Origin of the sequence: Streptomyces sp. NPDC007983 (genome assembly GCF_042958345.1) — a bacterium.
In the GTDB taxonomy this organism is placed as follows: Bacteria; Actinomycetota; Actinomycetes; order Streptomycetales; family Streptomycetaceae; genus Streptomyces.
This window is the reverse complement of record NZ_JBIBJI010000003.1, coordinates 790,644-902,121: the sequence shown is the minus strand read 5'-3', so window position 1 is coordinate 902,121 and position 111,478 is coordinate 790,644. Positions and strand designations below refer to the sequence as shown.

At 70.7% G+C, this 111,478-nt stretch carries 109 protein-coding genes and 4 tRNA genes (2 of these 113 only partly in view); 86 read left to right on the top strand and 27 right to left on the bottom strand.

Going from position 1 to position 111,478, the window contains the following annotated elements; translation table 11 throughout:
* Positions 1 to 810, bottom strand: the 5' portion of a protein-coding gene (locus ACFZCY_RS13360) for an AraC family transcriptional regulator ligand-binding domain-containing protein (protein ID WP_391171975.1). Its footprint begins 258 nt before the window's first position; the window shows 810 of its 1,068 coding nt (coding positions 1–810); its start codon is at positions 808 to 810; the stop codon falls past the left edge of the window.
* A 186-nt stretch (positions 811 to 996) separates the two neighbouring features.
* Positions 997 to 1,200, bottom strand: coding sequence for a cold-shock protein (locus ACFZCY_RS13355; protein ID WP_009715975.1), 204 nt, complete (start codon positions 1,198 to 1,200; stop codon positions 997 to 999).
* A gap of 361 nt (positions 1,201 to 1,561) precedes the next feature.
* On the opposite strand from ACFZCY_RS13355, the gene ACFZCY_RS13350 reads away from it, so the two are divergent.
* The 6 genes from ACFZCY_RS13350 (at position 1,562) to ACFZCY_RS13325 (ending at position 8,130) form a co-directional block, all read left to right on the top strand.
* Positions 1,562 to 2,434, top strand: coding sequence for an MqnA/MqnD/SBP family protein (locus ACFZCY_RS13350; RefSeq protein WP_391172142.1), 873 nt, complete (start codon positions 1,562 to 1,564; stop codon positions 2,432 to 2,434).
* Between the two features lie 68 nt (positions 2,435 to 2,502).
* Positions 2,503 to 4,203: a protein kinase gene (locus tag ACFZCY_RS13345; protein WP_391171972.1), complete on the top strand. Its 1,701-nt coding sequence runs from the start codon at positions 2,503 to 2,505 to the stop codon at positions 4,201 to 4,203.
* Positions 4,204 to 4,260: 57 nt separating this feature from the next.
* Positions 4,261 to 5,460 (top strand): cyclic dehypoxanthinyl futalosine synthase, encoded by a 1,200-nt coding sequence (gene mqnC / locus ACFZCY_RS13340; RefSeq protein ID WP_361485083.1) that lies wholly within the window; start codon positions 4,261 to 4,263, stop codon positions 5,458 to 5,460.
* Complete coding sequence (locus ACFZCY_RS13335; RefSeq protein WP_391171970.1) at positions 5,460 to 5,915, top strand: hypothetical protein; 456 nt, start codon at positions 5,460 to 5,462, stop codon at positions 5,913 to 5,915. The genes mqnC and ACFZCY_RS13335 overlap by 1 nt, the downstream gene beginning before the upstream one ends.
* A gap of 42 nt (positions 5,916 to 5,957) precedes the next feature.
* Entirely contained in the window at positions 5,958 to 6,650 is a 693-nt protein-coding gene (locus ACFZCY_RS13330) for a demethylmenaquinone methyltransferase (RefSeq protein ID WP_391171968.1), read from the top strand.
* A 157-nt stretch (positions 6,651 to 6,807) separates the two neighbouring features.
* The gene (locus ACFZCY_RS13325) at positions 6,808 to 8,130 is read left to right on the top strand and encodes a geranylgeranyl reductase family protein (protein WP_391171966.1); all 1,323 of its coding nucleotides are present in this window, start codon (positions 6,808 to 6,810) and stop codon (positions 8,128 to 8,130) included.
* Positions 8,131 to 8,142: 12 nt separating this feature from the next.
* On the opposite strand, the gene ACFZCY_RS13320 is transcribed toward ACFZCY_RS13325, so the two are convergent.
* Positions 8,143 to 8,928 carry a VOC family protein gene (locus ACFZCY_RS13320; protein ID WP_391171963.1) on the bottom strand — a complete coding sequence of 262 codons (786 nt, stop codon included), beginning with the start codon at positions 8,926 to 8,928 and terminating at the stop codon, positions 8,143 to 8,145.
* Positions 8,929 to 9,132: 204 nt separating this feature from the next.
* Between ACFZCY_RS13320 and ACFZCY_RS13315 the strand changes: the two genes are divergently transcribed.
* Positions 9,133 to 9,552, top strand: a complete 420-nt coding sequence (locus tag ACFZCY_RS13315; protein WP_391171961.1) for a CBS domain-containing protein — start codon at positions 9,133 to 9,135, stop codon at positions 9,550 to 9,552.
* 83 nt (positions 9,553 to 9,635) lie between these two features.
* Here ACFZCY_RS13315 and ACFZCY_RS13310 read toward each other — a convergent pair whose 3' ends face one another.
* Positions 9,636 to 10,436: an NlpC/P60 family protein gene (locus tag ACFZCY_RS13310; protein WP_391171959.1), complete on the bottom strand. Its 801-nt coding sequence runs from the start codon at positions 10,434 to 10,436 to the stop codon at positions 9,636 to 9,638.
* Positions 10,437 to 11,169: 733 nt separating this feature from the next.
* Between ACFZCY_RS13310 and ACFZCY_RS13305 the strand changes: the two genes are divergently transcribed.
* The 14 genes from ACFZCY_RS13305 to nuoN all read left to right on the top strand — a co-directional run bounded on the left by ACFZCY_RS13305 (position 11,170) and on the right by nuoN (position 27,390).
* Positions 11,170 to 11,529: an NADH-quinone oxidoreductase subunit A gene (locus ACFZCY_RS13305; RefSeq protein WP_055555973.1), complete on the top strand. Its 360-nt coding sequence runs from the start codon at positions 11,170 to 11,172 to the stop codon at positions 11,527 to 11,529.
* A 32-nt stretch (positions 11,530 to 11,561) separates the two neighbouring features.
* The gene (locus ACFZCY_RS13300; protein ID WP_361485071.1) at positions 11,562 to 12,116 is read left to right on the top strand and encodes an NADH-quinone oxidoreductase subunit B family protein; all 555 of its coding nucleotides are present in this window, start codon (positions 11,562 to 11,564) and stop codon (positions 12,114 to 12,116) included.
* Entirely contained in the window at positions 12,113 to 12,850 is a 738-nt protein-coding gene (locus ACFZCY_RS13295) for an NADH-quinone oxidoreductase subunit C (protein WP_391171956.1), read from the top strand. Before ACFZCY_RS13300 ends, ACFZCY_RS13295 begins: the two co-directional genes overlap by 4 nt.
* Positions 12,850 to 14,184 carry an NADH-quinone oxidoreductase subunit D gene (locus ACFZCY_RS13290; protein ID WP_391171954.1) on the top strand — a complete coding sequence of 445 codons (1,335 nt, stop codon included), beginning with the start codon at positions 12,850 to 12,852 and terminating at the stop codon, positions 14,182 to 14,184. The genes ACFZCY_RS13295 and ACFZCY_RS13290 overlap by 1 nt, the downstream gene beginning before the upstream one ends.
* A gap of 109 nt (positions 14,185 to 14,293) precedes the next feature.
* Positions 14,294 to 15,103 (top strand): NADH-quinone oxidoreductase subunit NuoE, encoded by an 810-nt coding sequence (gene nuoE, locus ACFZCY_RS13285; RefSeq protein WP_055556166.1) that lies wholly within the window; start codon positions 14,294 to 14,296, stop codon positions 15,101 to 15,103.
* A complete protein-coding gene (gene nuoF / locus ACFZCY_RS13280; protein WP_391171952.1) occupies positions 15,103 to 16,482 on the top strand; it encodes an NADH-quinone oxidoreductase subunit NuoF in 1,380 nt (459 codons plus the stop codon). Before nuoE ends, nuoF begins: the two co-directional genes overlap by 1 nt.
* Complete coding sequence (locus ACFZCY_RS13275; RefSeq protein ID WP_391171950.1) at positions 16,479 to 18,974, top strand: NADH-quinone oxidoreductase subunit G; 2,496 nt, start codon at positions 16,479 to 16,481, stop codon at positions 18,972 to 18,974. Before nuoF ends, ACFZCY_RS13275 begins: the two co-directional genes overlap by 4 nt.
* Positions 18,971 to 20,335: an NADH-quinone oxidoreductase subunit NuoH gene (nuoH, locus tag ACFZCY_RS13270; RefSeq protein WP_391171948.1), complete on the top strand. Its 1,365-nt coding sequence runs from the start codon at positions 18,971 to 18,973 to the stop codon at positions 20,333 to 20,335. Before ACFZCY_RS13275 ends, nuoH begins: the two co-directional genes overlap by 4 nt.
* A complete protein-coding gene (gene nuoI / locus ACFZCY_RS13265) occupies positions 20,325 to 20,945 on the top strand; it encodes an NADH-quinone oxidoreductase subunit NuoI (RefSeq protein WP_391171946.1) in 621 nt (206 codons plus the stop codon). The genes nuoH and nuoI overlap by 11 nt, the downstream gene beginning before the upstream one ends.
* Positions 20,942 to 21,820 (top strand): NADH-quinone oxidoreductase subunit J, encoded by an 879-nt coding sequence (locus ACFZCY_RS13260; RefSeq protein WP_391171944.1) that lies wholly within the window; start codon positions 20,942 to 20,944, stop codon positions 21,818 to 21,820. The genes nuoI and ACFZCY_RS13260 overlap by 4 nt, the downstream gene beginning before the upstream one ends.
* Complete coding sequence (gene nuoK / locus ACFZCY_RS13255) at positions 21,817 to 22,116, top strand: NADH-quinone oxidoreductase subunit NuoK (RefSeq protein ID WP_009715954.1); 300 nt, start codon at positions 21,817 to 21,819, stop codon at positions 22,114 to 22,116. The genes ACFZCY_RS13260 and nuoK (ACFZCY_RS13255) overlap by 4 nt, the downstream gene beginning before the upstream one ends.
* A 16-nt stretch (positions 22,117 to 22,132) precedes the next feature.
* Positions 22,133 to 24,073, top strand: a complete 1,941-nt coding sequence (gene nuoL, locus ACFZCY_RS13250; RefSeq protein WP_391171942.1) for an NADH-quinone oxidoreductase subunit L — start codon at positions 22,133 to 22,135, stop codon at positions 24,071 to 24,073.
* Positions 24,074 to 24,076: 3 nt separating this feature from the next.
* Positions 24,077 to 25,741 carry an NADH-quinone oxidoreductase subunit M gene (locus tag ACFZCY_RS13245; protein WP_391171940.1) on the top strand — a complete coding sequence of 555 codons (1,665 nt, stop codon included), beginning with the start codon at positions 24,077 to 24,079 and terminating at the stop codon, positions 25,739 to 25,741.
* A complete protein-coding gene (gene nuoN, locus ACFZCY_RS13240; protein WP_391171938.1) occupies positions 25,738 to 27,390 on the top strand; it encodes an NADH-quinone oxidoreductase subunit NuoN in 1,653 nt (550 codons plus the stop codon). Before ACFZCY_RS13245 ends, nuoN begins: the two co-directional genes overlap by 4 nt.
* Before the next feature lie 155 nt (positions 27,391 to 27,545).
* On the opposite strand, the gene ACFZCY_RS13235 is transcribed toward nuoN, so the two are convergent.
* A complete protein-coding gene (locus ACFZCY_RS13235) occupies positions 27,546 to 28,049 on the bottom strand; it encodes a hypothetical protein (RefSeq protein WP_361485049.1) in 504 nt (167 codons plus the stop codon).
* Between the two features lie 58 nt (positions 28,050 to 28,107).
* Positions 28,108 to 29,373 carry a fumarylacetoacetase gene (gene fahA, locus ACFZCY_RS13230; protein ID WP_391171935.1) on the bottom strand — a complete coding sequence of 422 codons (1,266 nt, stop codon included), beginning with the start codon at positions 29,371 to 29,373 and terminating at the stop codon, positions 28,108 to 28,110.
* A gap of 462 nt (positions 29,374 to 29,835) precedes the next feature.
* On the opposite strand from fahA, the gene ACFZCY_RS13225 reads away from it, so the two are divergent.
* From ACFZCY_RS13225 to ACFZCY_RS13210, 4 genes are all read left to right on the top strand, one after another.
* A complete protein-coding gene (locus ACFZCY_RS13225; RefSeq protein ID WP_055555992.1) occupies positions 29,836 to 30,843 on the top strand; it encodes a polyprenyl synthetase family protein in 1,008 nt (335 codons plus the stop codon).
* A 238-nt stretch (positions 30,844 to 31,081) separates the two neighbouring features.
* Entirely contained in the window at positions 31,082 to 32,362 is a 1,281-nt protein-coding gene (locus ACFZCY_RS13220; RefSeq protein ID WP_391171933.1) for a DUF2092 domain-containing protein, read from the top strand.
* Between the two features lie 40 nt (positions 32,363 to 32,402).
* Positions 32,403 to 33,356: an ATP-binding cassette domain-containing protein gene (locus ACFZCY_RS13215; RefSeq protein WP_391171931.1), complete on the top strand. Its 954-nt coding sequence runs from the start codon at positions 32,403 to 32,405 to the stop codon at positions 33,354 to 33,356.
* Entirely contained in the window at positions 33,343 to 34,290 is a 948-nt protein-coding gene (locus ACFZCY_RS13210; RefSeq protein WP_391171928.1) for an ABC transporter permease subunit, read from the top strand. The genes ACFZCY_RS13215 and ACFZCY_RS13210 overlap by 14 nt, the downstream gene beginning before the upstream one ends.
* A 49-nt stretch (positions 34,291 to 34,339) precedes the next feature.
* Here ACFZCY_RS13210 and ACFZCY_RS13205 read toward each other — a convergent pair whose 3' ends face one another.
* From ACFZCY_RS13205 to ACFZCY_RS13195, 3 genes are all read right to left on the bottom strand, one after another.
* On the bottom strand, positions 34,340 to 35,341 hold the full coding sequence (locus tag ACFZCY_RS13205; RefSeq protein WP_391171926.1) for a M20/M25/M40 family metallo-hydrolase: 1,002 nt from the start codon (positions 35,339 to 35,341) through the stop codon (positions 34,340 to 34,342).
* Positions 35,342 to 35,510: 169 nt separating this feature from the next.
* Positions 35,511 to 36,503: an EamA family transporter RarD gene (gene rarD, locus ACFZCY_RS13200; RefSeq protein ID WP_391171924.1), complete on the bottom strand. Its 993-nt coding sequence runs from the start codon at positions 36,501 to 36,503 to the stop codon at positions 35,511 to 35,513.
* 120 nt (positions 36,504 to 36,623) lie between these two features.
* On the bottom strand, positions 36,624 to 37,481 hold the full coding sequence (locus ACFZCY_RS13195; protein ID WP_391171922.1) for an NAD(P)H-binding protein: 858 nt from the start codon (positions 37,479 to 37,481) through the stop codon (positions 36,624 to 36,626).
* 202 nt (positions 37,482 to 37,683) lie between these two features.
* Between ACFZCY_RS13195 and ACFZCY_RS13190 the strand changes: the two genes are divergently transcribed.
* Positions 37,684 to 37,995, top strand: a complete 312-nt coding sequence (locus ACFZCY_RS13190; protein ID WP_391172140.1) for a winged helix-turn-helix transcriptional regulator — start codon at positions 37,684 to 37,686, stop codon at positions 37,993 to 37,995.
* Positions 37,996 to 38,037: 42 nt separating this feature from the next.
* Here the strand turns inward: ACFZCY_RS13190 and ACFZCY_RS13185 are convergent, their stop codons facing one another.
* From ACFZCY_RS13185 to ACFZCY_RS13165, 5 genes are all read right to left on the bottom strand, one after another.
* Positions 38,038 to 39,120: a thiamine pyrophosphate-dependent enzyme gene (locus tag ACFZCY_RS13185; protein ID WP_391171920.1), complete on the bottom strand. Its 1,083-nt coding sequence runs from the start codon at positions 39,118 to 39,120 to the stop codon at positions 38,038 to 38,040.
* The gene (locus ACFZCY_RS13180; RefSeq protein ID WP_391171917.1) at positions 39,113 to 41,062 is read right to left on the bottom strand and encodes a 2-oxoacid:acceptor oxidoreductase subunit alpha; all 1,950 of its coding nucleotides are present in this window, start codon (positions 41,060 to 41,062) and stop codon (positions 39,113 to 39,115) included. Before ACFZCY_RS13180 ends, ACFZCY_RS13185 begins: the two co-directional genes overlap by 8 nt.
* Before the next feature lie 233 nt (positions 41,063 to 41,295).
* The gene (locus tag ACFZCY_RS13175) at positions 41,296 to 41,967 is read right to left on the bottom strand and encodes a response regulator transcription factor (RefSeq protein WP_361485172.1); all 672 of its coding nucleotides are present in this window, start codon (positions 41,965 to 41,967) and stop codon (positions 41,296 to 41,298) included.
* 102 nt (positions 41,968 to 42,069) lie between these two features.
* Positions 42,070 to 43,407: a sensor domain-containing protein gene (locus ACFZCY_RS13170; RefSeq protein WP_391171915.1), complete on the bottom strand. Its 1,338-nt coding sequence runs from the start codon at positions 43,405 to 43,407 to the stop codon at positions 42,070 to 42,072.
* A 143-nt stretch (positions 43,408 to 43,550) separates the two neighbouring features.
* Positions 43,551 to 44,825, bottom strand: coding sequence for a sensor domain-containing protein (locus ACFZCY_RS13165; RefSeq protein WP_391171913.1), 1,275 nt, complete (start codon positions 44,823 to 44,825; stop codon positions 43,551 to 43,553).
* A gap of 205 nt (positions 44,826 to 45,030) precedes the next feature.
* Between ACFZCY_RS13165 and ACFZCY_RS13160 the strand changes: the two genes are divergently transcribed.
* The 12 genes from ACFZCY_RS13160 to ACFZCY_RS13105 all read left to right on the top strand — a co-directional run bounded on the left by ACFZCY_RS13160 (position 45,031) and on the right by ACFZCY_RS13105 (position 56,837).
* Entirely contained in the window at positions 45,031 to 45,447 is a 417-nt protein-coding gene (locus ACFZCY_RS13160) for an NADH-quinone oxidoreductase subunit A (RefSeq protein ID WP_123105487.1), read from the top strand.
* Positions 45,438 to 46,043 carry an NADH-quinone oxidoreductase subunit NuoB gene (locus ACFZCY_RS13155; protein WP_391171910.1) on the top strand — a complete coding sequence of 202 codons (606 nt, stop codon included), beginning with the start codon at positions 45,438 to 45,440 and terminating at the stop codon, positions 46,041 to 46,043. Before ACFZCY_RS13160 ends, ACFZCY_RS13155 begins: the two co-directional genes overlap by 10 nt.
* Positions 46,040 to 47,731, top strand: coding sequence for an NADH-quinone oxidoreductase subunit C (locus ACFZCY_RS13150; protein WP_391171908.1), 1,692 nt, complete (start codon positions 46,040 to 46,042; stop codon positions 47,729 to 47,731). Before ACFZCY_RS13155 ends, ACFZCY_RS13150 begins: the two co-directional genes overlap by 4 nt.
* Positions 47,728 to 48,690, top strand: coding sequence for an NADH-quinone oxidoreductase subunit H (locus ACFZCY_RS13145; RefSeq protein ID WP_391171906.1), 963 nt, complete (start codon positions 47,728 to 47,730; stop codon positions 48,688 to 48,690). The genes ACFZCY_RS13150 and ACFZCY_RS13145 overlap by 4 nt, the downstream gene beginning before the upstream one ends.
* Positions 48,690 to 49,313 (top strand): 4Fe-4S binding protein, encoded by a 624-nt coding sequence (locus tag ACFZCY_RS13140; protein WP_391171904.1) that lies wholly within the window; start codon positions 48,690 to 48,692, stop codon positions 49,311 to 49,313. The genes ACFZCY_RS13145 and ACFZCY_RS13140 overlap by 1 nt, the downstream gene beginning before the upstream one ends.
* On the top strand, positions 49,310 to 49,870 hold the full coding sequence (locus ACFZCY_RS13135; protein ID WP_391171902.1) for an NADH-quinone oxidoreductase subunit J: 561 nt from the start codon (positions 49,310 to 49,312) through the stop codon (positions 49,868 to 49,870). Before ACFZCY_RS13140 ends, ACFZCY_RS13135 begins: the two co-directional genes overlap by 4 nt.
* Positions 49,870 to 50,295, top strand: coding sequence for an NADH-quinone oxidoreductase subunit NuoK (gene nuoK, locus ACFZCY_RS13130; protein ID WP_391171900.1), 426 nt, complete (start codon positions 49,870 to 49,872; stop codon positions 50,293 to 50,295). The genes ACFZCY_RS13135 and nuoK (ACFZCY_RS13130) overlap by 1 nt, the downstream gene beginning before the upstream one ends.
* Positions 50,292 to 52,310, top strand: a complete 2,019-nt coding sequence (locus tag ACFZCY_RS13125; protein WP_391171898.1) for an NADH-quinone oxidoreductase subunit L — start codon at positions 50,292 to 50,294, stop codon at positions 52,308 to 52,310. Before nuoK (ACFZCY_RS13130) ends, ACFZCY_RS13125 begins: the two co-directional genes overlap by 4 nt.
* Positions 52,311 to 52,313: 3 nt before the next feature.
* On the top strand, positions 52,314 to 53,909 hold the full coding sequence (locus ACFZCY_RS13120) for an NADH-quinone oxidoreductase subunit M (protein WP_391171896.1): 1,596 nt from the start codon (positions 52,314 to 52,316) through the stop codon (positions 53,907 to 53,909).
* Positions 53,909 to 55,450, top strand: coding sequence for a proton-conducting transporter membrane subunit (locus ACFZCY_RS13115; RefSeq protein ID WP_391171894.1), 1,542 nt, complete (start codon positions 53,909 to 53,911; stop codon positions 55,448 to 55,450). Before ACFZCY_RS13120 ends, ACFZCY_RS13115 begins: the two co-directional genes overlap by 1 nt.
* Before the next feature lie 134 nt (positions 55,451 to 55,584).
* Positions 55,585 to 56,448, top strand: a complete 864-nt coding sequence (gene htpX, locus ACFZCY_RS13110; protein WP_361485008.1) for a zinc metalloprotease HtpX — start codon at positions 55,585 to 55,587, stop codon at positions 56,446 to 56,448.
* A complete protein-coding gene (locus ACFZCY_RS13105; protein ID WP_391171891.1) occupies positions 56,445 to 56,837 on the top strand; it encodes a YccF domain-containing protein in 393 nt (130 codons plus the stop codon). Before htpX ends, ACFZCY_RS13105 begins: the two co-directional genes overlap by 4 nt.
* Here the strand turns inward: ACFZCY_RS13105 and ACFZCY_RS13100 are convergent, their stop codons facing one another.
* Entirely contained in the window at positions 56,838 to 58,082 is a 1,245-nt protein-coding gene (locus tag ACFZCY_RS13100) for a helix-turn-helix domain-containing protein (protein WP_391171889.1), read from the bottom strand.
* 116 nt (positions 58,083 to 58,198) lie between these two features.
* Between ACFZCY_RS13100 and ACFZCY_RS13095 the strand changes: the two genes are divergently transcribed.
* A complete protein-coding gene (locus tag ACFZCY_RS13095) occupies positions 58,199 to 58,525 on the top strand; it encodes a hypothetical protein (protein ID WP_391171886.1) in 327 nt (108 codons plus the stop codon).
* 64 nt (positions 58,526 to 58,589) lie between these two features.
* On the opposite strand, the gene ACFZCY_RS13090 is transcribed toward ACFZCY_RS13095, so the two are convergent.
* Positions 58,590 to 59,078, bottom strand: a complete 489-nt coding sequence (locus ACFZCY_RS13090; RefSeq protein ID WP_055556037.1) for a YajQ family cyclic di-GMP-binding protein — start codon at positions 59,076 to 59,078, stop codon at positions 58,590 to 58,592.
* Between the two features lie 196 nt (positions 59,079 to 59,274).
* Here ACFZCY_RS13090 and ACFZCY_RS13085 point away from each other — a divergent pair.
* From ACFZCY_RS13085 to ACFZCY_RS13075, 3 genes are all read left to right on the top strand, one after another.
* Positions 59,275 to 59,356: transfer RNA gene (locus tag ACFZCY_RS13085), tRNA-Tyr, on the top strand.
* Positions 59,357 to 59,421: 65 nt separating this feature from the next.
* Entirely contained in the window at positions 59,422 to 60,093 is a 672-nt protein-coding gene (locus ACFZCY_RS13080; RefSeq protein WP_391171884.1) for a UTRA domain-containing protein, read from the top strand.
* Between the two features lie 2 nt (positions 60,094 to 60,095).
* Entirely contained in the window at positions 60,096 to 60,854 is a 759-nt protein-coding gene (locus ACFZCY_RS13075) for a glycosyltransferase (protein WP_391171881.1), read from the top strand.
* 12 nt (positions 60,855 to 60,866) lie between these two features.
* Here ACFZCY_RS13075 and ACFZCY_RS13070 read toward each other — a convergent pair whose 3' ends face one another.
* The 3 genes from ACFZCY_RS13070 to ACFZCY_RS13060 form a co-directional block, all read right to left on the bottom strand.
* Positions 60,867 to 61,787, bottom strand: coding sequence for an FkbM family methyltransferase (locus tag ACFZCY_RS13070; protein ID WP_391171879.1), 921 nt, complete (start codon positions 61,785 to 61,787; stop codon positions 60,867 to 60,869).
* 194 nt (positions 61,788 to 61,981) lie between these two features.
* A complete protein-coding gene (locus ACFZCY_RS13065) occupies positions 61,982 to 65,974 on the bottom strand; it encodes a hypothetical protein (RefSeq protein ID WP_391171877.1) in 3,993 nt (1,330 codons plus the stop codon).
* 532 nt (positions 65,975 to 66,506) lie between these two features.
* Positions 66,507 to 67,733: an amidohydrolase family protein gene (locus ACFZCY_RS13060; RefSeq protein ID WP_391171875.1), complete on the bottom strand. Its 1,227-nt coding sequence runs from the start codon at positions 67,731 to 67,733 to the stop codon at positions 66,507 to 66,509.
* Positions 67,734 to 67,884: 151 nt separating this feature from the next.
* Here ACFZCY_RS13060 and ACFZCY_RS13055 point away from each other — a divergent pair, with 151 nt between their 5' ends.
* Positions 67,885 to 68,718: a DUF1206 domain-containing protein gene (locus ACFZCY_RS13055; RefSeq protein ID WP_391171873.1), complete on the top strand. Its 834-nt coding sequence runs from the start codon at positions 67,885 to 67,887 to the stop codon at positions 68,716 to 68,718.
* Positions 68,719 to 69,669: 951 nt separating this feature from the next.
* Here the strand turns inward: ACFZCY_RS13055 and ACFZCY_RS13050 are convergent.
* Positions 69,670 to 70,335, bottom strand: coding sequence for an NAD(P)H-binding protein (locus tag ACFZCY_RS13050; RefSeq protein ID WP_391171871.1), 666 nt, complete (start codon positions 70,333 to 70,335; stop codon positions 69,670 to 69,672).
* Positions 70,336 to 70,359: 24 nt separating this feature from the next.
* Entirely contained in the window at positions 70,360 to 71,685 is a 1,326-nt protein-coding gene (locus ACFZCY_RS13045; protein ID WP_391171869.1) for a hydrolase, read from the bottom strand.
* Positions 71,686 to 71,872: 187 nt separating this feature from the next.
* Between ACFZCY_RS13045 and ACFZCY_RS13040 the strand changes: the two genes are divergently transcribed.
* From ACFZCY_RS13040 to ACFZCY_RS13015, 6 genes are all read left to right on the top strand, one after another.
* Positions 71,873 to 71,945, top strand: a tRNA-Thr gene (locus ACFZCY_RS13040).
* Positions 71,946 to 72,001: 56 nt separating this feature from the next.
* A tRNA-Met gene (locus ACFZCY_RS13035) sits at positions 72,002 to 72,074 on the top strand.
* An 89-nt stretch (positions 72,075 to 72,163) separates the two neighbouring features.
* Positions 72,164 to 72,328, top strand: a complete 165-nt coding sequence (rpmG, locus tag ACFZCY_RS13030) for a 50S ribosomal protein L33 (RefSeq protein ID WP_009715907.1) — start codon at positions 72,164 to 72,166, stop codon at positions 72,326 to 72,328.
* Between the two features lie 83 nt (positions 72,329 to 72,411).
* Entirely contained in the window at positions 72,412 to 72,876 is a 465-nt protein-coding gene (locus ACFZCY_RS13025) for a MaoC family dehydratase N-terminal domain-containing protein (protein ID WP_391171866.1), read from the top strand.
* The gene (locus ACFZCY_RS13020) at positions 72,873 to 73,307 is read left to right on the top strand and encodes a MaoC/PaaZ C-terminal domain-containing protein (RefSeq protein ID WP_391171864.1); all 435 of its coding nucleotides are present in this window, start codon (positions 72,873 to 72,875) and stop codon (positions 73,305 to 73,307) included. The genes ACFZCY_RS13025 and ACFZCY_RS13020 overlap by 4 nt, the downstream gene beginning before the upstream one ends.
* Positions 73,308 to 73,368: 61 nt before the next feature.
* Positions 73,369 to 74,424 carry a UDP-N-acetylmuramate dehydrogenase gene (locus ACFZCY_RS13015; protein WP_391171861.1) on the top strand — a complete coding sequence of 352 codons (1,056 nt, stop codon included), beginning with the start codon at positions 73,369 to 73,371 and terminating at the stop codon, positions 74,422 to 74,424.
* Between the two features lie 26 nt (positions 74,425 to 74,450).
* Here the strand turns inward: ACFZCY_RS13015 and ACFZCY_RS13010 are convergent, their stop codons facing one another.
* Together ACFZCY_RS13010 and ACFZCY_RS13005 are read right to left on the bottom strand one after the other, a co-directional pair.
* Entirely contained in the window at positions 74,451 to 75,461 is a 1,011-nt protein-coding gene (locus ACFZCY_RS13010) for an adenosine deaminase (protein ID WP_361483063.1), read from the bottom strand.
* A gap of 136 nt (positions 75,462 to 75,597) precedes the next feature.
* A complete protein-coding gene (locus ACFZCY_RS13005) occupies positions 75,598 to 76,836 on the bottom strand; it encodes an aminotransferase class I/II-fold pyridoxal phosphate-dependent enzyme (RefSeq protein WP_391171859.1) in 1,239 nt (412 codons plus the stop codon).
* Between the two features lie 228 nt (positions 76,837 to 77,064).
* On the opposite strand from ACFZCY_RS13005, the gene ACFZCY_RS13000 reads away from it, so the two are divergent.
* The 16 genes from ACFZCY_RS13000 (at position 77,065) to ACFZCY_RS12925 (ending at position 96,702) form a co-directional block, all read left to right on the top strand.
* Positions 77,065 to 77,137: transfer RNA gene (locus ACFZCY_RS13000), tRNA-Trp, on the top strand.
* Between the two features lie 109 nt (positions 77,138 to 77,246).
* Positions 77,247 to 77,540, top strand: coding sequence for a preprotein translocase subunit SecE (gene secE / locus ACFZCY_RS12995; RefSeq protein ID WP_055556063.1), 294 nt, complete (start codon positions 77,247 to 77,249; stop codon positions 77,538 to 77,540).
* Positions 77,541 to 77,619: 79 nt separating this feature from the next.
* Positions 77,620 to 78,450 carry a transcription termination/antitermination protein NusG gene (nusG, locus tag ACFZCY_RS12990; RefSeq protein WP_391171856.1) on the top strand — a complete coding sequence of 277 codons (831 nt, stop codon included), beginning with the start codon at positions 77,620 to 77,622 and terminating at the stop codon, positions 78,448 to 78,450.
* A 166-nt stretch (positions 78,451 to 78,616) separates the two neighbouring features.
* Entirely contained in the window at positions 78,617 to 79,051 is a 435-nt protein-coding gene (gene rplK, locus ACFZCY_RS12985; protein ID WP_009715899.1) for a 50S ribosomal protein L11, read from the top strand.
* 80 nt (positions 79,052 to 79,131) lie between these two features.
* Positions 79,132 to 79,851 (top strand): 50S ribosomal protein L1, encoded by a 720-nt coding sequence (gene rplA / locus ACFZCY_RS12980; protein ID WP_055556067.1) that lies wholly within the window; start codon positions 79,132 to 79,134, stop codon positions 79,849 to 79,851.
* Positions 79,852 to 80,035: 184 nt separating this feature from the next.
* Entirely contained in the window at positions 80,036 to 80,866 is an 831-nt protein-coding gene (locus ACFZCY_RS12975; protein WP_391171853.1) for a hypothetical protein, read from the top strand.
* A 274-nt stretch (positions 80,867 to 81,140) separates the two neighbouring features.
* Positions 81,141 to 81,701: a 50S ribosomal protein L10 gene (gene rplJ, locus ACFZCY_RS12970; protein WP_055556071.1), complete on the top strand. Its 561-nt coding sequence runs from the start codon at positions 81,141 to 81,143 to the stop codon at positions 81,699 to 81,701.
* 84 nt (positions 81,702 to 81,785) lie between these two features.
* Positions 81,786 to 82,175, top strand: a complete 390-nt coding sequence (gene rplL / locus ACFZCY_RS12965) for a 50S ribosomal protein L7/L12 (RefSeq protein ID WP_179935980.1) — start codon at positions 81,786 to 81,788, stop codon at positions 82,173 to 82,175.
* 562 nt (positions 82,176 to 82,737) lie between these two features.
* Positions 82,738 to 86,220, top strand: coding sequence for a DNA-directed RNA polymerase subunit beta (gene rpoB / locus ACFZCY_RS12960; protein WP_361483048.1), 3,483 nt, complete (start codon positions 82,738 to 82,740; stop codon positions 86,218 to 86,220).
* A 98-nt stretch (positions 86,221 to 86,318) separates the two neighbouring features.
* Positions 86,319 to 90,218 (top strand): DNA-directed RNA polymerase subunit beta', encoded by a 3,900-nt coding sequence (locus ACFZCY_RS12955; RefSeq protein WP_391171849.1) that lies wholly within the window; start codon positions 86,319 to 86,321, stop codon positions 90,216 to 90,218.
* Positions 90,219 to 90,550: 332 nt separating this feature from the next.
* Positions 90,551 to 90,922 carry a 30S ribosomal protein S12 gene (rpsL, locus tag ACFZCY_RS12950; protein ID WP_014054153.1) on the top strand — a complete coding sequence of 124 codons (372 nt, stop codon included), beginning with the start codon at positions 90,551 to 90,553 and terminating at the stop codon, positions 90,920 to 90,922.
* Positions 90,923 to 90,924: 2 nt separating this feature from the next.
* Positions 90,925 to 91,395, top strand: coding sequence for a 30S ribosomal protein S7 (rpsG, locus tag ACFZCY_RS12945; protein WP_014178748.1), 471 nt, complete (start codon positions 90,925 to 90,927; stop codon positions 91,393 to 91,395).
* Positions 91,396 to 91,434: 39 nt separating this feature from the next.
* The gene (gene fusA / locus ACFZCY_RS12940) at positions 91,435 to 93,555 is read left to right on the top strand and encodes an elongation factor G (protein WP_391171846.1); all 2,121 of its coding nucleotides are present in this window, start codon (positions 91,435 to 91,437) and stop codon (positions 93,553 to 93,555) included.
* Positions 93,556 to 93,779: 224 nt separating this feature from the next.
* The gene (tuf, locus tag ACFZCY_RS12935; RefSeq protein WP_009715889.1) at positions 93,780 to 94,973 is read left to right on the top strand and encodes an elongation factor Tu; all 1,194 of its coding nucleotides are present in this window, start codon (positions 93,780 to 93,782) and stop codon (positions 94,971 to 94,973) included.
* 132 nt (positions 94,974 to 95,105) lie between these two features.
* Entirely contained in the window at positions 95,106 to 95,642 is a 537-nt protein-coding gene (locus tag ACFZCY_RS12930) for a hypothetical protein (RefSeq protein WP_391171843.1), read from the top strand.
* Positions 95,635 to 96,702: an SRPBCC family protein gene (locus ACFZCY_RS12925; RefSeq protein WP_391171841.1), complete on the top strand. Its 1,068-nt coding sequence runs from the start codon at positions 95,635 to 95,637 to the stop codon at positions 96,700 to 96,702. The genes ACFZCY_RS12930 and ACFZCY_RS12925 overlap by 8 nt, the downstream gene beginning before the upstream one ends.
* Before the next feature lie 65 nt (positions 96,703 to 96,767).
* Here the strand turns inward: ACFZCY_RS12925 and ACFZCY_RS12920 are convergent, their stop codons facing one another.
* The 4 genes from ACFZCY_RS12920 to ACFZCY_RS12905 all read right to left on the bottom strand — a co-directional run bounded on the left by ACFZCY_RS12920 (position 96,768) and on the right by ACFZCY_RS12905 (position 101,423).
* Positions 96,768 to 98,906, bottom strand: coding sequence for a PIG-L family deacetylase (locus ACFZCY_RS12920; protein WP_391171839.1), 2,139 nt, complete (start codon positions 98,904 to 98,906; stop codon positions 96,768 to 96,770).
* A gap of 138 nt (positions 98,907 to 99,044) precedes the next feature.
* Complete coding sequence (locus ACFZCY_RS12915) at positions 99,045 to 99,938, bottom strand: DUF3152 domain-containing protein (RefSeq protein ID WP_391171837.1); 894 nt, start codon at positions 99,936 to 99,938, stop codon at positions 99,045 to 99,047.
* A gap of 44 nt (positions 99,939 to 99,982) precedes the next feature.
* Positions 99,983 to 100,852, bottom strand: a complete 870-nt coding sequence (locus tag ACFZCY_RS12910; RefSeq protein ID WP_391171835.1) for a hypothetical protein — start codon at positions 100,850 to 100,852, stop codon at positions 99,983 to 99,985.
* 10 nt (positions 100,853 to 100,862) lie between these two features.
* Positions 100,863 to 101,423, bottom strand: coding sequence for a SigE family RNA polymerase sigma factor (locus ACFZCY_RS12905; protein WP_391171833.1), 561 nt, complete (start codon positions 101,421 to 101,423; stop codon positions 100,863 to 100,865).
* Positions 101,424 to 101,924: 501 nt separating this feature from the next.
* On the opposite strand from ACFZCY_RS12905, the gene rpsJ reads away from it, so the two are divergent.
* From rpsJ to rplO, 21 genes are all read left to right on the top strand, one after another.
* Positions 101,925 to 102,233, top strand: coding sequence for a 30S ribosomal protein S10 (rpsJ, locus tag ACFZCY_RS12900; protein WP_003948644.1), 309 nt, complete (start codon positions 101,925 to 101,927; stop codon positions 102,231 to 102,233).
* Positions 102,234 to 102,246: 13 nt separating this feature from the next.
* On the top strand, positions 102,247 to 102,891 hold the full coding sequence (rplC, locus tag ACFZCY_RS12895) for a 50S ribosomal protein L3 (RefSeq protein ID WP_046086844.1): 645 nt from the start codon (positions 102,247 to 102,249) through the stop codon (positions 102,889 to 102,891).
* A gap of 8 nt (positions 102,892 to 102,899) precedes the next feature.
* The gene (gene rplD / locus ACFZCY_RS12890) at positions 102,900 to 103,553 is read left to right on the top strand and encodes a 50S ribosomal protein L4 (RefSeq protein WP_361483018.1); all 654 of its coding nucleotides are present in this window, start codon (positions 102,900 to 102,902) and stop codon (positions 103,551 to 103,553) included.
* Positions 103,553 to 103,879, top strand: coding sequence for a 50S ribosomal protein L23 (rplW, locus tag ACFZCY_RS12885; RefSeq protein ID WP_009715880.1), 327 nt, complete (start codon positions 103,553 to 103,555; stop codon positions 103,877 to 103,879). Before rplD ends, rplW begins: the two co-directional genes overlap by 1 nt.
* 48 nt (positions 103,880 to 103,927) lie before the next feature.
* Positions 103,928 to 104,764 carry a 50S ribosomal protein L2 gene (gene rplB, locus ACFZCY_RS12880; protein ID WP_391171829.1) on the top strand — a complete coding sequence of 279 codons (837 nt, stop codon included), beginning with the start codon at positions 103,928 to 103,930 and terminating at the stop codon, positions 104,762 to 104,764.
* Between the two features lie 12 nt (positions 104,765 to 104,776).
* On the top strand, positions 104,777 to 105,058 hold the full coding sequence (rpsS, locus tag ACFZCY_RS12875) for a 30S ribosomal protein S19 (RefSeq protein ID WP_009715878.1): 282 nt from the start codon (positions 104,777 to 104,779) through the stop codon (positions 105,056 to 105,058).
* 40 nt (positions 105,059 to 105,098) lie between these two features.
* Positions 105,099 to 105,446: a 50S ribosomal protein L22 gene (gene rplV / locus ACFZCY_RS12870; RefSeq protein WP_039938067.1), complete on the top strand. Its 348-nt coding sequence runs from the start codon at positions 105,099 to 105,101 to the stop codon at positions 105,444 to 105,446.
* A complete protein-coding gene (rpsC, locus tag ACFZCY_RS12865) occupies positions 105,446 to 106,270 on the top strand; it encodes a 30S ribosomal protein S3 (RefSeq protein ID WP_391171826.1) in 825 nt (274 codons plus the stop codon). Before rplV ends, rpsC begins: the two co-directional genes overlap by 1 nt.
* A gap of 5 nt (positions 106,271 to 106,275) precedes the next feature.
* Positions 106,276 to 106,695 (top strand): 50S ribosomal protein L16, encoded by a 420-nt coding sequence (gene rplP / locus ACFZCY_RS12860; RefSeq protein ID WP_009715875.1) that lies wholly within the window; start codon positions 106,276 to 106,278, stop codon positions 106,693 to 106,695.
* Positions 106,695 to 106,919: a 50S ribosomal protein L29 gene (rpmC, locus tag ACFZCY_RS12855; RefSeq protein ID WP_009715874.1), complete on the top strand. Its 225-nt coding sequence runs from the start codon at positions 106,695 to 106,697 to the stop codon at positions 106,917 to 106,919. Before rplP ends, rpmC begins: the two co-directional genes overlap by 1 nt.
* Positions 106,919 to 107,206: a 30S ribosomal protein S17 gene (gene rpsQ, locus ACFZCY_RS12850; RefSeq protein WP_055556095.1), complete on the top strand. Its 288-nt coding sequence runs from the start codon at positions 106,919 to 106,921 to the stop codon at positions 107,204 to 107,206. The genes rpmC and rpsQ overlap by 1 nt, the downstream gene beginning before the upstream one ends.
* A 106-nt stretch (positions 107,207 to 107,312) precedes the next feature.
* Positions 107,313 to 107,681, top strand: coding sequence for a 50S ribosomal protein L14 (rplN, locus tag ACFZCY_RS12845; RefSeq protein WP_003998823.1), 369 nt, complete (start codon positions 107,313 to 107,315; stop codon positions 107,679 to 107,681).
* Between the two features lie 3 nt (positions 107,682 to 107,684).
* The gene (gene rplX, locus ACFZCY_RS12840) at positions 107,685 to 108,008 is read left to right on the top strand and encodes a 50S ribosomal protein L24 (RefSeq protein WP_014054173.1); all 324 of its coding nucleotides are present in this window, start codon (positions 107,685 to 107,687) and stop codon (positions 108,006 to 108,008) included.
* Positions 108,008 to 108,568 carry a 50S ribosomal protein L5 gene (gene rplE, locus ACFZCY_RS12835; RefSeq protein WP_055556097.1) on the top strand — a complete coding sequence of 187 codons (561 nt, stop codon included), beginning with the start codon at positions 108,008 to 108,010 and terminating at the stop codon, positions 108,566 to 108,568. The genes rplX and rplE overlap by 1 nt, the downstream gene beginning before the upstream one ends.
* Before the next feature lie 3 nt (positions 108,569 to 108,571).
* Positions 108,572 to 108,757, top strand: coding sequence for a type Z 30S ribosomal protein S14 (locus ACFZCY_RS12830; RefSeq protein ID WP_003948630.1), 186 nt, complete (start codon positions 108,572 to 108,574; stop codon positions 108,755 to 108,757).
* A 209-nt stretch (positions 108,758 to 108,966) separates the two neighbouring features.
* Positions 108,967 to 109,365, top strand: a complete 399-nt coding sequence (rpsH, locus tag ACFZCY_RS12825) for a 30S ribosomal protein S8 (protein WP_055556099.1) — start codon at positions 108,967 to 108,969, stop codon at positions 109,363 to 109,365.
* Between the two features lie 20 nt (positions 109,366 to 109,385).
* A complete protein-coding gene (gene rplF, locus ACFZCY_RS12820) occupies positions 109,386 to 109,925 on the top strand; it encodes a 50S ribosomal protein L6 (RefSeq protein WP_055556101.1) in 540 nt (179 codons plus the stop codon).
* Between the two features lie 3 nt (positions 109,926 to 109,928).
* A complete protein-coding gene (gene rplR / locus ACFZCY_RS12815) occupies positions 109,929 to 110,312 on the top strand; it encodes a 50S ribosomal protein L18 (protein ID WP_391171820.1) in 384 nt (127 codons plus the stop codon).
* A gap of 43 nt (positions 110,313 to 110,355) precedes the next feature.
* Positions 110,356 to 110,961, top strand: coding sequence for a 30S ribosomal protein S5 (rpsE, locus tag ACFZCY_RS12810; RefSeq protein WP_009715867.1), 606 nt, complete (start codon positions 110,356 to 110,358; stop codon positions 110,959 to 110,961).
* Positions 110,962 to 110,963: 2 nt separating this feature from the next.
* Entirely contained in the window at positions 110,964 to 111,146 is a 183-nt protein-coding gene (rpmD, locus tag ACFZCY_RS12805) for a 50S ribosomal protein L30 (protein ID WP_009715866.1), read from the top strand.
* A gap of 1 nt (position 111,147) precedes the next feature.
* Positions 111,148 to 111,478, top strand: partial view of a 50S ribosomal protein L15 gene (gene rplO, locus ACFZCY_RS12800; protein ID WP_059148967.1) — the 5' portion only. 125 nt of this gene lie beyond the right edge of the window; only the first 331 of its 456 coding nucleotides appear in the window; it begins with the start codon at positions 111,148 to 111,150; its stop codon lies off the right edge, out of view.

Below are 111,478 nucleotides of genomic sequence, written 5' to 3'. Positions count from 1 at the left end.
CTCCCGCAGGTCCGGCAGCCGCCCGGGGCGGCGGCCGCCCGGCCCGCCGCCGGTCCGCAGGCCCCCGGCGAGCGCGTGGCGCACCTGCTGGGCGACGGTCGTGCCGTACTCGGAGCGGCCGAGAAGCCCGTCGGGCGCGCGGCGCAGCAGCGCCTGGAGGGACGCCTCGTCCTGGATCACGGGCGCGGACAGCCAGCGGGGTTCGAATCCGGCCGCCGTGCGGTCACCGCCGAAGTACGGGGTGCAGTCGAACAGTTGCTCGTACTCGTCCGCGTGCGGGGGCGCCGGGTGGGCGAACTGGGTCCACAGCAGCGGGATACGGCGTCCGATCAGCCAGCCCGCGAACCGGTGCCAGATGAGCATCAGCCACTCGGCGACGATCTGGCTCTCCTGGCGGGTGCGTAACCGCCCGTGGATGCCGAACACCGCCTCCTCGTCCCCGCCGCGCTCCAGGACCAGGTGCGGCCCGCCGGGGAAGAGCCGGTAGAAGCGCGCGCCGCGCTCCAGGGCGGTGCCGAGGTCGGGGCAGCCGAGCGAGGCGTAGCACATCATGGCGAACGTGCCGGGCCTGCTGCGTGCGGATCCGAGCCCCAGGAACTCGTCCCCGGTGGCCCGGTGCAGGGCGCGGACCAGCCGGGCGAACTGCTCGGGGGAGAAACGCGCCCGGTCGTCGCCGAGCAGCAGCGGCGGGATCCGGGCCCGCTGGAGCAGCGGTGCGGTGTCGACGCCGAGCCGCTGCGCGCCGTGCACCGCGGCTCGTACGTGGTGCACCGTGACCGTTCGCCGCCCCCGGCCCTTGGTCCTCCCCATGGTCGAAACGGTAGCCCGACCGGGTGCGCGATGTCGACGGTGCGTCGCTGCATCCTTACGCAGCGTGAGGCTTGGGGTTTCGCTTTCGAAAGAAAATGAACGGCCCGTGAATAGAAAATTCCGGAAAGGCAGGAGCCCTGCTCCCCCGCCGGTGCGGGGGAGCAGGGCTCCTTGGGTACTGCTAGATCAGACCGCGCTGACGTTCTCGGCCTGCGGGCCCTTCGGGCCCTGCGTGACGTCGAAGGTCACGGCCTGGTTCTCCTCCAGGGAGCGGAAGCCAGACGCGTTGATCGCGGAGTAGTGAACGAAGACATCGGGACCGCCGCCGTCCTGGGCGATGAAGCCGAAGCCCTTCTCGGCGTTGAACCACTTGACGGTTCCGGTAGCCATAAAGCCCTCCTTGGGCCAAAGGGTTGCCCTGCTCCAGAACCTGCAAGAAGTCTGAAAACTACAAAAGCCCGCGGTCACATGCTCCGCAGGCTCTGTACTGCAAGGGAAACCAAACTGCAACTTGCGGTGAGCTTAGCACGCTCCGTGTGCACGAGGAAAGAGCCGAAGATCACGGAAACGAGGGGTTTCCGGGGCGCGTGAGATGGATAGGACCGCAGGTCGAGCCCGCGTCGGCCGGTAATGGCGGGCCAAACGGCGCCACCCCGCCTCCGTTCTCCTCGAAGAGCGGCGCTAGCCTCCGGTTGTGGACAATTCACCGAGTTCCCCCTCGCGGAGTACACCGGACGCCGCCGAAAGCGTCATCCCCAGGTCCCTGGGCCGCCGCGACAGACCGAGGGTCGGCCACATCCAGTACCTCAATTGCGTACCGCTGTATTGGGGTCTCGCCCGGACCGGCTCGCTGCTCGACTTCGAGCTGACCAAGGCCTCCCCCGACACGCTCAACGACCTGCTGGTCGAGGGTGGCCTCGACATCGGCCCGATCAGCCTCGTCGAGTACCTGCGCAACGCCGACGACCTGGTGGCGCTGCCCGACATCGCGGTGGGCTGTGACGGGCCCGTCATGTCGTGCGTGATCGTCTCCAAGGTGCCGCTGGAGCGGCTGGACGGGGCGCGCGTCGCACTCGGCTCGGCCTCGCGCACCTCCGTACGACTGGCCCAGCTGCTGCTCACCGAGCGGTACGGGATCGAGCCCGACTACTACACCTGCCCGCCCGACCTCAGCCTGATGATGCAGGAGGCCGACGCGGGGGTGCTGATCGGCGACGCCGCGCTGCGGGCCAACCTCCACCACGCCCCGAAGCTGGGCCTCCAGGTCCATGACCTGGGGCAGATGTGGAAGGAGTGGACCGGGCTGCCCTTCGTCTTCGCGGTCTGGGCCGCCCGCCGCGAATACCTGGAGCGCGAACCGGAGATCGTGCGTGAGGTGCACCGGGCGTTCCTGGAGTCCCGGAACCTGTCCCTGGAGGAGGCGGGCAAGGTCGCCGAGCACGCCGCGCGCTGGGAGGACCTGGACGACGCGGTGCTGGAGCGCTACTTCACCACCCTCGACTTCTCCCTGGGCGCGAAGCAGCTGGAGGGCATCGCGGAGTTCGCCCGGCTGACCGGCCCGACGACCGGCTTCCCGGCGGACGTCCGGGTCGATCTGCTGGACGCCCCCGCCGCGAACGGTTAGCCGACCGGGCTGGGCCCATGTCGTCGCGCCCGCCTAAGCTGGTCCGGCGCAGGCGATGGGGGAGGCACATGCAGCCGCTGGGAGCGGAGGACCCGCAGGTCATCGGGGCGTACCGGCTGCTCGGACGGCTCGGCTCCGGCGGCATGGGCGTGGTGTACCTGGGCCGCAGCGCGGGCGGGCGCACGGTCGCGGTGAAGGTGGTGCACGCGCACTTCGCGCTCGACGAGGAGTTCCGCGCGCGCTTCCGGCGCGAGGTCGACGCCGCGCGCCGGGTGGGCGGCTCCTGGACTGCTCCGGTCCTCGACGCCGACCCGGAGGCGCGTGTTCCGTGGGTGGCCACCGGGTATGTGGCGGGCCCCTCGCTCAGCCAGGCCATCAACGACGAGGGCCCGCTGCCCGAGTCCTCGGTACGGGCCCTGGGCGCGGGGCTGGCGGAGGCGCTGGGCGCCGTCCACGGGCTGGGCCTGGTCCACCGCGACGTCAAGCCGTCCAACGTGCTGCTCGCCCTCGACGGCCCACGGCTGATCGACTTCGGTATCGCCCGGGCCACCGAGGGCACCGTCTCCCTGACCTCCACCGGCGCCTCCATCGGCTCGCCCGGCTATATGTCGCCCGAGCAGATCCTCGGCCTGCCCGTGAGCGGTCCGGCCGACATCTTCTCGCTGGGCGCCGTGCTGACGTACGCGGCCACCGGCGAGCAGCCCTTCCCGGGCGACAGCTCGGCCTCGCTGCTCTACAAGGTGGTCCACGAGGAGCCGCAGCTCGGCCCGGAGCTGACCGAAGAGCTGCGCGACCTGGTCGCCGCGTGCCTGGCCAAGGACCCGGCCGACCGTCCCACCCCCGAGCAGATCACGCGCCGCCTGGCCCCGGCGGACGGCGCCTCGGGGCTCGTACGGTCCGGCTGGCTGCCGGCGGCGCTGATCGAGCGGGTGAGCCGCCAGGCGGTCGAACTGCTCGACCTGGAGGCGGACACGGTCGCTCCGCCGCCGTCCGCGAACCCGCCCGCCGTGGCCGCCACGCCCGCGACACCCGCGTCCGGCACGCCCGTGCCCGGCACGCCCGTACCCGGCACCCCCGCCCCGCCCGCACCCGTGCTGGGCGCGTTCGGCCCGCCGGACCCGTCGTACGCGAGCCGGCCGGGCCATCGGACCGGCGACCCCGCGACCCCGCCCCCCGGCCGGCCGTCCGGGGGCGGCCGCGGCTTCGCGCTCTCCGCCGCCCTCGGCGGCAAGAAGCGCCCCAAGGGCTTGAGTTGCTCCCTGGTGCTGTCCGTCGCGGGCGCGCTCGCGGTCGCCACGACCGCCGTGGTCCTCGTCCAGAACATGTCCGGGGGCTCGGGCGGGGACACAGCGGCCGACGGCGGCGCCGCCCGGACCGGCTCGGCCACCCCGGGGGCGTCGGCCCCGCCAGGCGGATCGGACGTGCCCAAGGCGTTCCTCGGCACCTGGCAGGGCGATCTGACCTCCCGAAACGGCATCCCCGTCGGCACCATGACCATCACCTTCCAGCGCGGCTCCACCGGTGAGCAGGTCGCGAGCGGCCGGGTGAAGCTGTCGGTGGTGCGCTGCGACTTCACCTGGAAGCTGGTCTCCGCCACGTCGAAGGAGCTGCACCTCGACGCCCGCTTCCGGGGGGACGGGCCCCAGGCGGGGTGCAGCGACAGCTCGACGGACGAGCAGTACACCCTCGCCTCCGACGGCACGCTGAAGTACCGGGCGAAGGACCGGCAGGCGGGCGATCCGACCGGCACCCTGCGCCGCTTGCGCTGACGGGCGGGGGCGTACGCTGGGTCGGTCCGCCCGTAGAACTCCGAAAGGGACGCCCCGGTGACCGCACACGCCACGCTGCAGGCAGTCCTCGACCGCGCCGCCGCCGGGGGGCGCATCACCCCGGAGGAGGCGCTGGACCTCTACCGGTCCGCGCCGCTGCACGCCCTGGGGGCCGCCGCCGACGCCGTACGCCGCCGTCGCTACGCGGGCACCGAGCACATCGCGACGTACATCATCGAGCGGAACATCAACTACACCAACGTGTGCGTGACGGCGTGCCGGTTCTGCGCGTTCTACGCCGCGCCCAAGGACACCGCCAAGGGCTGGACCCGCGACCTCGACGACATCCTGCGGCGCTGCGCCGAGACCGTCGAACTGGGCGGCACCCAGATCATGTTCCAGGGCGGTCACCACCCGGACTACGGCGTCGAGTACTACGAGAAGCACTTCGCGGCCATCAAGGAGGCGTTCCCCCAGCTGGTGATCCACTCGCTGGGCGCATCCGAGGTCGAGCACATGGCGCGCATCTCGGGCGTATCGGTGGAGGAGGCGATCCGCCGGATCCACGCCGCGGGTCTGGACTCGTTCGCGGGCGCGGGCGCCGAGCTGCTGCCCGAGCGGCCGCGCAAGGCCATCGCCCCGCTGAAGGAGTCCGGCGAGCGGTGGCTGGAGATCATGGAGATCGCCCACAACCTCGGGGTCGAGTCCACCTCCACGATGCTCATGGGCACCGGTGAGACCAACGCCGAGCGGATCGAGCACCTCCGCATGATCCGCGACGTACAGGACCGGACGGGCGGCTTCCGCGCCTTCATCCCGTACACCTACCAGCCCGAGAACAACCATCTGAAGGGCCAGACGCAGGCCACCGTCTTCGAGTACCTGCGGATGATCGCGATCGCCCGGCTCTTCCTCGACAACGTGGCCCACATCCAGGGCTCCTGGCTGACCGTCGGCAAGGAGGCCGGACAGCTCTCGCTGCACTACGGGGCGGACGACCTCGGCTCGGTGATGCTGGAGGAGAACGTGGTCTCCTCGGCCGGCGCCCGCCACCGCTCCAACCGGATGGAGCTGCTCCACCTCATCCGTACGGCCGGGCGGGTGCCCGCGCAGCGCGCGACCACGTACGAGCACCTGGTGGTGCACGACGACCCGGCGAACGACCCGGTCGACGACCACGTCGTCTCGCACCTGTCCTCGACGGCGATCGAATCCGGTACGGCCCACCCCGAGCTGAAGCTGATCGACGCCTCCTGATGCGCACGCTCCATGCCGCGCCGGTGGTCCGGTACACCCTCGGCGAGGGCACGGTCCTGCACGACGGCGCGGTCCTGGTCGACGGCGGCCGCGTCGCCGCCATCGGCCCGCTGGAGGAGCTGCGGGCCGCGCATCCGCAGGCCCGGGTACGGGAGTGGCCCGGCACCCTCGGCCCCGCCCTCGTCCACGACGGGCCGGTGCCGGACGCGCCGACGCCCCGGGAGCGGATCCACGCCCTGCTGCGGCTGGGCGCCACGGCGGTCCTGGCGGAGCACGTCGCCGACCCCGGGCTGCGCGCCGCCGCCGAGCGCAACGAGGTCATCGTCCTGGACGAGGCCCGGCCGCGCCCGGCAGCGCTGACCGAGGCCGGACGCGCCGATCTGGCCGTCTTCGGCGCGGACGGGGCCTGCCTGGCCACCGTGCTCGCCGGGCGCTTGGTGCACCGCCGCCGCTGACCCCCGCACGGGGCTGCGCGGGATGAGGTGAACAATGGGCGGGTGACCCGAGCATCCCTGGACAAGCAGCCGCATGAAGTCGCCGCCATGTTCGACGACGTGGCGGCCAACTACGACCTGACCAACGACGTGCTGTCGCTCGGCCAGGCCCGGCTGTGGCGCAAGGCGGTCGCCCGCGCCGTCGATGCCCGCCCCGGGGACCGGGTGCTCGACCTCGCCGCCGGTACGGGCACGTCCTCGCTGCCGTACGCGGAGGCGGGCGCGTACGTGGTGCCGTGCGACTTCTCGCTCGGCATGCTCCGCGAGGGCAAGCGCCGCCACCCGCGGCTGCCGCTGACCGCGGGCGACGCGACCCGGCTGCCCTTCGCCGACGGGGTCTTCGACGCCGTCACGATCTCCTTCGGGCTGCGCAACGTGCAGGACACCGACGGCGCGCTGCGCGAGATGCTGCGGGTGACCCGCCCGGGCGGGCGGCTGGTCATCTGCGAGTTCAGCCACCCCACCTGGGCCCCGTTCCGCACGGTCTACACCGAGTACCTGATGCGCGCCCTGCCGCCGATCGCGACGGCGGTCAGCAGCAGCCCGGACGCGTACGTGTACCTGGCCGAGTCCATCCGCGCCTGGCCCGACCAGCCTCGGCTCGCCGCCCGGCTCCGCGAGGCGGGCTGGGCCCGCCCGGCCTGGCGCAACCTCACCGGCGGCATCGTGGCGCTGCACCGCGCCACCCGCCCCTGACGCGTACGGCCGCGCGGCCGCCGTCGGCCGTATCACAGGCTGAGTCACGGTCAGGGGGGCCGCCCTTCGCGGGCGCCCGGGCACGCCCCCATAGACTGCACACGTCCAGTGCCCGGCGCGACCGGCACGCTGTTACCCAGGCCACGGGAGACCCTGCGTGAGCGAGACCGCACCCACCGCGAGCGCCACCGAAAGCGCATCCTCCGGGATCTCGGAGCGCAGCGCCGATGTGATCGTCGTCGGCGCCGGACCGGCTGGTTCCACTACGGCGTACCACCTGGCCAAGTCGGGACTCGACGTCCTGCTGCTGGAGAAGACGGCGTTCCCGCGCGAGAAGGTGTGCGGCGACGGGCTGACTCCGCGCGCGACCAAGCAGCTCGTCGCGATGGGCATCGACATCTCCGAGGAGGCGGGCTGGCTGCGCAACCGAGGCCTGCGGATCATGGCCGGCGGCCTGCGGCTGGAGCTGGACTGGCCGGACCTGGCCGCGTACCCCAACTACGGCCTGGTGCGTAAGCGCGACGACTTCGACGACCAGCTGGCGCGTCAGGCCCAGAAGGCCGGGGCGCGGCTGTACGAGCGGTGCAACGTGGGCGCCCCGATCGTCGACGACCGCACCGGCCGCATCACCGGCGTCGAGGCGAAGCTGGGCGTGGAGAAGACGCCCGTCACCTTCCACGCGCCGCTGGTGGTCGCCGCTGACGGCAACTCCACCCGGCTCTCCCTCGCCATGGGCCTGCACCGGCGCGAGGACCGCCCGATGGGCGTGGCGGTGCGCACGTACTTCACCTCGCCCCGGCACGAGGACGACTACCTCGAATCCTGGCTGGAGTTGTGGGACCGGCGCGGCGCGGAGGACCGGCTGCTGCCCGGCTACGGCTGGATCTTCGGCATGGGCGACGGCACGAGCAACGTCGGCCTCGGCGTGCTCAACACCTCGTCCTCCTTCAAGGAGCTGGACTGGCGCGAGATCCTCAAGGCGTGGTGCGCGTCCATGCCGGAGGAGTGGGGCTACACCCCGGACAACATGACCGGCCCGATCCGCGGCGCGGCCCTCCCCATGGCCTTCAACCGGCAGCCGCACTACACCCGCGGGCTGCTGCTCGTCGGTGACGCGGGCGGCATGGTCAACCCGTTCAACGGCGAGGGCATCGCCTATGCGATGGAATCCGGGCAGATCGCGGCGGACGTGATCGTCCAGGCCCAGTCCCGCGCCACGCCCGCCCAGCGCGAAATGGCGCTGCGGCGCTATCCGCAGGTCCTCAAGGACGTGTACGGCGGCTACTACACGCTGGGCCGCGCGTTCGTGAAGCTGATCGGCAACCCGAAGGTGATGAAGCTGGCGACGGAGCGCGGGCTCACGCATCCGATGCTGATGCGCTTCACGCTGAAGCTGCTGGCCAACCTGACGGACCCGACCGGCGGCGACGCCATGGACCGCATCATCAACGCCCTGACGAAGGTGGCACCGCGCGCCTGACGGCCCCCGTCCTCAGGCGGCGTCGGGGCTCGTGCTGGTGATCACGCCGAACGGGGCGCCCGCCGTGTCCGTCAGCCACGCCATCCGCCCGATGCCCTCCGACGTCATGGCGGGCATCAGCACCGACCCGCCCAGCTCCTGACCCTTCGCGACCACCCGGTCACAGTCCGCCACTTCGAAGTACGGCAGCCACTGCGGCGGCGTCGAATGCCCCTCCTGGAGCTGCGCGACGCCGCCGAAGGTGCCGTCCTTGCCGCCGTCGCCCGTCGACAGGACGGTGTAGGACCCGCCGGGGAAGGACATCTCCTCGAAGTCCCAGCCGAAGACGGTGCGGTAGAAGGCGCGGGCCGCGGCGGGGTCGGGGGAGTGCAGCTCGGTCCAGCACAGCGAGCCGGGCTCGGTGACCGCCTCCAGACCGGCCGTCTTGCCGGGCTGCCAGACCGCGAACCGGGCCCCGCCGGGGTCGGTGAACTGCCCCATCCGCCCCTCGTCGAAGACGTCGAACGGCGCGGCCCGCACATGGCCGCCCGCCTGTTCGACGGAGCGCGCGGTGGCGTCGGCGTCCACGGTCTGGAAGTACGGGGTCCAGGCGGACCGGGCCCCGGCGTCGGTGAGCGGGCCGAGGGCGGCGACGGTCTTGCGGCCGTGGGTGAAGAAGCCGTATCCGCCCGCTTCGGGACCGGCCGACTCGAAGGCCCAGCCCAGCAGTCCGCCGTAGAAGGCCCGGGCCGCCTCGGTGTCGGGGGCGCCGAGATCCAGCCAGTTGGGCGCGCCGGGGACGAAATCGGTGGTGAGCATGGCTGCTCCTTCAACGATCGTGCGCAAGGGGCTCATGTGGTGCTCTGACGACAGTTCTCAGTCTGGCACCGGGCGGTCGCGCGGGCCCGCCGACGGTGGTGACAATGAAGTGAGGGGGCGCCGTGCGCGTCCGCCGCGGCGACGCCGGATCGATCGGGCCCACGGGCCGGTTCCTGCGCCGGTGGGCCTTTCAGGAGGTACGCCATGACGAAGGCCGCAGACATCATGCACCCGGGGGCCCAGTGGATTCCGGCGACGGAGAACCTGGAGCGCGCCGCGCAGCTGATGCGCGATCTGGACGTGGGCGCCCTGCCCATCAGCGACAGCCAGGAGCGGCTGTGCGGCATTCTCACCGACCGCGACGTCGTCGTGGGCTGTGTGTCCCAGGGCCGCGATCCGTCCCGGATGACGGCGGGGGACCTCGCCAAGGGCACGCCGCGCTGGATCAGCTCGGACGCCGACGTCTCCGAGGTGCTGCGGGAGATGGAACAGCACCGGATCCGCAGGCTGCCGGTGATCGACAAGAACAAGCGGCTGGTCGGGATGATCAGCGAAGCGGACCTGGCCCGGCATCTCTCCGAGCAGCAGATCGGCGAGTTCGTGGAGAAGGTGTACGCCTCGTAGACACGCGTGAGGCCGCCGTTCCGCTATGAGCGGCGAGGAACGGCGGCCTCATGGCCGAAAACAGCCTGCTACGACGCAGAGGCTCAGAGGACGCGGACGGCCCCGGTCGGCTGGTCGTAGTCCAGCGGACGCTCGACGATGCCCGTGCTGGGGTTCTGGGCGCCGATGAACTTGCCGCCGCCGATGTAGACGCCGACGTGGTACGCGCTGCCCGAGCTGCCCCAGTAGAGCAGGTCGCCCGGCTGGAGGTTGTCCAGCGACACCTGGGTGCCGGTGGCCGACTGGTCCTGGGAGACCCGCGGCAGGTCGATGCCGACCTGCTTGAACGCGGCCTGGGTCAGGCTGGAGCAGTCGTACGAGGACGGACCGCTGGAACCGAGCACATACGCCTTGCCCAGCTGCGCCTTGAGGAAGCTGATCACCGCGGCGGCGTTGCCGGTGGCGTTCGAGACGGAGGTGGTGGAGAGGGTGGCGCGCTCGGCGGAGCGGGACGCCTTCTCGGCCCGGGCCTCGGCGGCCTTCTTGGCGGCGGCACGGCGCGCCTCGGCCTCGCGCTCCTTCTTGTCGGCCTCCGCCTTGGCCTTCTTGGCGGCGGTCTTCGCCTGGGAGGCCGCCTGGTCCTGCTGGGCCTGGAGCTCGTAGCCGGAGGCCGCCTGCTGGGTGGCGGCAGCCGTCTGCGCGGCCGTGTTCGCCAGCGTGTCGCTGACGGTCGGCATTTCGAGCGTCGCCTCGTGGGCGGACGGCTCGGCGGCGGAGGCGGGCACCGCGGCGCCGGCCACCGCGAGGGTGAGGAAGCCACCGGTCATCCCTGCGCGGAGTGCACGCGTGGAAGCGGCGGCACGGCGGGGCTTCCGGTGGCTGGGTATGTGTGCGATCGGGGACATAGGTCACTGGGTACCAGGGCCCAAAGGCCCGGATCAACAAAAGTGGGCTGCGCCACATTGGGCGTGTACATGCCCAAAATCCGGGCTAAATGATCTTCATCGCGGGCGCCGGAGCCATGTCCGAATTCCTCGATCATGTGCGTACGCATGGCATTTGGCGTCGCGCGGTAACGGCGGGCGGCCTATCACTGATGCGGCCCGCATACCAATGGTTCCCGCCAAATCGAGATCCACAACTCTTCGCGGGGTGGGATACCTCACTCACTCGTGTCCATTTTGTGACGCTCGTGAACGGAGGCGCGAAGCGGTGATCAAAGGGTGCTCGGGCCGGGTCCGGGTGACGGGTCGAGGGAGGCCGAGGGAGAGGGTCACTCGCGCGGATGGCGCCCCAATATCAGCTGACGTCGCCCCGCTCAAATTTGCATGTATGTACCATATCTTGGTAGGGGCGCAACGCGCTCACCTGTGATGACATCCTCGGTTGTCACCTCTCGTGACCGAATGGATGCTTCGTGTACAAGATCACCGCTCATCCGACTTCATGATCCTTCGTCAGGTGGTGGAGATCACAAAGACGTTGACGTACCCCGTGTCGCAGATCACAGACCGACGGGCATAAGATGCAGGCGAAACGGGCTTGTGAACTGCCTCACATGAGCACGATCTTCGTGGGGCGACGGCACGTCCGTGCGGTCCGCCAGCCAGTCATCGTCGACTGAAGGGAGCGAGGACGGTGAACGCATACGCGCCCATCCTCGTACTGGGAGCCCTCGGGGCAGCTTTTGCGATCTTCTCGGTGTTCATGGCCGCGATCATCGGCCCCAAGCGCTACAACCGGGCCAAGCTCGAGGCCTACGAGTGCGGGATCGAGCCGACTCCACATCCGGCCGGCGGTGGGCGCTTCCCCATCAAGTACTACCTGACGGCGATGCTCTTCATCGTCTTCGACATCGAGATCGTCTTCCTCTACCCCTGGGCCGTCACCTTCGACGCCCTCGGGTTGTTCGGGCTCGTGGAGATGCTCCTCTTCGTGCTCACCGTCTTCGTCGCCTACGCCTACGTGTGGCGGCGCGGCGGCCTGGAGTGGGACTAAAGGGGCTCAAGAGGAGATAGGGGAAACAGCGCATGGGTATCGAAGAGAAACTTCCGAGCGGGTTCCTGCTGACCACCGTCGAACAGGCCGCCGGGCTGGCCCGTAAGTCCTCCGTCTTCCCGGCCACCTTCGGCCTGGCCTGCTGCGCCATCGAAATGATGACGACGGGCGCCGGACGCTACGACCTCGCCCGCTTCGGCATGGAGGTCTTCCGCGGCTCGCCCCGGCAGGCCGATCTGATGATCGTCGCCGGGCGGGTCAGCCAGAAGATGGCCCCGGTGCTGCGCCAGGTCTACGACCAGATGCCGAACCCGAAGTGGGTCATCTCGATGGGCGTGTGCGCCTCCAGCGGCGGCATGTTCAACAACTACGCGATCGTGCAGGGCGTCGATCACATCGTCCCCGTCGACATCTATCTGCCCGGCTGCCCGCCGCGGCCGGAGATGCTCTTGGACGCGATCCTCAAACTGCACCAGAAGATCCGCGAGGAGAAGCTCGGCGTGAACCGCGAGCGTGCGGCCCGTGAGGCGGAGGAAGCGGCGATGAAGGCGCTCCCGACGATCGAGATGAAGGGGCTGCTGAGGTGACAGCGAACGGTAACGGGGTCAATCCCGAGAAGGACCTCAACGCCGAGAACCTCCCCGGCCGCCGCGGTGACCAGGGCGAGGCCATCCGCGTCCAGCGCGGCATGTTCGGCGCCAACAACGGCGGCGACACCACCGGCTACGGCGGTCTGGTGCGCCCCGTGAGGCTGCCGGGCCAGGCGAACCGCCCGTACGGGGGCTGGTTCGACGAGGTCGCCGACGAACTCGAGGGCGCGCTGGAGGAGCAGTCGCTGCTCCCGGCCAACGCGATCGAGAAGACCGTCGTGGACCGCGACGAGCTGACCTTCCACATCGCCCGCGAGCACCTGCCGCGGGTCGCCCGGACCCTGCGCGACGACCCGGCGCTCCGCTTCGAGCTGTGCACGGGCGTCAGCGGCGTTCACTTCCCCGGCGACAAGGGCCGTGAGCTGCACGCCGTCTACCACCTGCGGTCGATCACCCATAACCGGGTGATCCGGCTGGAGGTGAGCGCCCCGGACAGCGATCCGCACATCCCGTCGATCGTCGACGTCTATCCGACCAACGACTGGCACGAGCGGGAGACCTACGACTTCTTCGGCATCGTCTTCGACGGTCACCCCGCGCTCACGCGGATCATGATGCCGGACGACTGGCAGGGCTTCCCTCAGCGCAAGGACTACCCCCTCGGCGGCATCCCCGTCGAGTACAAGGGCGCCCAGATCCCGGCTCCGGACCAGCGGAGGTCGTACAGCTGATGTCTGCAACCCACGCAACCCCCTCCGCCTCCGCGCGCGAGACCACCGAGGGCACCGTCTACACCGTCACCGGCGGCGACTGGGACGAGGTCGTGGCCTCCGCGGCGAAGGCCGACGACGAGCGGATCATCGTCAACATGGGTCCGCAGCACCCCTCCACCCACGGGGTGCTCCGGCTGATCCTGGAGATCGACGGCGAGACGGTCACCGAGGCCCGCTGCGGAATCGGTTATCTGCACACCGGGATCGAGAAGAACCTCGAATTCCGGAACTGGACGCAGGGCACCACGTTCGTGACGCGCATGGACTATCTGACGCCCTTCTCCAACGAGGCGGCGTACTGCCTGGGCGTCGAGAAGCTGCTCGGCATCGAGGACCAGATCCCGGACCGCGCCACCGTCATCCGGGTGCTGATGATGGAGCTGAACCGGATCTCCTCTCACCTGGTGGCCATCGCCACCGGCGGCATGGAGCTGGGCGCGACCACCGTCATGATCTACGGCTTCCGCGACCGCGAACTGGTCCTGGACCTCTACGAGCTGATCACCGGCCTGCGGATGAACCACGCGTACATCCGGCCCGGCGGCCTCGCCCAGGATCTGCCGCCCGGCGCGGTCGACCAGATCCGCGCCTTCCTGAAGACGATGCGCAAGAACCTGGTCGAGTACGACAAGCTCGCGACCGGGAACCCCATCTTCAAGGCCCGCCTCCAGGACGTCGGCTACCTCGACCTCGCGGGCTGCATGGCGCTCGGCGTGACCGGCCCGATACTGCGCTCGACCGGCCTGCCGCACGATCTGCGCAAGGCCCAGCCGTACTGCGGCTACGAGACGTACGACTTCGAGGTGCCGACCGCCGACACCTGCGACGCGTACGGGCGCTTCCTGATCCGGCTGGAGGAGATGCGCCAGTCGCTGCGGATCGTCGAACAGTGCCTGGACCGGCTGGAGCCCGGGCCGGTGATGGTCGCGGACAAGAAGATCGCCTGGCCCGCGCAGCTCGCGCTCGGAGCGGACGGGCTCGGCAACTCCCTCGACCACATCAAGAACATCATGGGCACCTCGATGGAGGCCCTGATCCACCACTTCAAGCTGGTGACCGAGGGATTCCGGGTCCCGCCCGGACAGACGTACGTGGCCGTCGAGTCGCCCAAGGGCGAACTGGGCGTGCACATGGCCAGCGACGGCGGCACCCGTCCGTACCGCGTCCACTTCCGTGATCCGTCGTTCACCAATCTCCAGGCCGTGGCGGCCATGTGCGAAGGCGGCCAGGTCGCCGACGTCATCGTCGCCGTCGCGTCCATCGACCCCGTGATGGGAGGCGTCGATAGGTGACCGGCGCACACGCGGCCGCTCGGCCGCAGACGACGACGATGGCCGCACCTCTGCGCCGCGTGGGCGGAGAAGGGAACAGTGAGGCACCGTGACGGATGTGACGCTGGGGATGCCGCAGCTGCCGGCCCCCGACTACCCGGCCGAGGTGCGGTCCCGGCTCGAGGCGGACGCCGCGGAGGTGATCGCCCGCTACCCGGACAGCCGCAGCGCCCTGCTGCCGCTGCTGCACCTGGTGCAGTCCGAGGAGGGCCATGTCACCCGCACCGGCATGCGGTTCTGCGCCGAGATGCTGGACCTGACCACCGCCGAGGTCACCGCGGTCGCCACCTTCTACACCATGTACCGGCGCAAGGCCTCGGGCGACTACCAGGTCGGGGTGTGCACCAACACCCTGTGCGCGGTGATGGGCGGGGACGCGATCTTCGAGGAGCTGCAGCGCCATCTGGAGCTGGGCAACGGGGAGACCACCGAGGACGGCAAGGTCACCCTGGAGCACATCGAGTGCAACGCGGCCTGCGACTTCGCCCCCGTGGTGATGGTCAACTGGGAGTTCTTCGACAACCAGACCGTCGACTCCGCCAAGCGGCTGGTCGACGACCTCCGGGCGGGCCGCACCGTCACCCCGACCCGGGGCGCTCCGCTGTGCACGTTCAAGGAGACCGCGCGCATCCTCGCCGGTTTCCCCGACCCGCGCCCCGGAGCCGTCGAGGCCGGTGGCTCCGCCGGTCCCGCCTCGCTCACCGGGCTGCGGCTGGCCAAGGGGGAGGAGGCGCCCGGCCGGGTCGTCTCGCCGCGGCACGGGGGAGCCCCGCAGGACGAGACGCCGCCGGCGCATCCCAGTTCGCACGACGCGCCGCAGCGGACCTCGGCCTCCGATCCGCACCACCCGTCAGGTCCGGTCGCCGAGGAGGGGGAGTGATGACCGTGACGACCGAGCGATCCGAGCACAGCCCCGAGAAGCTGCTGGCTCCCGTGCTCTCCGCGCACTGGGACGAGGCGAAGTCCTGGACGCTGCGCGCCTATCTGCGGCACGAGGGCTACCAGGGCAGCGCCAAGGCGCTCGCCATGGACCCCGATGCCGTGATCGCGCTGGTGAAGGACGCCGGACTGCGCGGCCGCGGCGGCGCGGGCTTCCCCACCGGGATGAAGTGGCAGTTCATTCCGCAGGGCGATGGCAAGCCGCACTATCTCGTCGTCAACGCCGACGAGTCGGAACCCGGCACCTGCAAGGACATCCCCCTTCTCTACGCCAATCCGCACGCCCTCATCGAGGGCATGGTCATCGCCTGCCACGCCATCCGCTCCGAACACGCCTTCATCTACCTGCGCGGCGAGACCGTGCCGGTGCTGCGGCGGCTGCACGAGGCCGTACGCGAGGCATACGAGGCGGGCTACCTGGGCACGGCCGAACGGCGCAGGCAGAAGCTCGGGGTGGACGGACTTCCCGGCCTCGACATCACGGTGCACGCGGGCGCGGGCGCGTACATCTGCGGTGAGGAGACCGCACTGCTGGACTCGCTGGAGGGACGCCGCGGCCAGCCCCGGCTGCGGCCTCCCTTCCCCGCGGTGGCCGGTCTGTACGCGTGCCCCACTGTCGTCAACAACGTCGAATCCATCGCCTCGGTTCCCTCGATCCTGAACAAGGGCAAGGAATGGTTCCGTTCCATGGGCAGCGAGAAGTCCCCGGGCTTCACGCTCTACTCGCTGTCGGGCCATGTGGCCAACCCCGGCCAGTTCGAGGGCCCGCTCGGCATCACCCTGCGCCAGCTGCTCGACATGAGCGGCGGTATGCGACCCGGCCACCGGCTGAAGTTCTGGACGCCCGGCGGCTCGTCCACCCCGCTGCTCACCGAGGAGCACCTCGACGTGCCCCTGGACTACGAGGGCGTGGGCGCGGCCGGGTCGATGCTGGGCACCAAGGCGCTCCAGTGCTTCGACGAGACCACCTGCGTGGTGCGGGCGGTGACCCGCTGGACCGAGTTCTACGCGCATGAATCCTGCGGCAAGTGCACACCCTGCCGCGAGGGCACGTACTGGCTGGTGCAGCTGCTGCGCGACATCGAGGCGGGCAAGGGGCGGATGGCCGACCTCGACAAGCTGGCCGACATCGCCGACAACATCAACGGCAAGTCGTTCTGCGCGCTGGGCGACGGCGCCGCCAGCCCCATCTTCTCCTCGCTGAAGTACTTCCGGGCGGAGTACGAGCAGCACATCACCGGCGGAGGCTGTCCCTTCGACCCGGCCAAGTCCACCGTCTGGGCCGACGAGCCGCGCACCACTCTGGGGGTGACCGCATGACCGTGACCACCAACGCACCCTCGGGAGGCGGGGAGGCGGCGGTGCCGCGAGAGGATCTGGTCTCCGTCACCATCGACGGGATCGAGATCTCCGTCCCGAAGGGGACGCTGGTCATCCGCGCCGCCGAACTCCTCGGGATCGAGATCCCGCGCTTCTGCGACCATCCGCTGCTCGACCCCGCGGGCGCCTGCCGCCAGTGCATCGTCGAGGTGGAGGGCCAGCGCAAGCCGATGGCCTCGTGCACCATCACCTGCACCGATGGCATGGTCGTGAAGACCCAGCTCACCTCGCCGGTCGCCGAGAAGGCGCAGCGCGGGGTGATGGAGCTGCTGCTGATCAACCATCCGCTGGACTGCCCGGTCTGCGACAAGGGCGGTGAATGCCCGCTGCAGAACCAGGCGATGAGCGCCGGACAGGCCGATAGCCGCTTCGAGGGCCAGAAGCGCACGTTCGCCAAGCCGGTCCCGATCTCGGCCCAGGTGCTGCTGGACCGCGAGCGCTGTGTGCTGTGCGCGCGCTGCACCCGCTTCTCCAACCAGATCGCGGGCGACCCGATGATCGAGCTGCTGGAGCGCGGCGCGCTGCAGCAGGTCGGCACCGGCGAGGGTGACCCGTTCGAGTCGTACTTCTCCGGCAACACCATCCAGATCTGCCCGGTGGGCGCGCTCACCTCGGCCGCGTACCGCTTCCGCTCCCGCCCCTTCGACCTGGTCTCCTCGCCGAGCGTGTGCGAGCACTGCGCGGGCGGCTGCGCGACCCGCACCGACCACCGGCGCGGCAAGGTCATGCGGCGCCTCGCGGCGGACGACCCCGAGGTCAACGAGGAGTGGATCTGCGACAAGGGCCGCTTCGGCTTCCGCTACGCCCAGCTCCCGGACCGGCTCTCCACCCCGCTGATGCGGAACCGCGAGACGGGGAAGCTGGAACCGGCGGGCTGGCCGGAGGCCCTGGCGGCGGCGGCCGAGGGGCTGGCCGCGGCGCGCGGCCGCACCGGGGTGCTGACCGGCGGCCGGCTGACGGTGGAGGACGCGTACGCGTACGCCAAGTTCGCGCGGACCGTCCTGGAGACCAACGACATCGACTTCCGGGCCCGGGCGCACAGCGATGAGGAGGCCGACTTCCTGGCCGCCCACATCGCGGGCCGCGGCCGTGACCTGGACGGTGGCGGACTGACGTACGCCGCGCTGGAGAAGGCGCCCGCGGTGCTGCTGGCCGGGTTCGAGGCCGAGGAGGAGGCGCCCGGCGTCTTCCTGCGGCTGCGCAAGGCGCACCGCAAGCACGGCCAGCGCACCTTCTCGCTCGCCACCCACGCCACCCGGGGCCTGACGAAGGCGGGCGGCACCCTGCTGCCCGCCGCGCCCGGCACCGAGACCGAGTGGCTGGACGCGATCGCGGGCCGCACCGGTCTGGACGAGGACGGTGAGCGGGCCGCCGAGGCGCTGCGCCAGGAAGGCGCGGTCATCGTCGTCGGCGAGCGGCTGGCGTCGGTCGCGGGCGGACTGACCGCCGCCGTACGGGCCGCCGCCGCCACCGGCGCCACGCTCGCGTGGATCCCGCGCCGGGCGGGCGAGCGGGGCGCGATCGAGGCGGGCGCGCTGCCCGGGCTGCTGCCCGGCGGCCGCCCGGCGCACGATCCGCGGGCCCGCGAGGAGACCGCCGCGGTGTGGGGGATCTCCGATCTGCCGCACCAGGTGGGCCGCGACACCGGCCAGATCGTGGAGGCCGCGGCGAGCGGCGGGCTCGGCGCGCTGCTGGTCGGCGGGGTCGAGCCGGCGGATCTGCCCGATCCGGCGCGGGCCCTGGCGGCCCTGGACGCGGCGGAGTTCGTAGTCAGCCTGGAGCAGCGGCCCTCGGAGGTCACCGAGCGGGCGGACGTGGTGCTCCCGGTGGCGGCGGTCGCCGAGAAGTCCGGCACGTTCCTCAACTGGGAGGGCCGGGCCCGGCCGTTCGAGGCCGCGCTCAAGCCCGACCAGATGACCCGCCGTCACACCCTCCCGGACGCCCGGGTGCTGCACATGCTGGCCGACGCCCTCGACACGGACCTGGGCCTGCCGGACGTGGCGGCCGCCCGCGCCGAGCTGACCCGGCTCGGCACCTGGCAGGGGCTGCGCGCCACCGCCCCGCTGGAGACCGGGGGCCCGCTGCCCCGGCCCGCCGAGGGCGAGGCGGTGCTCGCCGGTCACCGGCTGCTGCTCGACCAGGGACGGCTCCAGGAGGGCGATCCGGCGCTGACGGCGACCCGGCACGCCGCGGTGGCCCGGCTCTCGGCGGCGACCGCCGAGGAGGCGGGGGTGCGCGACGGCCAGCCGCTGCGCGTCACCGGCCCGGCCGGCTCCGTCCAGCTGCCCCTGTGCGTGACGCCGATGCCCGACCGGGTCGTCTGGCTGCCGCTGGCCTCCACCGGCGGCGGCGTGCGGCGCGATCTGGGCGCCGGCCCCGGTGACGTCGTCACGATCACCGCTCCTGTGACCGAGCCGGAGGTGACCTCATGAGGTATCTCGCCGCGGAGGACCTGTCGATGTTCGGCCACGACCCGTGGTGGCTGATCCTGATCAAGGCCGTCTTCTGCTTCGCGTTCCTGATGCTGACGGTGCTGATCTCCATCGTCATGGAGCGCAAGGTGATGGGCTGGATGCAGCTGCGCATCGGCCCGAACCGGCACGGCCCCTGGGGCATGCTCCAGTCCCTCGCGGACGGCGTGAAGCTGATGCTCAAGGAGGACGTGGTCGTCAAGGGCGCCGACAAGGTGGTCTACGTCCTGGCGCCGATCGTCGCGGCCATCCCCGCCTTCATGGCGGTCGCGGTGATCCCGTTCGGCCCGTCCGGCGGGGAGGTGTCCGTGTTCGGGCACCGCACCGCGATGCAGCTGACCGATCTGCCGATCGCCGTCCTCTACATCCTCGCCACCGCCTCGGTCGGCATCTACGGCATCGTGCTGGCGGGCTGGTCGTCCGGGTCGACGTATCCGCTCCTCGGCGGCCTGCGCTCCTGCGCCCAGATGATCAGCTACGAGATCGCGATGGGCGTGTCCTTCGCGGCGGTGTTCCTCTACTCCGGGTCGATGTCGACCTCGCAGATCGTCGCCTCGCAACAGGACCGCTGGTACGTGGTGCTGCTCCCGGTCTCGTTCCTCATCTACATCGTGGCGATGGTCGGGGAGACCAACCGGGCGCCGTTCGACATGCCGGAGTCCGAGGGCGACCTGGTGGGCGGATTCAACACCGAGTACTCGTCGATCAAGTTCGCGCTGTTCATGCTCGCCGAGTACGTCAACATGGTCACCGTCTCGATGGTCGCCGTGACCCTCTTCCTCGGCGGCTGGCGGGCGCCCTGGCCGATCAGCACCTTCTGGGAGGGCGCCAACCACGGCTGGTGGCCGCTGCTGTGGTTCCTCGGCAAGGTCGTCTCGTCGCTGTTCGTCTTCATCTGGATCCGCGCCTCGGTGCCCCGGGTGCGCTACGACCAGTTCATGAAGCTGGGCTGGAAGGTCCTCATCCCGATCTCGATGGTCTGGCTGATGCTGGTCGCCACCGTGCGGGCACTGCGCAACGAGAACTACGACAACCAGTCGATCGTGCTGTACGTCGGCAGCGCGGTGATCGTGCTGCTGCTGCTGTCCTTCGTCGTCGACGTCTTCCGCGACCGCGGGGCGGCGGCGAAGGGCGAGGCCGAACCGGCTGAGGAGGGCCCCGAGCCCGCCTTCGACCCGATGGCGGGCGGATTCCCGGTGCCGCCGCTGCCCGGCCAGTCCCTGCCGCCCGTACCGCGACGGCGCTCCCGACAGGACCGGGAGCTGATTGTCAGCGGTGGCCCCGACACTGTCAGTGACGGAAAGGAGGCCGATGGTGTCTGACTTCCAGAACCCGGTGGCCGGCTTCGGCGTGACCTTCAAGGCCATGTTCAAGAAGCGGCTGACCGAGCAGTACCCCGAGGAGAAGAAGCCCACCGCGCCCCGCTTCCACGGACGTCACCAGCTCAACCGGCATCCGGACGGGCTGGAGAAGTGCATCGGATGCGAGCTGTGCGCCTGGGCCTGCCCGGCGGACGCGATCTACGTGGAGGGCGCGGACAACACCGACGAGGAGCGCTACTCCCCGGGCGAGCGCTACGGCCGCGTCTACCAGATCAACTATCTGCGCTGCATCCTGTGCGGCCTGTGCGTCGAGGCGTGCCCCACCCGGGCGCTGACCATGACCAATGATTACGAGCTGGCCGACCGCACCCGCGAATCGCTCATCTACACCAAGGAGGAGCTGCTCGCGGGGCTTCAGGAGGGCATGGTCGACAGCCCGCACGCCATCTACCCCGGGATGGACGAGCAGGACTACTACCGGGGGCTGGTGACCGAGGCCGCGCCCGGGACCACCCGTCAGACCGCGGTCAGCAAGGGCGAGACCCTGTCCGACCAGGCCGCGGGGAACGAGGAGACGCAGGCGGAGAACCAGCAGGGGGTGGAGGCATGAGCGGCGCACTGGCCGCGGCGGCCTCCACCACCTCCACCGGGGAGGCCGTCCAGTTCTGGGTGCTCGGCACGGTCGCCGTGATCGGCGCGCTGTGTACGATCCTGATGCGCAAGGCCGTACACAGCGCCCTGAGCCTGGCCGGCACCATGATCGTCCTGGCGATCTTCTACCTCGCCAACGGGGCGTATTTCCTGGGCGTCGTCCAGATCGTCGTCTACACCGGCGCGATCATGATGCTCTTCCTCTTCGTCGTGATGCTGGTCGGCGTCACCGCGGCGGATTCGCTGAAGGAGACCCTGAAGGGGCAGCGCTGGCTCGCCGCCCTGTGCGGGCTGGGCTTCGGCATCCTGCTGTGCGCCGGAATCGGGAACGCCTCGCTGAAGACGTTCGACGGGCTGGCGCAGGCCAACTCCGGCGGCAACGTGGAGGGTCTGGCGGCCCTGGTCTTCACCAAGTACGTCTTCGCCTTCGAGATCACCGGCGCGCTGCTGATCACCGCGGCGGTCGGCGCGATGGTGCTGACCCACCGCGAGCGCACCGAGCGCGCGCGCAGCCAGCGCGAGCAGTCCGAGGCGCGGGTGCGCACCGGCAAGCACGTCCCGCCGCTGCCCGCCCCCGGTGTCTACGCCCGGCACAACGCGGTGGACATCCCGGGTCTGCTGCCCGACGGCACGACCTCCGAGCTGAGCGTCAACGCGACGCTGCGCGGCCGCGGCCAGATCCGGGACGTCTCCGGTGAGGCGCTGGCGGAGCTGGCGGCGCTGGAGCGGCGCTCGGAGCGCTGGCTGGGGCGGCGGGCCCCCGAAGACGCTGCCGGCGAGGACGCCGCCAGCGCCTCCGAGGACGCCGAGCACCACAAGGGAGTCGCCAAGTGAATCCGGTCAACTACCTCTACCTGGCCGCCCTGTTGTTCACCATCGGTGCGGCCGGGGTCGTGATCCGGCGGAACGCGATCGTCCTCTTCATGTGCGTCGAGCTGATGCTGAACGCGTGCAACCTCGCGTTCGTCACCTTCTCCCGGCTGCACGGCAACCTCGACGGCCAGATCATCGCGTTCTTCACGATGGTCGTCGCGGCGGCGGAGGTCGTGGTCGGCCTCGCGATCATCGTGACCGTCTTCCGCTCCCGCCATTCGGCCTCGGTCGACGACGCCAGCCTGATGAAGCTCTAGAAGGGGTCGCGTTCAAGTGGAGAACCTCATCGGATTGCTCGTCGCGGCCCCGCTGCTCGGCGCTGCCCTGCTGCTGTGCGGGGGGCGGCGGCTGGACCGCACGGGCCACTACCTCGGCACGGTGCTCGCGGGCGCCTCCTTCGTGATCGGCGCCGTGCTCTTCGCCGACATGCTCGGCCGGGGCGAGCACGACCGCGCCCTGCACAGCCAGGTCTTCAGCTGGATTCCGGTGGGCGGCTTCCGCGCGGACGTCGCCTTCCAGCTCGACCAGCTGTCGATGACCTTCGTCCTGCTGATCTCGGGTGTGGGCACGCTGATCCACATCTACTCGATCGGCTACATGGCGCACGACGAGCGGCGCCGCCGCTTCTTCGGCTATCTCAATCTCTTCCTCGCGGCCATGCTGCTGCTCGTCCTCGCCGACAACTACCTGCTGCTGTACGTCGGCTGGGAGGGCGTCGGCCTCGCCTCGTACCTGCTCATCGGCTTCTGGCAGCACAAGCCGAGCGCGGCGACGGCGGCGAAGAAGGCGTTCATCGTCAACCGCGTCGGCGACATGGGCCTGTCCATCGCGATCATGCTGATGTTCACGACCTTCGGATCCTTCGCCTTCGCCCCCGTGCTGTCGAACGCGACCGACGCGAGCGAGGGCAAGCTCACCGCCATCGGGCTGATGCTGCTGCTCGCCGCGTGCGGCAAGTCGGCCCAGGTGCCGCTGCAGTCCTGGCTCGGCGACGCGATGGAGGGCCCGACCCCGGTCTCGGCCCTGATCCACGCGGCGACCATGGTGACCGCGGGCGTCTACCTGATCACCCGCTCCGGCGCGATCTTCAACGCGGCGCCCGACGCCCAGGCCGCGGTGGTCGCGGTCGGCGCGGTCACGCTGCTCTTCGGTGCGATCGTCGGTTGCGCGAAGGACGACATCAAGAAGGCCCTGGCCGGGTCCACCATGTCGCAGATCGGCTACATGATCCTGGCCGCCGGGCTCGGCCCGATCGGCTATGTCTTCGCGATCATGCACCTGGTCACCCACGGCTTCTTCAAGGCGGGCCTGTTCCTCGGCGCCGGGTCGGTCATGCACGCCATGAACGACGAGGTCGACATGCGCAAGTACGGCGGTCTGCGGAAGTACATGCCGGTCACCTTCGTCACCTTCGGGCTCGGCTACCTCGCCATCATCGGCTTCCCGGGGCTCTCCGGCTTCTGGTCCAAGGACAAGATCATCGAGGCGGCCTTCGCCAAGGGCGGCACCGAGGGCTGGATCCTCGGCGGCGCGGCCCTGCTGGGCGCGGCCATCACCGCGTACTACATGACGCGCGTGATGCTGATGACGTTCTTCGGCGAGAAGCGCTGGGAGCCCGCGCCCGACCCGGACAAGGCGCCCAGCGTCGAACCCGGTATCGACGTGCGCCCCGGCGAGCTGCCGCATCCGCACGAGTCGCCGAAGTCCATGACCATCCCCATGATCGTCCTGGCTTTCGGATCGGTCTTCGCGGGCGGGCTGTTCAGCCTGAACGACGCGTTCCTGAAGTGGCTGGAGCCGGTCACCGGCCACAGCCACGGCGACTCCCCGCTCAGCGCCGCCGCCGTCACCGCCGGGACGATGGTCGTCCTGGCCGTCGGCGTCGCCCTCGCCTGGGCGCAGTACGGGCGCCGGCCCGTGCCGCGCACCGCGCCGCGCGGCTCCCTGCTCACCCGGGCCGCCCGCCGCGACCTGCTCCAGGACGACTTCAACCATGTCGCGCTCGTCCAGCCCGGCCGCTACCTCACCCGCGGCCTGGTCTACGTCGACCACAAGCTGGTCGACGGGGTGGTCAACGGCACGGCGGCCGGGGTCGGCGGACTCTCCGGCCGATTGCGCAAGGTCCAGAACGGCTACGCCCGTACGTACGCGGTCTCGATGTTCGGCGGTGCGGCGCTTCTCATCGCCGCGACCCTGCTGATGAGGGCGGTCTGAGTCATGTCATTTCCCCTGCTGACGGTCACGGCCGCGGTGCCCGCCCTGGGCGCGGTCGCCACCGCTGCCGTGCCCGCCGCCCAGCGTGCCGCCGCCAAGTGGGTGGCGCTGGCCTTCTCCCTGGTCACCCTCGCCCTCGCGGCGGTCGTCCTGGTCCGCTTCGACCCGGGCGGCGCCCGTTTCCAGCTCACCGAGTCCCATGCCTGGATCAAGGACTTCGGGGTCCGCTACGAACTGGGAGTGGACGGCATCGCGGTCGCCCTGATCGCGCTCACCGCCGTGCTCATCCCCTTCATCATCCTGGCGGGCTGGCATGACGCCGACCCGCTGGAAGGCGCCCGGCCCAACCGCCGCTGGCGGCCCACCCAGGGCTTCTTCGCGCTGATCCTGCTGGTCGAGGCGATGGTGGTGATCTCCTTCGAGGCCACCGACGTCTTCCTCTTCTACATCTTCTTCGAAGCCATGCTCATCCCGATGTACTTCCTCATCGGCGGCTTCGGGGACCGGGCCGGGGAGCGGTCCGAGGAGGAGACGGCCACCCAGCGCTCCTACGCCGCCGTGAAGTTCCTGCTGTACAACCTGGCGGGCGGGCTGATCATGCTGGCCGCGGTGGTCGGGCTCTACGCGGTCACCGCCGACGACCTGGGCACCGGCACCTTCTCGCTCCAGCAGATCGTGGACGCCCGGGCGAGCGGCCGGCTCGACATCGGCACCGGCATCGAACGGCTGCTGTTCCTCGGCTTCTTCTTCGCCTTCGCGGTGAAGGCGCCGCTGTGGCCGCTGCACACCTGGCTGCCCAACGCGATGGGCGAGTCCACCTCCCCCGTCGCCGTGCTGATCACCGCGGTCGTCGACAAGGTCGGCACCTTCGCGATGCTCCGCTTCTGCCTCCAGCTCTTCCCCGAGGCCAGCAAGTGGGCCACCCCGGTGATCCTGGTCCTCGCGCTCATCAGCATCATCTACGGCGCGCTGCTGGCGATCGGCCAGCGGGACATCAAGCGGCTGATCGCCTACGCGTCGATCTCCCACTTCGGCTTCATCATCCTCGGCATCTTCGCCATGACCACCCAGGGCCAGGGCGGCGCCACCCTCTACATGGTCAACCACGGCATCTCGACCGCCGCGCTGATGCTGGTCGCCGGGTTCCTCATCACCCGGCGCGGCTCGCGGCTCATCGCCGACTACGGCGGTGTGCAGAAGGTCGCCCCGGTGCTCGCCGGCACCTTCCTGATCGGCGGTCTGGCCACCCTCTCGCTGCCCGGGCTCGCGCCCTTCATCAGCGAATTCCTGGTGCTCGTCGGCGCGTTCAGCCGCTATCCGGCGGCCGGTGTGATCGCCACCGTCGGCATCGTGCTCGCCGCGCTCTACGTCCTCATCCTCTACCAGCGCACCATGACCGGCCCGGTGAAGGAGGAGGTGCGGTCCATGCCCGATCTGCGGCCGCGCGAGCTGCTCGTCGTCGCGCCGCTGATCGCCCTGCTGCTCTTCCTCGGCGTCTACCCCAAGCCGCTGACCGCGATCGTCAACCCGGCGGTGGACCACACGCTGTCCGTGGTGGACGAGAAGGATCCCAAGCCCGCTCACCCCGTCACTGACGCGGGCTGGTTCCACTACAGCCCCAAGCCCGAGGGTGCGTCCCACGACGGTGCTTCCGGAGGTGCCAAGTGACCCACGCGGCCACTGTCCACAGCCTGTGGACGACAGCGGCGGCGGCGCCCGACAAGATCCCCGCGCCGCACATCGAGTACGGGCAGCTGGCGCCCACCCTGATCGTGCTCGGCGCCGCGATCATCGGCGTACTGATCGAGGCGTTCCTGCCGCGCGCCCAGCGTTACGCAGCGCAGCTGTTCGTCTCCGTCGTCTCCCTCGCCGCGGCCTTCGCGGCCGTCATCGGCCTCGCCGCGAGCGACTACGGCACCGGAAAGGCCCATGTCGCGGCCATGGGCGCCGTCGCCATCGACGGGCCCGCGCTCTTCCTCCAGGGCACCATTCTCCTGGTCGCGCTGGTCTCGGTGTTCACCTTCGCCGAGCGGCGGCTCGATCCGGTCGTCCACGGCAACCGCGTCGACAACTTCGCGGCCCAGGCCGCCGCCATCCCCGGCGGCGACGCCGAAAAGGCCGCCGTCAAGGCCGGGTTCACCACCACCGAGGTCTTCCCGCTGGTCCTCTTCGCGGTGGGCGGCATGCTCGTCTTCCCCGCCGCGAACGATCTGCTGACCCTCTTCGTGGCGCTGGAGGTCTTCTCCCTCCCGCTGTACGTCCTGTGCGCGCTCGCCCGGCGCCACCGGATGCTCTCCCAGGAGTCCGCCGTCAAGTACTTCCTGCTCGGCGCCTTCTCCTCGGCGTTCCTGCTCTTCGGGATCGCCCTGCTGTACGGCTACGCGGGCACCGTGACGTACGCCGGTCTCGCGGACGTCGTCGACGGCCAGGTCCGCAACGTCACCCCGGCCCTCGCCGGGACCATGGGCAACGACGCGCTGCTGCTCATCGGCGGTGCGATGGTGCTGATGGGCCTGCTGTTCAAGATCGGTGCCGTTCCGTTCCACATGTGGACCCCGGACGTCTACCAGGGCGCCCCCACCCCGGTCACCGGCTTCATGGCCGCGGCCACCAAGGTGGCGGCCTTCGGCGCGCTGCTGCGGCTGCTGTACGTCGTCCTGCCGGGGCTGCGCTGGGACTGGCGGCCCGTGATGTGGGGCGTCGCCATCGTCACCATGCTCGGCGGCGCGATCGTCGCCGTCACCCAGACCGATGTGAAGCGGCTGCTGGCCTACTCCTCCATCGCGCACGCCGGGTTCATCCTCGCCGGTGTCATCGCCACCACCCCCGAGGGCATCTCCTCCGTCCTCTTCTACCTCGCCGCGTACTCCTTCGTGACCCTCGGCGCCTTCGCGGTGGTCACCCTGGTCCGCGACGCGGGCGGCGAGGCCACCCACCTGTCGAAGTGGGCCGGGCTCGGCCGCCGTTCACCCCTGGTGGCCGCGGTCTTCGCGGTCTTCCTGCTGGCCTTCGCCGGTATCCCGCTGACCAGTGGGTTCGCGGGGAAGTTCGCGGTCTTCAAGGCGGCGGCGGACGGGGGCGCGGGCGCGCTGGTCGTGATCGGTGTGATCTCGTCGGCGATCGCGGCCTTCTTCTACATCCGCGTCATCGTGCTGATGTTCTTCAGCGAACCCCGCACCGACGGCCCCTCGGTGGCCGTCCCGAGCCCCCTGACGTCCTCGGCGATCGCGATCGGCGTCGCGGTCACGGTGGTCTTGGGCGTGGCCCCCCAGTACTTCCTGGACCTGGCGGGCCAAGCGGGCGTCTTCGTGCGGTAGCCGCACCAGCCGCTTCCGGTTGGCTCCGCCACGGCACGGACACCACGATGGTGTCCGTGCCGTGGCGGTGGTGCGCAGGCCCCGGGGCTTGGGTCGGCGCTTGGTCCGTGGGTGCCGGGGCGTGCTCGCGGGTCGCGGGAGATCGGCTGGAGGAGTCAGCTCGACGGGAGGTTCGTCGGCAGGTCGGTGGGGATGCCGGAGGGCAGCGAGGTCGGGATGTCCGACGGGAAGTCGCTGGGGGAGGTGGTCCGGGTGAACGTGTCGTTCTCGGAGAGCGCGTCCCAGTCGACGGTGAGCGTCTTGCCGTCCCCGCTCGGGGCCACCTTGCCCATGGTGCGGTCGGTGTTGCCGTCGGCGCACTTGAGCATCAGCATCTTCTCGCCGGTGTCGGTGTACTCACCGTTGCACAGGTGCTTGCCCGAGATCAGGGAGGCCTTCTCGCCGCCGATGGACAGGATGATCGTCTGCCCGCCGGTCTTGGCCAGATAGGCGCCGGTGATCTTGGAGTTCGCGCCCCCCTCCGCCGGGGCGCTCGACTCCTGTGCCGACGGGGTGTCCTTGGACGTGTCCTTCGTCCCCTCGTCGCTGTCGCTGCCGCATGCCGTGAGCAGGAGGGCGGCCGCGGCCACCGTTCCGGCGATGCTCGCTGCCTTCTTCACGCGCTTCTCCTTGGCTGTCAGGGCTGTCGGGGCAGGAGCACGACAAATTAGCAGTCGCTCATGACGCCGCCGGAACAACGTGGCCGGTCACCTCGCCCATACCGATGCGGGCCCCGTCAGGGCCGGGCGCCCAGGCGGTGAGGGTCACCTCGTCGCCGTCCTCCAGGAAGGTCCGGGTGCCGTCGGGGAGGCGCAGCGGATCGCGCCCGCCCCAGGTGAGTTCGAGCAGACAGCCCAGCTCGTCCGGGCGCGGGCCGCTGACCGTGCCGGAGGCGAAGACGTCGCCGGTGCGCAGCGAGGCGCCGTTCACGGTCAGATGGGCGAGCTGCTGGGCCGCGGTCCAGTACATGGCGGAGAACGGGGGCCGGGAGACGGTGTGGCCGTTGATGGCGACCTCGATGCGCAGGTCGAACCCGCCGGGCTCGGCGGCCGAGTCGTCGAGGTAGGGGAGCGGCGGGACGTCGCGGGCGGGCGGGGCGGTACGGGCCGCGGCGAGGGCGTCCAGCGGGGTGACCCAGGCGGCGAGGGAGGTGGCGAAGCACTTGCCGAGGAAGGGGCCGAGGGGGCGGGACTCCCAGGCCTGGATGTCGCGGGCGGACCAGTCGTTGAGGAGGCAGACGCCGAAGACGTGGTCGTGGAACCCGGCGAGCGGCAGCGGTGTATTCAGAGGTGAGGGGGCGCCGACGACGAAGGCGACCTCGGCTTCGAAGTCGAGGCGCAGCGAGGGGCCGAAGACCGGCCGGGGAGGAGCGGGCGATGAGGGAGCGGGCGATGCGGGGGCGGGCGGGGCCGGGGGCAGGTGCTGGCCGTGGGGGCGTACGACGGGCGAGCCCGAGACGAGCACGGTGCCGGCCCGGCCGTGGTAGCCGACCGGCATGTGCTTCCAGTTGGGGGTGAGGGCGTCGCCGTCCGGGCGGAAGATCTTCCCGGCGTTGGAGGCGTGATGCTCGCTGGCGAAGAAGTCGACATAGTCCGCCACCTCGATCGGGAGGTGGAGCGCGAGGGTGGCGAGGGGGTGCATCAGGGGCTCGATGGCGTGCCGGTGCGCCGGGTTGGTCAGCCAGTCGCGCAGCTCCGCGCGGACGGCCTGCCAGACCGGACGGCCCGCGGCCATCAGCGGGTTGAGGGAGGAGGCGCCGAGCAGTTCGGCGTGCGGGGAGGCCGCGGCCGCCGCGGCGGCGCCCGCGTCCAGCACATGGCTGCCGTAGCGCACGCCGATTTTCCGCAGATGGGGGGCGTCGGAGGTGGTGAACACGCCATAGGGGAGGTTGTCCGGGCCGAAGGGATCGCCTTCGGGCAGGTCGAGCGGGCTTCGCTGCGCCATGGGTGGTGCCTCGCCTTCTCCTCGTCGCCACGGTTGGCCAGCCACACCCTATGGCCCGGGAGGTTTCCGCCCCGGTGGGGCGACTGCCGCCGCGCACCCGCCCCGGTTCACCGGCCCGGGCTCCCGGCGGCGGCCTCCGCCGGACCGGTGATGCGGTTCGTCCGCGGCACGCAGTACGCGTCGCCCCGGCTGGCGAAGGCGGTGGCCTCAGCACACGGATGAGCGGCCCTCCGGGGCCGCTCCGGTCCCCGATCGGTGCACGCTCGGGGGCCGCCTGATGAATGATCTGCTGGTGATCGCGGTATCGCGTGGGTGAGCCGGTCGATTCGGGAGAGGGCGTTGTGCTGCGCACAAGGCGGGAAGGCGCCCACAGTGATCGATACCCGACCGGATACGCTGCCTTTTGGTGGAGGCGGCGACACATCGACATTCCGCGTGAACGTAGGCAGACAGGAGTACCCCGTGAGCGTCATCGGGCCCTTCGGGCTGAGCGTGCGGGACCGGACTCTGGAAGCCGACACCCAAGCCGGGCTGGCGGCTGTCGAAGAGGGCCTGCTGGAGGCCACCAAGAGCGACGTGCCGTTCATCACCGAGGCGGCCCAGCATCTGGTGCGCGCGGGCGGCAAGCGTTTCCGGCCACTGCTGGTGCTGCTGGCCGCGCAGTTCGGCGATCCGTATGCCCCCGGTGTCGTCCCCTCGGCGGTCGTCGTCGAGCTGACGCATCTGGCCACGCTCTACCACGACGACGTGATGGACGAGGCCGAGGTGCGGCGCGGGGTGCCCAGCGCCAACGCCCGCTGGGGCAACTCGGTGGCGGTGCTCACCGGTGACTTCCTCTTCGCCCGCGCCTCGCACGTCCTGGCCGATCTCGGCCCGGAGGCGGTGCGGGTCCAGGCCGAGGCGTTCGAGCGGCTGGTGACGGGCCAGATCCTGGAGACCGCGGGACCGCGCGGCCGCGACCCCATCGAGCACTATCTGGACGTCCTCGCGGGCAAGACGGGCTCGCTGATCGCCGTCTCCGGGCGGTTCGGCGCGATGATGTCGGGCGCCGACGAGTCCATCGTCAACATCCTGACCCAGTACGGGGAGCGGCTCGGGATGGCCTTCCAGCTGGCCGACGACGTGCTGGACATCGCCAGCGACAGCCACGAGTCCGGCAAGACCCCCGGCACCGATCTGCGCGAGGGCATCGCCACCCTCCCCGTGCTGCACCTGAGGGCACAGGCGGAGGCGACCGGCGCGCCGGAGGACCGGGAGCTGTGCGAACTGCTCGCGGGCGACCTCACCGATGACGCCCGCCACGCGGAGGTCCTGCGGCGGCTGCGCGCCCACCCCGCCCTGGAGCAGGCCCGCCAGGACACGCTGCGCTACGCGGCGGAGGCCCGTTCGATGCTGGCGCCCCTGCCGGCGGGCCCGGCCAAGGCGGCCCTGGAGGGCCTGTGCGACGCGGTGGCCCACCGGGCCGGCTGACCCCTCACCCCCTTGGGGGGAGCGGATCCCCCTACGGGATACCCCGAGGGGGATCCGACCCGCGGCGCGGGCCGTCATACCCGAGCAGTACACGGACTTGATCCTGCGGGCTGACGTAATCGGTCTTGCGATTTGGTGGGATGAGAACACCACCACATGGCGGGATCGGGAGACAATGGCCCGAGAGGTGGACGAGTGCAGGCTGACGACCGCCGCCGACGACGGAGGTAGAGCACACATGGCACGGATCCGACCGATACAGGTCGCCGACGACGGCTTCTGGGACGAGGAACGACCGACACGCCGCACCAAGGCGCTCCGCTACGGGGCTCCGGTCGCGGTGGCGGGCATCGCGGCCGCCACGATCGGGCTCGTCCCGGCGCTGGCCAGCAGCGGAGCCCCCGACCTGCCGAAGATCACGGCACAGCAGCTGATCAGCAAGATGGCCGCCTCGGACCAGCAGCAGGTCTCCGGCTCAGTGAAGATCACCACGGATCTGGGTCTTCCGACGCTGCCGGGCGGCGGCTCCCTCGCCGGTCTCGCGGGCGACCTCGGCGGCGAGAAGGGCGGCGCGACCGCCTCGCCGGAGTCCAAGCTCACCGAGCTGGTGTCCGGTACGCACACCCTGCGGGTGGCCGCCGACGGCCCCGACAAGCAGCGGGTGTCGATCGTGGAGAACGCCGCCGAGTACAGCATGATCCACAACGGTGATCAGCTGTGGGCGTACGACAGCGGCAGCAACTCCGTCTACCACTCCACCGGCCCGAAGGGTGCCGCCGAGGGCAAGCGCGACCACCGCGGCCAGACGCCCCGCGACCTGGGGGACGCCACCCCGCAGCAGTTCGCCAAGCAGATGCTCTCCGCCGTGGACGACACCACCTCGGTGACGGTCGACGGCACCACCCGGGTCGCCGGGCGGGACGCCTACCAGCTGCTGATCAAGCCCAAGCAGAGCGCGTCCACGGTCGGCGAGGTCCGTATCGCGGTCGACGCGGACAACGGGGTGCCGCTGAAGTTCACCCTCACCCCGAAGAGCGGCGGCAAGGCGGCCGTCGACGTGGGCTTCACCAAGGTGGACTTCGGCAAGCCCGCCGCGGGCACCTTCGACTTCACGCCGCCCAAGGGTGCCAAGGTCACCGAGGGCAGCGCCCGCGACCACCAGGAGAAGGGCTTCCAGCACGGGAAGGGCTTCAAGGACCGGTCGGCCGGGAAGGACGCCCTGTCCGGTCCGGGCGCCCTGTCCGGGCTGAACGTCACCGGCAAGGGCTGGGGCACCATCGCCCGCCTCGACGACCAGGGCGCCGGTGGGTCCGGCGGCGCTTCCTCCGCCCCGGGCGGCGACAGCGGAGCGGCCTCCGGCCTCCTCGGCAGCTTCGGCAAGAAGGTCAAGGGCGACTTCGGCTCCGGCACGGTGTTCAGCACCCGCCTGGTGAACGCGCTGATGACCGACGACGGCAAGGTGTTCGTCGGCGCGGTCGACAAGGACGCCCTGGTCGCGGCCGCCAACAAGGCCAAGTAGGGCTACGCGGCGCCGCGTCACCGCAGAGGAAGGGGAGCCCGTGGACGAGCCGTCCGCCGATCCCGTGGTGGAGACCCGCGGGCTCACCAAGCGCTACCGGGGCGGACAGCTCGCCGTCGACGGGCTCGACCTGACCGTCCCGCGCGGCAGCGTCTTCGGCTTCCTCGGGCCCAACGGCTCGGGGAAGACGACGACCATCCGCATGCTCATGGGGCTGATCGAGCCCACCTCGGGCGGCGCCCGGCTGCTCGGGCGGCCGATGCCGCGCGCCGCCCGCAGCGTGCTGCCGAGGGTGGGCGCCCTCATCGAGGGGCCCGCCCTCTACCCGTATCTGAGCGGCCGGGACAATCTGCTGCGCTACGACGCCGCCGACCCGACCGCCGACCCCCGCACCCGTGCCGCCCGCGCCGCCGCGGCCCTGGACCGGGTCGGGCTCGGGGCCGCGGCGGGGAAGAAGGCCCGGGCGTACTCGCTGGGGATGAAACAGCGCCTCGGCCTGGCCGCCGCCCTGCTCCAACCGCGTGAGCTGCTGGTTCTCGACGAACCGACCAATGGGCTCGACCCGCAGGGCATGCGCGAGATCCGCACCCTGGTGCGCGAGCTGGCCCGCGAGGGCACCACGGTCTTCCTCTCCTCGCATCTCCTCGACGAGATCGAACAGGTCTGCACCCATGCGGCGGTCATGGCCCAGGGACGGCTGATCGCCCAGGGCACGGTCGCCGAGCTGGCGGCGGGCAGCCGCGGCAGACTGTCCGTCACCACCCCCGATCCCGCCGACGCCGTCCGCGTCCTCAAGGAGCACGGGGTGACGGACCTGGTGGTCCTGGAGGAGCGGGTCTCCGGCGAGCTGCCCTCGCCCGCGCCCGAGCCCGCCGACCTGAACGCCGCCCTGGTGCGCGCCGGGGTGCGGGTACGGGCCTTCGGCGCCGAGGGCGCCTCGCTGGAGGACGCCTTCGTCGCGCTGACCGGGGAGGGGTTCGATGTCGCGGGCTGAAGCGGCCGAAGCCGCTGGATCGCCTGGATCGGCTGGATCCGCTGAATCGGCAGTCACGTCCCGGCCGCGTCCGCTGTGGACCCTGACCCTCTTCCGCAGCGAGCTGTCCATCACCTTCCGCCGCTGGCGGACGCTGGCGCTGCTCGGGGTGCTCGCGGCCGTCCCGGTCCTCATCGGCGTCGCCGTGAAGATCGAGACCAGCGACGGCGGCGGCTTCGGCCGCGGCGGCGGGGGAGGCGGGGGAGGCGGAGCGGGCGGCGACGGGCCCGCCTTCTTCTCCCAGATCACCAACAACGGGATCTTCCTCGTCTTCGCCGCGCTGGCGGCGACCCTGCCCGTCTTCCTGCCGATGGCCATCGGCGTGATCGCCGGGGACTCCATCGCCGGTGAGGCGGGCCCGGGGACGCTGCGCTATCTGCTGGTCGCCCCCGCCGGGCGCACCCGGCTGCTGCTCGCCAAGTTCGTCACCATCCTGGCGTTCTGCCTGGCCGCGACCCTGGCGGTGGCCGCCGCCGGACTGGCGACGGGGGCGATGCTGTTCCCGCTCGGCGATGTCACGCTGATCTCCGGCACCTCGGTGTCGTTCGGCGACGGACTGGTGCGGGCGCTCGGCGTGGCGGGCGTCGTGGCGCTCTCACTGGTGGGGATCGCGGCGGTGGGCCTGTTCGTCTCCACCCTCACCAACAGCGGCATCGCGGCCATGGCGACCACGGTCGGGCTCGTGGTCACGGTGCAGATCCTGGACACGATCCCGCAGCTGCACGCGATCCAGCCGTATCTCTTCCCGCACTACTGGCTCAGCTTCGCGGATCTGCTCCGCCAGCCGGTCTACTGGGACCAGCTGATCAAGAACGCCGAGCTGCAGGGGCTGTATCTGGCCGTGTTCGGCTCGGCGGCCTGGGCCCGGTTCACCGCGAAGGACATCACGGTCTGAGCGGTCGGCGTACCGCCGTACGGACCGCTCAGACCGTGCTGTCAGCGCGTCAGGAGGACAGCGTCCAGACGGCGTACGCGATGGCGTCGCTGTTGCGGTCCAGCGCGGTGTCGTTGGTGTTGGACGTGGTGTCGCACGAGCGGTGGTAGCAGCGGTCGAAGGCCTGACCGGAGGTGCCGCCCCACTTCTGGGCCTGGGCGGCGGTCTTGATGTAGTCGGCGCCGCTGAACAGGCCGCCCACCGGGACGCCCGCGCTCTTGAACGGGGCGTGGTCGGAGCGCCCGTCGCCCTCGGTCTCTATCTCCGTCGGCACGCCCTTGGCGGCGAAGAAGTCCTTGAAGACCCCTTCGATCCGGGTGTCGTCGTCATAGACGAAGTAGCCCGGGTTGGGCGAGCCGATCATGTCGAAGTTGAGATAGCTGTCGATCTTCGCCCGATTGGCGGACGACAGGCCGTTGACGTAGTTCCGGGACCCGACCATGCCCAGCTCCTCGGCGCCCCACCAGGCGAACCGCAGATGCTTGGTGGGCTTCAGCCCCGAGCGGGCGACGGTGAGCGCGGTCTCCAGGACGCCCGCGGACCCCGAGCCGTTGTCGTTGATGCCCGGACCCGCGGTGACGGAGTCCAGGTGGGCGCCGGAGAACACCACCTTGTTGGTGTCGCCGCCGGGCCAGTCGGCGATGAGGTTGTAGCCGGTGGAGCCGCTGGAGGTGAACTGCTGGACCGTGGTGGTGAACCCGGCCGCGTCCAGCGCGCCCTTGATGTAGTCGAGCGACGCCTTGTAGCCGGGGCGGCCGTGGGCGCGGTTGCCGCCGTTGGCGGTGGCGATGGACTGGAACTTGGTCAGATGGGCCTTGACGTTCGCGAGCGAGACGTCCGGTACCGCCAGGGCGGCGGCCGCCGGAGGCGGCGGGGGAGCCGCGGCGGCGGCTGAGGTGGCGGGGGCGGCCGAGACCAGCGCGGCGATCGCCGCTCCGGTGGCGACGGCGGCGGCCGCCCGGCGGGACGCGGATCTTCGGGGGGTGTGGCGCGGGTCAGCACATGACGACATGGGGGGCTCCGATTCCGAACGGGGACTGCACGGAATGACGCGACGCTGTGTGATGCACGGACGTACGTACCCATGGGGGTGGTGGAGCGGTACGACAAGATGTTTCTGAGTGGCGCGAGGCTGATGCTCCGGGTGTGACTGACCCTGCGTCAAGAGCGGGAACCGGACATCACCCGCCGGATATCGGGCCCGGCTGCGTCTCCGCCGCCTTGACCGGCGCCGCGTCCGCCAGCGCCGCGGCCTCCGCCAGCGCCTGCCGCGCCCGGTGGCCGGTCCGCAGCGCGTCCCAGGTGAGCAGCGCGAGCGCGAGCCAGACGAGGGCGAAGCCCGCCCACCGCTCGGGCGGCATGGACTCGTGGAAGACGACCAGCCCGAGGATGAACTGGGAGGTGGGCGTGAGGTACTGGAGCATCCCGATCGTCGACAGCGGCAGCCGTACCGCCGAGGCCCCGAAGAGGATCAGCGGCGCCGCGGTGACCAGCCCGCAGCTCGCCAGCAGCGCCGAGTGCGCCACGCCGCCGCCGCTGCCGAACGTGCTGTCGCCGCGCGCCGTGAGATAGCAGAGGAAGCCGAGCGCGGGCAGGAACTGGACGGCCGTCTCGGCGGCCAGCGACTCCAGCCCGTCCAGCCCGATCCGCTTCTTGACCAGGCCGTAGGTGGCGAAGGAGAAGGCCAGGGTGAGGGCGATCCAGGGCGGCTTGCCGTAGCCGACGGACAGGACGACCACCGCCACCACGCCCACACCGACCGCCACCCACTGCGCCGGGCGCAGCCGCTCGCGCAGCAGCAGCACGCCGAAGGCGATGCTGACCAGGGGGTTGATGAAGTAGCCGAGCGCGGTCTCGACGACGTGTCCGCTGTTGACGCCCCAGATGTACAGGCCCCAGTTGACGGAGATGGCGGTCGCGGCGAGCGCGACGAGACCGAGCCGCCGGGGCTGCCGCAGCAGCGGCCCGATCCAGGACCAGCGGCGCAGCGCCAGCAGGATGAGCCCGACGACCACCAGCGACCAGACCATGCGGTGGGCCAGGATCTCGACCGCGCCCGCGGGCTGCAGCAGTGGCCAGTAGAGCGGGGCGAGGCCCCACAGGCCGTACGCGGCGAAGCCGTAGACGAGACCGGCGCGGTCCTGGTGGTGCTGGGTCTGCGGCTGCGTCTGCACAAGGCCCTCCCCGACGGCGTGTAGGCCCTGCTGAGGGGGCCCGTCCGACGGTAGCGCCGGGCGGCCCGCCTGTCATGCCCGTATCCGCGATACGGGACTGACGGGCGGGCCGCACCCGGGTCAGCCCTTGAGGGCCACCGCGACGGAATCCGCGATCGGCGTGGTCGGGCGGCCGATCAGCCGGGCCAGGTCGCCGGGGGTGGCGGCCAGCCGCCCGCGTCCGATCGCCGTGTCGACGTCGGCCAGGATGGCGGCCAGCGGCTCGGGCAGGCCCGCGCCGGTGAGGATCCCCCGGACCTCCTCCTCGGAGACGGCGCGGTAGACGATCTCCTTGCCGGTCTGGCGGGCGATCTCGGCGGCGTACTCGGCGAAGCTCCAGGCGGTGTCGCCGGACAGCTCGTACGCGGTGTTCTCGTGGCCCTCGCCGGTCAGGACGGCGACGGCGGCCGCCGCGTAGTCGGCGCGCGAGGCGGAGGCGACCCGGCCCTCGCCCGCGGCGGCGACGACGGCGCCGTGCTCCAGCACGGGGGCCAGCTGCTCGGTGTAGTTCTCGTTGTACCAGCCGTTGCGCAGCAGGACGTACGGCAGACCGGACTCGGTGAGGGCCTGCTCGGTGGCGTGGTGCTCGTCGGCGAGCGTGAAGTCGGCGGCCGGGCCGCCCAGCACGCTGGTGTACGCGAGCAGCGCGACCCCGGCCTTCTTGGCGGCGTCGATGACGGCCTGGTGCTGCGGGACGCGCTGCCCGACCTCGCTGCCGGAGATCAGCAGCACCTTGTCGCCCGCGGCGAAGGCGCCGCGCAGCGTCTCGGGGCGGCTGTAGTCGGCCACCTTCAGGGTGACGCCGCGGGCGGCGAGCGGGGCGGCCTTGTCGGCGTCGCGTACGACCGCGGTGATCCGGTCGGCCGGAACCTTCTCCAGCAGACCCTCGATGACGAGGCGGCCGAGGTGCCCGGTGGCTCCGGTGACGACGATGCTCATGGGGGAATCTCTCTTCTGATCGCGTGGGGTCTCGTGCATCCGATGTGCTCTCCACCCTAGGCACAGCGCTAACCATTCGAAAGTACCCACTTTGACGTAAGGTACTGGCATGGGAGTAAGTGAGAACGCCGAGAGGGTGCGCCTGTGGACCGGGGCCGAAGGCGGCCCCACGGCCTGCCCCTCGCGGCTGATCCTGGAGCACATGACCAGCCGATGGGGTGTGCTGGTCCTCGCCGTCCTGCTCGACGGCACCCACCGCTTCAGCGAGCTGCGGCGCACGATCGGCGGGGTGAGCGAGAAGATGCTCGCCCAGACGCTCCAGACCCTGGAGCGCGACGGCTTCGTCCACCGCGAGGCGCACCCCGTCATACCGCCGCATGTGGACTACTCGCTGACCGACCTGGGCCGGGAGGCGGCGCGCCGGGTGTGGGCGCTGTCGGTCTGGGCGGAGGAACACGCTCCGCGGGTGCTGGCGGCCCGGGAGGCATACGACGCGGCCAGGCCGGGTGCGTAGACCCCGGCCTGGCCGCGTCGTGGTGAGAGATGGCCGTACGGCTCAGCCGACGACCGTCCAGGTGTCGTTCCCCGCGAGCAGCGCGCCCAGGTCGCCCTTGCCCTTGCGCTCGACGGCGGCGTCGATCTGGGTCGACATCTGGTCGTCGTAGACCGGCCGCTGGACGTCCCGCAGCACCCCGATGGGGGTGTGGTGCAGGGTGTCCGGGTGGGCCAGCCGGGACAGCGCGAACGCGGTGGTGGGGGAGGCCGCGTGGGCGTCGTGGACCAGGATCCGGTCCTCGTTCTCCGCGGTGACCGCGACGACCTCCAGATCGCCGGTGGCCTGGTTCCGTACGACGCCCTTGGCACCATCGGCGCCGAAGCGGATCGGCCGGCCGTGCTCCAGCCGGATCACGGCCTCCTCGGCCTGCTCCTTGTCCTTGAGCGCGTCGAAGGCGCCGTCGTTGAAGATGTTGCAGTTCTGGTAGATCTCCACCAGCGCGGTGCCCGGATGGGCGGCGGCCTCGCGCAGCACCTGGGTGAGGTGCTTGCGGTCGGAGTCCACGGTGCGGGCGACGAAGCCCGCCTCGGCGCCGAGCGCCAGTGAGATGGGGTTGAACGGGGCGTCCAGGGAGCCCATCGGGGTGGACTTGGTGATCTTGCCGACCTCGGAGGTCGGGCTGTACTGGCCCTTGGTGAGGCCGTAGATGCGGTTGTTGAAGAGCAGGATCTTCAGGTTCACATTGCGGCGCAGCGCGTGGATGAGGTGGTTGCCGCCGATGGACAGCGCGTCGCCGTCACCGGTGACCACCCACACCGACAGATCTCTCCGCGCGGCGGCGAGGCCGGTGGCGATGGCGGGGGCGCGGCCGTGGATCGAGTGCATCCCGTAGGTGTTCATGTAATACGGGAAGCGGGAGGAGCAGCCGATGCCGGAGACGAAGACGATGTTCTCCTTCGCCAGCCCCAGTTCGGGCATGAAGCCCTGGACGGCGGCGAGGATCGCGTAGTCACCGCAGCCCGGGCACCAGCGCACCTCCTGGTCGGACTTGAAGTCCTTCATGGACTGCTTGCCCTCGGCCTTGGGCACCAGGGACAGCGCCTCGGCCAGGGCGACGGGCCGCTGCGAGATGGTCTCAGTCATCGATGGCCTCCTTGAGGGCCGTCGCCAGCTGCTCGGCCTTGAACGGCAGCCCCCGCACCTGGGTGAAGGAGCGGGTGTCGACGAGGTACTTGGCGCGGATGAGGGTGGCGAGCTGGCCGAGGTTCATCTCGGGCACGACGACCTTGTCGTAGCGGGCCAGCACCTCGCCGAGGTTGGCCGGGAAGGGGTTGAGGTGGCGCAGATGGGCCTGGGCGATCCGGTCGCCGGCCCGGCGCACCCGGCGCACCGCGGCGGTGATCGGCCCGTATGTCGAGCCCCAGCCCAGCACCAGGGTGCGGGCGTCGCCGGTGGGGTCGTCCACCGCCAGCTCCTCGACCTCGATGCCGTCGACCTTGGCCTGCCGGACGCGGACCATGTGGTCGTGGTTGGCCGGGTCGTAGGAGATGTTGCCGGAGCCGTCCTGCTTCTCGATGCCGCCGATGCGGTGTTCGAGCCCCGGGGTGCCGGGCACGGCCCACGGGCGGGCCAGGGTCTGCGGGTCGCGCTTGTACGGCCAGAAGACCTCGGTGCCGTCGGCGGTGGTGTGGTTGGGGCCGGTCGCGAACTGGACCCGCAGATCCGGCAGGCCGTCGACCTCCGGCACCCGCCACGGCTCCGACCCGTTGGCCAGGTAGCCGTCGGACAGCACGAAGACCGGGGTGCGGTAGGTGAGGGCGATCCGCGCCGCGTCCAGCGTGGCGTCGAAGCAGTCGGCCGGGGTCTTCGGTGCCACGATCGGCACCGGCGCCTCGCCGTTGCGCCCGTACATCGCCTGCAGCAGGTCCGCCTGCTCGGTTTTGGTCGGCAGCCCCGTGGACGGCCCGCCGCGCTGGATGTCGATCACCAGCAGCGGCAGCTCCAGGCTGACCGCGAGCCCGATGGTCTCCGACTTCAGCGCCACGCCAGGACCGGAGGTGGTGGTCACCGCGAGCGCTCCGCCGAACGCGGCGCCCAGCGCCGCGCCGATGCCCGCGATCTCGTCCTCGGCCTGGAAGGTGCGCACGCCGAAGTTCTTGTGCTTGCTCAGCTCGTGCAGGATGTCGGAGGCCGGGGTGATCGGGTACGAGCCCAGGAACAGCGGCAGATCCGCCTGCCGGGACGCGGCGATCAGCCCGTACGACAGCGCCAGGTTGCCGGAGATGTTCCGGTACGTCCCGGCCGGGAAGGCGCTGGCGGCGGGCGCCACCTCGTAGGAGACCGCGAAGTCCTCGGTCGTCTCGCCGAAGTTCCACCCGGCCCGGAAGGCGGCCACGTTCGCCTCGGCGATCTGCGGCTTCTTGGCGAACTTCTGACGCAGGAACGTCTCGGTGTTCTCCGTGGGCCGGTGGTACATCCACGACAGCAGGCCGAGCGCGAACATGTTCTTGCTGCGCTCCGCCTCCTTCCTCGACAGCCCGAACTCCTTCAGGGCCTCGATGGTCAGCGTCGTCAGCGGCACCGGGTGCACCTGGTACGCGTCCAGCGAGCCGTCCTCGAGCGGGCTGCGGTCGTAGCCGACCTTCGCCATCGGGCGCTTGGTGAACTCGTCGGTGTTGACGATGATGTCGGCACCGCGCGGCACGTCGCCCAGATTGGCCTTGAGCGCGGCCGGGTTCATCGCCACCAGCACGTCCGGCGCGTCGCCGGGGGTGAGGATGTCGTGATCGGCGAAGTGGAGCTGGAAGCTCGACACGCCGGGCAGGGTTCCGGCGGGGGCGCGGATCTCGGCCGGGAAGTTCGGCAGGGTCGACAGGTCGTTCCCGAACGACGCCGTCTCCGAGGTGAACCGGTCTCCGGTGAGCTGCATACCGTCACCCGAGTCACCCGCGAATCGGATGATCACGCGATCCAGACGGCGGACCTCCTTGCCGCCGTCCGGTGTACCCCGTTCTCCGGCGAGCCCTCGCTCGCCCTGCTGATCGGCTGGTTCGGCCTGCTCGGCCGGGCTGACCTGGCTGGTCACTGCTTCGGACCTCCCTCGAGGCGGCGCACCTGGACCGTCGGTGCCGACCGGTTGTCCCATGACCATCGTACGTCGGTAAGGCTCGCCTTCCTTGGGCGGACCACCTGATGGATTCCGCGCCAAGTGTCCGTGATGTCATGATGTGACACGACTTTCCCCGTCCCCCGTGGTGTCATTTCCAGTGATCCCCTCACTCGGCCTTTGGCCCCGCTTTGGTCCTACGACCACGGGCGTCAGGAGTTGAGGTAGGTGAGCACCGCGAGCACCCGGCGGTGATCCCCGTCACTCGGCGACAGGCCGAGCTTCAGGAAGATGTTGCTGACGTGCTTCTCCACCGCGCCGTCGCTCACCACCAGCTGCCGGGCGATCGCCCCGTTCGTCCGGCCCTCCGCCATCAGGCCCAGGACCTCCCGCTCCCGCGGGGTGAGCCCGGCCAGCACATCCTGCTTACGGCTGCGGCCCAGCAGCTGCGCGACCACCTCGGGATCCAGCGCCGTACCTCCGCGGGCCACCCGCACCACCGCGTCCACGAACTCGCGCACCTCGGCCACCCGGTCCTTGAGCAGATAGCCGATGCCGCGGCTGCTCCCGGCCAGCAGCTCGGTCGCGTACTGCTCCTCCACGTACTGCGAGAGCACCAGCACCCCGATCCCCGCATGGTCACGGCGCAGCTGGATCGCGGCCCGGACCCCCTCGTCGGTGTGGGTGGGCGGCATCCGTACGTCCGCGACCACCACATCCGGCAGCGCGTCCTCGTCGGCCAGCTCGCGGATCGCCTTGATCAGCGCCTCCGCGTCGCCCACCCCCGCGACGACCTCATGGCCGCGGTCGGTCAGCAGCCGGGTCAGGCCCTCCCGCAGCAGCACCGAATCCTCGGCGATGACCACCCGCACTCTGTCCTCCACCACGATGCCCGGCCCCCAGTCGCTTTGTCGCACAGTCGGGGCCAGCATTCCAGGGTTCGTACGGATCCGCCGCGCATATCGCGCCCGCCGTGCGGGCCGCCGTCAGCGCCAGGGCAGCTCCACGGTCACCGAGGTCGGGCCGCCGGGCGGGGAGTGGACGATCAGCACCCCGTCGACCGCCTCGATGCGCTCCGCGAGCCCCGCGAGACCGCTGCCCCCGGCCGAGGTGGTGGCCCCGCCCCGCCCGTCGTCGCCGACCCGCAGCATCACCCGGCCGTCGGCGCGCCACACGTCGACGTCGGCCCTGCTGGCGGCGCTGTGTTTGCTGATGTTCTGGAGGAGTTCGGAGACGGTGAAGTAGGCGATGCCTTCGATGGCGGGTGCGGGGCGCTGGGGTAGGTCGGTGGTGACGGTGACGGGGACGGTGCAGCGGGCGGCGAGTGCGGAGAGGGCGGGGCCGAGTCCGCGGTCGGTGAGGATGGCGGGGTGGATGCCGCGGGCGAGGTCGCGGAGTTCTTGGAGGGCGAGTTTCACTTCGCCGTGGGCTTCGTCGACCATGCGGGCGGCTGCTCGGGGGTCTTCGTCGAGTTTTTCCTTGGCGAGGCCGAGGTCCATGGCGAGGGCGACCAGGCGGGCCTGTGCTCCGTCGTGGAGGTCGCGTTCGATACGGCGCAGGTCGGCGGCGGCGGTGTCGACCACCGTGCCCCGGTCCGACTCCAGCTCCCACACCCGGGTCGCCAGCCGGGACGGGCCCAGCAGCCCGGTGACCAGGAGCCGGTCGACGGACGTCAGCGCCCGCATCACCCACGGCGTCGCCAGCAGGACCAGCACCCCGAGGACACAGGACACGACGACCTCGAACGGGGTGTCCAGGTAGAAGTGGCGGTCCCGGCTGTCGTCCCCGAACAGCTCCAGACCCGGCTGATCGATGTACGCGGGGAAGACCCACCGCCACAGCGGATACGTCGCGAATGCCCAGCCGTAGCAGGCGAACACCGTCGCGAAGGTGAAGGCGAAGATCGCCCACGGCAGGTGCAGCAGCGCGTACAGCACATGCCGCCACGAGGTGCCGCTCTTGAGCAGCGCGCCCACCCACGACACCGGCCCCCGCTTGCCGCCGGGCGCGCGGACCGGCTCCGGCTCGGCCACCTCCAGCCTCAGCAGCGCACGGGCGCGGGCCCGCTCCACGACCCCGATCCCCCGGCAGCCCGCCAGGGCGGCGCCGAGCACCGGAACGCCGAGGAAGGTGATCAGGAGGCCCGCGCCGAGGGAGAGCATGACGGCCGCGTACGTGAAGGTCAGGATCGACACCGGCAAGCTGATCACCAGGTACAGGAACTCACGCCAGACGCGGGCCTCGAACGGCGCGCGCAGTGCCGGGGGCACCAGGCGGTGCCGCGGTTCGCTCCCCGGCCCGTACGGTCCGTATGCGGTGGCCATCTCGTCGTCCGTCCTCCCGAAGCCGGAGCCAGTGTCCGGCTTGCCCGCTGTGGTCGTCCTTCAGCGTCCCCGGCGCCGGTGGCCCGGGCCATGAAGCGGGTCGGCGTCTTCGTCCGGGGGCTAACCCCACCCCCGGCGCCGCTTTACGGGCCCGTCCGGCGGGCCGCAGCCGTGCGGCGGGGGACTCCGCCCGTACGGCTCGTACCGTCGCGGTCGCGCCACGGCAGCTCGGCGTCCACCGAGGTCGGGCCGCCGGGCGGGGAGTCCACCCGGAACCGGCCGTCCACCGAGCCGAGCCGCTCCGCGAGCCCCGCCAGACCGCTGCCCCCGGCCGGCGACGCCCCGCCGCGCCCGTCGTCCCGCACCCGGATCAGCAGCCTGCTGCCCGACCGGGACAGCGCGACCGACGCGGTCCTGGCGGCGCTGTGTTTGCTGATGTTCTGGAGGAGTTCGGAGACGGTGAAGTAGGCGATGCCTTCGATGGCGGGTGCGGGGCGCTGGGGTAGGTCGGTGGTGACGGTGACGGGGACGGTGCAGCGGGCGGCGAGGGCGGAGAGGGCGGGGCCGAGTCCGCGGTCGGTGAGGATGGCGGGGTGGATGCCGCGGGCGAGGTCGCGGAGTTCTTGGAGGGCGAGTTTCACTTCGCCGTGGGCTTCGTCGACCATGCGGGCGGCTGCTCGGGGGTCTTCGTCGAGTTTTTCCTTGGCGAGGCCGAGGTCCATGGCCAGGGCGACCAGGCGGGCCTGTGCTCCGTCGTGGAGGTCGCGTTCGATACGGCGCAGATCGGCGGCGGCCGTATCGACCACCGTCCCCCGGTCCGACTCCAGCTCCGCTATGCGCCGCTCCAGCCCGTCCGACGGCGACAGCAGCCCGCGCACCATCACCCGGTCGACATGGGTCAGCGCCCGGGCGATCCACGGCAGCACCGGCCAGGCGATGAACAGCGAGGTCAGCGTCACCGCGAAGGTCAGGACGGCCCAGGGCAGCCGGATGGCGGCGTAGAGCGTGGCCCGCCAGCCCACCGGGTCCCGCAGGCTCCGCCACAGCCAGCTGAAGAAGCCGTCGTCGAGCCCGCGCGGCATGCGGCTGGGCTCGTCCACGTGGAGCGCCAGCAGCGCACGGGCGCGACGCCGCTCGGACCGGGCCAGCAGCCGGCTGCCCAGCAGCCCCATGGCCAGCACCGGCAGCCCCCCGATCGTGACCGCCATGCCCACGCCCACGGTCAGCCACAGCAGGGCGTAGACGAAGCCGAAGATGCCCATCGGCAGATTGATCAGGAGATGGGCGATCTCCTTCCACGTCTGCGCGGGATACGCGAAGGCGGGCGGGCGCGGCAGCCGCTCGCCGCCCTCGCCGCCCTCGCGGGGGGAAGCGCCGGGCGAGCCGTCGGGGGAGCCGTCGGGGGAACTGGAGGTCATGGCAGCAAAGACTGCCGCGCCCCGGCGGGCGGCGCCATGGGGTACATCGCCGGGCGTGAGTGGGGCTAGCCCCACCCGTCCCGGGCTCCGCATGCCGGACGGGCGGACCGCCCCACCGCCGGTAGGGCCTAGACTCCCGTGCGTACGGATCGTCGAACACACGAGGTCGACGAGCAGCAGGCAGGACAGGGAGCGAGGGGCGGACGTGCCGGAGGCGACGACCGTACGCGCGGCCAGTAGCGTCCCGCTCGCGGCCGACTACTTCCACGCCTATACGGTGGTGGGCCTGGTCGCGGCGGTCGGGGTGATCTTCGTGGCCGTGGCCTTCGGGGCAGGGCGGCTGCTGCGGCCGGTGGTGCCGACGCCTGAGAAGCTGCTGACATACGAGTGCGGTGTGGACCCCGTGGGCGAGAGCTGGGCACACACCCAGGTCCGCTACTACGTCTACGCTTTCTTGTACGTGATTTTCGCGGTGGATTCGATCTTCCTGTTCCCATGGGCGACGGTCTTCGCCGCGCCCGGTTTCGGCGCCGCCACCCTGGTGGAGATGTTCATCTTCCTCGGGTTCCTCGCCGTAGGTCTGCTGTACGCATGGAAGAAGGGCGTCCTGGAATGGACGTGACACCGACCCCCGCGCAGGCTCCCGTGGATCTCCCGGAGCCGCGCCGCCTCGGCCCGCTCGCCCGGCTGGCGCCCGAACCGATGAAGGTGGTCCTGAACTGGGGCCGCCGCTACAGCCTGTGGGTCTTCAACTTCGGGCTCGCCTGCTGCGCCATCGAGTTCATCGCCGCCTCGATGGCCCGCCACGACTTCATCCGGCTCGGCGTGATCCCCTTCGCGCCCGGACCGCGCCAGGCCGACCTGATGGTCGTCTCCGGGACCGTCACCGACAAGATGGCGCCCGCGGTCAAGCGGCTCTACGAGCAGATGCCGGAACCGAAGTACGTGATCTCCTTCGGCGCCTGCTCGAACTGCGGCGGCCCCTACTGGGACTCGTACGCCGTGACCAAGGGCGTCGACCAGATCATCCCGGTCGATGTGTACGTCCCCGGCTGCCCGCCCCGGCCCGAGGCGCTGCTCCAGGGGATCCTCAAGCTCCAGGAGAAGATCGCCCGCGAGTCGCTGGGGGAGCGGTACGCCACGGGCGGCCGCCCGTCCACGGCCGCGCTGCGCAGCGGCCTGGTCGCGCCCCCGGCTGCCGGGGAGGACGCACGATGACCGAGCCGAACGAGGCCGCCGAGCCGGACGTGGTGGGCTGGCTGCCGCGTCCCGCAGCCGAACTGTTCGGCACGGGCGCCACGGCCGAGGAGGCGTACGGCCTGCTCACCGTCGACGTGCCCGCCGAGGTCTGGACGACGGCGCTGGAGACCGCCCGCGACACCCTCGGCTGCACCTACTTCGACTGGCTGAGCGCGGTGGACGAGCCCGGCGAGGGCTTCCGGGTGGCCGCGCACGTCGTCGCCCTCGCCGCCCCGGGCGCCGGTATACGCCGCCTGCTGGTCCGCACCACCGTCCCGCACGACGCGGCCACCCTGCCCACCGCCGTGGGCGTCTACGCGGGCGCTGCCTGGCACGAGCGCGAGACCCACGAGATGTTCGGGATCGGCTTCGACGGCCACCCCGGCCTCGCGCCGCTGCTGCTGCCCGACAACTTCGAGGGCCACCCGCTGCGCAAGGACTTCGTGCTGGCGGCCCGGGTCGCCAAGGCCTGGCCGGGCGCGAAGGAGCCGGGGGAGTCCGATCATGGCGGCCCCAAGCGGCGCCAGATGCTCCCCCCGGGCGTGCCCGACCCCAACGAATGGGGCCCGCTCAAGGGCCAGCTGCCGCCCGCCCCCGCCCGCCCGGCCCGTGGCGCCCGCGCGGCGGGCGACCGCCCGGTCCGCCGCGCGCGCAGTGCGTCGGCCGGTTCGGCGTCCCAGTCCGGCGAGGCCGCCGAGCCGAAGGCCGCGGGTGCCGCACCGGCCGAGCGCCCGGCGCGGCGGACGCGCAGCGCGTCGGCGGGCTCGGCGAGCCGGCAGGCCGCGGCGGCTGCCGACGCGGCGCCGACGCCGGACGCCCCGGCGGCCGAGCGCCCCGCGCGCCGTACGGGCGGCGCGGGCGAGGCCCCGGCGCCCGAGCGGGACAGCGCGACCACGCCCGGTGCCTCGGGCTCGGCACCGGCGGAGACCGGTGCGGAAACCCCGGCGGAGACCGCGCCCCCGGCGGCCGGTCGCCCGGCGAGGCGCACACGCAGTGCGAGCGAGGGCTCGGCGAGCCAGCAGGCCGCGGCGGCCGACGACGCGGCGCCGACGCCGGACGCCCCGGCGCCCGAGCGCGACGGCGCCACGTCCGGCGACGCGGGGTCCGGCACTACGCCGCCAGAAGCCTCGGGCTCGACACCGGCCGAGCGCCCGGCCCGCCGGGCCCGCAGCGCGAGCGACGGCTCGGCGAGCCAGCAGGCGTCCGCCGACGCGCAGGCCGATGCGACGACGCCCGACGTGTCGGGCCCCGCCACGGAGGCCGCGCGCCCGGCGCGGCGGCCCCGCGCGTCCGACGCCCCGTGGCACCACGCGCGCCCGGCGTATGACGACGCGGCGCAGTCCGGCCCCGCGCCGGAGGCCCCCGCGAAGGACGCCGCCGAGTCGGGAGCGGACGACGGCCGGTCCGGCACGCGGAACCAGGACGCCCCGGAGCAACCGGACGGCGCGAAACGCCGCGCCGCCGAACCCGAACCCGCGCAACCGGGAACCGGTGAATCCGGCACCGCCGAGCCCGAAACCGGCCGACCCGACACCGCGCGACCCGGCCCCGCCGAACGCGGCACCGCCGAACCCGGCCGCACGGAACCCGACCGTGCCGCCGAACCCGGTGGCCCGAGCCACGACGAGACGACCCACCCCGACGGCCCCCCAGGAGGCACCGCGTGAACGACGTCCTCGACGTCGCGCTGCGACTGCTCGTCCTCCTCGTCGCGTTCCTGGTCCTCCCGCTGCTGGTCGGTCAGACCGAGCACAAGGTCATGGCCCATATGCAGGGCCGCCTCGGGCCGATGTACGCGGGTGGCTTCCACGGGTGGGCCCAGCTGGTCGCGGACGGCGTGAAGTTCGCGCAGAAGGAAGACGTGGTTCCGGCCGGGGCCGACCGGCGGATCTTCCAGCTCGCGCCCGCCGTCGCGCTGCTGCCGTATCTGCTGGTCCTGGTCGCGATCCCGATCGGCCCGGACGGCGCGGTCGGGCAGGCCATCGACGCGGGCATCTTCTTCGTGCTCGCGGTGATGGGCGTCGGCGTGCTGGGCTCGCTGATGGCGGGCTGGGCGTCGGCCAATAAGTTCTCCCTGCTCGGCGGCTTGCGGACGGCCGCCCAGCTCATGGCGTACGAGCTGCCGATGCTGCTCACCGCCGCGTCCGTGGCGATGGCCGCGGGCACGGTGTCGCTGCCCGGCATCCTCGACGCGTTCCAGTGGTGGTGGGTGCCGTGGCAGATCGTCGGCGGGCTGGTGTTCTTCACCGCCGGGCTGGCCGAGCTGCAACGCCCGCCGTTCGACGCCCCGGTGGCCGACTCCGAGATCATCTTCGGCGCGTACACCGAGTACACCGGGCTGCGCTTCGCGCTCTTCCTGCTCGCCGAGTACGCGGGCATCGTCATCCTGTGCGGGCTGACCACCGTCCTGTTCCTCGGCGGCTGGCACGGTCCGCTCGAAGGCGATGTGGGCTGGCTGTGGACGCTGCTCAAGACGGCCGTCCTCGCCTTCGTCGTGATCTGGCTGCGGGTGAGCTATCCGCGGCTGCGCGAGGACCAGCTGCAGAAGCTCGCCTGGACCTGCCTCATTCCGCTTTCTCTCGCCCAGATCGCCCTCACCGGCGTCGTCAAGGTGGTGATCTCCTGATGGGTATTCCCGGTTCCGGCCTGGCCAAGGGCCTCGCCGTCACCCTGCGCACGATGACCCGCAGGTCGCACACCGCGCAGTATCCGGAGGCCCAGCCCGAACTGCCGCCCCGTACCCGTGGGGTGATCGGGCTGTTCGAGGAGAACTGCACGGTCTGCATGCTGTGCGCGCGCGAGTGCCCGGACTGGTGCATCTACATCGACTCGCACAAGGAGACGGTGCCCCCGGCGGCGCCGGGCGGCCGCGAGCGCAGCCGCAATGTGCTGGATCGGTTCGCCATCGACTTCGCCCTGTGCATGTACTGCGGTATCTGCATCGAGGTGTGTCCTTTCGACGCGCTGTTCTGGTCGCCGGAGTTCGAGTACGCGGAGGAGGACATCCGCGACCTCACCCATGAGCGGGACAAGCTCCGCGAATGGATGTGGACGGTGCCCGCGCCGCCCGCGCTCGACCCGGCCGCCGAGGAGCCGAAGGAGATCGCCGCCGCCCGCAAGGCCGCCGAGAAGGCCGCCGCGGCCGAAGCGGCGAAGGCGGCCGAAGCGGCGAAGGCAGCCGAGGCGGCCGAAGCGGCCGAAGCGGCCAAGGCAGCCGAGCCCGACGGGCAGAACGGGGCCGCCTCGTGAGCACCGCGGTCCACCTGGCCGCCGGCGGCCACGGGTTCCTGTCGCCCACCGGTGTCGAGATCGCCTTCCTCCTGGTGGGCATCGCGACGTTCGCCGCGGCCGTCGTCACCGTCACCACCAAGCAGCTGGTGCACGCCGCGCTGTGGCTGGTGGTGGCGCTCGGCGGGCTCGCCGTGGAATACCTGCTGCTCACCGCGGAGTTCATCGCCTGGGTGCAGGTGCTGATCTACGTCGGCTCCGTCGTCGTCCTCCTCCTCTTCGGGCTGATGCTGACCAAGGCGCCCATCGGCCGCTCCCCGGACGCCGATTCGGGCAACCGCCCCGCCGCCCTCGCCGTGGCCGTCGCCTCGGCCGCCGCGCTGGTGTGGGTGGTCGTGGACGCCTTCCGGGCCACCTGGATCGATCTGGACAAGGGCGTGCAGGGCTCCACCGCGGTCTCCGGGACAAGCCTGTTCCGGTACTGGGTGCTGCCGTTCGAGGCGCTGTCCGTGCTGCTGCTCGCCGCGCTCGTCGGCGCGATCGTGCTGTCCCGCAAGAAGGTCGAGGAGAAGCGCTGATGCACCTCGCCTACCCCGCCGTGCTCGCGGTCCTCCTCTTCTGCACCGGCCTGTACGGCGTCCTGGCCCGCCGCAACGCGATCCTGGTGCTGATGTCCGTCGAGCTGATGCTCAACGCCGTCAACCTCAACCTCGTCGCCTTCGACGTCTGGCTCCGCGACACCCTGCACGCGGGCCAGGCGCTCACCCTCTTCACCATCGCCATCGCCGCCGCCGAGATCGGCATCGGTCTCGCCATCGTCCTCCTCGTGTACCGCAACCGGGGCACCTCCGACGTCGACCGGCTCCGGGACCTGGCCGACCCCCCGCCGACCGGCCAGGTGCCCATGGACGACAGCGACGACAGCATGGCAGCCGCCACTGACAACGGCCCCGACAACGGCCCCGACACCGAGGCATCTCGCGCCCGGAGGCAGACCGCGTGACGACCACGACCGCCGCCGTTCTCGTCCCGCTCCTGCCCTTCCTCGGTGCCGCCGCGGGACTCCTGCTCGGCCGCCGCGCCCCCGGCTTCGTACGGCCCCTCGCCATCGTGCCCACCCTCGCCGCGACCGTGCTCGCCGTCCTCGTCGCCGTACGGCAGGGCGGCGGCGAAGGCGCCGGGAAGGCGCCGCTGACCCTCGCCACCCGGCTCGCCGACACCGGCTCGGTCCCGATCGACCTGGCGCTGCACATCGACGGGTTCGCCGCCCTCGTCGCGGTCCTCGTCGGCGTCGTCGCGTGCTGCGTGCAGATCTACTCGACCGGCTATCTGCGGGACGACCCCCGCTACCCGTCCTACGCCGCCCTCGTCTCCCTCTTCACCGCCGCGATGCTCCTCGTCGTCTACTCCGACGACCTGATCGTGCTGCTCGTCGGCTGGGAGATCATGGGCATCTGCTCGTACTTCCTGGTCGGCCACTACTGGGAGACCGCGGCCGCCCGGTCCGCCTCGCTCAAGGCGTTCCTCGTCACCAAGCTCGGCGACGTCCCGTTCCTGATCGGCATCTTCGCGCTCGCCGGGGACACCGGCACGTTCCGCATCAGCGAGATCTACGCCCGGCTCACCGCCACCACCTCCGGCATCCCGCTGGACCACCCGACCCTGATCGCGCTGCTGCTGCTGGCCGGGGTCGCGGGCAAGTCGGCCCAGTTCCCGCTGCACACCTGGCTGCCGGACGCGATGGCGGGCCCCACCCCGGTGTCCGCGCTGATCCACGCCGCCACCATGGTCGCCGCCGGTGTCTACTTCATCGCCCGGCTGCTGCCCGTCTTCGCGTCCTCCGCCGCCGCGCTCGCCGTCCTCGCCGCCATGGCGGCGATCACCATGGTCGGCTCGGCGCTCGCCGCGCTCGCCCAGGACGACATCAAACGCGTCCTCGCCTACTCGACCGTCGGCCAGCTCGGCTACATGACCGGCGCGCTGGCCGTGAACGACCGCGGCGCGGCCGTCTTCCACCTCATCGCGCACGGCGCGTTCAAGGCACTGCTCTTCCTCGGCGCGGGCGTGATCATCCACGCGGCCGGGACGAACTCCCTGGCCGCCATGTCCCGGATGAGCGGCCTCGCGAAGCGGATCCCCGACGCCTACTGGACCATCACGGTCGCGCTGCTCGCGCTCGCCGCCATCCCGCCGTTCGCGGGCTTCTTCTCCAAGGAAGCCGTCCTCGGCGCCGCCGAGCACGCCGCCACCGGCCACACCTCCGCCGTGCCGTCGGGCGTCGGCTGGACCGTGCTCACCGCCGGGCTGCTCACCGCGCTGCTCACCGCCGCGTACGCGGGCAGGCTGTGGCTGCTCGCCTTCCGCGGCAAGGGCGAACCGGCCCCCGACCACGGCAAGCAGCCGATCACCCTGAACGTCGTCCTGTGGGTGCTCTTCGTCCCCACCCTCGCCCTCGGACTGTCCTACCGCACCCTCCCCGACTGGTTCGACGGCGAGACCCTCACCCCCACCCTCACCACCTCCGTCCTCGGCACCGGAGCCGCCCTCATCGGCGTGCTCGTCATGTACGCCGCCTGGCGGCACACCTCGGCGCGGGCCGCCCGCGTACCGCTCGGCGCCGTGGCCGCCCACCCGGACGCCGCCGACGCCGTCTCCGAGGTCGAGGCCATCGCCACCCACGAGGCCGCCTACGGCTCCATCGCCGGGGCCACCGACCCCGCCGACCCCGGCCGCCTCCTCCTCGGCCCCCTCCACCGCCACGCGGCAGCCGGTTTCCACCTCGACGCCGTCTACGGCGCCCTGTTCGTCCGCCCCGTGCGCGCCGCCGCCGGCCTCGTCCGCTTCCTCGACCGCGAGGTCGTCGAGACGTACGTACGCGGCGCGGCCGGCGCCCCCCGCCTGCTCGGCGCGGCCGTCCGCCGCGCCCAGAACGGCAATGTGCAGACCTACCTCGGCGCGCTGCTCGCGGGCTCCCTCGTCCTGGCCGTGGCCGCCGTCCTCGTCGCAGCGGGAGCCTGACCCGTGAACCACACCGTCCTGCAATACCTCCTCGCGGCCGTCGTCGTGCTCCCCCTGCTCGGCTCCGTCGCCGCCCTGCTCCCGGCCCCGCCCGGCCTGAAGGGCCGCGGCCCGGACCAGGCCGTGCTGCGCCACGGCGTCACCGTCACCGGCGCCGTGCTCGCCGCCGCCGTCGCGCTCGCCGTCGGCTTCGACCACGGCCGCCCGGGCACGATGCAGGCCCAGACCGACATCAGCTGGATCCCGGCGCTGGACATCCGGATCCACCTCGGCGTGGACGGCGTCTCGCTGCCCCTGCTCGTGCTGACCGCGCTGCTGACGTTCCTCTGCGCGCTGTACAGCTACTCCAAGATGCCCGCCGGGGGCTCCGCCAAGGGCTTCGTCTCGCTGCTGCTCCTCCTGGAGGGCGGCACCCTGGCCAGCTTCGCGGTCCTCGACCTGATGCTGTTCTTCCTGGCGTTCGAGATGACGCTCATCCCGATGTACTTCCTCATCAACCGGTGGGGAGGCGCCGAACGGGAGCGCGCCGCCTGGCGGTTCATCCTCTACACGCTGCTCGGCTCCGTCGTCATGCTGCTCGGCCTCCTCCTCGTCGGGGTCAAGGGCGGCACCTTCGACATGGTGGCACTCGCCACCCATCCTTCTGATAGCGCCTCCGGGCTCAGCCACACCACCCAGCTCATCGCGGCCCTCGCCATCATCGCCGGACTCGCCGTCAAGGCCCCGATGTGGCCGCTGCACAGCTGGCTGCCGGACGCCCACACCGCCGCGCCCACCGTCGGCTCGGTCCTCCTCGCGGGCGTACTGCTGAAGATGGGCACGTACGGACTGGTCCGCATCGTGCTGCCGATGGTCCCCGAGGGCGCCCACACCTTCGCGCCCTACCTGGCCGCGTTCGCCGTCGTCGGCATCATCTACGGATCCCTCGCCTGCCTGGCGCTCGCCCGCAGCGGCGCGGGCGGCGACCTCAAGCGGCTCATCGCCTACTCCTCCGTCGGCCACATGGGCTTCGTGCTGCTGGGCATCGCGACCCTCACCCCCACCGGGGTGAACGGCGCGCTGTTCGCCAACATCGCCCACGGCCTCATCACCGGCCTGCTCTTCTTCCTGGTCGGCGCCCTCAAGGACCGCTCCGGCACCACCGACCTGGACCAGCTCTCGGGCGCCAGCGGCGCCGCCCTCTATGGCAGGGCGCCCCGCCTCGGCGGACTGCTCGCCTTCGGCGCCGTCGCCTCCCTGGGACTGCCCGGACTCGCCGGGTTCTGGGGCGAGATGCTCGCCATGTTCGGCGCCTTCGAACCCGCCGACGGGCTCAGCCGCCCGGCGTACCTCACCTATATGGCGCTCGCCGCCTTCGGCACCCTGCTGACCGCCGCCTACATGCTCATCGTCGTACGGCGCGTCTGCATGGGCGACCACCCCGTGGAACCCGGGGCCGAACACGGCGCCGCCCGGCCCGCCCTGGCCGACGTCCACGGCTACGAATTCGCCGCCTGGAGCCCCCTGGTGGCCCTCACCGTCCTCGCCGGACTGTGGCCCGCGGCCCTCCTCGGCCTCACCGACCCGGCCGTGCAGCAGCTCCTCGCGGGAGGCAACTGATGACACCGATCGCCTCTGGTCTCGCCGCGGGCCTCGTCCAGTCCGTCGACTGGCCCGCCGTCGCCCCGCCCACCATCGCCGCCGTGGCCGCCCTCGTCGTCCTCGTCGCCGACCTCTTCCTGCCCGAGCGCAGGAAGCCCCTCCTGGGATGGCTGGCGATCGCGGGCCTGCTCCTCGCCGGGCTCAGCCTGCTGCCCCTGCTCCACGGAGACCGCTCCACCTTCTGCGTCGGCTCCGGCGGCGCCGAGGCGTGCAGCTACACGGCCGATTCGTTCACCCTCGTCATCCAGCTCCTGGTGCTCGGCGGGGCGCTGCTCACCGCGCTGCTGTCCGTCAGCGGCATCCAGGACCTGCGGCTCCCCGCGGGCGAGTTCTGGTTCCTGCTGCTGTCGTCCGCCTCCGGCGCGGCCCTGCTGCCCGCCTCCCGGGACCTCGCGACCCTCGTCGTCGCCCTGGAGGTGGCCTCCCTCCCCGCCTTCGCGCTCGTCGGGCTGCGCCGGGAGAGCCGGCTCTCCTCCGAGGCCGCGCTGAAGTTCTTCCTCTCCTCGGTCACCGCGACCGCCGTCATGCTGCTCGGCGTCAGCTTCGTCTACGCCACCACCGGCAGCCTGCACCTGTCCCGGATCGCCGACGGCCTCACCCATGTCGACCCCCGGCTCGACACGCTCGCCCAGACCGGCGTCGTCCTCACCCTGGTCGGCTTCGCCTTCAAGACCGCCGCCGTGCCCTTCCACTTCTGGGTCCCGGACACCTACGTCGGCGCGCCGATCCCGGTGGCCGCCTACCTCTCCGTGGTCGGCAAGGCGGTCGGCTTCTCCGGCCTCATCCTGGTGACCCTCCTCGCCTTCCCGTCGTACGACGACGTGTGGGGCCCGGCCATCGCCGTCCTCGCCGCGCTCACCATGACCGCGGGCAACGTTGCCGCGCTGCGCCAGCGCCCCGAGCGCGCGCACAGCGCCGTCCGCCTGCTGGCCTGGTCCTCCATCGGCCAGGCGGGTTATCTGCTGGTCCCGATCGCCGCCGCCGGGTACGCGGGCTCCGCCGACGACGCGTCCCAGGCCATCGGCTCGACCGTCGCGTACGCCCTCATGTACGCGGCCGTGAACCTCGGCGCCTTCGCGGTCGTCGCCCTCGTCGCCCGTACGCACGCCACCGGCCGCATCACCGACTACCGCGGCCTGTACGCGGCCCGCCCGGCCACCGCCCTCGCGCTCGGCTTCTTCCTGCTGTGCCTGGCCGGGCTGCCGCCGGGCATCATCGGGCTCTTCGCCAAGGTGACCGTCTTCTCCACGGCCGTCCACGCGGGCCTCGGCTGGCTGGCCGTCGTGATGGCGCTGAACGTGGTGATCGCCCTCTACTACTACCTCCAGTGGACGGCCGTCCTCTTCCGCGCACCGGAACCCGCGGGTGCGGCGACCGTCACCCCGGTGCCGGCCACCGCCCCCCTGACGGCCGCCATCGGCCTCGCCGCCGTCCTCGGCATCGCCCTCTCCGGCGCCCCCCAGCTCGTCCTGCGGTTCGCCTCCGGCGCCCTGCTGTAGGGGCACCCACGGTGCACATGGGTGCACAAGGGAACTAGTGACCCTCACCCGCCGTTGACCAGTTCAGGGACGGTCCACTGAAAGGTGGAGACACCAGTCAAGGGTCCCCCTGGGCATCATTGGGAGGGCGTACCGTGCACCGCCGGCACAACGGGCTGAAGACCGCCGTACTCCTCGGGGGACTGTCCGCGCTCATCATCGTCATCGGCAGCTTCTTCGGCCGGATGGGGCTGATCATCGCGGTGTTCGTCGCCCTGGGGACGAACGCGTACGCCTACTGGAACAGCGACAAGCTCGCCCTGCGGGCCATGCGGGCGCGTCCCGTCAGCGAGTTCGAGGCGCCGGGGCTCTACCGGATGGTGCGCGAGCTGTCGACCGCCGCCCGGCAGCCCATGCCGCGGCTCTACATCTCCCCGACGGAGGCCCCCAACGCCTTCGCGACCGGCCGCAACCCGCGCAGGGCGGCGGTCTGCTGCACCGACGGCATCCTGCGGCTGCTCGACGAGCGGGAGCTGCGGGGGGTCATCGGCCATGAGCTGAGCCATGTCTACAACCGCGACATCCTCATCTCCTCCATCGCGGGCGCGCTCGCCAGCGTGGTGGTGTTCCTGGTCAACTTCGCCTGGCTGATCCCGGTCGGCCGGTCCGACGACGACGAGGGCCCCGGATTCATCGGGATGCTGCTGATCATGTTCCTGGGCCCGCTCGCGGCCGCCATCATCCAGCTCGCCGTCAGCCGCTCCCGTGAGTACGAGGCGGACGCGTCCGGCGCCCAGCTCACCGGCGACCCCCTGGCCCTCGCCAGCGCCCTGCGCAAGCTCGAAGCGGGCACGCAAGCGCTGCCACTGCCCCCGGAACCCCGGCTGGAGACCGCCAGCCATATGATGATCGCCAACCCGTTCCGGGCCGGGGACGGAATGGCAAAGCTCTTCTCCACCCACCCGCCCATGCGGGAGCGGATCGCACGACTCGAAAAAATGGCGGGGGAGCAACCATGAGAACCATTCTGAATATCATCTGGCTCGTGCTCAGCGGCTTCTGGATGGCGTGCGGCTATGTGCTCGCCGGTCTGCTGCTGTGCATCACCATCATCGGCATCCCCTTCGGGATCGCCTCGTTCCGCATCGCCGGGTTCGCCCTGTGGCCCTTCGGCCGCACGGCCGTCCCCCGCCGCGACGCGGGCGCCGCCTCCTGCGTGGGCAATGTGCTGTGGATCGTCCTCGCGGGCTGGTGGCTCGCCCTCGGCCACATCGTCACCGGCGTCCTGCTGTGCGTCACGATCATCGGCATCCCGCTGGGCGTCGCCAACTTCAAGCTGATCCCGATCTCCCTGACCCCCCTCGGCCACGACATCGTCCCGACGGACCGCCCCTTCGCCGCCCGCTGATCACCCGGCGAGCAGCCACCCGTGCTCGTCGAGCAGGTCGCGCACCTCGGGTACGTCCTCGAAGGCGCGCAGTCGGCGCAGGACGACGCGGGAGCGCTCGGCGGCCCGCTCACTGGCCACGTCTGCCGAGGCCGTGACGACGAGCCGCGCCTCGGCGGCGGCCCGCTCCGGCTCGTTGGCGTCCGCGAGGGCGACCGCCAGCCATGAGCGGTACAGGGCGACCTCCCGCGCATGGGTGGCGTCGTACCGGGCCAGCACCTCGGTGAGGAGCGGTACGGCCCGCAGCGGGCGCCGCAGCTCGGTGAACACCCGGGCGTCCATCACCTCCAGCTCCGCACGGCTGACCCAGTAGGCCCACAGCGGCGCGTCGGCGCCGCCGTCCGCCGCCAGGGCCTCGTGCGCCGCACCGAGCGCCCGGACGGCGGGCTGCGCCTCCCCGGCGCGGGTGTGGGCCCAGGCGACGCGGTCGAGGAACAGCGCCCTGGCCTCCGCGGGGGCGTCCGGGCCCGCCTCCTCGACGGCCGCGAGGGCCAGGCGCAGGCCCTCGCGCTCCCGCCCGGTGTTGCTCAACTGGTAGCCGAGGCTGCCCGCGAGATGGGCCACGAGCGGCCCGTCGCCCGCCTGGCGCGCGGCCGAGATCCCGATGGTGTACGCGCGCTCAGCCTGCTCGTGGTGGGCGGCGTCGCTCGCGATCCACCCCGCGGTCTGAGCCAGCTCGCCGATCTGCACCAGGAGCGCCCTGCCCACGTCCTCGGCATGGCTGGTCTCCCGGTACAGCCGTACGGCCGACCCGAGTTCACGGAAGGCGGGGCCGATCAGGTCGCCGCCCGCCAGCACGTCGTCGGCCAGTCGCAGCCCATGCACGCGTGCCGCGAGGCGGGCCACCGTCCCGGTGCCGATACGCCGTCCGGACCGCGCCCCGAGCGGTGCCAGCGGGTCGCCCGGTGGCAGCAGCTCGGCCAGGGAGGCCGACGGCCCGCCCGGGGCGGTGTCCGTCTCGCCCCGGGCGTAGGCGGCGGCCCGCTCCAGCTCGCTCACCGGCACACCGAGCGCCTGCGCCAGGGCGGGGAGCCAGTCATCGGGCACCCGCGCGCCCCGCTCCCACCGGGAGATCTCGTGGCGCGTGACGGAGTCCAGTCCGGACAGCGCGCACAGCCGCTCCGCCAACTGCCGCTGGCTCCGCCCCGTGGCCCGCCGAAGGCGTGCGAGACAGCTGCCGAACCACATGCGCCGCTCATCGCTCATCCTGGCCCCCCTCCCCGTCCCAGTCTGGCCCCTCCCAGGCCCCCTGGGTGGCTCCTCCGCGAGGTCAACGGAGCCATTTCGATGGAGTCACGCACCGACGACGGAAGCAGACCACCATGCCGGACCGCACCGCCCGCGATACCGAACCGCCATTGCGCCTACTGCCCTGGACGACCACGGACGGCAAACCCTGCTACCTCTCCTCCGGCGACGCCGACAGCCGGATGAACCGGCGGGCGGACGAGATCGAGGCGCTGCAACTGCGCATGGGCACTGAACTGCTGGCCCACGCCCGCGCCCTGCTGGGCGACCGCGGGGCGCATGCCGGGGAACTCCGCTACCTGGCGCACCGGCTGACGGAAGCCCTCCGTGACGCCCTGCGGATCGCCGAGAGCCGGGGCGGCCGGCTGACCGCCGCCGGCGCGGGCGACGGTCCGCCGTGAACCAGAGGCGGTACGCGAACGCCGGGGCCCGCAGGCCCCGGCGCGCCGTAACCCGGCGCGAGAGCTACCGGTAGTTGACGAACTGGATCGCGAAGTCCAGGTCCTTCCCCTTCAGCAGCGCGATCACGGACTGCAGATCGTCGCGGCTCTTGGAGGTGACCCGCAGCTCCTCGCCCTGCACCTGCGCCTTGACGCCCTTCGGGCCCTCATCGCGGATGATCTTGGCGACCTTCTTCGCGTTGTCCTGCGAGATGCCTTCCTGCAGGGAGGCGAAGATCTTGTACTCCTTGCCGGACGCCTGCGGCTCGCCCGCGTCCAGCGCCTTCAGCGAGATCCCGCGCTTGACGAGCTTGGACTGGAAGACGTCGAGGATCGCCTTCACCCGCTCCTCGGAGTTCGCGCGCATCTCGATCCGCTCGCCCGACCAGTCGATCGAGGCCCCGACGTTCTTGAAGTCGTAGCGCTGGGAGATCTCGCGGCTCGCCTGGTTGAGCGCGTTGTCGACCTCCTGCCGCTCGACCTTCGAGACGATGTCGAAACTGGAGTCGGCCATCTTGAGTTGGCTCCTCGTACGTAGATCCGTCAGTGGCACGGCCCAGCGGACCGTAAGCGCCAGCCTAGCCATCCCGGCCATGATCCAGAGGCGATCAACCGGGTGGCGGACCACCCCCCGGCATCAGGTATTGTTTACGTCGTTGCCAGGGAGCAGCACCGCGAAAGCGGGGCAGGACACCTGGCCACACATCCCAGGCGGTGTGCCCGAGTGGCCAATGGGAGCGGACTGTAAATCCGTCGGCTTAGCCTACCCAGGTTCGAATCCTGGCGCCGCCACGCTGGGAAAACGGCCCCCGAGCTGCGAATACGCGGCCGGGGGCCGTTGTCATTACGCTGAGAACGTGCCCAGGTACGAGCAGATCGCCGACGCGCTGCGCCACGGCATCCGCACCGGACGGCTCCGCCCGGGGGAGCGGCTGCCCGCCGAGACCCCGCGCCATCGCGTCGAGCGGGGCAACGACCGGCACCAGTGGGAGAAGGACCGGGCACGGCGGCCCAGGGCCGAGCGCCTGAGCACCGGGGCCACGGAGCACGACACCGGGCTGGAGGTGACCGATCTCGCCTTCCACGCCGAGTACCGCGAGGCGACGGCGGATGAGGACCTGGCGGCGGTCTTCGGGGTGCCCGTGGGCACGCGGCTGCTGGAGCGGATCTACCGCACCACGTGCCGCGCGGAGGACGCCCCCTTCGCCCTGGTGCACTCCTATCTCGTCCACGGCGTCGTGGCCGCCAACCCGGATCTGCTCGACGCCGCCAACGAGCCCTGGCCCGGGGGCACGCAGCACCAGCTCTCCACGATCGGCGTCGAGCTGGACCGCGTCGAGGAGCGGGTCACGGCCCGCCCGCCCACGGCGGAAGAGGCCGGGGCGCTCGGCCTCGAGCGGGGCGTCTCGCTGCTGCTCATCCGGAAGATCTGCGTCGACACCGGCGGCCGGGTCGTCGAGGTCTCGGATGTGCGGCTCCCCGGTGACCGTACGGAGCTGGTCTTCACCACGCCCCTGACAAGGTGGTGACCATGCCGAACACCATCACGGTCATCACCGCGGTCCACGCCCCCGCCGCCGGGCATCTGCCGGACGCGTACCGCTCGTTGTGCGAGCAGGAGCTGCCGGACGGCTGGGAGTGGCAGTGGGTCGTCCAGGAGGACGGCGAGACCGACGCCGTACGCCCCTACGTCCCCGCCGACCCACGGATCAGTTTCGGCCAGGGCCGGGCCGGGCGGGCCGCCATGGCCCGCACGATGGGGCTCTCCCGCGCCGAGGGCGCGTACGTCAAGGTGCTGGACGCCGACGACATGCTGACCCCCGGCGCCCTCGCCCGCGACCTGCGCGCGCTCAATGAGAACCCGGAGCTGGGCTGGGCCACCTCGCGCGCCCTGGACCTGCTGCCCGACGGCTCCACCGTCGGCTTCGAGGGCGATCCGCCGCAGGGCCCGATCGCGCGCGGCGCTGTCCTGGACCACTGGAAGACCCACGACTACCGGGCCCAGGTCCACCCGGCGACCCTGTGTGTGCGCCGCGACCTGCTCCTGGCCCTCGGCGGCTGGATGGCCCTGCCCGCGTCCGAGGACACCGGGCTGCTGATGGCCCTCAGCGCGGTCAGCCGCGGCTGGTTCACCGCCGAGACCGGCCTGCTGTACCGCAAATGGCCCGGCCAGGTCACCAGCCACGCCGCCCACGCCGACGCGACCGAGCGCGAGGCACGCTTCGCGGTGGTCGAGGCGCGCGCCCGCGTCCTGGCGGCGATGGACGGCTGGCGGTACGAGGCGGGCTGAACCCGGCCGCGGTCAGGGCAGCGTTTCGGCGTCGGTCCGGGAGAAGACCAGGTCGCTCTCGGCCGTGACGGGGCCCCGCCACCGCACCGGCACCTGAGGAGCGCGCAGCAGGGCGGCCGGGTAGCTGCCCGCCGCGTAGTCGTTGGCCAGGCGGTAGGTGTGGAAGCCGTGGGACGCCAGGGCTTCCAGCAGCTCTTCGACGGATTCCCCCAGGTCGGCCATCCGCTCCGGGGTGACCTCGATGGTCAGCTCCGCGTCCGGCCGGAGCCGGCCGAGCATCGGGACCAGGCCCCGGACGACACCGCCTTCCGCACCCTCGACGTCGATCTTGATGACCCTGGCCCGGGCGATCTCCTCTTCGGTGAGCAGGTCGGGCAGCGGGCGGGCCGCGATGTCGAAGGTGGACTCGGCCGGGCCGTCGTAGGGGACGATGCTGTTGGCGCCCATGTTGCGCGAGCTGGCGAGGATGAACGTCAGCAGCTCGTCGCGATCGGACACGGCGGCGTTGAGGGCGCGGATGTTGGTGGAGCCGTTGCGCCGGGCGTGCCGCAGGAGCAGCTGGTGGAACGTCGGCGAGGCCTCGACCGCCACCACCGACCCGCCGGGCCCGACCAGACGTGAGGCGAGGACGCTGTAGTAGCCGATGTTGGCGCCGACGTCCACGAACCCGTCGCCCGGCCTCAGCCTGCGCTGGAGCCAGCGCGTCATATGGGGTTCCCAGACGCCGAAGAGGTACAGGTACCGCTGGATGAGGTCCTGGGTGTCGACGGCGAAGGTCGCGCCGAAGCGGGTGCGGGCCAGGCGGCGCAGGGGGCGGTCCCGCAGGGCGGTGTTCAGGTACCGCTCGACCAGGGCCCGCTTCCCGGCGCTCCAGGGCGCGTGGCGGACGTAGGCGCGGCCGAGGTCCAGGGCCGCCTGGTCGAGCCACGGCATCACAGGTGACCTCCAGCTTCGCGCCGAGCGGCGCCCGCGGTCGTAGCGCACGCAAACGCCCGATCGCTGGCGACGGGGGATGCACCAGCGATCGGGCTGTTCCCAAGCGTAACGCGACTCCGCGCGTCCGGGTGCCGACTGGTCGGAATGAACACGGAGTTGTGATCGTGATCACGCACGGAGGGCCCCTTTCCTCAGCGCCCGCACGGGGGCTCGTACGACATCCGGGGCAGATAGTCGTGCCAATTCTCCGCCGTCAGGACGCCCCGGGTCATCGAGCAGACGCGATGGATGGCCTTGTCGACGTCCAGGTCCCACAGCCGGATGGTGTCGGCGCCGGTCGACACCCCGAGCATCCGGCTCTGGGGGCTGAACGACAGGAAATTGCCGGTCTTGGCGTTGGGGCTCATCGACTGGCCGATGGGAGCGGCCTTGGACGGGACGCTGATGTCCCAGATCCGGACCGCGTTGTCGTTGCCGCCGCTCGCCAGGGTGGTGCCGTCCCGGCTGAGCGTCAGCGACACGATCGAGTCGGTGTGGCCGGTGAGCGGGCGGCCCAGCCGGGTCGCCCTGCGGGGATGGGTGACGTTCCAGAGCCGGACCGTGTTGTCGTCGCTGCCGCTGGCCAGCGTGTTGCCGTCCGGGCTGTAGGCGAGCGCGTTGATGGGGCCGAGGTGGCCGGTGAGCGGCGCGCCCAGCCGCTCGACATGGCGCCGGTCGGTCACGTTCCACAGCCGGATGGTGTTGTCCGCGCTGCCGCTGGCGAGCGTGCGGCCGTCCGGGCTGAAGAGGAGGGCGTTGACGTAGCCCTTGTGGCCGGTGAGCGGCGCGCCGAGCGGACGGACGTGGGACGGGTCGCTGACGTCCCACAGCCGGATGGTGCGGTCGTCGTACACGGTGGCCAGCGTGTGCCCGTCCGGGCTGAAGGCCAGCGCGCCGGCGAACCGGGTCCGCAGGTCGATGGGGGGCCCGGCGGGGACGGGCCGGGCCGGGTCGGCGACGTTCCACAGCCGCACCGCGGCTCCCCCGGTCATCGCCGCGAAAATGCGGCCGTCGGGGGAGAACGCCGGCTCCCGCACCGAGCCCTTCCCCATGGCGAACGGCTTGCCCATCGGCACCGGCCGCCCCGGCTTCGCGACGTTCCACATCCGGACCTTCTCGTCGCGCGCCGCCGTGGCGAGCACCTTCCCGTCCGGGCGGAACGCCCCCACCCGCCCGATCATGTCCGACGTCGGGATCGACCACAGGCGGACCGTGTTGTCGCCGGTCCCGGTGGCGAGGGTCCGGCCGTCGGGGCTGAAGCCGAGGGCGTACATCTCGCCGCTGCTTCCGGCCAGCGGCTCGCCGACCTGCGACGGATACGCCGGATCCTGGACGTTCCACAGGCTCGCCGTGCTGTCCTGGCTGGCGGCGGCGAGCATGTTGCCGTTCGGGCTGAAGGCCACGGACCAGATGGGCCCCGAGTGGCCGGTGAGCGGCGAGCCCAGCTCCTCCACGTGCCGTGGATCGCCGACGTCCCACAGCCGGATGGTGTTGTCCGCGGCGCCGCTGGCGAGGGTTTTGCCGTCCGGGCTGAACGCCACGGAGTGGATCAGGTCCGTATGGCCGGTCAGCGCCTTGCCGATCCGCTTCGGATGGCGCGGATCGGCCATGTTCCACAGCCGGATCTTGCCGTCGTCGCCCCCGCCCGCCAGCGTCCGGCCGTCGGGGCTGAACGCGACGGAGCGCACGGCGGCGGTGGGGCCGGTCAGCGAGCCCAGCGGCTTCGGCCGCCGTCGGTTGCCCACGCCCCACAGGCGGACCCGGCGGTTGTCGGTGGCGGCGGCCAAGGTCTTCCCGTCCGGGCTGAAGGCGAGCAGGTAGATCGTGCCGTCATGGCCGGACAGGGGCTTACCGAGCGACCGCGGATGGCGGGGATCCGTCACGTCCCACAGGCGGACCGTGCCGTCGTCGCCCGCGCTGGCGAGGGTCCGGCCGTCCGGACTGAAGACCGCGCTGCTCACCCAGCTGGTGTGGCCCGTCAGCGGCTTGCCCAGCGGTTTGGGGCGGGTCGGGTCGCGGGTGTCCCAGAGCCGGACGGTCCGGTCGTAGCTGGCGGTCGCCAGAAGCCGCCCGTCCGGGCTGAACGAGGTGAGGTAGACGGCACCGGTGTGGCCGAGCAGCGGGGTGGCCAGCGGCGCGTTCACGATCGAGACCAGCCGGTTCCGCGTCGCCTCGTCGTCCGGCCGCAGCCGGTGGGCCACCAGGGCGAGCTGGGCGGACAGCGACGGATCGCGGTACTCGAAGCGGTCGGCCTCGGTGACCACCTGCTCGAACACCGCGTCGTCCCGCTGCTGCCACGCGACCACCGCCGAGCCGACGGCCACCATCGCCAGGACGATCAGCGCCGCCACGGCGCTCCGGCTGAGCCAGATGGTGCGCTTGCGCAGCCGCACCGAGGCGGCCAGGAACTCCACCGCGCTGCGGGTCAGCAGGGTGTCACCGGCGGACTTCGCCCAGGTGTGGGCCTGCTCCAGCCGGGAGCCCCGGTAGAGCAGCGACGGATCGCGGCCCATGCCCTCCCAGGACCTGCCGTCCTCCTCCAGGCGCTGGCGCAGCAGATGGTCGTTCCGGCCCTCGTCGATCCAGTCGCGCAGCCGCGGCCAGGCGTGCAGCAGCGCCTCGTGGGTGATCTCCACGGTCTCCGCGTCGAGGGTCACCAGGCGGGCGCGGACCAGCGCTTCGAGCGATTCCTGCGTCTTGCCGGGTTCCGTCGACTCCTCCGACAGCTGGCGCCGCGTCCCCCGCCTGCGGGTGGCCTGGGTGTCCTCGCCCAGCCGCACCAGCCGCAGGAGCAGCAGCCGCGCGGCGGTGCGCGCCGCCGGGTCGAGGCCGGACCAGGCCCGTTCGGCCGTCGCGGCCACCGCCCCCTGGATGCCGCCCGCCGCGCGGTAGCCGGCCAGGGTCAGCCGCCCCGCCTTGCGGCGCTGCCAGGTGGCCAGCAGGGCGTGGGAGAGCAGCGGCAGCACCCCCGCGTCATGGGTGCCGCCGGGGCCGTCGGCGCTCACCTCCCGCACGATCAGCTCCGCGAGACCCGGTTCGAGTTCCAGGCCCACGGCCTTCGCCGGGCCGGTCACCGCCTCGCGCAGTTCGGCGACGGTCAGCGGGCCGAGCACCATGTGGCGGTGCTGCAGCGCGTCGGCCAGTTCGGGGTAGGCCAGGCACTGCTCGTAGAAGTCGGCGCGGATGCCGAGGACGACGAGGACGGGGGCCGGGTCGCCGGTGCCGGCGGGTGAGCACGCGGCGTGCAGCAGCTGGATGAACGTGCGCCGGTCCGTCTCGTCGGTGCCGAGGGTGAACGCCTCCTCGAACTGGTCCACGATGACGACCGGCCGGGCGGCGGCGGAGGTCTCGCCCTCCGCCCATGCCGTGACGGCCTCCCGCACCGCGCGGGCGAACCGCGGCGTGCCGGGCGCCTTGGCGCGGACGACGTCCGCGAGCTGGGGTATCCGGCGGGTCAGCTCCGCGAGCGGATCGCCGCCCGGGGCCAGCTGGAGCACCGCGCGCCCCCGCCCGTCCCCGTCGCCCAGGGCGCCCTTCTCCAGGGCGGGCACCAGCCCGGCGTTCAGCAGGGAGGACTTCCCCGCCCCCGAGGCGCCCACGAGCATGACCAGGCCGCCGGTCTTCTCCGTCGCGCGCAGCTGACCGACGAGCGCTTCGGTGCTCCGCTCCCGGCCGAAGAACCACCGGGCGTCCTGCTGCCGGTACGCGGCCAGCCCCCGGTAGGGGCACACCGCGCCGGGCACGGCCGGGGCGTCGGCCGGGGGTTTCTCCTCCTCGTCCGCGGCCGCCGGGGGGCGCTCGCCGACCGGGTCGGCCACCGCGCGCTCCCACAGCCGCTGCCACTGGGCCATGTCGTACAGGCCGGTGGACACCGGGGCGCGCCGCAGCCGCCGGGCGTCGGGGATCAGGACGTGCAGCACCGCCGCGAGGGCCGCGAACTGAGCGGGTACGTTCTTGGCCCGCCGCCAGTCGCTGATCCGCTGAGCGGACACCCGCACGGGCCGCCCCCGCTCGTCGACCCGCTGAAGCCGGACGACCGCCTCCGCCACGCTCTTCAGGGGAGGGTTGCCGGCCTCCCGGTAGAGCAGCGCAAGACGTTCCGCGAAGGCCGTGCGTACCCCTGAGTCGGAACTCAAGGTCTCCACTCCTTACTTCCCCCGCGCCTGGATCTCCGGACCGGAAAACTCACTTTATACGGATGACCTGCGACGAAGGCCGCGGCCCGCGGCCGGAACCTCCTCGGCGGACGGCACAACTGGCAGGATCACAGAGCAACAGCGCACACGATCGCGGCGCCCGGCCGGACCATCGGCTCGGACTCCTGGCCGCCGCCGCGTCGTCCACCGAACCGACTCTCCCGCGATCCGCACCCATACGGGGGGGTGCGGATCGGCACCGCCCCACCGTTCGGCACCGGTCCCCGCGTGGGGAGGGACCGGCGCCGAACGCCGTGGGGTGTGGAGGCACTTGTTCCGGCGCGGCCGCGGCACGGCGCTCGACGCCATGTGTGCACGGGCACAGGACGACTCGGCCGAGTGACGCGGCGAGGCGTCACTCGGCGGGTACTTCACGGCTGGCCGACGCTCAGACATGCACTGATCCCATGGCCGCCGCCGCCGATAGGCAAGGGGGCGACCGGGATTCGCGCCATGATGGCCGAAATCGGATGCTGTTCCGTTACACAGCCCGGTCCTTGTCGAAGTCCAGCTCCAGCATCCGGATCGCGTTGCCGCGCAGAATCTTGTACGTGGTCTCCGGCGGCAGCCCCGCGACGTGCTCGGCCGCGACCCGCTCGGTGTGCGGCCAGGTGGAGTCCACGTGCGGGTAGTCGGTCTCGAAGGTGGCGTTGTCCACGCCGACCGTGTCGAGCGAGGCGACGCCGTGCCGGTCGCGGAAGAAGCAGCAGAAGATCTGCCGGTAGTAGTACGTGGACGGCGGCTCGGGGACGAGATCCCGGACCCCGCCCCACGCCCGGTGCTCCTCCCAGACGTCGTCCGCGCGCTCCAGGGCGTACGGGATCCAGCCCATCTGGCCCTCGGCGTATGCCAGCTTCAGCCGCGGGAACCGCACCAGGACGCCGCTGAAGAGGAAGTCCATCATCGAGGCCATGGCGTTGTTGAAGCTCAACGCCGCCTGGACGGCGGGCGGGGCGTCGGGGGAGGCGGCGGGCATCTGCGAGGACGAGCCGATGTGCATGCACACGACCGTCCCCGTCGCCTCGCACTCGGCGAAGAACGGGTCCCAGTAGCCGCTGTGGATGCTGGGCAGGCCGAGGTAGGTGGGGATCTCGCTGAAGGTCACCGCGCGCACGCCCCGCGCGGCGTTCCGGCGGATCTCCCGTACGGCCAGCTCCACGTCCCACAGCGGGATCAGGCACAGCGGGATCAGCCGCCCGCCGCTGTCACCGCACCACTCCTCGACCATCCAGTCGTTGTACGCCCGCACACAGGCCAGCCCGACCTCCTTGTCGTCGGCCTCGGCGAAGGTCTGGCCGCAGAAGCGGGGGAAGGTCGGGAAGCACAGCGACGCCTCGACATGGTTCATCTCCATGTCCGCGACCCGGGCCCCGGGGTCCCAGCACCCACGCCGCATCTGCTCGCGGGTGATGCCCTCCAGGGTCATCTCGTCCCGGGAGAACCCGACGGCCGCGATGATCCGCTTGTACGGAAAAAGGCCGCCCTCGTACTCCCACCAGTCCGTGAGCGGACCGTCCGGGTCGGTCGTGATGCGGTATTTGCCCCCGATGTACGCCAGTTCCCCGATCCCGGCCGTGAGCGGCTTCGGCCCCCGGTCGCGGTACTTGGCCGGAAGCCAGGTCTCGAAGAGATGGGCGGGCTCGATCACATGGTCGTCCACGCTGATGACCATGGGCAGCTCGGTCGCGCCGGTCGTCTCGCCCGTCATGGCGTCATCTCCCCACGTAATCTGACGGTCCGTCAGATGCAGGGTAGAGGTGATCGCCTCAGGCAACAAGAGACGGCCGTCCCCGTTTCCGCCCAACCGTCCGGGGCAAACGCCGCACCAGCGGCCGGGTACGGACATCGGGAGGAAAACGGTGAACGCGTCGTCGATCGCACATGGACTGGGCCCGGCGCCCCGCGCCCGCGCCCCGCACCGGGCCATCGAGGCCACGGCCCGCGGCGGCCTCACCGCCCGCGGCGTCCTCTACCTGCTCGTCGGCATCCTCGCCCTGCGCATCGCCTTCGGTGACGGCGGCAAACAGGCCGACCGGAGCGGTGCCCTCCAGATGCTCGCCCACCAGCCGTTCGGCCGGGCCCTGGTCTGGGCCGTCGGCGTCGGGCTGGTCTGCATGGCCCTGTGGCGGCTGTCCGAGGCCGTCTTCGGGGCCGCCGGACCGGACGGCCGCAAGACGACCAAACGGCTCGCCGGTGCGGCCCGCGCCGTCTTCTACGCCTTCGTCGCCTACTCCGTCCTCGCCTTCGCGGCCGGGGAACAGGGCAGCGGCTCCAGCGACCGCCAGTCCCAGGACGTCACGTCCCGCGCCCTCACCCTGCCCGAGGGACGGTGGCTGGTCGGCATCGGCGGCGCGGTGGTCGCCGGCGCCGGGGTCTGGATCGCCGTACGGGCCCTGACGCGCACCTTCCGCAAGCACCTCGCGCTCTCCGCGATACTCCGCCGGGCCGAGCGCGCCGTCGAGGCGCTCGGCGTATGCGGCGGCGTGGCGCGCGGCGCCGTCTTCGCGGCCGCGGGCGGCTTCGCCGTCTCGGCCGCCGTCCGATACGACCCGGACCGGGCCAAGGGCGTCGACGACACCCTGCGCACCTTCGCCGCGACCTCCGCCGGCCCCTGGCTGCTGGTCGCGGTAGCGGCGGGGCTGGCGCTGTTCGGCGTCTTCTCCTTCGCCATGGCCCGCTGGCGCCGGGTCTGACGGGCCGGGGATCTTCCCCGCCCCCGGGGCTCCGCCCCGGACCCCGCTCCTCAAACGCCGGAGGGGCTGGGGGCCGGGGCATCTCCGCCCCGGCCCCTGCTGCTCACGTGCCGGATGGGCCGTGCGGTACGCATCGCCCCGACGGCGCGCCGGGACCGGCGCCGCGGTCCGGGCAACGGGTGGGACCCCCGCCCTTCACCCGCCGCCGGCGATGCGGGCGGGGGCAGGCCCGCCCGCGCCCGGCGCCCGCCACCGGTGCGGGCCGGGGTTCGGGTCACCGGTGGGCGGGCTTCCCGCCCCGGCCTGGCGCCCGCCACCGGCGTGGGCCCGGGCCGCCGGCGGGCGGCTTCCCGCCCCGCCTGGCGGCCGCCACTGGTGCGGGCCGGGGTCGGCTGGGGTTCGGGTCACCGGTGGGCGGGCTTCCCGCCCCGGCCTGGCGCCCGCCACCGGGGTGGGCCCGGGCCGCCGGCGGGGGCCGCTCCACTCCCGCCTGGCGCCCGCCACTGGCGCGGGTCGGAATCGGCCTGGGTCCGGGTCACCGGCGGGAGGAGCGGGGTCCGGCCCGGCGCCCCGCCACCGGTGCGGGCCGGAACCGGCGAGGCCCGGGCCACCGGCGGGCTCGTTTCCCGCCTCGCCCGGTGCCCGCCACTGGCGCGGGCGGGTCGGCCGGGGGCCGGGCCACCGGCGGGAGGGGGTGGGGTCGCAGGGGTGGGGTCCTGGACGCTGACGTGTATTTGTGGCGCCGATTGGTCGACGTCCATCCCACGGTCTGCGGCGGCGGCGCCGTAAATATACGGTCCAGGGCCCTGCCCCGGAGGCCCCGCACCCGGCACCCGAAGCAACCCCGGGCCCGACCCCGCCCCGTCAGCCGCCGTCGGCGATTACGGGGGCGCAACCCCGGGCGCCCCGCCCCCGGGCGCCCCGGGCCCGACCCCGAGCGCCCCGCCCCCGTCAGCCGCCGTCGGCGATCGCTCGCACCGCTTCCGTCACCGGCGTGGTGCCGCCCAGGAGTTCCAGGGTGCGGCCCGCCGTGCGGGGTTCGTCGAGGAGGGCGGCCAGGACGGCGGCCACGTCGTCGCGGGTCACCTCGTCCCGGCCGGTGTGCTCGGCCAGGGTCACCAGGCCCGTACCGGGGCCGTCGGTGAGGCGGCCGGGGCGGAGCACGGTCCAGTCGAGGGCGGGGCGGGCCCGGATGTCGTCGTCGGCGGCGCCCTTCGCGCGCAGGTAGGCGGCGAAGACCGGGTCCGTGCCGGGCGCGGGCTCGCGATCGGCGCCCATCGCGGAGACGGTGACGAACCGTCGTACGCCCGCCCGCTCGGCGGCGTCCGCGAAGAGCACGGAGGCCGCGCGGTCGACGGTCTCCTTGCGGGCGGCCCCGCTGCCGGGGCCCGCACCGGCGGCGAAGACCGCGGCGTCGGCACCCTCCAGGTGCTTGGCCACGTCGTCCACGGAGGCCGATTCGAGGTCGCAGACGACCGGCTCGGCGCCGGCCGCCAGCAGGTCGCCCGCCTGTTCCGGCTTGCGGATGATGCCCGCCACTTCGTCTCCGCGCGCGGAGAGCAGCCGCTCCAGCCGCAGCGCGATCTGTCCATGTCCACCAGCGATGACAATGCGCATGATCCCGACCGTACGCCGGTCGGGCTAGGGTTGCCCGTCGCCGTCCGCGGGCGGGGACGTGGGCGGCGACGTGGGCCGGGACGCGGGCCGGGACTGGCGCGGGAGGTCGAGGGCGACCGCAGTGGCGGAGTCGCAGTACTCCCGTACGGCGCTGGTACGGGCGACCACCCGGCCGTCGTGGACCACGACCCGGCTGTACGCGAGCGACAGCACACCCGCGAGCCCGTCGCCCCGCACGGCCAGCAGCTCGGCGGGGAACCCGGCCTCCACCCGCACCTCGGGCAGCCCCAGCGCGGCGCGGGCCCGGGCGCAGACCGCTTCGTAGGCCTCCGCGGGGCCCAGCTCGCCCCGCGAGGCCAGCAGATAGGCGGCCTCCAGCGGGTCGCCGCGGCCCACGGGGTTGACGGTGTCGCGCAGGGCGCCGCTCCCGGCGGCGACCCGGACGCCCGCGGCCCGCAGCAGCCGCACCGGCGCGCACCCGGCCACGCGCGCCCCCTGCTCACCCCGGTCCTCCCGCCCGACGCAGTCGCCCTGGGGCAGGCAGACCACGGTGACGCCCGCCGCCGCGAGCCGGTCGGCGGTCCGCGCCGCGAGGTCGCGGGGCAGCCGGGCCAGCCCGCCGCAAGGGCCGATGGTGACGCCGGGCCGCAGGCCCCCGGCCATCGCGGCGAGCCGGGCGAGCCGGGCCGGGTCGTCACCGTCCGTGTGGAGGTCGACGGCGCAGCCGGTGCGGGCGGCGAGGTCGAGGACGGCCTCGGCGTGGCCGGTCGGGTCGGGGTCGAGGTCGGGGCAGCCGCCGATGACGGAGGCCCCCATCCGTACGGCGTCCCGCAGCATCGCGAGCCCGTCCGCCCCGGCGGCCCCGGTCAGCACCCGCGGTACGGCGACCGCGCCGAGGTCGATGAGCCCGCGGAGGCTGTGCCGGGCCTCCAGGACGGCCGCCAGCGAGCGCAGACCGTGCACCCCGCCGATCCGCACATGGGTGCGCACGGCGGTCGCCCCGTGGCCGAGCTGCAGCAGGGCGGCCTCGGTGGTGCGGCGCTGGACGTCCTCGGAGGCGTACGGGACGGGGCCCGCGATGTCGGCCGTCAGGGCGGTGTCGCAGTGGGCGTGCGGTTCGGCGGGGGCGGGGAGCAGCAGATAGCCGCCGAGGTCGAGCCGCGGTCCGGGGACCAGGCTGCCGGTGGTGCCGACCGCCTCGATCCGCCCGCCGCTGAGCCGTACGTCCACCGTTCGGCCGTCGGCGAGCCGGGCGCCGCCGAGGACCAGCGCGGTGGCCCCGGGGGCCGTCCCGCCGTCGTTGCCGGAGGACTGCTGCTGGTGGCTCTCGGGCGGCTGGCTCTCGGGCATCGCACTCCAGATCACGCGGGAGATCACGCGGGGCGAGCCGAGCCTAGGACGCGGTGGGGGCGGGGCCGCGGAGGAGCCGAATAGTCGTACCGGTGTGGTGCGTGAGGAGCGTGTGTCACCCACGGTGGCCCCCGGGCCGATACGGATTTCACCTTCGGCGGCCGAGCGTGTAATGTCTTCATCGCTCGCCCCAATAGCTCAGTCGGCAGAGCGTCTCCATGGTAAGGAGAAGGTCTACGGTTCGATTCCGTATTGGGGCTCTGATGTGTGAGGTATCCCGTTCGGCTCCGGCCGGGCGGGGCCCGACTCGCATCGAAGCGGTGTAGCTCAGTCGGTAGAGCAAGCGGCTCATAATCGCTGTGTCACCGGTTCAAGTCCGGTCACCGCTACACACAGTAGCCGATTGTGGGGTCGGTCCTCCGGTCGGCTACTCTTTAATGCGTTCTTCTGTCCCATCCGTTCGTCAAGGAGCACTCACGTGGCTGCCACCGACGTCCGCCCGAAGATCACGCTGGCCTGCGTGGAGTGCAAGGAGCGGAACTACATCACCAAGAAGAACCGGCGTAATGACCCGGATCGTCTTGAGATCAAGAAGCACTGCCCGCGTTGCAACGCGCACACCGCGCACCGCGAGACGCGATAGCAATAAACTCTCATTCGAGGCCGCCCCCACTAGCGGGGGTGGCCTCGTTTCGTTAGTCGTCAACAGCAGGAGGTGCCGAGGCGATGGCGCTTGATCCGTCTTTCGTCGGGCGGACCTATCCGCCCACCGACCCGTATGAGGTCGGCAGGGAGAAGATCCGCGAATTCGCCGAGTCGATCGGCGAGACCAACCCGGTCTACACCGATCCCGCGGCGGCCAAGGCGCTCGGCTACTCCGATGTGATCGCCCCGCCCACGTTCGTATTCGCGATCACCTTCAAGGCCGCGCGGCACCTGGTCGTCGGCGACCCGCAGCTGGGCCTGGACTTCAACCGGGTGGTGCACGGCGACCAGAAGTTCACGTACACCCGGCCCATCGAGGCGGCCGACCGCCTCACCGTCACCACCAGGATCGACGACATCAAGTCGCTCGCGGGCAACGATGTGATCCTCATCAGCGGTGAGGTGCGGGACGCCGCGGGTGAGCACGTGGTGACGGCGATGACGAAACTGGTGGCGCGCGCCGCCGAAGGGGAGGACAGCAGATGACCGCCAAGGTCTCGTACGACGCCGTCGAGGTCGGCACCGAACTGCCCGCGCAGACCTTCCCGGTGAACCGCGCCGACCTGATCCGGTACGCCGGCGCGTCGGGCGACTTCAACCCGATCCACTGGAACGAGAAGTTCGCCAAGGAGGTCGGCCTCCCCGACGTCATCGCCCACGGCATGTTCACCATGGCCGAGGCGATCCGCGTGGTGACCGACTGGACCGGCGACCCCGGGGCCGTCGCCGACTACGGCGTGCGCTTCACCAAGCCGGTCGTCGTCCCGAACGACGACAAGGGCGCGCTCATCGAGATCGCCGCCAAGGTCGCCGCCAAGCTGGATGACGACGCCCGTACGGTCCGGGTGGACCTCACGGCGACCAGCGAGGGTCAGAAGGTGCTGGGCATGGCCCGCGCCGTCGTCCGGCTCGCCTGATCGCTCAGGACTCCGCCCGCCCCCGGCAGCACGCCGGGGGCGCCCCCGTACTCTTGAGCGCGTGCAGGAACTCCATGACGCCCCCCTCGCCCCCCTCACCACCTTCCGCCTCGGCGGCCCGGCCACCCGGCTGATCACGGCCACCACCGACGACGAGGTGATCGCCGCGGTCCGCGAGGCCGACGCGACCGGCACCCCGCTGCTGCTGATCGGCGGCGGCAGCAACCTGGTCATCGCCGACAAGGGCTTCGAGGGCACCGCCCTGCACATCGCGACCACCGGCTTCACCCTCGACGGCACCCGGCTGGAGCTGGCCGCCGGCGAGAACTGGTCCGACGCCGTGGCCCGTACCGTCGAGGCGGGCCTCGCCGGTATCGAGTGCCTGGCCGGAATCCCCGGCTCCGCGGGCGCGACCCCGATACAGAACGTCGGGGCGTACGGCCAGGAGGTCTCCGCCACCCTCAGCGAGGTCGTCGCCTACGACCGCCGCGCCGACGCCGTGGTGACGATCCCCGCCGCCGACTGCGCCTTCTCCTACCGCCACAGCCGCTTCAAGGCGGAGCCGGACCGCCACGTCGTCCTGCGGGTCCGCTTCGAACTGGAGGACGCGGACGGGCTGTCCGCGCCCATCAAGTACGCCGAGACCGCCCGGGTGCTCGGCGTCGGGGTGGGCGACCGGGTGCCCGCCGACACCGCCCGCCGGACAGTGCTGTCCCTGCGCGCGGGCAAGGGCATGGTGCTCGACCCCGACGACCACGACACCTGGTCCGCGGGGTCGTTCTTCACCAACCCGGTGCTGACCGAGAGCGCGTACGAAGCCTTCCTGGCCCGCGTCGCCGACCGCCTCGGCGCGGACATCGCCCCGCCCGCCTTCCCGGCGGGGGAGGGGCGGATCAAGACCTCCGCCGCCTGGCTGATCGACAAGGCGGGCTTCACCAAGGGCTACGGCACCGGTCCGGCCCGCATCTCCACCAAGCACACCCTCGCGCTCACCAACCGCGGCGAGGCCACCACCGAGGACCTGCTGGCGCTGGCCCGCGAGGTGGTGGCCGGGGTTGAGGCGGCGTTCGGCGTCACGCTGGTCAACGAGCCGGTGACGGTGGGCGTGAGCCTGTAACGCACCTCCGAAATTTCGGAGGTGCGTTACGCCAGCCAGCCGTCGATCCCGGCGAGCAGCCGCCGCCGTACGTCCTCCGGCGCCGCCGAACCCCGCACCGACTGCCGTGCCAGCTCGGCCAGTTCCTCGTCGGTGAAGCCGTGGTGCTCGCGCGCCAGCTGGTACTGGGCGGCCAGCCGCGACCCGAACAGCAGCGGGTCGTCGGCGCCCAGCGCCATCGGCACCCCGGCCTCGTACAGGGTGCGCAGCGGTACGTCCTCGGGCTTCTCGTAGACCCCGAGCGCGACGTTGGAGGACGGGCACACCTCGCAGGTCACCCCGCGGTCGGCCAGCCGGGCGAGCAGCCGCGGGTCCTCGGCCGCGCGCACCCCGTGCCCCACCCGGGCGGCCACGAGGTCGTCCAGGCAGTCGCGGACGCTGCCGGGCCCGGACAACTCGCCGCCGTGCGGGGCGGCGAGCAGTCCGCCGTCCCTGGCGATGGCGAAGGCGCGGTCGAAGTCGCGGGCGAAACCGCGCCGCTCGTCGTTGGAGAGCCCGAAGCCGACCACCCCGCGGTCCGCGAAGCGCACCGCGAGCCGGGCCAGGGTGCGCGCCTCCAGGGGGTGCTTCATCCGGTTCGCGGCGACCAGGACCCGTATGCCGAGCCCGGTGTCCCGGGAGGCCGCGTCGACCGCGTCCAGGATGATCTCCAGTGCCGGGATCAGCCCGCCCAGGCGCGGGGCGTACGAGGTGGGGTCGACCTGGATCTCCAGCCATCCGGAGCCGTCCGCGACGTCCTCCTCGGCCGTCTCGCGCACCAGCCGCCGGATGTCGTCGGGCTCCCGCAGACAGGACCGCGCGATGTCGTACAGCCGCTGGAAGCGGAACCAGCCGCGCTCGTCGGTGGCCCGCAGTCTCGGCGGCTCACCGCCGCTCAGCGCCTCGGGCAGATGGACGCCGTACTTGTCGGCGAGTTCGAGGAGCGTGCCGGGGCGCATGGAGCCGGTGAAATGGAGATGCAGATGCGCCTTGGGGAGCAGATGTACATCGCGTGCCATCTGCAGATTTTGCCGCACGTCCGGACCCGCCGGTACCGCTTTCACCGAACGTGGGCTTGCCCGCACAGGAATACGGGCCCGGACGAGAGCGGGCGCCCGGCCGTGGCCGGGCGCCCGCTCTCAAGGGGAAAGCCGCTCAGGCGCGGGCCTCCGCCAGCAGCTTCTGGATCCGCGAGATGCCCTCGACCAGGTCCTCGTCGCCCAGCGCGTAGGACAGCCGCAGATAGCCCGGTGTGCCGAACGCCTCACCCGGCACCACGGCGACCTCGGCCTCCTCCAGGATCAGCGCGGCCAGTTCGACGGTGGTCTGCGGCCGCTTGCCGCGGATCTCCTTGCCGAGCAGCCCCTTCGCCGACGGGTAGGCGTAGAACGCGCCCTCCGGCTCCGGGCACTCGACGCCGTCGATCTCGTTGAGCATGCGCACGATGGTGCGACGCCGGCGGTCGAACGCCTCGCGCATCGTGGCGACGGCGTCGAGGTCGCCGGAGACGGCGGCCAGGGCGGCGGCCTGCGCGACATTGCTCACATTGGAGGTGGCGTGCGACTGCAGGTTGGTCGCGGCCTTCACCACGTCCTTGGGGCCGATGATCCAGCCGACCCGCCAGCCGGTCATCGCGTACGTCTTGGCGACACCGTTGACCACGACGCACTTGTCGCGCAGCTCGGGCACCACCACCGGCAGCGAGTGGAACGTCGCGTCGCCGTAGACCAGGTGCTCGTAGATCTCGTCGGTGAGCACCCACAGCCCGTGCTCGGCGGCCCAGCGGCCGATCTCCTCGATCTGCTCACGGCTGTAGACCGCGCCGGTCGGGTTGGACGGCGAGACGAAGACCAGCACCTTGGTGCGCTCGGTGCGGGCGGCCTCCAGCTGCTCGACGGAGACCCGGTAGCCGGTCGTCTCGTCCGCGACCACGTCCACCGGGACACCGCCGGCCAGCCGGATCGACTCCGGGTAGGTGGTCCAGTACGGCGCGGGGACGATGACCTCGTCGCCCGGGTCGACGATCGCGGCGAACGCCTGGTAGATCGCCTGCTTGCCGCCGTTGGTCACCAGGATCTGGGCCGCCTCGACCTCGTAACCGCTGTCGCGCAGGGTCTTCGCGGCGATGGCGGTCTTCAGCTCGGGGAGCCCGCCGGCCGGGGTGTAGCGGTGGAACTTGGGATCACGGCAAGCTGCCACCGCCGCCTCGACGACGTAGTCGGGCGTCGGGAAGTCCGGCTCACCGGCGCCGAAGCCGATCACCGGGCGGCCGGCGGCCTTGAGGGCCTTGGCCTTGGCGTCGACGGCGAGGGTCGCGGACTCGGAGATGGAACCGATCCGGGCCGACACCCGCCGGCCGGTCGGGGACTGTGCAGGAGGAGTAGCAGCGGTCATGGATGCATCGTCGCAGACCGGAGAAAAGGGCGGTACACAGGTTTAACAAGACTCACACCAGACTCCTGCCGGGACTCCGCGGAGACTCCGTGGAGGGCACGGGCGCTTCTCGTTCGACGCCCGGCCGTCAAGCACGTACACTCAACCGTCGTTGGCCGCCCAACAGACGTATCCGCCCCGCACACTCCGTGCAGCGGGATGGATGCGGTAGGTTGGGGGTTGCCGCAAAGGGTCGTAGCTCAATTGGTAGAGCACTGGTCTCCAAAACCAGCGGTTGGGGGTTCAAGTCCCTCCGGCCCTGCTACACGCACTTGATCGTCAGGGTGCGTGCATGCGTACGCAAGGACAAGCACCGCTGTGCGGCCGGGCCGGACGCGGCACGGCCACGACCCGGATTCAGGTGAGGACGAGTGACGGAAGCCCTTGGCTCCACCGCGACGCCTGAGAGCGGTCGTCCCGACGAGGACGAGGTGGCGACCAAGAAGGGCCGCCGTGGTGGCAAGCGCGCGAAGAAGGGGCCCTTCGGCCGGCTCGCGCTGTTCTACCGCCAGATCGTCGCCGAGCTGCGCAAGGTCGTGTGGCCCACGCGCAATCAGCTGTCGACGTACACCAGCGTGGTGATCGTCTTCGTGCTGATCATGATCGGCATCGTGACCGTGATTGACTATGGGTTCAACAACGCCATCAAGTACGTCTTTGGCTGAGATCCCGCGGAGGGCGGCCGTTTCCCGGCAGCGTCCTTTCGCACGTTCCACCCCTTGAAGCCAGGAAGAAGCAGCCACCGTGTCTGACCCGAACCTGAACGACGCCGCCGAGCCCGTCGAGTCCCGTGAGGACGAGCTCGACATCGTCGAGGCGGCGGACTCCGACCAGGCTGAAGCCGCCGACGCCGCCGCGGGCGAGCCCGCCGAGACGGCCGCGATCCACGTCGAGGACGAGGCCGAGGCCGTCGCCGAGGCCGCTGAGGACGTCGAGGCCGAAGAGGCCGAGGTCGCGGTCGACCCGGTCGAGGCCCTCCGTGAAGAGCTGCGCGGGCTGCCCGGCGAGTGGTACGTGATCCACACCTACGCGGGCTACGAGAAGCGCGTGAAGGCCAACCTGGAGCAGCGTGCCGTCTCGCTGAACGTCGAGGACTTCATCTACCAGGCCGAGGTCCCCGAAGAAGAGATCGTCCAGATCAAGAACGGCGAGCGCAAGAACGTCCGTCAGAACAAGCTCCCCGGCTATGTGCTGGTGCGCATGGACCTGACGAACGAGTCCTGGGGCGTCGTGCGGAACACGCCGGGCGTCACCGGCTTCGTGGGCAACGCCTACGACCCGTACCCGCTGACCCTGGACGAGATCGTCAAGATGCTCGCCCCGGAGGCCGAGGAGAAGGCCGCCAAGGCCACCGCCGAGGAGGGCGGCGCCCCGGCGCCCAGCCGCAAGGTCGAGGTCCAGGTGCTGGACTTCGAGGTGGGCGACTCGGTCACGGTCACCGACGGCCCGTTCGCCACGCTGCAGGCCACGATCAACGAGATCAACGCCGACTCGAAGAAGGTCAAGGGCCTGGTCGAGATCTTCGGCCGGGAGACTCCGGTCGAGCTGAGCTTCGACCAGATCCAGAAGAACTGACCCTTTCTTCCGCACCCTTCCGACAGGTCAGACGGGCCCCTCGGGGCCGGTCTGACCTGCTCGGTTTCAGGCCGCGCATCCATACCCGTTATCGTTGTGCGGTATGCCTCCATCCGGATGACCCGGAGTGGAGGCGGACCACCTCTCACTAGGACCCGGAGAGAGCATGCCTCCCAAGAAGAAGAAGGTCACGGGGCTGATCAAGCTCCAGATCCAGGCCGGCGCCGCGAACCCGGCCCCGCCGGTCGGCCCCGCGCTGGGTCAGCACGGCGTCAACATCATGGAGTTCTGCAAGGCCTACAACGCCGCGACCGAGTCGCAGCGCGGCATGGTCGTGCCGGTGGAGATCACGGTCTACGAGGACCGTTCCTTCACCTTCATCACCAAGACTCCGCCGGCCGCGAAGCTGATCCTCAAGGCCGCGGGCGTGGAGAAGGGCTCCGGCGAGCCGCACAAGACCAAGGTCGCCAAGATCACCCGCGACCAGGTCCGCGACATCGCCACCACCAAGATGCCCGACCTGAACGCCAACGACCTGGACGCCGCCGAGAAGATCATCGCCGGCACCGCCCGTTCCATGGGCATCACGGTCGAGGGCTGACAGCCACCCCGTAGCACCACCGTGGCAGGGCCAATGCGCGGTCCGGACCACGACTCCGAACACAGACATCTGGAGCAGAGTTGAGCAAGCGCAGCAAGTCCCTCCGCGCTGCGGACGCCAAGATCGACCGGGAGCGCGTGTACGCCCCGCTCGAGGCCGTCCGCCTGGCGAAGGACACCTCCCCGAGCAAGTTCGACGCGACCGTCGAGGTCGCCATGCGCCTGGGCGTCGACCCGCGCAAGGCCGACCAGATGGTCCGCGGCACCGTGAACCTGCCGCACGGCACCGGTAAGACCGCCCGGGTCCTGGTCTTCGCGACCGGTGACCGTGCTGCGGCCGCGGAGGCCGCCGGCGCCGACATCGTCGGCTCCGACGAGCTCATCGACGAGGTGTCCAAGGGCCGTCTGGACTTCGACGCCGTCGTCGCCACCCCGGACCTCATGGGCAAGGTCGGCCGCCTGGGCCGGGTGCTCGGTCCGCGTGGTCTGATGCCGAACCCGAAGACCGGCACCGTCACCCCGGACGTGGCCAAGGCCGTCACGGACATCAAGGGCGGCAAGATCGAGTTCCGCGTCGACAAGCACTCCAACCTGCACTTCATCATCGGCAAGGTGTCGTTCGGTGAGACGCAGCTGGTGGAGAACTACGCCGCGGCGCTCGAGGAGATCAACCGTCTCAAGCCGTCCGCCGCGAAGGGCCGCTACATCAAGAAGGCGAGCCTGAGCACGACGATGGGTCCCGGCATCCCGCTGGACGCCAACCGCACCCGCAACCTGCTGGTCGAGGACGAGGCCGTCTGAGCCCTTCCCTGACCGGAACCGCCGGGCCCCCGCATCTCGTGGAGAGAGGCGGGGGCCCGGCGCGTTGCTGTCGGTGGCCCTGGATAGGGTTCAACTGACAGTCGTAAAAGAAAAATAAGGGGGAACCGTGCGCGGTACTCATGTGGGCGTGCGATGCGTGATCGCTGCCTGTGGCGTTGTTCTGATGGCCGGGCTCACCGCGTGCGGGAGCGACAAGTCCGACGGCGACAAGGCGGGCGGCAAGGGTGACAGCGGCGGCCAGTCGGTGGGCAGCCCGCTGGCGGCGCTGAAGCTCGCCTCGGAGCGCACGGATCAGGCGCACTCGGCCAAGGTCGAGGGCACCACGCAGAACGGCCCGATGAACATGAACATGAACGGCGCGATGGACTGGTCCGACGGCATGCGCGCCGACATGGTCATGACGCAGAAGGGCGGCGCCACCAGCTCCTCGCCGGGGGCGGGCGAGCCCATGAAGGCCCGCTACACGCCGGACGCGATGTTCGTGAACCTCGGCCAGGGCGTCACCGCACAGACCGGCGGCAAGAGCTGGATCAAGTACGACTACGACGCGTTCGCCAAGCAGACGGGCGCCTCCGGTGCCTTCCTCAAGGACCAGATGCAGCACAACAACCCGTCGCGCTCGGTGCAGCTGCTGATGGCCTCGGGCAAGGTGAAGAAGGTGGGCTCGGAGAGCGTCAAGGGCTCCCGGGCCACCCACTACACCGGCACCGTCGAGGTCTCCGAGCTGGCCAAGATGCAGTCCACGGACGTGAGTCAGTCGGATCTGGACGCCCTGCAGAAGCAGATGGAGCAGTCCGGTATGAAGACCGAGACCATCGACCTGTGGATCGACAGCAAGAACCTGCTCGTGAAGAAGCGTGAGCAGGCCAAGAGCAAGAGCGGCCCCTACGACTCGACCGTCTTCTACTCGGACTACGGCACCAAGGTCACGGTCGAGGAGCCGCCGGCCTCGCAGACCGTGGACTTCCAGAAGCTGCAGGGGGGTCAGCGGTAGCTGATTTGCCCGGGCGCGGCCCGTTCGCGTAATCTGCTGCAGAAGCCAAAGACCGCTGGTTGTCGCTGTGTCTCCGCAAGGGGATTACGGCGGCTGAAGGATCCGCTAGCTGCGGACGACCCGCGCAGGTGACTGTGGTAGTACTCCCGAACGGGCCCTGGGTCCGTGCGGTCGAGTCACGCCCCGTGCGCCTGCGCCGGGGCGTTTTCGCGTTGTTCAGTCTCCTTCCTTCAGGCCGATGCGGTCCTCATCACCCGGAAGGAGGCCGAGGCTCATGGCGAGTCCCGACAAGGTCGACGCCGTCGACGAGATGCGGGAGAAGTTCCGCACCTCGAACGGCGCCGTTGTGACCGCGTACACCGGTCTCACCGTCGCACAGCTCAAGGAGCTGCGCCGTTCGCTCGGTGAGAACGCCCAGTACCGTGTGGTGAAGAACACGCTGACCAAGATCGCGGCCAACGAGGCCGGGATCAACCAGATCGACGACCTGTTCACAGGTTCGTCGGCCGTCGCCTTCGTGACCGGTGACCCGGTCGAGGCGGCGAAGGGTCTCCGTGACTTCGCCAAGGACAACCCTGCTCTCGTCATCAAGGGCGGTGTCCTTGATGGCAAGGCGCTGTCCGCCGACGAGATCAAGAAGCTCGCGGACCTCGAGTCCCGCGAGGTGCTGCTCTCCAAGCTGGCGGGCGCCATGAAGGGCAAGCAGTCCCAGGCTGCCGCGCTCTTCCAGGCCCCGCTGTCGAAGTTCATCCGCACCGCGGAGGCGCTTCGCAGCAAGGTCGAGCAGGGCGGTGCCGGCGAGCCGGCTCCCGCCGAGGCCGAGGCCGCCGAGTAACTCGGCCCCGGTCGCAGCGGGCCCGGAAGAAGCCCGCCACCATTTTCATCCGGCACCTGCCGAACTAGTGGAAGGACCGCCATCATGGCGAAGCTCAGCCAGGACGACCTGCTCGCGCAGTTCGAGGAGATGACCCTCATCGAGCTCTCCGAGTTCGTGAAGGCCTTCGAGGAGAAGTTCGACGTCACCGCCGCCGCCCCGGCCGCCGTCGTCGCCGCCGGTGCCCCGGGTGCCCCGGCCGCCGCCGAGGCCGAGGAGGAGAAGGACGAGTTCGACGTCATCCTCACCGGCGCCGGCGACAAGAAGATCCAGGTCATTAAGGTCGTGCGTGAGCTGACCTCCCTGGGTCTGAAGGAGGCCAAGGACCTCGTCGACGGCACCCCGAAGCCGGTCCTGGAGAAGGTCAACAAGGAGGCCGCGGACAAGGCCGCCGAGTCCCTCAAGGGCGCCGGCGCCTCGGTCGAGGTCAAGTGATCTCACGGGTCGGATGACCCGCTGTGCCGTGAGGGCGATCACCCGTTGGGGTGGTCGCCCTTCGGTGTTCTTGTGACGGCTACGCTGACTTTCCGGTTCCGGCAGGTATGGTGATCTTCGTTGCTCGTCGCCACGCCCTGTGACGATCTCGCCGGAGTGGGGGGCCTTGACGAACGGCACGCAGCGCGCAATTCTCGGGACGCGACGTCACACCGATCCGTAAGTCCGAGGCATGGATCGTCGGCGAAGCGGGCAGTATCGAAATGCGCTGGCGAAGCGCGATGACTGCCGGACAGGCGTGTGAAGGACAACGAGGGGCGCGCCCCTCACCGGAGGGAGAGATTGGCACTGCCGGTCTCAGAAACTCGGCGCTGGACATCAGTGTGCCAAGTGGCTACACTGACCCTTTGCGCTGCCTGTTAGCTGCTCCCTGCCCGTCACCAGGGGCATGCCCACCTTTGAGCACTGCCGATGAAAACGCCCTGACCAGGGATTTCGTCCATGGGTTCGCGGTGGGACCGGTACGCGCGTAGTGAGTCCGAGCCCTCGGAAGGACCCCCTCTTGGCCGCCTCGCGCAACGCCTCGACTGCCAATACGAACAACGGCGCCAGCACCGCCCCGCTGCGCATCTCCTTTGCGAAGATCAAGGAACCGCTCGAGGTTCCGAACCTCCTTGCACTGCAGACCGAGAGCTTCGATTGGCTGCTCGGCAATGCCGCCTGGAAGGCTCGCGTCGAGGCTGCGCTGGACAGCGGTCAGGACGTCCCCACCAAGTCCGGTCTGGAAGAGATCTTCGAGGAGATCTCCCCGATCGAGGATTTCTCCGGGTCGATGTCCCTGACCTTCCGTGATCACCGCTTCGAGCCGCCGAAGAACTCGATCGACGAGTGCAAGGAGCGCGACTTCACGTACGCCGCGCCGCTCTTCGTCACCGCCGAGTTCACCAACAACGAGACCGGTGAGATCAAGTCCCAGACGGTCTTCATGGGCGACTTCCCGCTCATGACCCCGAAGGGCACCTTCTGCATCAACGGCACCGAGCGTGTCGTCGTCTCGCAGCTGGTCCGCTCGCCGGGTGTGTACTTCGACTCCTCCATCGACAAGACGTCCGACAAGGACATCTTCTCGGCCAAGATCATCCCGTCCCGGGGTGCCTGGCTGGAGATGGAGATCGACAAGCGCGACATGGTCGGTGTCCGTATCGACCGCAAGCGCAAGCAGTCCGTCACCGTCCTGCTCAAGGCGCTCGGCTGGACCACCGAGCAGATCCTCGAGGAGTTCGGCGAGTACGAGTCCATGCGCGCCACCCTGGAGAAGGACCACACCCAGGGCCAGGACGACGCGCTGCTCGACATCTACCGCAAGCTGCGCCCGGGCGAGCCGCCGACGCGTGAGGCCGCCCAGACGCTGCTGGAGAACCTGTACTTCAACCCCAAGCGCTACGACCTCGCCAAGGTCGGCCGGTACAAGGTCAACAAGAAGCTCGGCGCGGACGCCCCCCTCGACGCCGGCGTGCTGACCACCGACGATGTCATCGCGACCATCAAGTACCTGGTCAAGCTGCACGCCGGGGAGACCGAGACGGTCGGCGAGGCCGGCGACATGATCGTCGTCGAGACCGACGACATCGACCACTTCGGCAACCGCCGCCTGCGGAACGTCGGCGAGCTGATCCAGAACCAGGTCCGCACCGGTCTGGCCCGTATGGAGCGCGTCGTCCGCGAGCGGATGACCACCCAGGACGTCGAGGCGATCACGCCGCAGACCCTGATCAACATCCGGCCGGTCGTCGCCTCCATCAAGGAGTTCTTCGGCACCAGCCAGCTGTCGCAGTTCATGGACCAGACCAACCCGCTGTCGGGTCTGACCCACAAGCGCCGCCTGTCGGCGCTGGGCCCGGGTGGTCTGAGCCGTGAGCGGGCCGGCTTCGAGGTCCGTGACGTGCACCCCTCGCACTACGGCCGCATGTGCCCGATCGAGACGCCGGAAGGCCCGAACATCGGTCTGATCGGCTCGCTCGCCTCCTACGGCCGGGTCAACGCGTTCGGCTTCGTCGAGACCCCGTACCGCAAGGTCCACGAGGGTGTCGTCACCGACAAGGTGGACTTCCTCACCGCCGATGAGGAAGACCGCTTCGTCATCGCCCAGGCGAACGCGCCGCTGGCCGACGACAACACTTACGTCGAGAACCGGGTCCTGGTCCGCCGCCGTGGCGGCGAGGTCGACTACGTGCCGGGCTCCGAGGTCGACTACATGGACGTCTCGCCGCGCCAGATGGTGTCGGTCGCGACCGCCATGATCCCCTTCCTCGAGCACGACGACGCCAACCGCGCGCTCATGGGCTCGAACATGATGCGTCAGGCCGTGCCGCTGATCAAGGCGGAGTCCCCGCTGGTCGGCACCGGTATGGAGTACCGCTGCGCGGTCGACGCCGGCGACGTCATCAAGGCCGAGAAGGACGGTGTCGTCCAGGAGGTCTCCGCCGACTACGTGACGGTGGCCAACGACGACGGCACCTACACCACCTACCGGGTGGCCAAGTTCTCCCGCTCCAACCAGGGCACCTCCTTCAACCAGAAGGTCGTCGTGGATGAGGGCGCCCGCGTCATCACCGGCCAGGTGCTGGCCGACGGCCCGTCCACCGAGGACGGCGAGATGGCGCTCGGCAAGAACCTGCTCGTCGCGTTCATGCCGTGGGAGGGCCACAACTACGAGGACGCGATCATCCTCAGCCAGCGGCTGGTGCAGGACGACGTCCTCTCCTCGATCCACATCGAGGAGCACGAGGTCGACGCCCGGGACACCAAGCTCGGCCCCGAGGAGATCACCCGGGACATCCCGAACGTCTCCGAGGAGGTCCTGGCCGACCTCGACGAGCGCGGCATCATCCGCATCGGTGCCGAGGTCGTCGCCGGCGACATCCTGGTCGGCAAGGTCACCCCGAAGGGTGAGACCGAGCTGACCCCGGAGGAGCGCCTGCTGCGCGCGATCTTCGGTGAGAAGGCCCGTGAGGTCCGTGACACCTCGCTGAAGGTGCCGCACGGCGAGATCGGCAAGGTCATCGGCGTCCGCGTCTTCGACCGCGAGGAGGGCGACGAGCTGCCGCCCGGCGTGAACCAGTTGGTCCGCGTCTACGTCGCGCAGAAGCGCAAGATCACCGATGGTGACAAGCTCGCCGGCCGCCACGGCAACAAGGGCGTCATCTCGAAGATCCTGCCGGTCGAGGACATGCCGTTCCTGGAGGACGGCACCCCGGTCGACATCATCCTCAACCCCCTGGGTGTGCCGTCCCGAATGAACCCGGGACAGGTGCTGGAGATCCACCTCGGCTGGCTGGCCTCCCGCGGCTGGAAGGTCGAGGGCTCCGAGGAGTGGATGCAGCGGCTGCAGGCGATCGGCGCCGACGAGGTCCAGCCCGGCACCAACGTCGCGACCCCGGTCTTCGACGGTGCCCGTGAGGACGAGATCGCCGGTCTCTTCGAGGCGACGATCCCGAACCGCGACGGGGACCGCCTGGTCCAGCCCTCCGGCAAGGCCCGGCTCTTCGACGGCCGCTCCGGCGAGCCGTTCCCGGACCCGATCTCGGTCGGCTTCATGTACATCCTCAAGCTGCACCACCTGGTGGACGACAAGCTGCACGCCCGCTCCACCGGCCCGTACTCGATGATCACCCAGCAGCCGCTGGGCGGTAAGGCTCAGTTCGGTGGCCAGCGCTTCGGAGAGATGGAGGTGTGGGCGCTGGAGGCTTACGGCGCCGCGTACGCCCTCCAGGAGCTGCTGACCATCAAGTCCGACGACGTCACCGGCCGCGTGAAGGTCTACGAGGCCATCGTCAAGGGCGAGAACATCCCCGAGCCCGGCATCCCCGAGTCCTTCAAGGTGCTCATCAAGGAGATGCAGTCCCTGTGCCTCAACGTGGAGGTGCTGTCCAGCGACGGCATGTCCATCGAGATGCGCGACACCGACGAGGACGTCTTCCGCGCTGCGGAGGAGCTCGGCATCGACCTGTCGCGGCGCGAGCCGAGCAGCGTCGAAGAGGTCTGACGGGTCTGGCCGGGGCGGCTCGTACGCACCGCCCCGGCCTCTCCCCGGACCCCCAGTCAGACCCGAAGACACGACCCTGAAAGAGGGATTGACGACAAGTGCTCGACGTCAACTTCTTCGACGAGCTGCGGATCGGCCTCGCCACTGCTGACGACATCCGTCAGTGGTCCCACGGCGAGGTCAAGAAGCCGGAGACCATCAACTACCGCACCCTGAAGCCCGAAAAGGACGGACTCTTCTGCGAGAAGATCTTCGGTCCGACCCGGGACTGGGAGTGCTACTGCGGCAAGTACAAGCGCGTCCGCTTCAAGGGCATCATCTGTGAGCGCTGTGGCGTCGAGGTCACCCGCGCCAAGGTGCGCCGTGAGCGGATGGGCCACATCGAGCTGGCCGCTCCCGTCACCCACATCTGGTACTTCAAGGGCGTGCCCAGCCGTCTGGGCTACCTGCTCGACCTCGCCCCGAAGGACCTCGAAAAGGTCATCTACTTCGCCGCCTACATGATCACGTGGGTGGACGAGGAGCGCCGCACGCGCGACCTGCCCTCGCTGGAGGCCCACGTCTCCGTCGAGCGCCAGCAGATCGAGCAGCGCCGCGACGCCGACCTGGAGGCCCGCGCCAAGAAGCTCGAGGCCGACCTCGCCGACCTGGAGTCCGAGGGTGCCAAGGCCGATGTGCGCCGCAAGGTGCGCGAGGGCGCCGAGCGTGAGATGAAGCAGCTGCGCGACCGCGCCCAGCGCGAGATCGACCGTCTCGACGAGGTGTGGAACCGCTTCAAGAGCCTCAAGGTCCAGGACCTGGAGGGCGACGAGCTGCTCTACCGCGAGCTGCGCGACCGCTTCGGCACGTACTTCATGGGCGGCATGGGCGCCGCTGCCCTGCAGAAGCGCCTGGAGTCCTTCGACCTCGACGAGGAGGCCGAGAAGCTCCGCGAGATCATCCGGACCGGCAAGGGCCAGAAGAAGACCCGTGCGCTCAAGCGCCTCAAGGTCGTCTCCGCCTTCCTGCAGACCCGCAACAGCCCCAACGGCATGGTGCTGGACTGCATCCCGGTGATCCCGCCGGACCTGCGTCCGATGGTGCAGCTGGACGGTGGCCGCTTCGCGACCTCCGACCTGAACGACCTGTACCGCCGTGTGATCAACCGGAACAACCGCCTCAAGCGTCTTCTCGACCTCGGTGCCCCCGAGATCATCGTGAACAACGAGAAGCGGATGCTGCAGGAGGCCGTCGACGCGCTGTTCGACAACGGCCGCCGCGGCCGCCCGGTGACCGGTCCCGGTAACCGTCCGCTGAAGTCCCTCAGCGACATGCTGAAGGGTAAGCAGGGCCGGTTCCGTCAGAACCTGCTCGGTAAGCGCGTCGACTACTCGGCCCGTTCCGTCATCGTCGTCGGCCCGCAGCTCAAGCTGCACCAGTGCGGTCTGCCCAAGGCCATGGCGCTGGAGCTCTTCAAGCCGTTCGTGATGAAGCGTCTGGTGGACCTCAACCACGCGCAGAACATCAAGTCGGCCAAGCGCATGGTCGAGCGCGGCCGCACGGTCGTGTACGACGTGCTCGAAGAGGTCATCGCCGAGCACCCGGTGCTGCTGAACCGTGCGCCGACCCTGCACCGTCTGGGCATCCAGGCCTTCGAGCCGCAGCTGGTCGAGGGCAAGGCCATTCAGATTCACCCGCTCGTCTGCACCGCGTTCAACGCGGACTTCGACGGTGACCAGATGGCCGTGCACCTGCCGCTGTCCGCGGAGGCCCAGGCCGAGGCCCGCATCCTGATGCTGTCCTCGAACAACATCCTCAAGCCGGCCGACGGCCGGCCGGTGACCATGCCGACCCAGGACATGGTGCTGGGTCTGTTCTTCCTCACCACCGACGAGGAGGAGCGCAAGGTCATCGGCGAGGGCCGGTCCTTCGGCTCCAGCGCCGAGGCGATCATGGCGTTCGACGCCCGGGAGCTGTCGCTCCAGGCGAAGATCGACATCCGCTTCCCGATCGGCACCGTCCCGCCCCGCGGCTGGACCCCGCCGGCTCCGGAAGAGGGCGAGCCCGCCTGGCAGCAGGGCGACAGCTTCCGGCTGCGCACCACGCTGGGCCGCGCGCTCTTCAACGAGCTGCTGCCCGAGGACTACCCGTTCGTCGACTACTCGGTGGGCAAGAAGCAGCTCTCCGAGATCGTCAACGACCTCGCCGAGCGCTACCCCAAGGTGATCGTCGCGGCGACCCTGGACAACCTGAAGGCGGCCGGTTTCCACTGGGCCACCCGCTCCGGTGTCACCGTCGCCATCTCCGACATCGTCGTGCCCGAGGCCAAGAAGGCCATCATCACGGGCTACGAGGCGCAGGACGAGAAGGTCCAGAAGCAGTACGAGCGCGGTCTGATCACCAAGGACGAGCGCACCCAGGAACTGATCGCGATCTGGACCAAGGCGACCAACGAGGTCGCCGAGGCGATGAACGCGAACTTCCCGAAGACCAACCCGATCTTCATGATGGTCGACTCGGGCGCGCGCGGAAACATGATGCAGATGCGTCAGATCGCCGGTATGCGTGGTCTGGTGTCCAATGCGAAGAACGAGACCATCCCGCGGCCCATTAAGGCGTCGTTCCGTGAGGGTCTCTCCGTGCTGGAGTACTTCATCTCCACCCACGGTGCCCGTAAGGGTCTCGCGGACACCGCCCTGCGTACCGCCGACTCGGGTTACCTGACCCGTCGTCTGGTGGACGTCTCGCAGGACGTGATCATTCGCGAGGAGGACTGCGGCACCGAGCGCGGCCTCAAGCTGGCGATCGCGACCAAGGGCGCGGACGGCGTGCTGCGCAAGACCGAGGACGTCGAGACCAGCGTGTACGCGCGCTGCCTCGCCGAGGACATCGTCGTGGACGGGAAGGTCCTGGCCCCGGCCGGCACCGACCTGGGCGACGTGCTCATCGACGAGCTGGTCCGGCACGGCGTGGAGACGGTCAAGACCCGCTCGGTGCTCACCTGCGAGTCCGCCGTCGGCACCTGCGCCATGTGCTACGGCCGCTCGCTGGCGACCGGCAAGCTGGTGGACATCGGCGAGGCCGTCGGCATCATCGCCGCCCAGTCCATCGGTGAGCCCGGCACCCAGCTGACGATGCGTACCTTCCACACCGGTGGTGTGGCCGGTGACGACATCACCCAGGGTCTGCCGCGTGTCGTCGAGCTCTTCGAGGCCCGTACGCCCAAGGGCGTCGCGCCGATCTCGGAGGCGGCCGGCCGCGTCCGGATCGAGGAGACCGAGAAGACCAAGAAGCTCGTCGTCACCCCGGACGACGGTTCCGACGAGACCGCCTACGGCGTCTCCAAGCGGGCCCGTCTGCTGGTGGGCGAGGGCGACCACGTCGAGGTCGGCCAGGCGCTGACCGTGGGTGCCACCAACCCGCACGACGTGCTGCGCATCCTCGGCCAGCGCGCCGTTCAGGTGCACCTGGTCGGCGAGGTCCAGAAGGTCTACAACTCGCAGGGTGTGTCGATCCACGACAAGCACATCGAGATCATCATCCGGCAGATGCTGCGCCGGGTCACGATCATCGAGTCCGGCGACGCGGAGCTGCTGCCGGGCGAGCTGGTGGAGCGTACGCGCTTCGAGGGTGAGAACCGTCGTGTGGTCCAGGAAGGCGGCCACCCGGCCTCCGGCCGTCCGCAGCTGATGGGTATCACCAAGGCCTCGCTGGCGACCGAGTCCTGGCTGTCGGCGGCGTCCTTCCAGGAGACGACCCGGGTGCTCACCGACGCGGCGATCAACGCCAAGTCGGACTCCCTGATCGGCCTCAAGGAGAACGTCATCATCGGTAAGCTCATCCCGGCCGGTACGGGCCTGTCCCGCTACCGCAACATCCGGGTCGAGCCGACCGAGGAGGCGAAGGCCGCGATGTACTCGGCCGTCGGCTACGACGACATCGACTACTCGCCCTTCGGCACCGGCTCCGGCCAGGCGGTCCCGCTGGAAGACTACGACTACGGTCCGTACAACCAGTAGACACCGGCCGGCAGGCGCGAATCTGTTCGCAGGGCGGTCACCCCATGGCGGGGTGGCCGCCCTGCGGCTATGCTCCGGGTTGGTGTGTCCAGCGCGTGTGCATTTGTTTTGACCGGAGCCGATGCGGTAGGTACGCTCTGACCTTGTGCCTGGGGTGTCCCTGGGCTCCCGTGTGTGCTTGAGACCGCGCGGGGGACCGAGGTGTCGACACCAACAATTCGCACTCTCCTGACATTCGCAGGGGGCTGCGGTGCGCGACACACCCGACCGCGTGGGTCGGAGAAACCCCAGGTTAGCTTTATCGAGACTGGCACACAGAAACCGGAGAAACGGTGCCTACGATCCAGCAGCTGGTCCGCAAGGGCCGCCAGGACAAGGTCGAGAAGAACAAGACTCCCGCACTGGCGGGGTCGCCGCAGCGCCGTGGCACGTGCACCCGCGTGTTCACCACGACGCCGAAGAAGCCGAACTCGGCGCTCCGCAAGGTCGCGCGTGTCCGGCTGAGCAGTGGGATCGAGGTCACCGCCTACGTCCCGGGTGAGGGTCACAACCTGCAGGAGCACTCCATCGTGCTCGTGCGTGGCGGTCGAGTGAAGGACCTGCCGGGTGTTCGGTACAAGATCATCCGCGGCTCCCTCGACACGCAGGGCGTCAAGAACCGCAAGCAGGCTCGCAGCCGCTACGGCGCCAAGAAGGAGAAGTAAGAATGCCTCGTAAGGGTCCCGCCCCGAAGCGCCCGGTCATCATCGACCCGGTTTACAACTCTCCTCTGGTGACGTCCCTCATCAACAAGGTGCTGCTGAACGGCAAGCGCTCCACCGCCGAGCGCATCGTGTACGGCGCCATGGAGGGCCTGCGCGAGAAGTCCGGCAACGACCCGGTCATCACGCTCAAGCGCGCGCTGGAGAACGTGAAGCCGACCCTCGAGGTCCGCTCCCGCCGTGTCGGTGGCGCCACCTACCAGGTGCCGGTCGAGGTCCGTCCCGGCCGCTCCTCCACCCTCGCGCTGCGCTGGCTCGTGGGCTACTCCCGCGCCCGCCGCGAGAAGACCATGACCGAGCGCCTGATGAACGAGCTGCTGGACGCCAGCAACGGTCTCGGCGCCTCCGTCAAGCGTCGCGAGGACACCCACAAGATGGCCGAGTCCAACAAGGCCTTCGCGCACTACCGCTGGTAGTCGCTACCCCCATCGAGACCGAGAGAAGACTGAAGCCTTATGGCTACCACTTCACTTGACCTGGCCAAGGTCCGCAATATTGGGATCATGGCCCACATCGACGCGGGCAAGACGACGACCACCGAGCGGATCCTGTTCTACACCGGTGTGAGCTACAAGATCGGTGAGGTCCACGATGGCGCTGCCACCATGGACTGGATGGAGCAGGAGCAGGAGCGCGGCATCACGATCACGTCGGCCGCGACGACCTGTCACTGGCCGCTTGAGAACACCGATCACACGATCAACATCATCGACACCCCGGGTCACGTCGACTTCACGGTCGAGGTGGAGCGCTCGCTGCGCGTCCTCGACGGTGCCGTGACGGTGTTCGACGGCGTGGCCGGCGTGGAGCCGCAGTCCGAGACCGTGTGGCGTCAGGCGGACCGCTACGGCGTTCCGCGGATCTGCTTCGTCAACAAGCTCGACCGCACCGGTGCGGAGTTCCACCGCTGTGTCGACATGATCACGGACCGCCTGGGCGCGGTGCCGCTGGTCATGCAGCTGCCGATCGGCACCGAGGCCGACTTCAAGGGTGTCATCGACCTCGTCACCATGAAGGCGCTGGTCTGGAACATCGAGGCGTCCAAGGGCGAGATGTACGACACCGTCGACATCCCGGACACCCACGCCGAGGCCGCCGACGAGTGGCGCGGCAAGCTGCTGGAGACCGTCGCCGAGAACGACGAAGAGATGATGGAGCTGTACCTGGAGGGCGAGGAGCCCTCCGTGGAGCAGCTGTACGCGGCGATCCGCCGCATCACCATCGCCTCCGGCGTGGGCGGCGGCACGACCGTCACCCCCGTGTTCTGCGGCACCGCGTTCAAGAACAAGGGCGTGCAGCCCCTGCTCGACGCGGTCGTCCGGTACCTGCCGTCGCCGATCGACGTCGAGGCGGTCGAGGGCCACTCGGTCAAGGACCCCGACGAGGTCATCAAGCGGCGTCCGTCCGAGGAAGAGCCGCTGTCGGCGCTGGCGTTCAAGATCGCGAGCGACCCGCACCTCGGCAAGCTCACCTTCATCCGGGTCTACTCGGGCCGTATGACGGCCGGCACCCAGGTGCTGAACTCGGTGAAGGGCAAGAAGGAGCGCATCGGCAAGATCTACCGGATGCACGCGAACAAGCGTGAGGAGATCGAGTCGGTGGGTGCCGGTGACATCGTCGCCGTCATGGGTCTGAAGCAGACCACCACCGGTGAGACCCTCTGCGACTCGTCGAACCCGGTGATCCTCGAGTCCATGGACTTCCCGGCCCCGGTCATCGAGGTGGCCATCGAGCCGAAGTCCAAGGGCGACCAGGAGAAGCTCGCCGTCGCGATCCAGCGGCTTGCCGAGGAGGACCCGTCCTTCCGCGTCAAGACCGACGAGGAGACCGGCCAGACCATCATCGCCGGTATGGGTGAGCTCCACCTCGACGTGCTGGTCGACCGCATGAAGCGCGAGTTCAAGGTCGAGGCCAACGTCGGCAAGCCGCAGGTGGCCTACCGCGAGACGCTGCGCAAGGCGGTCGAGCGGTACGACTACACGCACAAGAAGCAGACTGGTGGTTCCGGCCAGTTCGCCAAGGTGCAGATCGCGCTGGAGCCGCTCGAGGGCGACGGCTACGAGTTCGAGAACAAGGTCACCGGTGGCCGCATCCCGCGGGAGTACATCCCGTCCGTGGACGCGGGCTGCCAGGAGGCCATGGAGTTCGGCGTGCTCGCCGGATACCCGCTGACCGGCGTCAAGGTCGTGCTTCTCGACGGTGGCTACCACGAGGTCGACTCCTCCGAGATGGCCTTCAAGATCGCCGGTTCGATGGCCTTCAAGGAGGCCGCCCGCAAGGCCAGCCCGGCCCTGCTCGAGCCGATGATGAAGGTCGAGGTCACGACGCCCGAGGACTACATGGGCGACGTGATCGGCGACATCAACTCCCGCCGTGGTCAGATCCAGTCCATGGAGGACCGTAGCGGCGCCAAGCTGGTGATCGGTCTGGTCCCGCTGTCGGAGATGTTCGGCTACGTGGGCGACCTGCGCAGCAAGACCTCTGGCCGCGCCAGCTACTCCATGCAGTTCGACTCCTACGCCGAGGTTCCCCGGAACGTCGCCGAGGAGATCATCGCGAAGGCCAAGGGCGAGTAAGGCGGGTTCATCCGCATTCCTCACCGTTTAGGCTGGAGCAAAAGGCAACGGGTGTTCCGTCGGAGATCGTCCACCGTGGCGATCGATGACGGCCCCGGCCGCCGGCCCCCATACGAATACGGCGAAGGGCATCCCCCTCGGGGTCCTGGCCGGTTCGGTAAGACCAACTGAACCCATTCGCAAAGCGCGGATGCGTTACAGAACCACTCCACAGGAGGACCCCAGTGGCGAAGGCGAAGTTCGAGCGGACTAAGCCGCACGTCAACATCGGCACCATCGGTCACATCGACCACGGTAAGACGACCCTTACCGCGGCGATCACCAAGGTGCTGCACGACGCGTTCCCGGACCTGAACGAGGCCTCGGCCTTCGACATGATCGACAAGGCGCCGGAAGAGCGCCAGCGCGGTATTACGATCTCCATCGCGCACGTCGAGTACCAGACCGACTCGCGTCACTACGCGCACGTTGACTGCCCCGGTCACGCGGACTACATCAAGAACATGATCACCGGTGCCGCGCAGATGGACGGCGCCATCCTCGTGGTCGCCGCCACCGACGGCCCGATGCCGCAGACCAAGGAGCACGTGCTCCTGGCCCGCCAGGTCGGCGTTCCGTACATCGTCGTCGCCCTGAACAAGGCCGACATGGTGGACGACGAGGAGATCCTGGAGCTCGTCGAGCTCGAGGTCCGCGAGCTGCTCTCCGAGTACGAGTTCCCGGGCGACGACGTCCCGGTCGTCAAGGTCTCGGCGCTCAAGGCGCTCGAGGGCGACGCCGAGTGGGGCAAGTCCGTCCTCGACCTGATGAAGGCCGTCGACGACGCCATCCCGCAGCCGGAGCGCGACGTCGACAAGCCGTTCCTCATGCCGATCGAGGACGTCTTCACCATCACCGGTCGCGGTACGGTCGTCACCGGCCGTATCGAGCGCGGTGTGCTGAAGGTCAACGAGAACGTCGACATCATCGGCATCAAGAACGAGAAGACCTCGACCACCGTCACCGGTATCGAGATGTTCCGCAAGCTGCTCGACGAGGGCCAGGCCGGTGAGAACGTCGGTCTGCTGCTCCGCGGCATCAAGCGCGAGGACGTCGAGCGCGGCCAGGTCATCATCAAGCCGGGTTCGGTCACCCCGCACACCGAGTTCGAGGCCCAGGCGTACATCCTGTCCAAGGACGAGGGTGGCCGCCACACGCCGTTCTTCAACAACTACCGTCCGCAGTTCTACTTCCGTACCACGGACGTGACGGGCGTTGTGACCCTCCCCGAGGGCACCGAGATGGTCATGCCGGGCGACAACACCGAGATGTCCGTCCAGCTGATCCAGCCGGTCGCCATGGAGGAGGGCCTGAAGTTCGCCATCCGTGAGGGTGGCCGGACCGTCGGCGCCGGTCAGGTCACCAAGATCACCAAGTGACCTGACGCTCTTCGGAGCACGCTCCCCGGAGCACGAAGCCCCACTCGCCTTCATACGGCGGGTGGGGCTTTTCCGTATGTGGGTACCCGGCCTCCCGTATCGAAGCTGAGTTCGACTTCGGGAGAACGGATGATGACCAACGGCAAGATCGCGGTGGCGGTCGCGGGAGGCTACCTCCTGGGGCGTACCAAGAAGGCGAAACTCGCCTTCGGGCTGGGCATGTTGCTCGCCGGTAAGAAGATCAGCCTGGATCCGCAGCAGCTGGCCCGGGCGGTCGCCGACTCCCCGCTGCTGAGCGGCCTGAACGCGCAGGCGCGCAAGGAGCTCGCGGGTGCCGCCAGGACGGCCGCGACCTCGGCCCTGTCCACTCGCATGAACGGCCTCGCCGATTCGCTGCACGACCGCACGCTGAGCCTGCGGGGCGGGGCGGACGACGAGCGCGACGCGCGCGACGCGGACGAGGAGCCGGAGGACGACGAACCGGCCGACGAGGAGAGTGAGCGGAAACCGCCGGCACCACGCCGCAAGGCGCCGCAGGCCACGTCGGCCAAGGCCCCGGCCGGCCGGGCGCGCAAGACCGCCGCATCGTCGTCCGGCGCGGCGAAGAAGACCGCGAAGAAGGCCACGAAGAAGACGGCCAGGAAGACCGCCGGGGGCCGCAATGGCTGACACGTTGGGCAAGCTGAAGGACGACATCGTCCGCAGCCCGGCCGCGGACCGCCTCAAGGACGAGCTGCAGAGCTACGTACAGGCCCGGGCGAGCCACGCGCTCTCCGGACTCGGCAGCGGTCTGGCCAAGGGCACCAAGGCGCTCGCCGAGGGCAAGCCGCCGGGCCAGGCCGTGCTGAAGGCCGGGGCCTCCCAGCTGAAGGACTCGTTGAAGGACTCGCTGAAGGACAAGGTCAAGGGCATGTTCGGCAAGGGACGTGGCAAGAGTGGCGGCGGCAAGTCCAAGAGCGTCACGGTGGTCGAGGACATCGACGTCGGGGTGCCGGTCCGCGAGGCGTACGACCAGTGGACCCAGTTCCAGGAGTTCAGCACCTTCGCCAAGGGCGTCGTCAGCGTCGAGAAGGCCGACGACACCAGCAGCAACTGGAAGGTGAAGGTCGCCAAGTCCACGCGCAGCTGGAAGGCCAATGTCACCGAGCAGGTGCCCGACGAGCGGATCAGCTGGACGACCGAGGGCGCCAAGGGCACCGTCAAGGGCGTCGTCACCTTCCACCCGCTCGGCGACAGCCTCACCCGCGTGCTGCTGGTGCTGGAGTACTTCCCCAAGGGGCTGTTCGAGAAGACCGGCAACATCTGGCGCGCCCAGGGCCGCCGGGCGCGGCTCGACCTCAAGCTCTACCGCAAGTTCATCATGATGCGCGGCGAGGCCACGGACGGCTGGCGCGGCGAGATCCGGGACGGCGAGGTCGTGGTCGACCACGAGACGGCCGTGGCGGAGGAAGAGGACGAGCACGGCGAGGAGGCCGGGGGAGAGGCCGATGAGCCGCGGGCCGAGCAGGACGACGAGGAAGTGGAGTACGAGGAGGAGCCCGAGGAGGAGTACGAGGAGCCCGACGAGCCTGAGGACGCCGACGCCGACGCCGAGGGCGAGGAGGAGACGGAGCAGGAGCAGGAGCCCGAGGAGGAGTACGAGGAGCCCGAAGAGCCCGCCGAGGCCGAGGACGACGCCGAGGCCGAGGACGAGCGCCCGCGGCGGCGTACGGCGGCGGCTCGCCGCTGACACTCCCTACGCGGCCACCGCTGGGGCGCCCCGGTGAACGGCCCGGGGGCGCCCCAGCGGTTGTGTCACGCCGTGGACGTCGGGCGCGGGCGCCAGATCCACGGGGTGGCGTCCGGCGCGATGCCCACCACGCAGGCTCCCTGGCCGGGGTCGGTCAGCAGGGCGGGGGTGCCCACCGGGGTGAGGTGGCCGGGGGAGCGCAGCGGGCGGTCGCCGGGGCCGGTGCCCCACTGGACCTGGACGTCGCCGTCGAGGCCGCGGCCGAGCAGGAGCAGGGTGGCGGCCTTGTGGTCGTCGCCGTCCTTGCCGGGCTCGGGCACGGTGTGCGCGGCGATGGCCCCGTACCCCTCGAAGTGCCGCAGCGTGCGGTTCTCCGTGCCGTGGACGGCGGGCACGGTGGCCGCGGGGGTGCGGTAGATCAGCGAGAGCGAGCCGTCGGGGGCGATCGCGGCGCCGATCTGGTTGCCGCCGGGGCGGGGCAGTCCGGCGGAGGGCCGCAGGGTCACGGGGCCTCCGGGCTGTTCCTGCGACCAGTGGTGCACGGTGTCGCGGCCCGGGGCGACGACATGGGCGCGGCCCTCGCGGTCGACCAGGGCGGTCAGCCCGTCCTGGATCTCCGCGCCGCCGAGCCGTTCCCAGGGGCCCCAGCGGCCGTCCGCGTCCCGAACCCGGGTGGCGAGGCCCTTCTCGGCGGTCCGTACGAAGAGGTGGATCTTTCCGTCCGGGGTGGCGACCGCGGCGGGGCAGCCGACGCGGCGGCCGTGCTGCGGGTTGGCCTCCGGGGTGCCGAGCCCGGTCCAGGCGCGGAACGGCCCGTCGGGGCGGCTCTGTTCCAGCGCCACGATCTCGCGCAGGTTGGCCCCGCCCTGGCCGTCCAGCGCCGCGAACCGCAGCGCGAGCAGCACCTGGCGTCCCGCGCTGTCCGTCACGGCGGTCAGCGCGGGGGCCAGCGGCCCGCCGCCGAGCCCGAGCGGCGCCCCGAACCGCCCGCTGCCGCGGGCGGTTTCGCGCCACCGGACGGCCTGGGTGCCGAGGACCCCGTACGCGACGAGGCGGCCCTCGCGGTCGGTGGTGGGGGTGGGCAGGGCGCTGGGGTAGCGGTAGTGGGTGGAGCGGATCCAGCCCTTGCGGTTCAGCAGCGGCCGCGCGCCGCCCTGGCCGTAGTCGCCGCAGCCCGCGGCGTCACCGCACTTCCACTCGGGGGAGCCGCCGTACGCCTTGATGACGCGCGCCTTCTGGGCCAGCACGGCGGGCGGCAGATTGTGCGGCCAGCGCTGGTTGTAGTAGCCGCGGAAGGACGTGGTGGTGAAGCGCGGCGCCTGCTTGTCCCGGCGGGTGGACTCGGCTGCCCACTGTGCGATCGCCTTCCAGGTGAACAGCGCGACCGGGGTGTGGTCCCGGTGGTCCGAACAGCCGGGCTGGTCGTTGTCCTTGGGGTGCAGCGCGTCGTGGATCTGGAAGTCGGGGTCGGGGTCGAGGGTGTGGATCAGCGTGGGCCGGTAGCGGTCCATGATCTCGGCGAGCACGTCGACGAGGGTCTGGTGGACGTACGAACTGGGGTGCGCCACCGGGGAGCCCTCGGCCAGCAGCGTCCGCATGACGGTGCCCGGGGTGTCCCACAGGTCGGGCATGCGCTGGTGGCCCTCGGACAGCATGGCGATGTTGAGGAAGATCAGCCGCACCCGGCGGGCGCCGTTGGCGAGCACGTTCGTCTCCGCCTTGACGCCCCCGGGCAGGTTGAGCACCGACCGCTGCCACGGCGTGAACTGGTGCAGCCCCAGCATCTGCGCGTACGCCTGGCGCAGCCCCTGGTGGCGGGCGGCGGAGTACGCGGCCTTGTCCGGCGGCGGCAGCGGCCGCCCGGCCACCCGGTTGAGGCCTAACGCCTCGCCCGCCGTGACGTACACGCTCACCACGGGGACCCCGGAGCGCAGGACGTGCTCGTTGTCGGGGTTCATGAAGTACAGGTCGTCATCGGGGTGGGCCATGACCTGGAGCAGGGTGGCCCGCTTGTCCCCGGCCGCCGAGGTGAACGGCTCGGCGGCCCCCGGGCTGCTGGTCGTCCGGGCCGGTGTGGCGGGGGCGGCGGAAGCCCCGGGACGGCCGCTGCACCCGGCGGCGGCAGCGGCGGCGCCGAGGGCCGCCACCGCGGCCAGTGCCTGCCTGCGTGTCGTGCGCGCGGGCAGAGTCCATCGACTGTTCAATTTGGTGACCCTGTCACTTGTGCAGCGCGTAATCTCCGGCTGCTTCCACGTGATAGGGGACGGTCGATGATCTTCAAAGGTTGTCCGATAGCCGGGAGGCGTCGGTCACAACTCGAACGCGCCACCCCGGCGTTCGACTCAGGCGACCGAGGGGCCGCCGAGGTACCTTCCGGCCCTGGTGTAGGGCCAGGCGTTGGCGACGCAGCCCTTCAGCCCGTCTATCTGCTGCATCATCGCCGGGGCGGGCTTTCCGGGGCCGGGGCAGGTCTCATGGCCGTGGCCGATGCGGTGGCCCACCTCGTGATTGATGATCAGCGCCCGGTACTCGCCGATGGGTCCGTCGAACTCGGGCGAACCGGTGTTCCAGCGCTTGAGGTTCACCATGACCTGCGTTCCGTTGGCACAGTTGACCTCGCCGTGGGTCTTGAGGCCGGCCTGCCCGCAGATGTAGTCGACCGTGTCCGGGGTGGCGATCTTCACCTCGAAGTCGTAGCTGCCGCCGGACACCAGCTGGAAGGAGTGCTTCCGGTCCCTGGTCCAGCCGCGTTCGTCCGCGAGGACCGCGGATATCTCGTCCGCGGCCTTCTTCGCGTCGACGCCCGTGCCCTCCTCGACCTGCACCTTGAACCGCCGCACCGCGCCGCCGTCACCGACCACCTTGCCGGACGCCTTCGCGGTGATGAACGTGCCGGTCCCGGTGGGGGAGGTGGGCGCGGCGGGGCGCGTGGGCGCGGCGGGGCGCGTGGGTCCGGCGTCTCGGGAGGACCGGGAGGGCGGAGCCGACGGCGCGGCGGTGGGGGAGTGGTCGGCGGCCGGGGACCGGCTCGCCGCCGGGGAGTTCGCGGGGGCCGCCCGTACGCCGCCCCCGTCGCCCGGTAACACCACGTAGGCGGCCAGCAGGGCCGCGGACGCCACCGCCGCGCCGATCAGCAGCGGCACCACCGGCGTCCGCCGCCGCCGGCGGCGCCGGGACGAACGGCGGTGCGAGGGCCGGGCGGACTGCTCGGCGGACTGGTGTTCGGTGACGGTCATGGCGGGGGTGCTCCAGGGGAAGGGGGTCGGAAGCGTGGACCGGCTCAGGAGAAGCGGGCCGAGGAGAGCGCGTCCTTGACGTGCTCGACGAGGGCGGGGTCCGCGGAGGCGAGGCAGGCGTACGCGGCGACCGTGCTGTCGGGGTGCTCGGGCAGCGGCTGCCGCAGGCTCAGGAAGGCCGTACCGCCCAGGTCCTGGCAGACCGGGGTGGGGTCCGACCGCCGTACGGGCAGCCTCTTCTCCGGCCGGTCGTAGGACTCCCGGCGCCACAGCACCAGCGCGCTGTTCTCCGGGAGCCGGGTCACCGGCAGGCACAGCTCGGGACCGTAGAGGGCTGCCTTGAGCGGGGCGCCGCACCCGGTGCCGCCGGGGCTCGGTGAGACGGTCGGCGCCGTGCTCTCCGGTGTGCTCGGTGTGCTCGGTGTGCTGGGGGTTTTCGCCGCCGTGCTCGCCGCCGTGCTCGACGTCTCGTTCGCCGCCGGGCCCGCCAGGACGTACGTCTCGCTCGCCGGTGCGCTCGTGCCGTCCACGCGGCGCGGCTGTGGCACCCGCCAGTCGCCGGGCACGGACACCCGCAGGTCCATGCCGCCCGCGATGTCCGGCAGCTCCAGCACCTTCCGCGGCGTCGCCGTCCGGTCCGGGGTGGGCGCCGTGGCCGGGGTGGTGCCGCCGGGCCCGGCGGTCCGGCCGTCGCGCAGCCCGGTGGCGAGCGACACCGCCCCCGCGATCAGCGCGACCACCATCGGGGCGGCCACGACCGCGGTGCGCCGCCTGCGGGCCCGCACCACCCGGTGCCGTACCCGCTCCATCCGGTCCTCCGGCGCGGTCAGCGGCGGGGTGTCGGCGTCCGCGAGCCGCCGCAGCCCGGCCGCGGCGCGGGCCAGCTCCTGGGCGCCGTCGTCGTTCATCGCCACGGTCCTCACCTCACTTCGGCGCGGCACGGCCGCGGACCGGCTCCGGGGCGGGCCCGAGCCCGGGATCGAGCCCGGGTAATCGGGTGCGCAGCGTGCTCAGGGCCTTCGACGCCTGGCTCTTGACCGTGCCGGTGGAGCAGCCCAGCACCGCGGCGGTCTGCTCCACGCTGAGGTCCTCCAGATAGCGCAGCACGACGACCTCGCGCTGCCGCCGGGGCAGCAGCCGCAGCAGCCCGATGATCGTCCGCCCCTGGTCCACCTCCCCGACCTGGGGATACGGCCCGGCCGGGCCGCCCCGGGGGGACGGTTCGGGCAGCTCCGAGTGGGGCACCTCGCGCCGCCAGTGCCGCCGCCACCAGGACGCGTGCAGATGGACCAGGGTGCGGCGGACGTACGCCTCGGGGTTCTCCTCGGCGATCCGTCCCCACTTCGGCCAGACCCGGGCCAGGGCGCTCTGCAGCAGGTCCTCGGCCAGATGCCGGTCGCCGGTCAGGAACCAGGCGGACCGCAGCAGCCGTGGCCCGCAGGCGGCGACGAACTCCTCGAACTCGGTCCAGTCGCCGCCCGCCATGCCGCCCTCGCGTGATTCGAAGCCGATCCTTCGTGTGATCCACGCACGCCGAACGCGTTGGGGGCGAGGCCGGGTTGCCCACTGTGGGTCACATCACAGAGAGCCGGTCGCCGAAGGGTTCAAGATCGGGGGCGTGGGGTACGCTCCAGGGCCGATTCGCGGAGGCTGGGCCTCGTATGGCAGACTGTCCGGGTTGCTCGGTTGAGTGCCGATGCTGCGCGCCTCCCGCCGGGAGGACTGGAAGCGAGTCCCGCAGTACTCGTCGCCTCTGATCAGGGGCGGAAGTACGGGAATCTTCCGGGAAGTGTCAGCGGGGCCCCAGCCAGGCGCCCGGTGGGTGACTCTCTCCCCCGACCAACCCCCTTCACCAGGGATCTCTTCTGTGGAGATTTACGGGAAGGGGCGCGACACGCCCGACCGCGTGGGTCGGGAGTGGGGTGGGAGGGCCGCGAACGCCGCCGGGTCCCAGAGCGTTACGAGAGACAGGACTACGAAGTAGCCATGGCGGGACAGAAGATCCGCATCCGGCTCAAGGCCTACGACCACGAGGTCATCGACTCCTCGGCGAAGAAGATCGTCGAGACGGTGACCCGCACTGGTGCGTCGGTCGCGGGCCCGGTGCCGCTGCCCACAGAGAAGAACGTGTACTGCGTCATCAAGTCGCCGCACAAGTACAAGGACTCGCGCGAGCACTTCGAGATGCGTACGCACAAGCGCCTCATCGACATCCTCGACCCCACGCCGAAGACCGTCGACTCGCTCATGCGTCTCGACCTGCCGGCGGGCGTCGACATCGAGATCAAGCTCTGAGGTGACGCGCGAGATGGCTAAGCAGATCAAGGGCGTCCTGGGCGAGAAGCTCGGCATGACGCAGGTCTGGGACGAGAACAACCGTGTCGTCCCGGTCACCGTCGTCAAGGCCGGTCCCTGCGTCGTGACCCAGGTCCGTACCGATGACGCCGACGGCTACGACGCCGTCCAGATCGCCTTCGGCGAGATCGACCCCCGCAAGGTGAACAAGCCCCTCAAGGGCCACTTCGCCAAGGCGGACGTCACCCCGCGCCGCCACCTGGTGGAGCTGCGTACCGCCGACGCCGGTGAGTACACGCTCGGCCAGGAGGTCACCGCCGAGGTGTTCGAGTCCGGTGTGAAGGTCGACGTGACCGGCACCAGCAAGGGCAAGGGCACCGCCGGTGTCATGAAGCGCCACGGCTTCGGCGGCCTCGGCGCCGGCCACGGCACCCAGCGCAAGCACCGCTCGCCGGGCTCGATCGGTGGCTGCGCCACCCCGGGCCGCGTGTTCAAGGGCCTGCGCATGGCGGGCCGCATGGGCAACGAGCGGGTCACCACCCAGAACCTGACCGTCCATGCCGTTGACGCGGAGAAGGGTCTGCTCCTGATCAAGGGAGCGGTTCCTGGTCCGAACGGCGGCCTCGTCCTGGTCCGTACCGCGGCCAAGGGGGCCTGAGGTAACCGATGAGCACCATTGACATCCTTTCGCCGGCGGGCGACAAGGCCGGGACCGTCGAACTCCCCACGGAGATCTTCGACGCGCAGGTCAGCATTCCGCTGATCCACCAGGTCGTCGTCGCACAGCTGGCCGCTGCCCGTCAGGGCACGCACAAGACCAAGACCCGCGGTGAAGTCCGCGGCGGTGGCAAGAAGCCGTACCGCCAGAAGGGCACCGGCCGGGCCCGTCAGGGCTCGACCCGCGCGCCGCAGTTCGCCGGCGGTGGCGTCGTGCACGGCCCCGTGCCGCGCGACTACAGCCAGCGCACCCCGAAGAAGATGAAGGCCGCCGCGCTGCGCGGAGCCCTCTCGGACCGGGCGCGCCACAGCCGCGTTCACGTCGTGACCGGCGTGGTCGAGGGCGACATCTCCACCAAGGCCGCGAAGGCCCTGCTGGGCAAGATCAGCGAGCGCAAGCACGTGCTGCTGGTCGCCGAGCGGAGCGACGAGGCCGCGTGGCTGTCCGCCCGCAACCTGCCCCAGGTGCACATCCTGGAGCCGGGCCAGCTGAACACGTACGACGTGCTCGTCTCCGATGACGTGGTCTTCACCAAGGCCGCCTTCGAGTCCTTCGTGGCTGGTCCCAAGGCCGCTGAGAAGACCGAAGGGAGCGCCGCCTGATGAGTGAGGCGACCGCTGTCACCAGCAAGACCTTCACCGACCCCCGCGACGTTCTCGTCAAGCCGGTGGTCTCGGAGAAGAGCTACGCGCTGCTGGACGAGAACAAGTACACGTTCATCGTCGACCCGCGCGCGAACAAGACCCAGATCAAGCAGGCCGTCGAGGCGGTCTTCTCGGTCAAGGTCACCGGGGTCAACACGATCAACCGGCAGGGCAAGCGCAAGCGCACCCGCACCGGTTACGGCAAGCGCAAGGACACCAAGCGCGCCATCGTGACCCTTGCCGAGGGCGACCGTATCGACATCTTCGGCGGCCCGACCTCCTGACGGAGGCCGGAATCGTCCAGAAGTCCGGAATATTCCGAGGACTGAGAAATGGGTATCCGCAAGTACAAGCCGACGACCCCGGGCCGTCGTGGCTCCAGCGTCGCCGACTTCGTCGAGATCACGCGGTCCACGCCGGAGAAGTCGCTGGTCCGCCCGCTGCACAGCAAGGGCGGTCGTAACAACGCCGGTCGCATCACGGTCCGCCACCAGGGTGGCGGTCACAAGCGTGCGTACCGCGTCATCGACTTCCGCCGTCACGACAAGGACGGCATCCCGGCGAAGGTCGCGCACATCGAGTACGACCCCAACCGCACCGCGCGCATCGCGCTGCTGCACTACGTGGACGGCGAGAAGCGCTACATCCTCGCCCCGCGTGGCCTGAAGCAGGGCGACCGGATCGAGAACGGCCCCGGGGCCGACATCAAGCCGGGCAACAACCTGTCGCTGCGCAACATCCCGGTTGGTACCACGCTGCACGCGATCGAGCTCCGGCCCGGTGGCGGCGCGAAGTTCGCCCGCTCCGCGGGTGCCTCCGTGCAGCTGCTGGCGAAGGAGGGCTCCATGGCCCACCTTCGTATGCCGTCCGGTGAGATCCGCCTGGTCGACGTCCGCTGCCGCGCCACCGTCGGCGAGGTCGGCAACGCCGAGCAGTCGAACATCAACTGGGGCAAGGCCGGCCGCATGCGCTGGAAGGGCGTCCGCCCGACCGTTCGTGGTGTGGTCATGAACCCCGTCGACCACCCGCACGGTGGTGGTGAGGGCAAGACCTCCGGTGGTCGCCACCCGGTCTCGCCGTGGGGTCAGAAGGAGGGCCGTACGCGCTCGCCGAAGAAGGCCAGCAACAAGTACATCGTCCGCCGCCGCAAGACGAACAAGAAGCGCTAGGAGCGGGTTTAGATGCCGCGTAGTCTCAAGAAGGGGCCCTTCGTCGACGACCACCTGATCAAGAAGGTGGATGTTCAGAACGAAGCCGGCACCAAGAACGTCATCAAGACCTGGTCCCGCCGCTCGATGATCGTCCCGGCCATGCTCGGACACACGATCGCGGTGCACGACGGCCGTAAGCACGTCCCGGTGTTCGTCTCCGAGTCGATGGTCGGCCACAAGCTCGGCGAGTTCGCGCCGACCCGCACCTTCCGCGGCCACGAGAAGGACGACCGCAAGTCGCGTCGTCGCTGATCGGCGGAAATGACTCATGACTGACACCGAAGGGACAACCATGGAAGCCAGGGCCCAGGCGCGGTACATCCGCGTCACGCCCATGAAGGCCCGCCGCGTGGTGGACCTCATTCGTGGCATGGGCGCCACGGAGGCTCAGGCGGTCCTGCGTTTCGCCCCGCAGGCCGCGAGCGTGCCCGTCGGCAAGGTGCTGGACAGCGCCATCGCCAACGCCGCGCACAACTACGACCACACCGACGCCGACAGCCTCGTCATCTCCGAGGCCTACGTCGACGAGGGCCCGACCCTGAAGCGGTTCCGTCCGCGCGCCCAGGGCCGCGCCTACCGGATCCGCAAGCGGACCAGCCACATCACCGTGGTCGTCAGCAGCAAGGAAGGAACCCGGTAATGGGCCAGAAGGTTAACCCGCACGGGTTCCGGCTCGGCATCACCACCGACTTCAAGTCGCGCTGGTACGCCGACAAGCTGTACAAGGACTACGTCAAGGAAGACGTCGCCATCCGCCGGATGATGACGAAGGGCATGGAGCGCGCCGGTATCTCCAAGGTGGAGATCGAGCGCACCCGTGACCGCGTCCGCGTCGACATCCACACCGCCCGGCCGGGCATCGTGATCGGCCGCCGCGGCGCGGAGGCCGACCGTATCCGTGGCGAGCTGGAGAAGCTCACCGGCAAGCAGGTGCAGCTGAACATCCTCGAGGTCAAGAACCCCGAGGTGGACGCTCAGCTGGTGGCCCAGGCCGTCGCCGAGCAGCTGTCCTCCCGCGTCTCCTTCCGTCGTGCGATGCGTAAGAGCATGCAGTCCACGATGAAGGCCGGTGCCAAGGGCATCAAGATCCAGTGTGGTGGCCGTCTCGGCGGCGCCGAGATGTCCCGCTCGGAGTTCTACCGCGAGGGCCGCGTGCCCCTGCACACGCTCCGCGCGAATGTCGACTACGGCTTCTTCGAGGCCAAGACCACCTTCGGCCGCATCGGCGTCAAGGTGTGGATCTACAAGGGCGACGTCAAGAACATCGCCGAGGTCCGCGCCGAGAACGCCGCCGCCCGCGCCGGCAACCGCCCGTCGCGCGGCAGCGACCGTCCGCAGCGCCGTGGTGGCGAGCGTGGCGGCCGTGGCCGTAAGCCGCAGCAGCAGAACGCCGCTGCCGAGGCCCCCAAGGCCGAGGCCGCTGCCGCTGCTCCGGCTGCTGAGAGCACCGGAACGGAGGCCTGACCGACATGCTGATCCCTCGCAGGGTCAAGCACCGCAAGCAGCACCACCCCAAGCGGTCCGGCATGGCCAAGGGCGGCACGGAGCTGGCGTTCGGCGAGTACGGCATCCAGGCCGTCACCCCGGCGTACGTCACGAACCGTCAGATCGAGGCCGCTCGTATCGCGATGACCCGCCACATCAAGCGTGGCGGCAAGGTCTGGATCAACATCTACCCGGACCGTCCGCTGACGAAGAAGCCCGCCGAGACCCGCATGGGTTCCGGTAAGGGCTCGCCGGAGTGGTGGGTCGCGAACGTCAAGCCCGGTCGGGTGATGTTCGAGCTGTCCTACCCGAACGAGAAGACTGCGCGTGAGGCGCTCACCCGCGCTGCTCACAAGCTCCCGATGAAGTGCCGGATCGTGCGGCGCGAGGCAGGTGAGTCGTGATGGCGGCCGGTACCAAGGCGTCCGAGCTGCGTGAGCTGAACAACGAGGACCTCGTTGGCAAGCTGCGTGAGGCCAAGGAAGAGCTGTTCAACCTCCGTTTCCAGGCGGCGACCGGACAGCTCGAGAACCACGGCCGGCTGAAGGCCGTCCGCAAGGACATCGCCCGGATCTACACCCTGATGCGGGAGCGCGAGCTCGGCATCGAGACGGTGGAGAGCGCCTGATGAGCGAGACGAATGTGACTGAGAACGCAACGCAGAGCCGCGGCTTCCGCAAGACCCGCGAGGGTCTGGTCGTCAGCGACAAGATGGACAAGACCGTCGTCGTCGCCGTCGAGGACCGCGTCAAGCACGCGCTGTACGGCAAGGTCATCCGCCGTACCAACAAGCTCAAGGCGCACGACGAGCAGAACGCCGCGGGTGTCGGCGACCGCGTCCTCCTGATGGAGACCCGGCCGCTGTCCGCGACGAAGCGCTGGCGCGTCGTCGAGATCCTCGAGAAGGCCAAGTAATTCCTGCGGGCAGCAGCCCGCAGGACAGTTCCGCCAGGCTTGGCAGGGGCTCGCACGGTGAGTGCCGAGCCCCTGCCGGGAACCGGCAGACGATCAGGAGATAGACGTGATCCAGCAGGAGTCGCGACTGCGCGTCGCCGACAACACGGGGGCGAAGGAAATCCTTTGCATCCGTGTTCTCGGTGGCTCGGGTCGCCGCTACGCGGGCATTGGTGACGTCATCGTCGCCACCGTGAAGGACGCGATCCCCGGTGGCAACGTGAAGAAGGGTGACGTCGTCAAGGCGGTCATCGTGCGCACCGTGAAGGAGCGCCGCCGCCCGGACGGTTCGTACATCCGCTTCGACGAGAACGCGGCCGTCATCCTCAAGAACGATGGCGACCCCCGCGGCACCCGTATCTTCGGCCCCGTGGGCCGTGAGCTGCGCGAGAAGAAGTTCATGAAGATCATCTCCCTCGCGCCGGAGGTGCTGTAACCGATGAAGATCAAGAAGGGCGACCTGGTCCAGGTCATCACCGGTAAGGACAAGGGCAAGCAGGGCAAGGTCATCGCGGCCTTCCCCCGCGAGGACCGGGTCCTGGTCGAGGGTGTCAACCGGGTCAAGAAGCACACCAAGGCCGGACAGACCGCTCGTGGGTCGAAGACCGGCGGCATCGTGACGACCGAGGCCCCGATCCACGTGAGCAACGTCCAGCTCGTGGTGGAGAAGGACGGCAACAAGGTTGTCACCCGCGTCGGGTACCGCTTCGACGACGAGGGCAACAAGATCCGCGTTGCCAAGCGGACCGGTGAGGACATCTGATGACTGCCACCACCAACGCACCGCGTCTCAAGACGCGCTACCGCGAAGAGATCCAGGGCAAGCTGCAGGAGCAGTTCTCGTACGGGAACGTCATGCAGATCCCGGGCCTCACCAAGGTCGTGGTCAACATGGGTGTGGGCGACGCCGCCCGCGACTCCAAGCTGATCGAGGGCGCCATCCGCGACCTCACCACGATCACCGGCCAGAAGCCGGCCGTCACCAAGGCCCGTAAGTCCATCGCGCAGTTCAAGCTGCGTGAGGGCCAGCCGATCGGTGCCCACGTCACCCTCCGCGGTGACCGCATGTGGGAGTTCCTGGACCGCCTGGTGTCGCTCGCGCTGCCGCGCATCCGCGACTTCCGCGGTCTGTCGCCGAAGCAGTTCGACGGCCGGGGCAACTACACCTTCGGTCTCACGGAGCAGGTCATGTTCCACGAGATCGACCAGGACAAGATCGACCGCGTCCGGGGTATGGACATCACCGTGGTGACCACGGCGACCAACGACGAAGAGGGCCGGGCCCTGCTGCGTCACCTCGGCTTCCCGTTCAAGGAGGCGTGAGCCGTGGCGAAGAAGGCTCTCATTGCGAAGGCCGCCCGCAAGCCGAAGTTCGGCGTGCGCGGCTACACCCGCTGCCAGCGCTGCGGCCGTCCGCACTCCGTGTACCGCAAGTTCGGCCTGTGCCGCGTGTGCCTTCGTGAGATGGCTCACCGTGGCGAGCTGCCGGGCGTGACCAAGAGCTCCTGGTAACCGGCCCTTAAGGGCTGGTAACCGGGCTCTCGGTAAGCAATGGATGGCGAGGCCCGCCCGTTCACTCCCGTAGAGTGGAAGGGTTGGGCGCTCGCCGCCCAGAATCCTTACTACGCCGTAGGTCCCCGCGCCGCACCCGTGCCCACCGTGAGATGGGTGAGAGGGATGGCGCATACAGGAAACCCCGGCGAGAGAGGCCGAAGGCCATCATGACCATGACCGATCCGATCGCAGACATGCTGACGCGTCTGCGAAACGCGAACTCGGCGTACCACGACTCCGTCGTGATGCCCCACAGCAAGATCAAGTCGCACATCGCGGAGATCCTCCAGCAGGAGGGCTACATCACCGGCTGGAAGGTCGAGGACGCCGAGGTCGGCAAGAACCTCACCCTCGAGCTGAAGTTCGGTCCGAACCGCGAGCGCTCGATCGCCGGCATCAAGCGGATTTCGAAGCCGGGCCTGCGGGTCTACGCAAAGTCCACCAACCTGCCGAAGGTGCTCGGCGGCCTGGGCGTGGCGATCATCTCCACGTCGCACGGGCTCCTCACCGACAAGCAGGCCGGCAAGAAGGGCGTGGGTGGGGAAGTCCTCGCCTACGTCTGGTAACCAGGGAACGGAGGAAGCACATGTCGCGCATTGGCAAGCTGCCCATCCAGGTTCCCGCTGGTGTGGACGTCACCATCGATGGCCGCACGGTCGCCGTGAAGGGCCCCAAGGGCTCTCTCTCGCACACCGTCGCCGCGCCGATCGATGTCGCCAAGGGTGAGGACAACTCTCTCGTTGTCACCCGCCCGAACGACGAGCGTCAGAACAAGGCCCTCCACGGCCTGTCCCGCACGCTGGTGGCGAACATGATCACCGGCGTGACCCAGGGCTACAGCAAGGCGCTCGAGATCAGCGGTGTCGGTTACCGCGTCCAGGCGAAGGGCTCCAACCTGGAGTTCTCGCTGGGCTACAGCCACCCGATCCTGGTGGAGGCCCCCGAGGGCATCTCCTTCAAGGTGGAATCCCCGACCAAGCTGAGCGTCGAGGGTATCGACAAGCAGAAGGTCGGCGAGGTCGCCGCGAACATCCGCAAGCTGCGCCGCCCGGACCCGTACAAGGCCAAGGGCGTCAAGTACGCGGGCGAGGTCATCCGCCGCAAGGTCGGAAAGGCTGGTAAGTAAGCCATGACATACGGTGTGAAGATCGCTAAGGGCGACGCGCGCAAGGCCGCGGCCGTCAAGCGCCGTCACATCCGCGTCCGCAAGCGGGTGTCCGGCACGCCGGAGCGCCCCCGCCTCGTCGTGACGCGCTCCAACCGTCACATGGTGGCCCAGGTCATCGACGACATCGCAGGCCACACGCTGGCCTCGGCGTCGACCCTGGACACCTCCATCCGTGGCGGAGAGGGTGACAAGAGCGCCCAGGCCAAGCAGGTCGGCGCCCTGGTCGCCGAGCGGGCCAAGGCCGCGGGTGTCGAGGCCGTCGTGTTCGACCGCGGTGGCAACAGGTACGCCGGGCGCATCGCCGCCCTGGCGGACGCTGCCCGTGAGGCCGGGCTGCAGTTCTGAGCCCCGGTTCCAACGCAATGCGGAAACGAGAGAGGTAAATCCAATGGCTGGACCCCAGCGCCGCGGTGGCGGCGCCGGTGGCGGCGAGCGGCGGGACCGGAAGGACCGGCGGGACGGCGGCGCAGCTGCCGAGAAGACCGCTTACGTCGAGCGTGTTGTCGCGATCAACCGCGTCGCCAAGGTTGTGAAGGGTGGTCGTCGCTTCAGCTTCACCGCGCTGGTCGTGGTGGGCGACGGTGACGGCACCGTGGGTGTCGGTTACGGCAAGGCCAAGGAGGTGCCGGCCGCGATCGCCAAGGGCGTGGAGGAGGCCAAGAAGCACTTCTTCAAGGTCCCCCGGATCGCCGGCACCATCCCGCACCCGATCCAGGGTGAGGAGGCCGCGGGTGTCGTGCTGCTCAAGCCGGCGTCCCCCGGTACCGGTGTGATCGCCGGTGGCCCGGTGCGTGCCGTTCTGGAGTGCGCGGGCATCCACGACGTGCTGAGCAAGTCGCTCGGCTCGTCGAACCCGATCAACATCGTGCACGCCACGCGAGCCGCTCTGCAGGGCCTTCAGCGCCCCGAGGAGATCGCCGCCCGTCGTGGTCTGCCGCTCGAGGACGTCGCTCCCGCCGCTCTGCTGCGGGCGCGTGCCGGGGTGGGTGTGTGAGCATGGCCCGCCTCAAGATCACGCAGACGAAGTCGTACATCGGCAGCAAGCAGAACCACCGCGACACCCTGCGTTCGCTCGGGCTGAAGAAGCTCGGCGACGTGGTTGTCAAGGAGGACCGCCCCGAGTTCCGCGGCATGGCGACCACCGTGCGGCACCTCGTGACGGTCGAGGAGGTCGACTGACATGGCGGAGAACAACCCGCTGAAGGTCCACAACCTCCGGCCCGCCCCGGGCGCCAAGACCGCCAAGACCCGTGTGGGTCGTGGTGAGGCGTCCAAGGGTAAGACCGCTGGTCGTGGTACCAAGGGCACCAAGGCCCGCTACCAGGTTCCGGAGCGCTTCGAGGGTGGGCAGATGCCCCTCCACATGCGGCTTCCGAAGCTGAAGGGCTTCAAGAACCCCTTCCGCACCGAGTACCAGGTCGTGAACCTGGACAAGCTGGCCGCGCTCTACCCGCAGGGTGGCGAGGTCACGGTGGCCGACCTGGTCGCCAAGGGTGCGGTGCGCAAGAACC

What these genes read in the sequence shown, in the direction of transcription:
- rpsJ (WP_003948644.1), top strand. Translation starts at nt 101,925, where the DNA reads ATGGCGGGACAGAAGATCCGCATCCGGCTCAAGGCCTACGACCACGAG.
- nuoF (WP_391171952.1), top strand. Translation starts at nt 15,103, where the DNA reads ATGACCGTGACGACCGAGCGATCCGAGCACAGCCCCGAGAAGCTGCTG.
- ACFZCY_RS13060 (WP_391171875.1), bottom strand. Translation starts at nt 67,733, where the DNA reads ATGACGGGCGAGACGACCGGCGCGACCGAGCTGCCCATGGTCATCAGC.
- nuoH (WP_391171948.1), top strand. Translation starts at nt 18,971, where the DNA reads ATGAGGTATCTCGCCGCGGAGGACCTGTCGATGTTCGGCCACGACCCG.
- rplE (WP_055556097.1), top strand. Translation starts at nt 108,008, where the DNA reads ATGACTGCCACCACCAACGCACCGCGTCTCAAGACGCGCTACCGCGAA.
- nuoE (WP_055556166.1), top strand. Translation starts at nt 14,294, where the DNA reads ATGCCGCAGCTGCCGGCCCCCGACTACCCGGCCGAGGTGCGGTCCCGG.
- rpsS (WP_009715878.1), top strand. Translation starts at nt 104,777, where the DNA reads ATGCCGCGTAGTCTCAAGAAGGGGCCCTTCGTCGACGACCACCTGATC.
- ACFZCY_RS13220 (WP_391171933.1), top strand. Translation starts at nt 31,082, where the DNA reads ATGGCACGGATCCGACCGATACAGGTCGCCGACGACGGCTTCTGGGAC.
- ACFZCY_RS13300 (WP_361485071.1), top strand. Translation starts at nt 11,562, where the DNA reads ATGGGTATCGAAGAGAAACTTCCGAGCGGGTTCCTGCTGACCACCGTC.
- rplF (WP_055556101.1), top strand. Translation starts at nt 109,386, where the DNA reads ATGTCGCGCATTGGCAAGCTGCCCATCCAGGTTCCCGCTGGTGTGGAC.
- ACFZCY_RS13290 (WP_391171954.1), top strand. Translation starts at nt 12,850, where the DNA reads ATGTCTGCAACCCACGCAACCCCCTCCGCCTCCGCGCGCGAGACCACC.
- ACFZCY_RS13155 (WP_391171910.1), top strand. Translation starts at nt 45,438, where the DNA reads ATGGACGTGACACCGACCCCCGCGCAGGCTCCCGTGGATCTCCCGGAG.
- rplX (WP_014054173.1), top strand. Translation starts at nt 107,685, where the DNA reads ATGAAGATCAAGAAGGGCGACCTGGTCCAGGTCATCACCGGTAAGGAC.
- ACFZCY_RS13020 (WP_391171864.1), top strand. Translation starts at nt 72,873, where the DNA reads ATGACCGCCAAGGTCTCGTACGACGCCGTCGAGGTCGGCACCGAACTG.
- ACFZCY_RS13005 (WP_391171859.1), bottom strand. Translation starts at nt 76,836, where the DNA reads ATGACCGCTGCTACTCCTCCTGCACAGTCCCCGACCGGCCGGCGGGTG.
- ACFZCY_RS13170 (WP_391171915.1), bottom strand. Translation starts at nt 43,407, where the DNA reads ATGGCCACCGCATACGGACCGTACGGGCCGGGGAGCGAACCGCGGCAC.
- ACFZCY_RS13335 (WP_391171970.1), top strand. Translation starts at nt 5,460, where the DNA reads ATGCGCACGCTCCATGCCGCGCCGGTGGTCCGGTACACCCTCGGCGAG.
- ACFZCY_RS13070 (WP_391171879.1), bottom strand. Translation starts at nt 61,787, where the DNA reads ATGCCGTGGCTCGACCAGGCGGCCCTGGACCTCGGCCGCGCCTACGTC.
- rplD (WP_361483018.1), top strand. Translation starts at nt 102,900, where the DNA reads ATGAGCACCATTGACATCCTTTCGCCGGCGGGCGACAAGGCCGGGACC.
- rpsE (WP_009715867.1), top strand. Translation starts at nt 110,356, where the DNA reads ATGGCTGGACCCCAGCGCCGCGGTGGCGGCGCCGGTGGCGGCGAGCGG.
- ACFZCY_RS13095 (WP_391171886.1), top strand. Translation starts at nt 58,199, where the DNA reads ATGCCGGACCGCACCGCCCGCGATACCGAACCGCCATTGCGCCTACTG.
- ACFZCY_RS13010 (WP_361483063.1), bottom strand. Translation starts at nt 75,461, where the DNA reads ATGGCACGCGATGTACATCTGCTCCCCAAGGCGCATCTGCATCTCCAT.
- rplB (WP_391171829.1), top strand. Translation starts at nt 103,928, where the DNA reads ATGGGTATCCGCAAGTACAAGCCGACGACCCCGGGCCGTCGTGGCTCC.
- fahA (WP_391171935.1), bottom strand. Translation starts at nt 29,373, where the DNA reads ATGGCGCAGCGAAGCCCGCTCGACCTGCCCGAAGGCGATCCCTTCGGC.
- ACFZCY_RS13165 (WP_391171913.1), bottom strand. Translation starts at nt 44,825, where the DNA reads ATGACCTCCAGTTCCCCCGACGGCTCCCCCGACGGCTCGCCCGGCGCT.
- rplL (WP_179935980.1), top strand. Translation starts at nt 81,786, where the DNA reads ATGGCGAAGCTCAGCCAGGACGACCTGCTCGCGCAGTTCGAGGAGATG.
- ACFZCY_RS13075 (WP_391171881.1), top strand. Translation starts at nt 60,096, where the DNA reads ATGCCGAACACCATCACGGTCATCACCGCGGTCCACGCCCCCGCCGCC.
- rplV (WP_039938067.1), top strand. Translation starts at nt 105,099, where the DNA reads ATGGAAGCCAGGGCCCAGGCGCGGTACATCCGCGTCACGCCCATGAAG.
- rplJ (WP_055556071.1), top strand. Translation starts at nt 81,141, where the DNA reads ATGGCGAGTCCCGACAAGGTCGACGCCGTCGACGAGATGCGGGAGAAG.
- rplR (WP_391171820.1), top strand. Translation starts at nt 109,929, where the DNA reads ATGACATACGGTGTGAAGATCGCTAAGGGCGACGCGCGCAAGGCCGCG.
- ACFZCY_RS13315 (WP_391171961.1), top strand. Translation starts at nt 9,133, where the DNA reads ATGACGAAGGCCGCAGACATCATGCACCCGGGGGCCCAGTGGATTCCG.
- ACFZCY_RS13100 (WP_391171889.1), bottom strand. Translation starts at nt 58,082, where the DNA reads ATGAGCGATGAGCGGCGCATGTGGTTCGGCAGCTGTCTCGCACGCCTT.
- ACFZCY_RS13190 (WP_391172140.1), top strand. Translation starts at nt 37,684, where the DNA reads ATGACCAGCCGATGGGGTGTGCTGGTCCTCGCCGTCCTGCTCGACGGC.
- ACFZCY_RS13210 (WP_391171928.1), top strand. Translation starts at nt 33,343, where the DNA reads ATGTCGCGGGCTGAAGCGGCCGAAGCCGCTGGATCGCCTGGATCGGCT.
- ACFZCY_RS13260 (WP_391171944.1), top strand. Translation starts at nt 20,942, where the DNA reads ATGAGCGGCGCACTGGCCGCGGCGGCCTCCACCACCTCCACCGGGGAG.
- rplK (WP_009715899.1), top strand. Translation starts at nt 78,617, where the DNA reads ATGCCTCCCAAGAAGAAGAAGGTCACGGGGCTGATCAAGCTCCAGATC.
- rpmD (WP_009715866.1), top strand. Translation starts at nt 110,964, where the DNA reads ATGGCCCGCCTCAAGATCACGCAGACGAAGTCGTACATCGGCAGCAAG.
- fusA (WP_391171846.1), top strand. Translation starts at nt 91,435, where the DNA reads ATGGCTACCACTTCACTTGACCTGGCCAAGGTCCGCAATATTGGGATC.
- ACFZCY_RS13115 (WP_391171894.1), top strand. Translation starts at nt 53,909, where the DNA reads ATGACACCGATCGCCTCTGGTCTCGCCGCGGGCCTCGTCCAGTCCGTC.
- ACFZCY_RS13090 (WP_055556037.1), bottom strand. Translation starts at nt 59,078, where the DNA reads ATGGCCGACTCCAGTTTCGACATCGTCTCGAAGGTCGAGCGGCAGGAG.
- ACFZCY_RS13355 (WP_009715975.1), bottom strand. Translation starts at nt 1,200, where the DNA reads ATGGCTACCGGAACCGTCAAGTGGTTCAACGCCGAGAAGGGCTTCGGC.
- ACFZCY_RS13205 (WP_391171926.1), bottom strand. Translation starts at nt 35,341, where the DNA reads ATGTCGTCATGTGCTGACCCGCGCCACACCCCCCGAAGATCCGCGTCC.
- ACFZCY_RS13195 (WP_391171922.1), bottom strand. Translation starts at nt 37,481, where the DNA reads ATGAGCATCGTCGTCACCGGAGCCACCGGGCACCTCGGCCGCCTCGTC.
- rplW (WP_009715880.1), top strand. Translation starts at nt 103,553, where the DNA reads ATGAGTGAGGCGACCGCTGTCACCAGCAAGACCTTCACCGACCCCCGC.
- rpsC (WP_391171826.1), top strand. Translation starts at nt 105,446, where the DNA reads ATGGGCCAGAAGGTTAACCCGCACGGGTTCCGGCTCGGCATCACCACC.
- ACFZCY_RS13150 (WP_391171908.1), top strand. Translation starts at nt 46,040, where the DNA reads ATGACCGAGCCGAACGAGGCCGCCGAGCCGGACGTGGTGGGCTGGCTG.
- ACFZCY_RS12925 (WP_391171841.1), top strand. Translation starts at nt 95,635, where the DNA reads ATGGCTGACACGTTGGGCAAGCTGAAGGACGACATCGTCCGCAGCCCG.
- nuoI (WP_391171946.1), top strand. Translation starts at nt 20,325, where the DNA reads ATGGTGTCTGACTTCCAGAACCCGGTGGCCGGCTTCGGCGTGACCTTC.
- rpsH (WP_055556099.1), top strand. Translation starts at nt 108,967, where the DNA reads ATGACCATGACCGATCCGATCGCAGACATGCTGACGCGTCTGCGAAAC.
- ACFZCY_RS12930 (WP_391171843.1), top strand. Translation starts at nt 95,106, where the DNA reads ATGACCAACGGCAAGATCGCGGTGGCGGTCGCGGGAGGCTACCTCCTG.
- ACFZCY_RS12915 (WP_391171837.1), bottom strand. Translation starts at nt 99,938, where the DNA reads ATGACCGTCACCGAACACCAGTCCGCCGAGCAGTCCGCCCGGCCCTCG.
- ACFZCY_RS13050 (WP_391171871.1), bottom strand. Translation starts at nt 70,335, where the DNA reads ATGCGCATTGTCATCGCTGGTGGACATGGACAGATCGCGCTGCGGCTG.
- ACFZCY_RS13105 (WP_391171891.1), top strand. Translation starts at nt 56,445, where the DNA reads ATGAGAACCATTCTGAATATCATCTGGCTCGTGCTCAGCGGCTTCTGG.
- ACFZCY_RS13275 (WP_391171950.1), top strand. Translation starts at nt 16,479, where the DNA reads ATGACCGTGACCACCAACGCACCCTCGGGAGGCGGGGAGGCGGCGGTG.
- nuoK (WP_391171900.1), top strand. Translation starts at nt 49,870, where the DNA reads ATGCACCTCGCCTACCCCGCCGTGCTCGCGGTCCTCCTCTTCTGCACC.
- ACFZCY_RS13045 (WP_391171869.1), bottom strand. Translation starts at nt 71,685, where the DNA reads ATGCCCGAGAGCCAGCCGCCCGAGAGCCACCAGCAGCAGTCCTCCGGC.
- rpsG (WP_014178748.1), top strand. Translation starts at nt 90,925, where the DNA reads ATGCCTCGTAAGGGTCCCGCCCCGAAGCGCCCGGTCATCATCGACCCG.
- ACFZCY_RS12905 (WP_391171833.1), bottom strand. Translation starts at nt 101,423, where the DNA reads ATGGCGGGCGGCGACTGGACCGAGTTCGAGGAGTTCGTCGCCGCCTGC.
- rpmC (WP_009715874.1), top strand. Translation starts at nt 106,695, where the DNA reads ATGGCGGCCGGTACCAAGGCGTCCGAGCTGCGTGAGCTGAACAACGAG.
- rplP (WP_009715875.1), top strand. Translation starts at nt 106,276, where the DNA reads ATGCTGATCCCTCGCAGGGTCAAGCACCGCAAGCAGCACCACCCCAAG.
- ACFZCY_RS13310 (WP_391171959.1), bottom strand. Translation starts at nt 10,436, where the DNA reads ATGTCCCCGATCGCACACATACCCAGCCACCGGAAGCCCCGCCGTGCC.
- ACFZCY_RS13320 (WP_391171963.1), bottom strand. Translation starts at nt 8,928, where the DNA reads ATGCTCACCACCGATTTCGTCCCCGGCGCGCCCAACTGGCTGGATCTC.
- rplC (WP_046086844.1), top strand. Translation starts at nt 102,247, where the DNA reads ATGGCTAAGCAGATCAAGGGCGTCCTGGGCGAGAAGCTCGGCATGACG.
- ACFZCY_RS13345 (WP_391171972.1), top strand. Translation starts at nt 2,503, where the DNA reads ATGCAGCCGCTGGGAGCGGAGGACCCGCAGGTCATCGGGGCGTACCGG.
- ACFZCY_RS12975 (WP_391171853.1), top strand. Translation starts at nt 80,036, where the DNA reads ATGGCCGGGCTCACCGCGTGCGGGAGCGACAAGTCCGACGGCGACAAG.
- rpsQ (WP_055556095.1), top strand. Translation starts at nt 106,919, where the DNA reads ATGAGCGAGACGAATGTGACTGAGAACGCAACGCAGAGCCGCGGCTTC.
- ACFZCY_RS13140 (WP_391171904.1), top strand. Translation starts at nt 48,690, where the DNA reads ATGGGTATTCCCGGTTCCGGCCTGGCCAAGGGCCTCGCCGTCACCCTG.
- ACFZCY_RS13185 (WP_391171920.1), bottom strand. Translation starts at nt 39,120, where the DNA reads ATGACTGAGACCATCTCGCAGCGGCCCGTCGCCCTGGCCGAGGCGCTG.
- ACFZCY_RS13025 (WP_391171866.1), top strand. Translation starts at nt 72,412, where the DNA reads ATGGCGCTTGATCCGTCTTTCGTCGGGCGGACCTATCCGCCCACCGAC.
- ACFZCY_RS13245 (WP_391171940.1), top strand. Translation starts at nt 24,077, where the DNA reads ATGTCATTTCCCCTGCTGACGGTCACGGCCGCGGTGCCCGCCCTGGGC.